Origin of the sequence: Micromonospora sp. WMMD812 (genome assembly GCF_027497215.1) — a bacterium.
In the GTDB taxonomy this organism is placed as follows: domain Bacteria; phylum Actinomycetota; class Actinomycetes; order Mycobacteriales; family Micromonosporaceae; genus Micromonospora.
The window spans coordinates 5713475-5828817 of sequence record NZ_CP114904.1 but is presented as its reverse complement, the minus strand read 5'-3'; the positions used below and the strand labels follow the sequence as shown (position 1 = coordinate 5828817).

Sequence of the window (115343 nt, the reverse complement as noted above, 5' to 3'; positions counted from 1 at the left end):
CGGCGGCGTCGGCCGGCGAGTCCGCCAGGATCTTCCGGTACGCCCGCTCGGCGACGTCGAGGTCGCCGCTCATCAGGGCGTCGTCGGCCTCGTCGAGGCGCGGGTCGGTCGATTCGGCGACGGTCACGCCGCCGGCCTTGAGGACCGCCTGGATCCACTGCCGCAGCTGCGCCTCGGGCACCATACCCGAGAAGGCGTCGACCGGCTGACCACCGATCACCGCGTAGACCATCGGGATGCCCTGCACCCGGAACATCTGGGCGATCCGCGGGTTGGCGTCCACGTCGATCTTGGCGAGCACCCACGCGCCGCCCCCCTCGACGGCCAGCCGCTCCAGCACCGGCGAGAGCTGCTTGCACGGCTCGCACCACTCGGCCCAGAAGTCGATGACGACCGGGGTCGTCAGCGACCGTTCCAGCACCTCCGACTGGAAGGTCGCCTCGGTCACGTCGATGACGGTGACGGCACCGACGGCGCCGCCGGGGGCTCCGGCTGGCGGACCGGACTGGGCCGGTGTCGGGGTCGGGGCAGGGGTGCGCAGCGCGCTGAGGTCGACCGCGCCGCGGGTGAAGATCGACGAGGTGATCCGTGGGTCGCTCATGGTTACCTAGTCTCGCACGGACCCCGCCGAACTCAGATCAACGCGACGGCGACAGTTGCAGTTCTCACCCTGCTCACCACCCCCGCCGCCACCCCGCGAACGCCCCACCCGCCCGACCCCCGCGATCTTGCACTTTCGGCCCTCGACATGCGGCATCTGCGGCATATGCCGGGGCACCAAGTGCAAGATCGCGGGGGTTCGGGCGGGGCGGGCGGGGTTAGAAGCGGGCGGGTTCGCGGTAGGTGCCCCATTCGGCGCGGAGCGCGTCGCAGATCTCGCCGAGGCTGGCCTCGGCGCGGACGGCGTCGAGCATCGACGGGATCATGTTCTCGCCGGTCCGGCTGACCTCGACCATGCGGGTCACCGCCGCCTTGACGGCGGCGTCGTCCCGGCCGGACTTCCGCTCGGCCAGCACCCGGCGCTGCTCCAGCTCCACCTCGTGCGAGATGCGCAGGATCTCCAGGTCCTTGGCGACCGTGCCGGTGTGGCAGTTGACCCCGACAATCTTCTTGTCGCCCTTCTCCAGGGCCTGCTGGTAGACGAACGCCGACTCGGCGATGTGGCCGGTGAACCAGCCGTCCTCGATGCCGCGCAGGATCCCGGAGGTCATCGGGCCGATCTGGTGCGGGCCCTCGCCGCCGAGCTGGCGGATCCGGGCGAAGATCTCCTCCGCCTCGGCCTCGATCTTGTCGGTGAGCGCCTCGACGTACCAGGAGCCGCCGAGCGGGTCGGCCACGTTCACCACGCCGGTCTCCTCCATCAGCACCTGCTGGGTACGCAGGGCGATCTCGGCGGACTCGTCGGTGGGCAGCGCGAGAGTCTCGTCCAGCGCGTTCGTGTGCAGCGAGTTGGTTCCGCCGAGCACCGCGGCGAGCGCCTCGACGGCGGTGCGGACCACGTTGTTCACCGGCTGCTGGGCGGTCAGCGACACCCCGGCGGTCTGGGTGTGGAACCGCAGCCAGAGCGCCTTCTCGCTGGTGGCGCCGTAAACGTCGCGCAGCCACCGGGCCCAGATCCGGCGGGCGGCCCGGAACTTGGCGATCTCCTCGAAGAAGTCGACGTGCGAGTCGAAGAAGAAGCTCAGACCCGGCGCGAAGACGTTCACGTCCAGCCCGCGCGAGAGGCCCAGCTCCACGTACCCGAAGCCGTCCGCCAGGGTGTACGCCAGCTCCTGCGCGGCGGTCGAACCGGCCTCGCGGATGTGGTAGCCGGAGACGGACAGCGGCTTGTAGCGCGGGATCTCCCGGGCGCAGTACTCCATGAGGTCGCCGATCAGGCGCAGGTGCGGCTCCGGGTCGAAGAGCCACTCCTTCTGCGCGATGTACTCCTTGAAGATGTCCGTCTGGAGCGTCCCGTCGAGGGTGGACAGGTCGGCGCCCTGCCGCTCGGCGGCGACCAGGTACATGCAGAAGACCGGCACGGCCGGGCCGGAGATGGTCATGGAGGTGGTGACCCCCGCCAGGTCGATGCCGCCGAAGAGCACCTCCATGTCGGCGGCGGTGTCCACCGCGACGCCGCAGTGGCCCACCTCGCCGAGCGACTGCGGGTCGTCCGAGTCCCGCCCCATCAGGGTGGGCATGTCGAAGGCCACCGAGAGGCCGCCGCCGCCGGCGCCGAGGATCATCTTGTAGCGCTCGTTGGTCTGCCGAGCGTTGCCGAAGCCGGCGAACTGCCGGATGGTCCAGGTCCGCCCGCGGTAGCCGGTCGGGTACAGCCCCCGGGTGTACGGGTACTCACCCGGCCAGCCGATCCGCTCGAAGCCCGGGTACGCCACCCCCTCGGGCGGCCCGTAGACCGGGTCCACGGGCATCCCGGAGAGCGTGGTGAAGTCCGCGTCCCGCTTGCGCGCGGCGTCGTACCGGGCCTGCCAGCGGGCCCGTCCGGCGGCGATCTCGTCGGCGTTCATGGGCGGGGCTCCTCCTCGAGCTCGACTGCACGTCGAGTGTAGAGCCCCTGCCTGAACGATCGCTAAGGATGTTCGTACCCGCGGGTAACCAGGTCAGGCCGTGGGTGCGGTCGGCTCACCGAGCGCGACGTCGTCGACCCGGATGTTGACCTGGTCCACCCGCAGCCCATACGCCTCGACCGCCTCGGTCACCTTCACCCGGACCGCCTCGGTCACCTCCGGCACCGTGCGGCCGGCCTCGATCACGATGACCAGGTTGATCACCGCGCCGCCGTTCACCACCTTCGCCGAGGCGCCCCGCGTGGCGTCGCCGACCTTGTCGAGGCCAACCCGGTCGAGCACCGAGTTGAGCATCCGCGCCGCGTCCCCACCCAGGTCGGTCACGCCGGGCACCGACCGGGCGGCGGCCACCGCGATCTTCTCCAGCACGTCGTCGTCGACGGACGTCGTCCCGCCCGTCGCCGGACCCGGTGTCACCGACTGCTCCTGCGTCGCGTCCTCAGCCATGATCTCCCCATCCGTCGTACGCCCCACGGGGGTTCCCGGGGCGGTGCGAGCGTACTAAGACGGGTGGGTCCGCAGTGGACCGGTCAGCTCCCGAGCTGGTCGAGCAGCTGGTCGGCGGCCGCGTACGGGTCGATCGCCCCCTCGGCCACCTTCGCGGCGAGCGACGGCAGCTCCGTACCGTCGCGCAGCGAGCCCATCCGGTCGCGGAGCACGCCCAGCGCGATGGCCTCGACCTCGGCGGCGGCCCGCGCCTCCTGCCGGCGCCGCAGCTCGCCGTGCTCGACCAGCCAGCCACGGTGCTTGTCGATGGCGGCGGCGATGTCGTCGATCCCCTCGCCCCGGGCGGCGACCGCGCGCACCACCTGCGGTCGCCACTCCCCCGGGCCGCGCTCGCCCAGCGCGATCATGCCCTGGATGTCGCGGTGGGTGGCGTCGGCGCCGTCCCGGTCGGCCTTGTTGACCACGAACACGTCGGCGATCTCCAGGATGCCGGCCTTGACCGCCTGGATCGCGTCGCCCATCCCGGGAGCGAGCAGCACCAGCGTGGTGTCGGCCAGCGAGGCCACCTCGACCTCGGCCTGCCCGACGCCGACGGTCTCCACCAGCACCACGTCGCAGCCGGCGCCCTCCAGCACCCGGACCGCCTGCGGGGTGGCGGCGGCCAGCCCGCCGAGGTGACCGCGGCTGGACATCGAGCGGATGTAGACGCCCGGGTCGGTGGCGTGGTCCTGCATCCGAACCCGGTCGCCGAGGATCGCGCCGCCGGTGAACGGGCTGGACGGGTCGACCGCCAGCACGCCGACCCGGTGGCCCCGCGCCCGCAGCGCCCGGACGAGCTCGTTGGTGGTGGTCGACTTGCCCACCCCGGGCGAACCGGTCAGCCCGACCACCTGGGCCTGACCGGCGTACGGCGCGAGCGCCGCGGCGACCTCCCGCAGCGCCTCGTCGCCGTTCTCCACCAGGGTGATCAGGCGGGCCACCGCGCGGGGGTCCCCCGCGCGGGCCCGCTCGACCAGCATGGGTACGTCCCGGCTGCGGCGCACCGAGACGGCGCCGGCGGCCGGGACGCTCTCCATGGTTCCGCTCACTCGCCCGCTGCCGGGACGTGGATGATCAGCGCGTCGCCCTGCCCGCCGCCGCCGCACAGCGCCGCCGCGCCGGTGCCGCCGCCCCGGCGCTTGAGTTCCAGCGCGAGGGTGAGCACCAGCCGGGCGCCGGACATGCCGATCGGGTGGCCCAGCGCGATCGCGCCGCCGTTGACGTTCACCTTCGCCGGGCTGATCCCCAGGTCCCGGATGGACTGGATGCCGACCTGGGCGAACGCCTCGTTGATCTCGACGAGGTCGAGGTCGGCCACGCTCAGCCCGCCCTTGCGCAGGGCGTGCTGGATGGCGTTCGACGGCTGCGAGTGCAGCGAGTTGTCCGGCCCGGCGACGTTGCCGTGCGCACCGACCTCGGCCAGCCAGGTCAGCCCCAGCTCCTTGGCCTTGGCCTTGCTCATCACGACCACCGCGGCGGCGCCGTCGGAGATCGGCGAGGAGCTGCCGGCGGTGATGGTGCCGTCGGCGGTGAACGCCGGGCGCAGCTTGCCCAGCGACTCGGCGGTGGTGTCCGGCCGGATGCCCTCGTCCTCGTCGACGACGAGCGGGTCACCCTTGCGCTGCGGGATGACCACCGGGGTGATCTCGTCGGCGAAGTGGCCGTTCTTCTGCGCGGCGGCGGCCCGCTGGTGGCTCGCCGCGGCGAACGCATCCTGGTCCTCGCGGGTGATGCCGTGCTTCGCGCCGAGCCGCTCGGTGGACTCGCCCATGGAGCAGCAGTCCCAGGCGTCGGTGAGCCCGTCCAGCGCCATGTGGTCCTTGACCACCACGTCGCCGTACTTGTAGCCGCCGCGCTGGCCCGTCAGCAGGTGCGGGGCGTTGGTCATCGACTCCATGCCGCCGGCGACCACCACGTCGAACTCGCCGGCGCGGATCAGCTGGTCGGCCAGGGCGATCGCGTCCAGGCCGGAGAGGCAGACCTTGTTGACGGTCAGCGCCGGCACGGACATCGGGATGCCGGCCTCGACGGCGGCCTGGCGCGCCGGGATCTGGCCGGCGCCGGCCTGGAGAACCTGCCCCATGATCACGTACTGCACCTGTTCGGGGGCGACGCCGCCCCGCTCCAGCGCCGCCTTGATGGCGATGCCGCCGAGTTTCGTGGCCGGGAGGTCCTTGAGCTTGCCCAGCAGGCGCCCCATCGGGGTCCGCGCGCCGCTGATGATCACCGAAGCCATACCTGCCTCCGAGGGGGGTGCCGACCTGTACGCCTTAACGATTGTTCGGCCAGACTAGCGCCATGGCTGAGAACTCCCCCGTCGAGCCCGCTGCGGACTACGTCACAGGCATCGGGCTGCGCCGGATCGACCACGTCGGGATCGCCGTCGCCGACCTGGACGTCGCGATCGACTTCTACCAGCGGACGTTCGGCATGCGCTGCGTGCACATCGAGACCAACACCGAGCAGGGCGTACGCGAGGCGATGCTCGCCGTCGGCCCGACCACCGAGGGAGGCTGCGTGCAGCTGCTCGCGCCGCTCACCCCGGAGAGCACGATCGCGAAATTCCTCGAGCGCAACGGACCGGGCGTGCAGCAGGTGGCGTACACGGTCACGGACATCGACGCCGCCTGCGCGGCGCTGCGCGAGCGCGGGATGCGGCTGCTCTACGACACGCCGCGGCGCGGCACGGCGGACTCCCGGATCAACTTCGTGCACCCGAAGGACGCCGGCGGCGTCCTGGTCGAGCTGGTCGAACCGGCCGCCGACCACTGACCGCGACCGGCCCGGCGGTACGGCGCGCCCGCCGGGCCGGTGCGGCGTGCGGGCCGGCCCCGCACCCACGGCGTACCACCCCTCCGGAGCACGCCGGTGCGCGGTTCGCCACCCTCCCGGACACCTTCACGCATCGGCCGATGCGATTTTTCACAGAGGACTTCCCGCCCTAGCTACCGTTCAGTAACGTCCGCCTTCAACAGGAGCGCGACCCGGTGCCGGATGTGTCGGACGACGACATGGCGGTCGGTCGCACCGGCGCCGACGATGGCAGCACCCAGGCCCGTGCGCGCGGGTGCGGACGAACCGGAGGTCACCGTGCAGGACATCCTCGAAGCGATCATGGCGGCGGAGGGCTCGAACGACCCGGACCGCGAACTCGCCGGCCTCGCCGGACTGCCGGTGCCGGAGAGCTACCGGGGGGTGGTGGTCCGCGCCGAGGAGGCCCGGATGTTCGACGGGATGGCCACCCGCGACAAGGACCCGCGCAAGGCACTGCACGTCCAGGAGGTGCCGACGCCGGAGCTCGGGCCCGGCGAGGCCCTCGTCGCGGTGATGGCCAGCGCGATCAACTACAACACCGTCTGGACCAGCATCTTCGAGCCGCTGTCCACCTTCAAGTTCCTCCAGCGCTACGGCCGGCTCTCCGACCTGACCCGCCGGCACGACCTGCCGTACCACGTGGTCGGCTCGGACGCGGCCGGCGTCGTGCTGCGTACCGGACCGGGGGTGACCCGGTGGCTGCCCGGCGACGAGGTGGTCGCGCACTGCCTCTCGGTGGAGTTGGAGGACGCGGCCGGGCACGACGACACCATGCTCGACCCGCAGCAGCGGATCTGGGGCTTCGAGACCAACTTCGGCGGCCTCGCCGAGCTGGCCGTGGTCAAGGCCAACCAGCTGATGCCGAAGCCGCGGCACCTCAGTTGGGAGGAGGCGGCCAGCCCGGGACTGGTCAACTCCACCGCCTACCGGCAGTTGGTGTCGCACCACGGGGCCAACATGAAGCAGGGCGACGTGGTGCTGATCTGGGGCGCCTCGGGCGGCCTGGGCGGCTACGCGACCCAGATGGCCCTGAACGGCGGAGCGATCCCGGTCTGCGTGGTCTCCTCGCCGGAGAAGGCCGAGCTGTGCCGGAAGATGGGCGCCGAGCTGGTCATCGACCGGGCCGCGGAGGGCTTCCGGTTCTGGAAGGACGAGGAGACCCAGGACCAGGACGAGTGGCGGCGCTTCGGCGAGCGGATCCGCGAGCTGACCGGCGGCGAGGACCCGGACATCGTCTTCGAGCACCCCGGCCGGGAGACCTTCGGCGCCAGCGTCTACGTGGCCCGACGCGGCGGCACCATCGTCACCTGCGCGTCCACGAGCGGCTTCCAGCACCAGTACGACAACCGCTACCTCTGGATGCACCTGAAGCGGATCGTCGGCAGCCACTTCGCCAACTACCACGAGGCCTGGCAGGCCAACCGGCTGGTGGCCCTCGGCCGGGTGCACCCGACGGTGTCCCGGACGTACCCGCTGGAGCAGACCGGCCAGGCCGCGTACGAGGTGCACCGCAACGCTCACCAGGGCAAGGTCGGCGTCCGCTGTCTCGCGCCGCGGGACGGCCTGGGCGTCCGCGACCCGGAGTTGCGCGCCCGGCACGAGACCGCGATCAACCGGTTCCGGGGGCACTGACCGCCGCGGTCGGCGTGGGCGCCCCGGCCGACGGACGGCGGAGCCCCGGATGACCAATGCGGTGGACGCGATTGCCTTTCGCGCAGGTTGCCGGAGCCCATTCGAGTGATCCGGAGGGCGGCCGGACAAAGGGTCGCGGGGGACCACCCCCGCGACCCTTTTCCACGTTCCGCTCCGCGCCGTCCGACCCGCCCGGGACCTGCCAAGATCGGCGTTTGGTCCGGTGACCCGACCGGCCGGAGTTGACCATGTAAAGAGGACGCGAAAGGTTCGTACCGCTCTTGCGAACCACCCTGGGGCGTCTGCCAGTATGTCCCAATGCCCCAGCAGCAGTCCTCCCCTCTCGCGTTCTTCGATAACGCGAACTCGCAGCCAGATTTCACCGTTGGCCTGCGCGGATACAACACTCACCAGGTCGATGACTTCATCGGCCGGATGACCGCCGCGCTGACCCAGTCCGAGCAGGCCCGCGCCGAGGCCGAGCAGCGGATGAACGACGCCCAGCGTCGCCTCCGCCAGGCCGAGCAGCGCATGGGTGCGCTGGAGCAGAAGCTCACGGACACCAACAAGCAGCTCGAGGAGAACAGCCGGCCGACCCTCTCCGGCCTCGGCACCCGAGTCGAGCAGATCCTCCGGCTGGCCGAGGAGCAGGCCAACGACCACCGCAACGAGGCCAAGCGCGAGTCGGAGGGCATCCTCTCCGCCGCCCGCCTTGAGGCGCGTGAGATCACCGACAAGGCCCGTGCCGAGGCGGCCGCGATGAAGGCCACCGCCGAGCGCGAGGCGGGCAACCTCCGCACCGCCGCCGAGCGGGAGGCGGCCGAGGTCCGGGTCCAGGCCCGGCGGGAGGCCGACACGCTGCGCGCCGACGCCGAGCGCGAGACCAAGCAGCTGCGCACGGTGACCGCGCACGAGGTGGCGGAGCTGAAGTCCACCGTCGAGCGGGAGGTGGCCACCCTCCGCGCCACCGCCGAGCGCGAGATCACCCAGCAGCGGGCCAAGGCCGCCCGCGAGGCCGAGGAGAAGCGCGCCGAGGCGACCAAGCTGCTCACCGACGCCCGGGACAAGCGCGACAAGGACCTCCAGGCCCTCGAGCTGCAGCTCGCCGAGCGGCGTGAGAAGGCCGAGCGCGAGGAGTCCGAGCGGCACGCCGCCCAGGTCGCGCAGACCCAGAAGCTGGTCAGCGAGGCCGAGCAGCGGGCCCGGGCAGCCCAGGAGCGCGCCAAGGAGATCGAGCAGCGCGCCGAGGCGCGCCGGGTCGAGTCCGAGCGCACCGCGAACGAGACGATCGACAAGGCCAAGGCCCTCGCGGAGAAGACGCTCAACGAGGCGAAGGCCGAGTCGCAGCGCCAGCTCAACGAGGCGCGCACCGAGGCGGAGCTGACCACGCAGGCGGCCCGTCGCGAGGTCGAGGACCTCACCCGCCAGAAGGACGCGGTCACCTCGCAGCTCGGCCAGATGCTGTCCGGCCTCGCCGGAATCGTCCCGGGCGTGCCGGCGTCCGGCGCGGCCGCCAAGCCGGAGGCCGGGAAGGCCGACGGCGGCAAGGTCGCCGCGGAGACGGCCAGCTGACGCACCGCCAGGTCGGGGCATGATGCGGCGCGGGGCGGCACCGGGTGACCGGTGCCCGCCCCGCGCCGCATGCTTTTCCCATCCTTTGATATCAACCGGTACGACCCGAGTGAAGTAGGTCCCATCAGGGGCGTCCGTATCGCCCCAGCAGGACCCAATGCGTGTGAGGATGAGGGCATGTCGCACGGCGAGGAACTGTTCGCACTCGGCGGGGACGTGGCCACGGAGCCCAGCTTCGAGTCCGCTCTGCGGGGGTACGAGAAGAGGCAGGTCGACCGGTACGTCGCGCGTGCGGAGCACGAGATCGCGACTCTCGCGGCCGAGCGGGAGCAGGCCTACACACAGATCCACAAGCTCGCCGGCCAGGTCGAGGTGCTCCAGCGGGACCTGGCCCAGGTGCGCAAGCAGGTCGGTGTGGTCGACCGGGCGTCGTTCCGGCATCTCGGCCCCCGCGTCGAGCAGATCCTTAGCCTCGCCGAGGAGCAGGCCGACGACATCGTCACCGCCGCCAACGAGGAGATCGAGTCCCGCCGCGCCGCCGCCGAGCACATCATCGAGGACGCCCGCGAGCAGGCCGCGACGGCGCTGAAGGACTTCGAGATCGCCCTGGCCGCGCGGCGCGCCGAGGAGGAGCGGCAGGCCGCCGCCCGCAAGGCCGAGTCGGAGACCGCGCTGCGGACGGCCAAGGAGGAGGCCGCGAAGCTGCGCCGCAACGCGCAGGACGAGTTGGCCAAGGCGCAGCAGGAGGCGACCCAGCTGCGGGAGACCGCCAAGGAGATCCACACCCGGGCCCAGCAGGAGTCCACCAAGCTGCGGGAGGCGGCCCGGGAGGTGCTGGCCAAGGCGCAGCAGGAGGCGACCCAGCTGCGCGACGCCGCCAAGGAGGTCCACGCCAAGGCCCAGCAGGAGTCCAAGCGGCTCATCGATCAGGCCACCGAGGCGGGCCGGGCGACCCACGCCAAGGCGCAGCGGGAGGCCAAGCAGATCATCGACGACGCCTCGATGGCCGGTCGGGCCACCCGGGCCAAGGCCCAGCAGGAGGCGGAGCGGCTGACCACGCAGGCGGCCGAGTCGGCCAAACGCAGCCGCGCCGAGACCGAGGCGTACGTGCAGCGGATGCGTGGCGAGACCGAGGCGTACGTGCAGCAGGCGCGGGCGCAGACCCAGCAGGAGCTGGGTGCCTGGCGGGCCGGCGTCGAGAAGGAGGTCAACTCTCGCCGCGAGGCCGCCGACCGCGAGCTCGCCCAGCGCCGCGCCACCGCCGACCAGGAGTTCACCAAGCGTCGCGACGAGTTGGAGAAGCAGTACAAGTCCCGCCAGCAGGAGCTGGAGACCGGCTTCACCTCCCGCAAGCAGGAGCTGGAGACCGGGTTCAGCAGCCGCAAGCAGGAACTCGAGACCAGCTTCACGTCCCGGCGCGACCGGTTGGAGTCCGAGTACACGGCCCGCAAGAACGAGATCGAGCAGGGCGCCGACCGGGTCCGGCAGGCCGCCGAGCGGGCTGCCACCACGATGCGCCGGCAGGCCGAGGAGCAGGCCACGGAGCTGCTGCGCCAGGCCGAGACCGAGTCGGTCGAGAAGCGCCGCACGGCCGACGAGCACGTCGCGGCTTCCCGGCGACAGTTCGAGGAGTACGCCGCGACGACCCAGCAGGCCCTGGCCACCACCCAGCAGCACCTCGCCGCGACCCAGCAGGAGGTCGCGGCCGGCCGGCAGCAGCTCGCCCAGGTGATGCTGGAGATCGCCCAGGCGCAGCAGCAGCTCGCCGACCTGCGCCAGGAGACCTGGAAGTCCCGGCAGGAGTCGGACGAACTCCAGCGGCAGCTGGCCGAGCTTCGGGTGCAGGCCGTCACCGGGCCGGGCGGCACCGACGGCCCCACCTCCCCGCCACCGGCGGGGGCGGTCAGCCCCGCCTCGGCCGCCGGCCCGGCCGTGGCGGCCCGGCCGGTCGGGTCCGGTAAGGCCGCGGGCGCCGACCCGACGGCGAAGCCGGCCGCGACCTCCCGCCCGGGGGACCCGAAAGCCGAGCCGGGCGCGGGCGCGCCGGTTGGCGGCACGGCGAAGCCCGTCGGTGACACGCCGCAGCCGGTCGTCACGAAGGCGCCGGGCGCCGACGGCAGGCCCGAGCCCGTCGCCGCGAAGGCGCAGGCCGTCGGCGGCGGCGCGAAGCTGGTCGGCGCGCCGGCGCAACCCGACGGCACGGCGAAGCCGGCGGGGGCGAAGCCGGAGCCGGCAGCCGCCAAGCCGGAGCCGGCGACCGAGGGCGAGTCGGCGGCGGCCGATCAGTCGAAGGCCCGGCCGGTGGCCGAACCGGTCACCACCGTGGACGACGGGGCCGCCGGCGCGGCGGTGGACGGCGAGCCGACGGTGGCCGCGGTGCCCGGCGAGGGTGGCCGGGGCGCGACCCCCACGAAGATCACCAGCACCGGTGAGAACGGCAAGCGGCCCAGCAAGCCGACCACCGACGAGCGCGCCGCGAAGCCCAACACGGTCACCGTCGAGAAGGAGTGACCCCGGGGGCCCGATCCCCCGCCGGTCCGCGCGAGGTGCGGTGCACACCACGGTGCTGTGCGGAACCGCCGGCTCAGCGGCCGGGGACCGGTCGGGGAGCGGATGGCTCGCGGCACGGGTGACCAGTAGTCTCCGGGCAGGGCGGGCGCCGGGCGCGCCGGCTCGTGGACGGGGCGGCCGAGCCGCGGACCTGACCGGAGGATCTGGTGACGCAGGACGGGCCGAAGGCCGACGGACCGGGCCCCGAGCGAGCCGACGCGCCGCCTCCACGGCCCGAGCACGCCGGCCACGCCGGCGGGCCGCGTGCGAAGCCCGAGCACGCCGACGCGCCGCCGCCCGGCGCGGATCGGGCTCGGGGGCACCGGCACACCCCGGACCCGGAAGGCGAGCAGCCGCCGCACGCCCCGTCGACCGGTGACCCGTCGGCCGACGCGCTCGACCCGCCACCCGCCGCCGGTTCGGGGCGGTTCGGGCCGCCCGGGCGGCCGCTGCGGCGCAGCAGTTTCCTGGTCGGTTTCACCGGGGCGCTCGGCGTGCTGCTGGCGTACACCCTCTATCTCGGCGTGCGCAACGCCGCCGGCATCCTGGTCCTGGTCGTGATCGCGCTCTTCCTCGCGATCGGCCTCTATCCGGCCGTTGCCCGACTGCGGTCCTGGGGGCTGCCGCACGGGCTGGCCGTCACGCTGGTCACCACCGCCGTGGTGCTGCTGCTCTGCGGCGGCGTGGTGGCGCTGGTGCCGCCGATCGTCACCCAGTCCGGGCAGTTCGTGGAGCAACTGCCGAGCTACGTCGAGGAGCTGCGCCGCAACGAGACGGTCAACGACCTGGTCGAGCGGTACGACCTGGTGCAGCGGGTGCAGGAGGCGGTGAACGCGGACACCCTGAGCCGGGCCCTCGGCGGGGTGCTCGGCGGCGCGCAGCTGATCTTCGGGACCATCTTCCGGATCCTGACCGTGCTGGTGCTGACCATCTATTTCCTGGCCTACTTCAACCGGCTCCGGTCCCTCGGCTACGCCCTGGTGCCCGGGTCCCGGCGGGAGCGGGTACAGCTCATCGGCGACGAGATCCTCGCCAAGGTCGGCGCGTACATGGTCGGGGCGCTGTGCATCGCGGTCCTGGCCGGGATCAGCACCTTCATCTTCGCGCTGATCGTCGGGCTGGCCTACCCGATCGCGCTGGCCGTGGTGGTCGCGGTGACCGACCTGATCCCGCAGATCGGTGCGACCATCGGCGCGGTGATCGTGAGCCTGGTCGGCTTCGCCACCAACCTCTCCGCCGGCATCGCCTGCGTGGTCTTCTTCCTCATCTACCAGCAGGTGGAGAACTACCTCATCTACCCGAAGGTGATGCGCCGCTCGGTCGAGGTCAACGAGGTCGCCGCCCTGCTCGCGGCGCTGCTCGGGGTCGCGCTCGTCGGCGTGGTGGGCGCGCTCGTCGCCATCCCGACGGTGGCCGCCCTCCAGCTCATCCTGCGCGAGGTGGTGCTGCCCCGGCAGCAGCGGCGCTGACGCCGGTCAGCCGGCCTGCGCCTGCGGCGGGCCCGGCACCGGGCGGTCGGCGAACGAGGCGACCGTCCGGTCGGCGTACGCGCTGACGTCGCCGGTCTCCATCGGGCCGTCCCAGGTCGTGGGCAGCGGCAGCGGCACGGCCGGGTTGACCCGACGGACCACCTCGTCGAGCACCCGCTCGGCGTCGCCGACCCAGAGGTGCTTCGCCCCCGGCACCCCGACCACCTCGGTCTGCGGCACCGCCGCGAACCGCTCCCGGGCCTCGGCCGGCCGGAGGTAGTCGTCGAACTCGGGCACAAGCGCGACCAGCGGCCGACCGGACCGCGCCCAGAGCGCCAGGTCCTCCGGGTTCGAGTAGCGCAGCGGCGGGGAGAGCAGGATCGCGCCGGCGATCGCCGGGTCGCAGCCGTGCTTCAGGATCAGGTCGGTGCCGAACGACCAGCCGAGCAGCCAGATGTTCGGCAGCTCGTGGAACTCGGCGTACTCGATCGCGGCGGCCACGTCGTAGCGCTCGCCGACGGCGTTGTCGAAGGCCCCCTCGCTGGTGCCGCGCACGCTGCTGGTGCCCCGGGTGTTGAAGCGGAGCACGGCGAGGTCGGCCAGGGCGGGCAGCCGCCAGGCCGCCTTGCGGAACACGTGGCTGTCCATCATCCCGCCGTGGGTGGGCAGCGGGTGCAGGCAGACCAGGGTGCCCACCGGCTCGCGGTCCACCGGGCGGGCCAGCTCGCCGACCAGCCGCAGCCCGTCGGCGGTGTGCAGCTCGATGTCCTCCCGACGGCCGGGGAGGATGGACGACGCGCGGATCGCTGTGCTCACCGCCCAAGTCTGGCGCGAACTCGCCGCCGCCGCCCATCCGGCCGCGAACGAGGTGATCCAGATCGCTCAGCCGTAGCGCGGGGCGCTGCGCCCGCGCTGCACCACCGGGCCGCGCCGGTCCCGCGCCCGCCAGCAGCCGCTGTGCCAGTGCCGGCGGTCGGTCAGGTCGCCCCGACCGTCCGCCGGCCAGGCCACCAGGTGCGCCACCCCGGGGCGGATCTCCTGGTCGCAACCCGGGCAGCGGTACGTCTTGACCGAGGCGCCGCCGCTGATGCCGCGTACCTGCCACTCGCCGTCGCGCCACTGCTGCACCGACTCGACGCCCTGCCGGGCCCGGTCCGCGTCCAGGTGGGCGTTCTCGTCCCGGCGGGGACGGTTGCGACGAGGGCTCACGTAGCCAAGGTTACGGTCACTCCCAGGTCGTCGGCTCGCCAAGGTCGTCGGCGCCCGGTGTTGACCCGGATCAGCGGTGGGTGTGGTCGCGGAAGCCCCGGCCGGTCTTGCGGCCCAGGTAGCCGGCGGTGACCAGGTGCTCCAGCAGCGGCGCGGGGGCGAAGCCGGGCTCGCGCAGCTCCAGGTACAGCTCCCGCTGGATGGCCAGCGAGACGTCCAGACCGACCACGTCGAGCAGTTCGAACGGGCCCATCGGGTAGCCGCAGCCGAGCTTCATGGCGTGGTCGATGTCGTCCGCGGTCGAGTAGCTCGCCTCCAGCATCTTCACCGCGTCGTTCAGGTACGGGAAGAGCAGCGCGTTGACGATGAAGCCGGAGCGGTCCCCGCACACGACCGCGGTTTTGCCGAGCGCGGCGCACACCGCGCGGGCGGTGGCGGTGGTCTCCGGCGAGGTCCGGATGGTCCGCACCACCTCGACCAGCGGCATGATCGGGGCGGGGTTGAAGAAGTGCAGCCCGACCACGTCGGCCGGCCGCTGGGTGGCCATCGCGACGTCGATCACCGGCAGCGACGAGGTGGTGGTGGCGAGCACGACGCCCGGCTTGCAGATCTCGTCCAGGCTGGCGAAGAGCGCCTTCTTCACGCTCAACTCCTCGACCACCGCCTCGACCACCAGGTCGACGTCGGCGAGGTGGTCGAGAGTGGCCGACCAGGTGATCCGGCCGAGCGCGGCATCCCGGTCGTCCTCGCTGAGCTTGCCGCGCACGACGCCCTTGGTGAGCGAGGTCTTCACGGCGTCGCAGACCGTCGCGGACTTCTCCGCGCCCCGGGTCACCGACACCACCTCGTAGCCGGCCTTCGCGAAGACCTCGATGATCCCGGTGGCCATCGTCCCGGAGCCGACGACGCCGACCTTGGTGATGGCGCGGGCGCCGTCGGCGAGCGCGGCCTCCGTGGCCACCGGCGTCGCCTCGTCCGGTACGACCACCGGCGAGCCCGGCCGCTCGTAGGTGTAGAAGCCCCGGCCGGACTTGCGGCCGAGCAGACCCGCGGTGACCATCTGCTTGATCAGCGGCACCGGGGCGTGCCGGCGGTCCCGTCCACCGCGCCGGTACATCGTGTCCAGGATTTCGTACGCGGTGTCCAGGCCGATCAGATCCATCAGCGCGAGCGGGCCCATGGGCAGGCCGCAGCCGAGCTTCATGGCGGCGTCGATGTCCTCGCGGCTGGCGTAGTGCGACTCGAACATGCCGACCGCGTGGTTGAGGTAGCCGAAGAGCAGCGCGTTGGCGATGAAGCCGGCGCGGTCGTTGATGGTGACGTCGACCTTGCCGAGCCTGGTGCAGAGCGTCTCCACGTCGGCGACCACGTCGGCCGAGGTGACCACGGTGCGGACGACCTCGACCAGCTTCATCACCGGCGCCGGGTTGAAGAAGTGGATGCCGATGACCTGGTTGGGCCGGGTGGTGGCGACCGAGATCTCGGTGACGCTCAGCGACGAGGTGTTGGTGGCCAGGATGGCCTCGGGCTTGCAGACCCGGTCCAGCTCCGCGAAGATCCGCTGCTTCAGGTCGAGGTGCTCGGGCACCGCCTCGATCACGAGGTCGACCGAGTGCAGGGCGTCGAGCCCGACGGCGAAGGTCACCCGGCTGAGCAGCGCGTCGCGGTCGGCCGGGTCGAGCTTGCCCTTGGCGACCGCCCGGTCCGTGGAGCCGGTGAGGGTGGTCCGGCCGCGCTCGAGCGCGCCCTCGGAGATCTCCACCGCGACGACCTGGATGCCGTTCCGCGCGAAGACCTCGACGATGCCGGCACCCATGGTGCCCAGCCCCACAACGCCCACGCTGGTGAACTCGCGCGCCACGACCGGCCTCCCCAAACGCTCCGACGGCCGCTTGAACGGCCGCTAAGGTTATGCGCGCGAGTCTGCCACGTGACGCTCGGTTGTCGAGAAGCCGTGGCCTATTTCACCCAGCACGCCCGCTTCCGATCGACGGGCGGAAATGCGAGCGGCCCGGGTCGGGCCGCCCGGCTTCGGGTGGCTCGGGCGGCCCGGGTTCGGGGCCGGTCAGGCGGTCGGGACGGCGGTCAGCGCCAGCAGTTCGGCCACGAACTCGGCCGGCCGCTCCAGGTGCGGGCTGTGCCCGCAGCCCGGGAGCACGATCTCCAGGTATGCGCCGCCGGCCGCGGCGTAGCGGTCCAGGACCGCCCGCGTCTGACCGATCATCGGCTGCGGCGGGCAGTCCGCCTCGCCCGGCCAGCCGGGCACCACGCCCAGGGAGCCGAGGTACGCCAGGTCGAACAGCGAGGTGTCCGACACGATCACGTCGGCGTCGCCGCGTACCCAGGTGATCGGTGGCTTCGGCGCGACCGCGACCAGCTCGTCGGCGATCCGGAAGTACGTCGGGGCGAGCGCGTTGAGCACGCCCCGGTCACCCGGCGCCATACCCGGCCAGTTCGCGGAGGTGACCGCGGTGCCGGGGTAGTTGTCGTCCCCGGTGGCGGTGGAGAGCAGGCTGTCCAGCAGCAGCTGCTCGTCCTCGCCGAGCGAGGCCGGGTCCGCCACGTACGCCGCCCGCAGCACGTTGCGCGGGCTGGTCTGGGCGTCCTCACCCCGGTCCTTGGCCGCCAGCCGGGCCACGAAGTCCGGGTTCGCGGTGCCCGCGCCGGTGCCGGCGAAGTCCGGCGTCGTGGGGGTGCCGGCCACGTCGCGGGTGCCGCCGAAGCCGTACGGCGACACCGGCGCCGAGAGCAGCAGACCGCCCACCCGCTGCGGGTGGTCGACCAGCAGTCGCATCGCCACTCCCCCGCCGAGCGAGTGCCCGACCACGACCGGACGGGCGGCCGCGGCGCCGAAGAGGGACGGCTCGTCCAGCAGGGCGGCCACGTCGTCGGCGAAGTCGCGCAGCCCCCGGGTGGCGTCCACCGGGGCGGTCGGGGTGTCGCCGTAGCCGCGCAGGTCGGGCGCGACGATCCGGAGCGTGTCCGGCAGCCGCCGGACCAGCGGCTCCCAGAAGGCGGCGGACGAGCAGTTGCCGTGCACGAGCAGCACCGGCACACCGCCGGGCGGCCCGGCCACCCGCACCGCCTGGGTGATGCCGTTCGCCGTGACGATCCGCTGCTCGGTCTCCATCCGCGGCATGCTGCCACCCCGCCCGGCCCCGGTCCATGTGGCCGGCCCCCACCCGGCGCCGCCGGACGGTGTGGTCGACGGCCGCTACGGGCTCAGCGCACCGCGGAGGGCGGCGTCTTCAGCGGCACCGGCAGTGGCAGCGTCGGCCGGTAGTCCTGCCGGGGCGGGCCGAAGCTGAGCCCGACCGGGTCGGTGCGCGCCACGCCCGGGTCGAAGAAGCGCAGCTCGGTGCGGCCGATCCGGATCACGTCGCCGTCGGCGAGCTGTTCCACCCCGGTGATCCGCCGGTCGTTGAGCCAGGTGCCGTTCGTCGAGCCGATGTCCCGCAGCGACGCTCCCTCGGGAGCCAGCCAGACCTCGGCGTGCCGCCGGCTCAGATGCGGGTCGTGGACGACCACGTCGACCGTCGGCGCCCTGCCGATGACCTGTGGCGACGCGCGAAGCCGGAAGCTTGCCCCACGCATCGGACCACCGGCGACCGACAACAACGGCAGCAGTTCGGGACGCTCCTCCATGGACCCCTCAGCCTCCACCCCAGACCGTTACCCCGCGCGTCAGCCTGCCATCAGACGGTAGTGGCTCTCCACCGCCACGCGGACACCTCGCATCCCCGGCCGGGCAGCGTCCGACCCCCGTTCGGGCGGCCCTCCTGGTCCGGTCCATCGTCCCGCCGACACCGCCCGGGGGACGCGGGGCGCGCCGCGCGGAAACGACATTCCGGCCGCTCACCGACCTACCAGCGAGTAATGTTCGGGTCTAGACTTCGGCCATGACGGCTGTGCATGTCCCGGGCGCCCCGATCGTCACCGACGGCGTGCTGGTCTCCACCAGCCCGGCCACCGGCGCCGAGGCCGGGCGGTTCCCGGTCGCCACCCCCGCCGAGGTCGCGTCGGCGGTCGAGCGCGCCCGCGCCGCCGGGGAGTGGTGGGCCGCGCTGGGCTTCGCCGGCCGTCGGGAACGCCTGCTGCGCTGGCGGGCCCTGCTCGCCCGACGCATCGAGCAGCTCGCCGAGCTGGTGCACCTCGAGGGCGGCAAGCCGGTCGGCGACGCCGTCGTCGAGATCGTCACCGCGGTCGAGCACATCGACTGGGCCGCCCGCAACGCGCGCCGGGTGCTCGGCCCCCGCCGGATGCGGTCCCGGCTGATCCTCGCGGAGTTCTCCGCCCACCTGGAATACCAGCCGTACGGCGTGGTCGGCGTCATCGGCCCGTGGAACTATCCCGTCTTCACCCCGATCGGCTCCACCGCGTACGCGCTGGCGGCCGGCAACGCGGTCGTCCTCAAGCCGAGCGAGTACACGCCGGCGGTCGGGCAATGGCTGGTGGACAGCTTCGCCGAGGTGGTGCCGGAGCACCCGGTCCTCACCGCGGTGCACGGGCTCGGCGACGTGGGCGCGGCGCTCTGCCGCTCCGGGGTGGGGAAGCTCGCCTTCACCGGTTCGACGGCGACGGCAAAGAAGGTGATGGCCGCCTGCGCCGAGTCGCTGACGCCGGTTCTCCTGGAGGCGGGTGGCAAGGACGCCATGATCGTCGACGCCGACGCCGACCTGGACGCCGCCGCCGAGGCGTGCGTCTGGGGCGCGCTCACCAACGCCGGGCAGACCTGCATCGGCATCGAGCGCGTCTACGCGGTCGAGCCGGTCTTCGACGCCTTCGTCGAGAAGGTGGTCGCCCGGGCCGGCCGGCTGACCGTCGGCCCGGAGGGCGCCGACATCGGCCCCATCACCATGCCGACCCAGGTCGACGTCATCCGCCGGCACATCGACGACGCGCTGGCCCGGGGCGGCCGGGCGGTGCTGGGCGGCGCCGACGCGGTGCAGCCGCCGTACGTGCGCCCGACGGTGCTGGTCGACGTCCCGGAGGACTCGGCCGCCGTCCGCGAGGAGACGTTCGGCCCGACCCTGACCATCAACCGGGTCCGCGACGCCGACGAGGCGGTCACCCGGGCCAACGCCCTCTCGTACGGCCTGGGAGGCGCGGTCTTCGGCCGGCGCCGAGCGGTGGCGATCGCCCGGCGACTGCGCTCCGGGATGGCCGCGGTCAACTCGACCCTGACCTTCGCCGGCATGTCCACCCTGCCGTTCGGCGGCGTGGGCGAATCCGGCTTCGGCCGGATCCACGGCGAGGACGGGCTGCGCGAGTTCGGCCGGGCCAAGGCGATCACCCGCCGGCGGGCCCGCTCGTTGCTGCCGTCGATGACCTTCGAACGCACGCCGGCCGACCTGGCCCGGCTCGTCAAGGCCATCAAGATGATGTACGGCAGGTGAGGCCCCGGCTCAGAACAGGGTCAGCTCGTCACGCTCGATGCCGCGCAGCTTGTCGTAATCGACGACCACGCAGCGGATCCCCCGGTCGGTGGCGAGCACCCGGGCCTGCGGCTTGATCTCCTGCGCGGCGAAGACCCCGGCGACCGGGGCGAGCAGCGGATCGCGGTTCATCAGTTCGAGGTAACGGGTGAGCTGCTCCACTCCGTCGATCTCGCCACGCCGCTTCACCTCCACGGCGACCGCGCGGGATTCGGCGTCCCGGCAGAGCAGGTCCACCGGGCCGATGGCGGTCATGTACTCGCGCCGGACCAGGGTGTAGCCCTCGCCGAGGGTCTCCGGGTTGGCGGCCAGCAACTCCTGGAGGTGCGCCTCCACCCCGTCCTTGCGCAGGCCCGGGTCGACACCCAGCTCGTACGACGTGTCCTGGAAGATCTCCTCCAGGGTGATCCGCAGCTCCTCGCCGGCCTTGTTGACCACCCGCCACACCCCGGGCGCCTCCTCCAGCCGGCAGGGCGGGCTCATCCAGTTCAGCGGCTTGTACGCCCGGTCGTCGGCATGGATGGAGACCGAGCCGTCCGCCTTGACCATGAGCAGCCGGGTGGCCGGCGGCAGGTGGGCCGAGAGCCGTCCGACGTAGTCCACCGAGCACTTCGCAATCACCAACCGCACCCGACGAGGGTAGCGGAGGAGCCGGCCGGCGCCACCGAGCGGCACTGGCGCGCCGGTGGGATGCTGAGATCGTGTTCGAAGTCCTCACCGGAACCGGTCTCGCCGCTTCGGCGGGTCTGAACGCCTACATCCCTCTGCTCACCATGGGTCTGCTCGCCCGCTACACCGACCTGATCGACCTGCCCAGCGGCTGGGCCTGGCTCGGCAACGGCTGGGTCATGATCATCCTGGCGGGGCTGCTCGCCGTCGAGGTGGTCGCCGACAAGGTGCCGGTGGTCGACCACGTGAACGACGTCGTGCAGACCGTGGTCCGCCCGACCGCTGGTGGCCTGGCCTTCGGCGCCGGGTCGTCCACGGAGACGGTGACGGTGAGTGACCCAGGCAGCTTCTTCTCGTCCCACCAGTGGGTGCCGGTGGCGACCGGCGTGCTCATCGCGTTCGGCGTGCACCTGCTGAAGTCCGCCGCCCGTCCGGTCATCAACGCGACCACCGCGGGCGTCGGCGCACCGGTGGCCAGCACGGCCGAGGACGCCACCAGTGTGGTGATGTCGGTGGTCGCGCTCCTGCTGCCGGTGCTGGTGCTGCTCTTCCTGGCCGGTCTGGTCGTCTTCCTCTTCTGGTTCCGGCGCCGCCGCGCCGACCGCCGCCGGGAGCGGCAGGCTGCCCGGGCGGCAGGCTTCCGGGTCTGATCCGCGAGACGCCGCTGGCCGGCACCCGGGGTGGGGTGCCGGCCAGCGGTGTTGCTCGTGTTCGGTTGGGTCAGCTGTTCCAGTACTGGGCGACGAGGTCGGCGGCCTGCTGCTCCCACTGCGCGTACGCATCCGGGTACGCCGACACCTGCACCGTCTGCGCGGCGTCGGTCAGCGGCATGTCCTGCCACCCGTCGACCTGCTTCAGACCCTTCAGGAACGCCTGGGTCGAGTACTCCGGATCAGTGATCTGCTCCGGGCTACCCCAACCCGAGCTCGGGCGCTGCTGGAACAGGCCCAGCGAGTCATGGTCGTTCATGTCACCCAGGTGACCCAGGTTCTCCAGCTTCGACTCCTGCAGGCTGGTAGCGATCGAGATCACCGCCGCCCGCTCGTCCATACCGGACTTCTTCGTCGCCGCGATGATCGCCTTCACATTCGCGACCTGCTCGTCGTCCAGATCGATGCGCGACTGCGCACCCTGCACACCGTGCGGGATCAGCTTGCCGGCATCCACCTTGTCCGACTGCACCACGGCAACCGGCGACACATCCACCGACTGCGCGTTGTGCGCCGCGATCGGACCACCGATGACACCACCGGCGAAGGCCAGACCAGCAATACCCAGCACGCTCTTCCGCATGATCGTATTCATGACGAAGCTCCTTCGGGGGTGAGTCACGCCGATGGGGGCCGGCGCGGCACGCGGAACACCAACGGCGTCCGCACAAAGGGAGGAAAGTCTGTGTCCCGGGGTCACGAACTCGGGGGTGGTCCGCACCTCGGGGTCGGCCGGGAGCAACACGCTCACCGCGACCAGGGGCTCGGCGCTCGGTTCGGCGGGGGTGCCGCACCGCGCCGGGTCCATATCCAACGACCGGCGGCCCGCCATCATTCCGGGGCCGGCCACCGCGCCGGGTCCATGCACAACGACCGGCGGCCCACCATCATTCCGGGGCTCTCACCGATCCGCGCGGCCCGGCCGGACCAACCGGCTGCGGGGCTGGTACCCCGACCGTCGCCCATGTTCAACGACCCCCGACCACCCACCATTCCGGCCCGAGGATGCCCCCGGTCACACCCCAAACCACCCAGACACCCCGGCTCGGCGGAAACCCCAGCCCCCGCGAACCGGACATCAACCCCAGATCACTCAGCCGCGCTGCGTGATCCACTCGTTGGGCCGGGCGAGAGGTCCAGCGAAACGAGGTACGTCATCTCGCGGTGCGTCACGTCGCCACGCAGCGGGGCGCGGGGCACACGCGCGACCGCGTTCGCTGAGATCATCCCCCGGTGTCCGTGAAGAACCTCCGCGTTCCCGTCGCCGCGACGCTGGTCACCCTGGCCGGCGCGGCGGCCCTGCTCAGCGGCCCGCTCCCCCGCCACGAACCGGCGAGCGCCAGCCTGGCCCGGCTGCCCGGCACGAAGGGGGCCGCGACCGGAGTCGCCGCCACGACCGGCCCGACCGGCGCAATCGGCCCGTCCGGCCCGGCCGGCACAACCGGCACAACCGGCGCCGGCCGCCCCGGCGCACCGCCCGGGCCCGGCCCTGCTCCGGCATCGGTGCCGCCGGGCGGTGACACCGGGACATCGCTGCCCGGCGGGACCCGACCCGGCACACGACCACCGGTGGTGGACCACGGGCCGCGGACGGGCAACAAGGTCGCGCTCACCTTCGACGCGGACCTGACCGACGCCATGCGGCGCCAACTGCGCAGCGGCGCGGTGCGGTCGTACGCGAACCTGGCCATCATCGAGCTGCTGGAACGGCAGCGGGTGCCGGCGACCTTCTTCCTGACCGGCAAGTGGGTCGAGCAGTATCCGCAGGTGACCCGTCGGCTCGCCGGCAACCCGCGGTTCGAGTTGGCCAACCACACCTACGGGCACCTGGCCTTCACTTCGGACTGCTACCAGCTCCCCCGGATCCGGGAACAGGAGATGAACGCCGACGTGGCCCGGACGTTCGACGTGATCGCGCCGTACGGCGGTCGGCAGACCCGCTACTTCCGCTTCCCCGGGCTCTGCCACGACGAGACGGCGCTGACCGCGCTGGCCCCGCTCGGTGTCACGGTGGTGGACGGTGACGTGGTGAGTGGCGACCCGTTCGCGACGGCGTGGCGGCCGGTGGTCCGGGCGGTCCTGTCGCAGGTGCGTCCCGGCTCGGTGATCATCCTGCACGTCACCGAGGCGAACGCGCCGATGACCGACGAGGCGCTGCCGCACATCCTGGCCGGCCTGGCCGAACGGGGCCTGCAGCCGGCCCCGCTCTCCGAGGTGCTCGCGGACCCCGCGCGGGCCCGCTGACGGCGGGGCAAAGCCCCGGCCCCGCTGGGCTGACGCGGTGGCCGATCGGGACCACCGATCTCCACCGTACGCCTAAAATCGGGGCAAAAGCCCTTTCTGGAGGTCGGCATGACCGCTGCGATGCAGATGCCCCGCGTCGAAGAGTGCGTCGTCTCGGCGTGCGCGTACAACCACACCGGCGACTGCCACGCGTTCGCCATCACCATCGGCAGCGTGGACCACGCGCACTGCCACACGTTTGTCGAGCTGCCGGTCCGCGCTGGGGTGGCCGACCTGATCGCCCAGGTCGGCGCCTGCCAACGGGGCGACTGCCGGCACAACGAGCAGTTGGAGTGCCACGCCCCGGCGATCCGGGTCGGCCCGGACAACGACATGGCCGACTGCATGACCTACGACGAGCGCTGAGCCGCCGGACCGCACCGGCGAGCCGCGGCCGCGCGTGGCCAGCCGCCCGACGAAGAGCCGCCGCTCGTGTCACGCCAGGTCGTTGGCCTCCCGGATCACCGTGACCAGTTCGTCGACGATGCCGGTGAGCGCGAAGTCCTTCGGGGTGAAGACGCGGGCCACACCGGCGGCGCGGAGCTGCGCGGCGTCGCCGGCCGGAATGATGCCGCCGACCACCACCGGCAGGTCGGCCCGGCCGGCGGCACGCAGCCCGTCGAGCACCGCCGGCACCGCCGCGAGGTGCGAGCCGGAGAGCACGGAGAGCCCGACCAGGTCGACGTCCTCCTCCACCGCTGCCGCGACGATCTGCCCGGCGGTCAGCCGGATGCCCTGGTAGACCACCTCGAAGCCGGCGTCCCGGGCGCGCACCGCGATCTGCTCGGCGCCGTTGGTGTGCCCGTCCAGGCCCGGCTTGCCGACCAGCAGCCGCAGCCGGCCGGTGCCCAGCTCACGGGCCGTGGCGGTGACCCGGTCCCGGACGCCGGCCAGCCCGGCGTCCCCGCCCGCGCCGGCGGCGCCGGACAGCCCGGTCGGCGCCCGGTACTCGCCGAAGACCTGGCGCAGCGCGCCCGCCCACTCGCCGGTGGTCACCCCGGCCCGCACGCACTCCAGCGTCGCCGGCATCAGGTTCGCCGTGGTCGCCGCGTCGGCCCGGAGCCGCGTCAGCGCCGCGTCGACCGCCGGGCCGTCCCGGCCGGCCCGCCACTCGCGTACGGCCGCCACGGCCGACGCCTCCACCGCGGGATCGACCTGCTCGACGGCCTCGGCGCCGGCCGCGGTCAGCGGCGAGGGCTCGGTCTCGGTGAACCGGTTGACGCCGACCACCACGTCGGCGCCGGCCTCCATCCGGCGGCGCCGCTCGGCGAGCGAGGCGACCAGTGCGCTCTTGAGGTAGCCGGCCTCCACGGCGCCGACCACGCCGCCCATCTCCAGCACCGTGTCCAGCTCATCCCGGGCCCCCGCGACGATCTCGTCGACCAGCGCGGTCATCACGTGCGAGCCGGCGAAGAGGTCGGGGTACTCCAGCAGGTCCGACTCGTACGCGAGCACCTGCTGCATCCGCAACGACCACTGCTGGTCCCAGGGCCGGGGCAGGCCGAGCGCCTCGTTCCAGGCGGGCAGCTGGACCGCGCGGGCCCGGGCGTCCCGGGACAGGGTCACACCCAGCATCTCCAGCACGATGCGCTGGATGTTGTTCTCCGGCTGCGCCTCGGTGAGGCCCAGCGAGTTGACCTGCACGCCGTAGCGGAACCGGCGCTGCTTCGGGTCGGTCACGCCGTACCGGTCCCGGGTGATCTCGTCCCAGAGCGCCCCGAAGGCGCGCATCTTGGCGATCTCCTCGACGAAGCGCACCCCGGCGTTGACGAAGAACGAGATCCGCTGCACCACGTCGCCCATCCGCTCGGCCGGCACCTGGCCGGAGTCGCGTACGGCGTCGAGCACGGCGACCGCGGTGGCCAGCGCGAAGCCGACCTCCTGCACCGGTGTCGCGCCCGCCTCCTGGAGGTGGTACGAGCAGATGTTGACCGGGTTCCACTTCGGCATCGCGGTCAGCGTGTGCGCGATGACGTCGGCGGTCAGCCGCAGCGACGCCGCCGGCGGGAAGATGTACGTCCCCCGGGACAGGTACTCCTTGATGATGTCGTTCTGCGTGGTGCCGGCGTACCGGGCCGGCTCGGCGCCCTGCTCCGCGCCGACGGTGGCGTAGAGGGCGAGCAGCCACATCGCCGGGGCGTTGATGGTCATGGACGTGTTCATCTCGGCGAGCGGGATGCCGTCGAAGAGCGCCCGCATGTCCCCGAGGTGCGCGACCGGCACCCCGACCCGGCCCACCTCGCCGGCGGCCAGCTCGTGGTCCGGGTCGTACCCGGTCTGGGTCGGCAGATCGAAGGCGACCGAGAGGCCGGTCTGCCCCTTCGCCAGGTTGCGACGGAAGAGGGCGTTGGTCGCGGCGGCCGAGCTGTGCCCGGCGTAGGTGCGCATCACCCAGGGGCGGTCGCGCTCCGGCAGCCGTCCCGGGAGGGCCTTCTCGTCCATGGCCGGAGTCTAAGTTACCGTTCAGTAAAACGGGCTGTGGAAAACCACACACGTCCATGGAGGGGACGCCCGGGTACGGACGGCACGACATGGCGGCGATCCCCACACCCCGCCGGACCGGCGTCCCCTGCCAGGTCGCACACTTGACGGCATGGAGAACGAGCTCGCGATCTCGGTACGGGGGATGCGCAAGGCGTACGGCGAGACGGTGGCGGTGGCCGACCTGGATCTCGACGTCCGGCGCGGCGAGGTGTTCGCTCTGCTCGGCCCGAACGGGGCGGGCAAGACCACCACCGTGGAGATCCTGGAGGGCTACCGGCGGCGCGACGCCGGAGAGGTCTCGGTGCTCGGCAGCGACCCGGCCAGCCCGGCCACGGACTGGCGGGCTCGGGTGGGCATCGTGCTCCAGGGCACCGGCGAATTCGACGAGCTGACCGTCGCCGAGGTGGTCCGGCACTTCGCGGGCTTCTACCCGGACGCCGACGACCCGGAGAAGGTAATCGAGCGGGTCGGGCTGTCCGGCAAGGCCCGGGCCCGGACGCACACCCTCTCCGGCGGGCAGAAGCGCCGCCTCGACGTCGCGCTGGGCATCATCGGCCGGCCCGAGCTGCTCTTCCTGGACGAGCCGACCACCGGCTTCGACCCGGAGGCGCGCCGGGAGTTCTGGGACCTGATCCGGGACCTGGCCGCCGCCGGCACCACCATCGTGCTCACCACCCACTACCTGGACGAGGCCGAGGCGCTGGCCGACCGTGTCGGCGTCATCGCCGGCGGGCGGCTGGTCGAGGTGGCCGCGCCGGACCAGCTCGGCAACCGGCGGGAGGCGCTGGCCACCGTCTCCTGGCGTACGCCGGAGGGCGCGGTGGAGAGCGCGCAGAGCGCGACGCCGACGGCGCTGGTGGCGGAGCTGGCCGCGCGCCACGGCGGCGAGGTGCCCGGCCTGACCGTGACCCGGCCGACCCTGGAAGACGTCTACCTCACGATGATCGGACACCGATGACCACCACCACGAAGCCGGCGGCCCCGGTCGCCGCCGCCCCGGCCCGCCGGGTGGGCCCGGTCGCGCTCGGCCTGCGACAGGGCCGGCTGGAGATCACCCAGTTCCTGCGCAGCCGGGAGTCCGTCGTCTTCACGATGGGCTTCCCGGTCATCATGATCCTGATCTTCGCGGCGATCTTCCGCGACGAGATCGCGCCCGGAGTGAGCTACACGCAGTACTTCATCACCGGGATGATCGCGACCGGCCTGATGACGGTCAGCTTCCAGAACCTCGGCATCTGGATCCCGATCGAGCGGGACCGGGGGGTGCTGAAGCGCTACCGGGGCACGCCGATGCCGAAGTGGGTGTACTTCGCGGGCAAGGTGCTCATGGTGGTGGCGATCGGGATCGCGGAGACCGCGCTGCTGCTCGCCGTCTCGGTCGCGTTCTTCGACCTCGACCTGCCGGGCCTCGTCGGATGGCTCACCTTCGGCTGGGTCGCCGCGCTCGGCGTGACCGCCTGCACGCTCTGCGGCATCGCCATCTCGTCGCTGGCCCGCACCGCGCGCAGCGGCTCGGCGGTGGTCACCCCGGTGGCGCTCGTGCTCCAGTTCATCTCCGGCGTGTTCTTCGTCTTCACCGAGCTGCCGAGCTGGATGCAGCAGGTGGCCGCGCTCTTCCCGCTCAAGTGGATGTGCCAGGGGCTGCGCTCGGTCTTCCTGCCGGAGAGCTTCGGCGGCCAGGAGCCGGGCGGTTCGTTCGAGCTGGGCCGGGTCGCCCTGGTCCTCGGCGCCTGGTGCGTGATCGGCCTGGTCCTCTGCCTCACCACGTTCCGCTGGACGACGCGCCGGGACGGCTGAGCGGCCGTCCCGTCCGCACGACGCGGACGGGCGGGCGCCGGAGCGCCCGCCCGACGCGACTCAGTACGTGTAGAAGCCCTTGCCGCTCTTGCGGCCCAGGTCACCGGCGGTGACCATGCGCTGGAGCAGCTCCGGCGGGAAGAACTTCTCGTCCGCCGTGTCGGTGTAGATGTTCTTCGCGGCGTGCAGCAGCACGTCGACCCCGGTCAGGTCGGTGGTGGCCAGCGGGCCCATGGCGTGGCCGAAGCCAAGCCGGCACGCGGTGTCCAGGTCCTCGGCCGAGACCACGCCGGACTCGACCAGCTTGACCGCCTCGACCACGAGGGCGGCGATGAGCCGGGTGGTGACGAAACCGGCGATGTCCCGGTTGACCACGACCACCGTCTTGCCGATCTCCTCGGCGAACGCCCGGACGGTGGCCAGCGTGGCGTCGCTGGTCTTGTAGCCCCGCACCAGCTCGCAGAGCTTCATCATCGGCACCGGCGAGAAGAAGTGCGTGCCGACCACCGACTCGGGGCGCTCGGTGACCGCGGCGATCTGGGTCACCGGGATGGCGGAGGTGTTGGTGGCGAGGATCGCGTCCGACTTGCAGATCTTGTCCAGCGCGCGGAACACCTCGTGCTTGATCTCCAGCCGCTCGAAGACCGCCTCGACCACGATGTCCGCGTCGGCGGCGGCCTCCAGGTCGGTGGTCGGGGTGATGCGACCCAGCGTCGCCTCGACGTCGGCCGCCGCGATCTTCCCCTTCTCGGCGAACTTCTCCAGCGACCTCCGGATGCCGTCGACGCCCCGGGTGGTGGCCGCGTCGTCCAGGTCCCGCAGCGTCACGTGCCAGCCCGCCTGCGCCGCCACCTGGGCGATCCCGGAGCCCATCAGCCCCGCCCCGACGACCGCGAGTCGACCCGCCATCTGCTTCTCCCTCGCCTGTTTGAGTGTCTGCCAGCACCCTAGTCGGCGAGCCTGAACGAATGCTAAGCCGTCTCGGCGGTCAGATGGTGAGGTCCGGCTCCTCGGGAGCGGTGCCGCGCTCGACCGCCACCCCCAGCGCCCGCAGGTCGGCCACGAAGTCCGGGTAGCCGCGGTCCACGTGGTGCACGTGGGAGACCTCGGTGACGCCGTCCGCGCAGAGCCCCGCGATGATCAGGCCGGCCCCCGCCCGGATGTCGGTGGCGCGCACCGGCGCGCCCGACAGCCGGTCATGGCCGCGTACCACCGCGTGGTGCCCGTCGGTCTTGATGTCCGCGCCGAGCCGCATCATCTCGTTGGCGAACATGAACCGGCCGTCGAAGATGTTCTCGGTGATCAGGGAGGCGCCGTCGCTGACCGCGGCCAGCCCGATCGCCATCGGCAGCAGGTCCGTGGCGAAGCCGGGAAAGGGCAGGGTCACCACGTCCACCGCGACGGGCCGCTCGTCCATCCGGATCCGAAAGGCGTCCGCCCGGGTCTCCACCAGCCCGCCGGCCGCGACCAGCTTGTCCAGCGCCACCTCCAGGAAGGCCGGATCCGCCCCGGTGACCGTCACGTCGCCCCGGGTCATCGCGGCGCCGAAGGCCCAGGTGCCGGCGACGATCCGGTCCCCCACCGTGGCGTGCCGAACGGGCCGCAGCTCGGGCACCCCCTCGATGTGCAGGGTGGAGGTGCCGGCGCCGGAGATCTGTGCGCCCATCTGCTGGAGCATCGTGCAGATGTCGACGATCTCCGGTTCCCGGGCCGCGTTGTCGATCACCGTGGCGCCGCGGGCCAGCACCGCCGCCATCACCAGGTTCTCGGTCGCACCCACACTCGGGAAGTCCAGCATGATCTCCGCGCCGTGCAGGCCCCGCGGCGCGGACGCGATGACGAACCCGTGCTCGCCGGAGATCTCCGCACCCATCCGGGTGAGGCCGGAGATGTGCATGTCCAGCCCCCGCGACCCGATGGCGTCGCCGCCCGGATGGGCCACCCGCACGTAGCCGCGGCGGGCCAGCAACGGCCCGAGGACGCAGATCGACGCGCGCAGCCGGCGGACCAGGTCGTAGTCGGCCTCGGCGCCCGGCTGGGCGGGCACGTCGATCGCCACCGACCGGGACCGCGCCACCCCGCCGCGGGCCACCATCGGGTCCACCGGGTCGTCCGGGCCGAACCGCACGTCACAGCCCAGCCGGCGCAGCACCTCGCCCATGATGGCGATGTCGGTGATCCGGGGGACGTTCGTGATGACGGTGCGCCCCGGGGCGAGCAGCGCGGCGGCCATCAGCTTCAGGGCGGAGTTCTTCGCGCCGACCACATGCACCGTGCCGGCCAGCCGCGCGCCGCCGGACACCCGGATGACGTCGACGTCGCTGACCGCCGGATCGCCCGCGTCGCCCGGGCCGACCGTGGCCGGCCGGCCGGCGGCGTCCGGCCGCGCCGGGATCGTCAGGTCCGGTATCCGTAGGCTGTGCGTCATGGCCGTCCACCTCACGCGCATCTACACCAAGGCCGGCGACGCCGGCATGACCAGGCTGAACAACAACGAGCAGGTGCCGAAGACCGATCCGCGGATCGCCGCGTACGCCGACGTGGACGAGTGCAACGCGGCGATCGGCGTCGCGCTCGCCCTCGGGCAACTCGACGACGAGCTGCGGACGGTGCTTGGGTCCATCCAGAACGACCTGTTCGACGTGGGCGCCGACCTGGCGACCCCGATCGAGCCGGAGCCGAAGTATCCGCCACTGCGCGTCACCGAGGAGTACGTCGAGCGCCTCGAAGGCTGGTGCGACGAGTTCAACGCGCGCCTGAGCAAGCTCGACTCCTTCATCCTCCCCGGCGGCACCGCGGGCGCGGCCCTGCTGCACGTGGCGCGGACCATCGCCCGGCGTGCCGAGCGTGCGGCGTGGGCGCTGGTCAGCCACGACCCGGAGCGGACCAGCACTCTCCCGGCCAAGTATCTCAACCGGCTCTCTGACCTGTTGTTCATCCTGTCAAGAACGGCCAATCCGGCCGGAGATGTGCTATGGGTCCCGGGCGGGGACCGCTGACCACCGGCGCGCTGCACCACGTCGAGATCTGGGTACCCGATCTGGCCGCCGCCAGACGTAGCTGCGGGGCGGGGCTCAACCACCTCGCCTTCCACGCCGGCCCGCCGGTCGCGGTGGACCGGCTGGTCGCGGCGGCGCCGGCGTACGGCGGGACGCTGCTCTTCCCGAACTGGCACCCGCACGCCGGCGGCCCCCAGACCCATGCCGGGTACCTCACCCGACGGGCAGGGGTACGAGGTCGAACTGGTCGCCGCCACGGAGTGAGCTGGTTCCCCGCCCGGAGCGGGGAACCGGAGGCGACTAGGCGGCCGGCCAGTCCTGGGAGGCCAGACGCGGCGAGACCGCCCCGGGTGGGGCGGCCTCGAGCCAGGAGAGGAAGCCGGTGACCGTGGACCGCGCCATGGCGATCTCCACCGGAGCGTGGTGACTGGTACAGCGGAGGATGATCCAGTCGGCGGGCATGGAGAGCCGCTCCTGCCCCTCGGGCAGCCGCCGTCGTTCGACCGCCAGCCCCTTGCGGGACAGCACCCGCTTGGGTCGGACGGCGAAGCTGAACATCCGGTACCAGCGGAGCTCGTCGCCGACGAACCGCCCGAAACCGGGCGACCAGCCCCGCCCGTCAAGCAGGGTGGAGACCCGTACGCTGAGCCGGATGATGCCACCGCTGCGGGTGACGAAGGCCCGACGGACGAAGAGGATCAGGAGCGCGCCGAGAACAACGGCGATGCCGATTCCGATCCCTTCGACGATCTCCATCGACGGGTCGGCTCAGCGACTCTGCGCGGCGTCGACCGGGGTGGCGCTCTCGGCGAGGACGGTCACACCCTCGGCGCTCACCGAGAGGAAGCCGCCGGCCACCTCGTAGGAGACCTGCTCGCCGCCGGCGAGCTTGATGCGGACCTGGCCGGGCTCGGCGAGCTGGCCGAGCAGCGGCGCGTGCCCCGGCAGCACACCGAGCTCACCCTCGGTCGTGCGAGCGACCACCATCTCGGCGTCGCCGGACCAGACCTTCTCCTCGACGGCTACCAGCTCGACGTGAAGCTGCTGTGCCACGCTGTCTCCTTGCTGCGGCGGCGGGTTGGGCAAAGTCTAGTCCCGCCGCCACAGCGTCCCCAACGCGGGTGGCGAGAGGTGCGCCACGACTACTTGGTCTTGTTCACGAACTCCGGGTGTTCCAGCAGGAACGGGTCGAGCTGCTCGTTGTGCAGGGCGGCGAAGAAGTCGCTCACCCCGGCCTGGAACTGCTCGCCCTTGTACGTCTTGCCCTCGTAGACCCCGCCGCCCGGCAGCTTGATCATCTGGATGGTGTTCGGGCGGATGTTCTTCAGCGCGAGCGCGAAGTCGACCACGCTGTTGCCCCGGCCGCTGAAGATCAACGACTGCCCGGCCGCGCGGAGCACCTTGTCCAGCTTGATGGGGTTGGTCACCACGTCGGCGCTGAACGCCTGCCCCGCCATCGCCTTGACGAACTGCTGCTGGTGGCGCTGCCGGCCGTAGTCGGAGTCCGGCACGCCGTTCTTCGGGTAGCGCTGGCGCACGTAGTCCAGCGCCTGCCAGCCGCTCAGGTGCTGGTTGCCCTTCTTGTACACCGCCTGCGGCCCGACGTAGCCCCCACCGCCCGGCTTGCCCTCCCGGTGCCGGCCGCTCGGCTCGCGGTGCTCGGAGCGCACCTCCCGCTCGATGTACATGTCGACGCCGCCCATCGCGTCGACGATCTTCTGGAAGCCGGTGAAGTTGATGATCGCGCCGGCGTCGAACCGCTTGATCCCGGTCTCCTTCTGCACGGTCTTCGAGAGCAGCTCGAAGCCGCGGGCGGCATCCGGGTTCTTGCCGGGGATCTGGCTGCCGAAGGACATCGCGGCGTTGAGCTTCGTGCGCTCGCCGCGGAAGTGCGCCGGCTCGAACGGCGGGATCTCCACGTAGAGGTCGCGCGGCATGGAGAAGAGGTAGGCCCGATCCATCGAGGCCGGCACGTGCAGCACCATGATCGAGTCGGCCAGCGGCGGCGTCTCCGGGTTCCGCGGGTCGATGCCGACCAGCAGGATGTTCAGCGGGCCCTTGATGTCGCTCTTGCGCTCCTTGGCGCCGGCGGCCTGGTCGCCGAAGAGGTCGGCCTTGCCCACCGAGCCCTCGTAGCGGGCCAACAGGACCTCGGTGCCGACCAGCATCGCGCCGCTGAGCATCATCAGCACGACCCCGAAGGCGGTGCAGACCCGGGCCCACCGTGGCACACCGCGCCAGATGGACTTCTTCCGGCCGTTCTTGCCGGCCTTACCCACGAGCATCTCCGTTCGTCACGCCTGCCTATGAAGACGGCGCACGTAGCCGAAAAAGTTGCACGGATCGGCGATCAACCCGCTGAACGCGCGATGAACGGTACACTGCGGCGTCCGTTCCCGCCGCGCACCAGGAACCGGGCAGCGGCGATGATAGAGCCTGAAGATGAACAAAAGGCCGCCCCGGCAATGCCGGGGCGGCCTTTTTACTCGGGCATGATCAGCCCTTCATCAGCTCCTGCGCCTTGCGCTCCAGGTCGTCCAGACCGCCGCACATGAAGAAGGCCTGCTCGGGGAAGTGGTCGTACTCACCCTCGCTGATCTTCCGGAAGGCCTCGATGGTCTCCTTGATCGGGACCGTCGAACCCGGCACGCCGGTGAACTGCTCCGCCGCGTAGGTGTTCTGCGACAGGAAGCGCTCGATCCGGCGGGCCCGGCCGACCGTGACCTTGTCCTCCTCGGAGAGCTCCTCGATGCCGAGGATGGCGATGATGTCCTGCAGGTCCTTGTAGCGCTGCAGGATCCGCTTCACCTCGGTGGCCACCGCGAAGTGCTCCTGGCCGACGAACTCCGGGGCGAGGATCCGGGACGAGGACGCCAGCGGGTCCACGGCCGGGTAGATGCCCTTGTCGGAGATCGACCGCTCCAGGTTGGTGGTCGCGTCGAGGTGGGCGAACGTGGTGGCCGGGGCGGGGTCGGTGTAGTCGTCCGCCGGCACGTAGATCGCCTGCATCGAGGTGATGGCCTGGCCCCGGACGGAGGTGATCCGCTCCTGGAGCTCGCCCATCTCGTCGGCCAGGGTCGGCTGGTAACCCACGGCGCTCGGCATACGGCCGAGCAGGGTGGAGACCTCGGAACCGGCCTGGGTGAAGCGGAAGATGTTGTCGATGAAGAGCAGCACCTCCTGCTTCTTCACGTCGCGGAAGTACTCCGCCATCGTCAGCGCCGAGAGGGCGACCCGGAGCCGGGTGCCCGGCGGCTCGTCCATCTGGCCGTAGACCAGCGCGGTCTTGTCGATGACGCCGGACTCGGTCATCTCGGCGATGAGGTCGTTGCCCTCACGGGTGCGCTCACCCACGCCGGCGAAGACCGACGTACCACCGAAGTTACGGGCGACGCGGGTGATCATCTCCTGGATGAGCACCGTCTTGCCCACGCCGGCACCGCCGAACAGGCCGATCTTACCGCCCTTCACGTACGGGGCGAGCAGGTCGATGACCTTGATGCCGGTCTCCAGCATCTCGGTCTTCGGCTCCAGGTCCGCGAAGGCCGGGGCCTTGCGGTGGATCTGCCAGTGGTCGTCCGGCTCGAGGGTCTCGCCCTCGGTGAGGTTGAGCACCTCGCCGATCGCGTTGAACACGTGGCCCTTGACCGCGTCGCCCACCGGCACGGTGATCGGCGAGCCGGTGTCGCGCACCACCGCGCTGCGGACCAGGCCGTCGGTCGGCTGCATCGAGATGGCGCGGACCATGTTGTCACCCAGGTGCTGGGCGACCTCGAGGGTCAGCGTCTTCTCGCCGCCGGAGAGCGTCACGTCGACGTGCAGGGCGTTGAACAGGGCCGGCATGGCGTCGCGCGGGAACTCGGCGTCGACGACCGGGCCGATGACCCGGACCACGCGACCCGTGGCCGTCTTGGTCTCTACTGGTGCAGTCATCACACTTCACTTCCCGACGCGGCCAGCGCGTTCGCGCCGCCGACGATCTCGCTGATCTCCTGGGTGATCCCGGCCTGGCGGGCCGTGTTCATCTCACGCGTGTACTTCTCGATCATCTCTTCGGCGTTGTCGGTGGCGCTCTTCATCGCCCGCCGCCGGGCCGCCGACTCGCTCGCCGCCGACTCGATCAACGCCGCGTAGATCCGCGTGTTGATGTACTTGGGCAGCAGCGCGTCGAGCAGCGCCTCCGCCTCCGGCTCGAACTCGTAGGCCGGGAGCAGGCCCTCGGACCGCGGGCGGTCCTCGACCTGCATCGGCCCGATGATCTTGGCAACCGGGGTCTGGGTCATGAGCGAGTGGAACTCGGTGTAGACGATGTGCAGCTCGTCGACGCCGCGCACCCCGTCCGCCCCGGCACCGCCGTCGACGTCGTCCGCACCGGCCGAGAACGCCTTGATCAGCGTCTCGCCCACCGTACGGGCGTCGGCGAACGACGGCTGCTCGGAGAAGCCCGTCCAGTTCGCCTCGATCGGCCGGTTACGGAACCGGTAGAACGTGACTCCCTTACGCCCAACGACGTAGAGGACCGGTTCCTTCCCGTCGGCCCGGAGCCGGGCGATCAGCGACTCGGCCGTCTTGATCGCGTTGGAGCTGTAGCCGCCGGCCAGGCCACGGTCGCTGGTGACCAGCAGGACGCCCGCCCGCCGCACCCGCTCGCGCGGGGTGAGCAGCGGGTGGTCGATCCGCGCGTTGGACGCCAGCGCCGTGAGCACGCCGGTGATGGCCTGGGCGTACGGCAGGGACGCCTCGACCCGGGCCTGGGCCTTGGCGATCCGGCTCGTCGCCACGAGCTCCATCGCCTTGGTGATCTTCTTCATCGACTTGGCGGAACGGATCCGCTGACGAAGAACGCGTACCTGGGCCGCCATGGGATCAGCTCTCGGCCGGGCGGTCGGTCGCGCCGTCGCGGAAGCGGGTCACCGTCTCGCGGTTCTCGTCACCCTCAAGCGGCGCGGCCGGCGCCTCGTTGATCGTGCGCTCGTCCTCCTTGCCGAGGAAGACCTGCTTGAACTCGGTGATCGCGGCGTCCAGGGTGGCGGTGATGTCGTCGTCCCACTTGTTGTCGGCGATCCCGGCCAGCACACCCTCGTGCTTGTGCCGCAGGTACTGGAGGAACTCCGACTCGAAGCGGCGGATCTCGCCGACCGGGACGTCGTCGAGCTTGCCCTCGGTGCCGGCCCAGACCGAGACGACCTCCTCCTGCACCGGGTACGGCGAGTAGTTCGGCTGCTTGAGCAGCTCGACCAGGCGGACGCCGCGGTCCAGCTGGGCCCGGGAGGCCTTGTCCAGGTCGGAGGCGAAGGCGGCGAACGCCTCCAGCTCCCGGTACTGGGCCAGGTTGAGCCGCAGCGAACCGGCGACCTTGCGCATCGGCTTCACCTGCGCGGCGCCACCGACCCGGGAGACCGAGGTGCCGACGTTGATCGCCGGCCGGACGCCCTGGTTGAACAGGTCGGTCTCGAGGAAGATCTGACCGTCGGTGATCGAGATGACGTTGGTCGGGATGAAGGCCGAGATGTCGTTGGCCTTCGTCTCGATGATCGGCAGACCGGTCATCGAGCCGCCACCCAGCTCGTCGGAGAGCTTCGCGCAGCGCTCCAGCAGCCGGGAGTGCAGGTAGAAGACGTCACCCGGGTAGGCCTCGCGGCCCGGCGGGCGGCGCAGCAGCAGCGACACGGCGCGGTACGCCTCGGCCTGCTTGCTCAGGTCGTCGAAGACGATCAGGACGTGCTTGCCGCCGTACATCCAGTGCTGCCCGATGGACGAGCCGGTGTAGGGGGCGATGTACTTGAAGCCGGCCGGGTCCGACGCCGGGGAGGCCACGATCGTGGTGTACTCCATCGCGCCCGCCTCTTCGAGCTGGCCCTTGATCGAGGCGATCGTGGAGGCCTTCTGGCCGATGGCGACGTAGATGCAGCGGACCTGCTTCTTCGGGTCGCCGGAGCGCCAGTTCGCCCGCTGGTTGAGGATGGCGTCCAGGGCGACCGTGGTCTTGCCGGTCTTCCGGTCACCGATGATCAGCTGCCGCTGGCCCCGGCCGATCGGCGTCATCGCGTCGATCGCCTTGATGCCGGTCTGCAGCGGCTCGAACACCGACTGCCGGGCCATCACGTTCGGGGCCTGCAGCTCCAGCTCGCGGTAGCCCTCGTCGGCGATGTCGCCGAGGCCGTCGATCGGCTGGCCGAGCGCGTTGACCACGCGGCCGAGGAAAGCGTCGCCGACCGGCACGGAGAGCACCCGGTCGGTGCGCTTGACCCGCTGACCCTCCTCCAGCTTGGCGGAGTCACCGAGAACGACGACACCGATCTCCCGGACGTCGAGGTTCAGCGCCACGCCGAGCGTGCCGTCCTCGAACTCCAGCAGCTCGTTGGTCTTGGTCGAGGGCAGCCCCTCGACGTGGGCGATGCCGTCGCCGGTGTCGGAGACGGTGCCGACCTCCTCGCGGGAGACGTCGGTCGAGTAGGACGAGACGTAGCGCTCCAGGGCGCCGCGGATCTCGTCCGTCGAGATGGTCAGCTCGGCCATCCTCTGCTTCCTTAAGTATCAGGGGCCCGGGATACCTAGTACCGACCGGTCCGAATGGCGTGTGTCATTCAGGGCGCTGCGCGGCGGAGCCGGTCAGCGCTTCGCGAGCGCGTTGCGGGTCTCGTTGAGGCGGCGCAGGACGGTGCCGTCGTACAGGTCGGAACCGACCCGCACGCTCACGCCACCCAGGACGTCGGGGTTCACCGTCTGTCGGACGGACACTTCCCGACCGTATATCGCGGAGAGGCGAGCGCCCAGGCGCTGCTCCTCCTCGTCACTCAACGGGGCCGCCACGGTCACGTACGCGACCTGCCGGTCCCGCCGGTCGGCGGCGAGTTCGACCAGCCGGGTGAGCGCCCCGACGAAGGAGCGTCCACCGAAGCCGCCCAGCGCCACCTCGACGAGGCGGACGGTCACCGGCCGGGCCTTGCCCTCGAGCAGCTCGCGGACCAGGCTGGCCCGCTGCGCCGCCGGGGCGACCGAGTCGGCCAGCACGGCGGCGAGGTCCGACTGGCCGGAGACGACCTGCCCGAAGCGGAACAGCTCGTCCTCCACCTCGCCGAGGTCACCGGCCTTGTCGGCGCTGGCCAGCAGCGCCTCCACGCCCAGCCGCTCGGCACCGTCGAGCAGTTCCGACGGCGCCGACCACCGGCCCCTGACCAGCGTGCTGAGCAGGTCGAGCGCCTCCGCGCCGATCTTGCCGCGCAGCATGTCGCCCAGCAGGCCGGCGCGGTCCGCGCCGGACCGCGCCGGCTCGGAGAGCGCGCGGCGCAGCCGCGGCTCGCGCCGCAGCAGGGCGGCGACGGAGAGGAGGTCGTCGGCGGCGGAGACCACCGCCGACGGCTCCGAGCCACGGACGTACGTCTCCAGGTGCTCCGCCGCGGCCTGGTACGACTCCCGGCTGGCGGCCTGCATCAGCGGGCCCCCGTGCTCTCGAGGCTGCTCAGGAACCGGTCGACGGTGCCCTTGCGACGCGCCTCGTCGGCGAGCGACTCACCAACGATCTTGCTGGCCAGGTCGACCGCGATCGTGCCGACCTCCGCGCGCAGCTCGCGCACGATGGTGGCCCGCTCGGCGGCGAGCTGGTCCTTGCCGGCCGCGATGATCCGGTCGGACTCCTCCCGCGCCTTGGCGAGGATGTCCTGCCGGATGCCCTCGGCATCGGCCCGGGCGTCGTCCCGGATCTTGGCGGCGTCGGTACGCGCCTCGGCGAGCTGCGCGCGGTACTGCTCGAGCAGCTGGCCCGCCTCGGCCTGGGCGGCCTCGGCACGCTTGATGCCGCCCTCGATCGCGTCGACCCGCGCCTGGAACGTCTGCTCCATGCGGGGGAAGACGAACTTCATCAGCACGAAGCAGAGCACGATGAAGGCGATGCCACCGACCACGATCTCCTGCCAGAGCGGAAGGATCGGGTTGTGGGTCGACTCACCACCCTCTGCGGCGAGGAAGTACATGGATGACCTCCCGGTCTACTGGGACGGGATCAGGCGCCGGACCAGACGAAGCCGAACGCGACGCCCAGCAGGGCCAGCGCCTCGATGACGGCGAAGCCGATCCAGACGTACGGCAGGGTCATCCGGGACGACTCCGGCTGGCGGGCGGTCGACTGGATGTAGGCGGCGAAGACCAGGCCGACGCCGATGCCCGGGCCGATGGCCGCGAGGCCGTAGCCGATGGCGGCGGTGCTGCCCTCTACCGCGGCGAGAACGCTAGCGTCCATTGGTGTGGTTCCTCCTGGTTATCACGCGTGACTCTCACGCGGGACGACAACGGTTGGTGCGAGTGGATCAGTGTTCCTCGGCGAGCGCGCCCTGCACGTAGCTGGCGGTCAGCACCGTGAAGACGTAGGCCTGCAGCACGATCACCAGGAACTCGAGGAAGGTCAGCGCGATGGTCATCAGCCAGGACACCACCGAGACCGGCGCCAGCAGGGCGTTGGCGTTGAGCATCGCGAAGCCGCCGAGCGTGAAGACCAGCAGGAGCATGTGGCCGGCGAACATGTTCGCGAACAGACGGACGGCCAGCGAGAACGGCCGGACCAGGAACGTCGAGAACGCCTCGATCGGGATCAGCAGCGGCAGGATGTACCAGGGCGCCGGCGGGATCAGGGAGTTCTTGAAGTACTTGACGAAGCCGTGCTGCTTGATGCCGACCCAGTTGAAGAGCACATAGCTGATCAGGGCGAGGAAGGCCGGGAAGGCGATGTGCGAGTTCGGCGAGATCTGGAAGAACGGGATGATCGCGAACGCGTTCGTCAGCAGCACGAAGCAGAAGAGCGTGGTGAAGTACGGCGCGAACCGCACGCCCGCGTGCCCGATCATGTCGACCGCGATGTTGTTCCGCACGAAGCCGTAGATCGACTCGGCGAACCACTGCTTCTTGGTCGGCACCAGCTTCGGGTTCCGGTAGCTCAGCAGGAAGAACAGGATCAGGATCCCGACCGCCAGCCACACCATGAGCGTGATCTTGGTGAACCAGTAGTTGTTGTGCGCGCCCCAGGGGGCGATGCTGGGCAGGTAGAAATCCTCCACGCTGGGTGGGAACTCAACCTCGCCCTGTGCCAGGACGTTCGACTGTCCGAACACCGCGTCCCTTCCTATTGAGGCGTGCCCAGCTTGCGGATGACCAGGAAGACGCCCCCGGCCATGCCGAGCACGATCCCGATCCCGGTGGCGACGCCACCGGTGTCCAGCCACCGGTCGACCAGCCAGCCGATGAAGCCCCACACGAGCATGCCCGCGATCAGGTAGCTGAGCGCGGTCCAGCCCTGACCGGCACCGGACGGAACGTCGCCCGGGCCGCCAGCGCTGGGGGGTTTCTGGTCACCGGCCATGACGGGGCGAACGATATCAGTCGAGTGGACGAGGCTGTGCCTCACCCCCCGCACAACCTGGTTGTGTGGGACACGGGCGGGCGAAGTCGTCTGGAGGCACGCTACTCCCCTTCCGGGAGAGAGAGAATGACCGATCGGGGACACATCGGCGCGCCGTCCGAGGAATGAGACGAGTCGCGTCTGTCCAGGTCGGTCAGCCGCGCGTCCGCCGCGCGTGGACGGTGGTGAGCCACCAGATATGCACGCCCGTCCACACCACCACGCCCGCGGCGATGCCCAGGCAGAGCGGGATGAGACCGGGCCAGCCGGTGGACGCCACGCCGACCATCACCGCACCCAGAAGAGTGAACTTGGCGACGTAGAGGCCCAGCCCGAACGGCAGCACCAGCTGACTGTCGCGGGAGTCGGCCCAGGCCAGCACGACGGTGGTGAGCGTGTAGCTGAACGCGGTCACGGCCACCCCGGCGGCGGCGCCGATCGCCGCGTCACCCCCGCCGGCCACGCCCCCGACCACCGCCGCGACCGCGCCCATGACCGCCGAAGCCGCCAGCAGCAGCGGCAGGTGGCGCAGCCGCCAGCCCCGGTCCTCGGCCGCCTCCGCCGTCCGGGCCCCGGGCTCAGCCACGGGGGTACGCCGGGAACGCGGCCACCAGCTCGGTCACCTCGGCGCCGACCCGGGCCAGCTCGTCGGCGCCGCCGGGCGCCGACGGATCGGCCCGGACCGCGCGGGCGATCAGGGCGGCGATCTGCCGCATCTCCCCCTCCCGCATGCCCTGGGTGGTGACGCTCGGCGTGCCCACCCGGATGCCGGACGCGACCATCGGCTTCTGCGGGTCGTACGGGATCGCGTTCTTGTTGAGGGTGATCGCGGCGGCGTCGCAGCGCGCCTCGGCGTCCGCACCGGTCACGTCGACGTCGCGCAGGTCGATCAGGGCCAGGTGGGTGTCGGTGCCGCCGGAGACCGGCCGCATCCCCTCGGCGGCCAGCCCGGCGGCGAGCGCCTGCGCGTTGGCGACCACCTGGGACGCGTACGTGCGGAACTCGGGCTGGGCGGCCTCGCGCAGCGCCACCGCCTTGGCCGCCACCGCGTGCATCAGCGGGCCGCCCTGGGTGAACGGGAAGACCGCCTTGTCGATTCGCTGGGCCAGCGGCTCGCGGCAGAGGATCATGCCGCCGCGCGGCCCGCGGAGCACCTTGTGCGTGGTGAGGCAGACGACGTCGGCGTACGGCACGGGCGACGGGATCGCCCCGCCGGCCACCAGCCCGATGAAGTGCGCCGCGTCCACCATCAGGTACGCGTCGACCTCGTCGGCGATCTCCCGGAACCGGGCGAAGTCGATCAGCCGCGGGTAGGCGGTCGCGCCACAGATGATCATCTTCGGCCGGTGCGCCAGGGCCAGGTCGCGAACCTCGTCGTAGTCGATCAGCTCGGTGTCCGGCCGGACGGTGTAGCCGACCGTGGCGAACCACTTGCCGGAGAAGTTCACCCGGCTGCCGTGGGTGAGGTGGCCGCCGTGCGGCAGGTCCATCGCCAGCACCGTGTTCCCCGGCTGCACCAGGGCCGCGTACGCGGCGAGGTTGGCGCTGGCGCCGGAGTGCGGCTGGAGGTTGGCGTGCTCGGCGCCGAACAGCTCCCGGGCCCGGGCGATGCCGATCTCCTCGGCCCGGTCCACCTCGGCGCAGCCGCCGTAGTACCGCCGACCCGGGTAGCCCTCGGCGTACTTGTTGGTGAGCGTCGAGCCGAGCGCGGCCAGCACCGCGGGCGAGGTCAGGTTCTCGCTGGCGATCAGTTGCAGCCCGCCCCGCAACCGGTCCAGCTCGCCGAGCACGACGCCGGCGATCTCCGGGTCGGTCGCCCGGAGCTGGTCGAAGTCCGGCCCCCAGAAGGTGCTCGTCACGGTGTCCACGACGAAGGAGTCTATGGGGCCGCAGACTGGGAACCATGAGATGCCTCGTCACCGGCGCCACCGGCTACATCGGCGGGCGGCTGGCGCCCCGGCTCCTGGCCGAGGGGCACCAGGTCCGCTGCCTGGCCCGGCACGCCGGGCGGCTCCGGGACGTGCCGTGGGCGGCGGCGGCGGAGATCGCCGAGGGCGACCTCCGCCGGCCGGAGACCCTGCCGGCCGTGTTCGCGGACGTGGACGTCGCGTACTACCTGGTCCACTCGCTCGGGCAGGCCGGGTTCGAGTCGGCCGACCGCGAGGCGGCGGAGGCCTTCGCCACCGCCGCCCGCGCCGCCAACGTACGCCGGATCGTCTACCTCGGCGGGCCGCGGCCGGCGGAGGACGGCGGCGGCTCCTCGGCGCACCTGCGCTCGCGGGCCGAGGTCGGCCGGATCCTGCTGGCCAGCGGCGTGCCCACCGCGGTGCTCCGGGCCGCGGTGATCATCGGCTCCGGCTCGGCCTCGTTCGAGATGCTGCGCTACCTGACCGAGCGGCTGCCGGTCATGGTGACCCCGCGCTGGGTGCGCAACCGGATCCAGCCGATCGCGGTCCGGGACGTGCTGCGCTACCTCATCGGCGCCGCGGACCTGCCGCCCGAGGTCAACCGCGCGTTCGACATCGGCGGGCCGGACGTGCTCACGTTCGGGGACATGATGCAGCGGTACGCCCGGGTGGCCGGGCTGCCCCGGCGGCTCGTCCTGCCGGTCCGCCCCCTGAGCCCGACGCTCTCGTCGTACTGGGTCGGGCTGATCACTCCGGTGCCGAACGCGATCGCCACACCGCTGGTGGAGAGCCTGATACACGAGGCGGTCGCGCACGAGCACGACATCGCCGACTTCGTCCCCGACCCGCCGGACGGGCTCACCAGCTTCGACCGGGCCGTCGAGCTGGCCCTGATGAAGGTGCGCGACGCCCAGGTGGAGACCCGCTGGTCCACCGCGAGTGGCCCGGACGCGCCCGCCGAGCCGCTGCCCAGCGACCCGGCGTGGTCGGGCGGCACCGCGTACACCGATGTGCGGGAGCGGGCGGTGGACGCGTCGCCGGAGGCCCTCTGGCGGGTGATCGAGGGGGTGGGTGGCGAGCACGGCTGGTACTCGTTCCCGCTGGCCTGGTCGGTGCGGGGCTGGCTGGACCGGCTGATCGGCGGGGTCGGGCTGCGCCGGGGCCGGCGCGATCCGCACCGGCTCCAGGTCGGCGAGGCGCTGGACTTCTGGCGGGTGGAGGAGATCGTGCCGGGCGAGCTGCTGCGGCTACGGGCGGAGATGCGGCTGCCCGGCCGGGCCTGGCTGGAGATGCGCGTGCTGCCCGCCGACGGCGGGCGCAGCCGGTACCACCAGCGGGCGGTGTTCCTGCCGCGCGGGCTGGCCGGGCACGCCTACTGGGGTTCGGTCACGCCGTTCCACGCGGCGGTCTTCGGCGGCATGGCCCGCAACATCGCCCGCGGGGCCGAGCGGGACGACCCCTCGGTCAGTTCCCGTCCCGCGCGCCGGTGACCTCGTACGCGGTCCGCTCGCTGGGTGGCACGAAGTCGCGCACCGGCTGGTCGCGCAGGGCGAACGAGAGCACCTCACCGACCGCGTCCACCAGGCGGGACTGCACCGCCTGACCGACCGCGTCCCGCGGGTCGTCCGGATTGGTGGCCTGCGAGGCCACCGCCAGCTGCGGGGTGAAGGCGACCACGGTCTCCGTCGCGTACCGCTCGGAGCTGCCCGTCTTGCCGGCCACCGGACGGCCGAGCCGGCCCCGCAGGTCCTTCGCCGTGCCGCCGTCGCACCGGTTGTACATCGACTGGTCGCCCACCGGGCACCGGGCCGCGTCGACGGCCGCCCGGGCCACGTCGGTGTCCAGCACCTGCCGGCAGTCCGGCTGGCCGGCGTCCACCGGCCGCCCCGCCGCGTCCTTGATCGACATCACCGGCAGCGGCGCGCACCAGGTGCCGTCGGCCGCCACCGTCGCGTACGCGTTGGCCAGGTCGAGCGGGGTGGTGGCGGAGACGCCGAGGGTGAACGGCCCCCAGTTCTTCGCGCCGTACCGGGCGAGCCGGGCGTCGGACTCGGACCGGAAGGTGATGCCCAGCCGTTCGGCCATCTCCACCACCCGGTCCGCGCCGACCCGCTCCGTGAGCCAGGCGAAGTACGTGTTCACCGAGCGGCCGAAGGCGCTCCACATGTCCTGCTCGCCGTCCATGAACGGGCTGGCGTTCTCCGGGCACCAGCGGCCGTCGCAGCTCGCCTCACCGCTCACCGGATAGCTGGTGACCAGTCGGCCCGGCGCGTCGTACTCGGTCCGCAGCGGCAGCCCGGACTCCAGCGCGGCCAGCATGGTGAAGAGCTTGAACGTCGACCCGCCCTGGTAGCCCGCGATCGTCCCGCCGCCGGCGACCAGCTGGTTGACCGTGTTCGGGCGGTTCGTCTGCCCACTCGGGTTGTCCGCCACGCTGTAGGTGCGGTTCACCGCCATGGCGAGAACCCGGCCGGTGCCGGGCTGGACCACCGCGGTCGGCGCGGCCCGGCGGTCGGTCACCGGGTACACCCCCAGCACCTGCTCGACGGTCGCGCGCTGCACCGCCGGGTCGAGCGAGGAGACGATGGAGAAGCCACCCCGGCGCAGCGTCAGAGCCCGGTCCTCCGGGTTGCCGCCGAAGGCCGACTGGGTGCGCCACCACCGGGTGAACCAGTCGCAGAAGTAGCCCCAGTCGTTGTGCGCCTCGGGCACCGCGGCGCAGTCGTTCGGGGTCTCGCTCGGGCGCAGGTTCAGCGGCTCGGCCTTGGCTGCGGCCGCCTGCGCGGGCGGGACCTGGCCGGACTCCACCAGCCGGTCCAGCACGTACGCGCGGCGGTTGAGCGCGGCGTCGGCGTCGCCGTTGATCGGGTCGTCGGTGTGCGGGGACCGCACCAGACCGGCCAGCAGCGCCGACTGGGCCAGCGTCAGCTCCGCCGGCGAGGTGGAGAAGTAGCGCTTGCTCGCCGCGGCGATGCCGTACGCCCCGGCGCCGAAGTAGGCGATGTTCAGGTAGCGGGCGAGGATCTCCTCCTTGTCCAGCTCCCGTTCCAGGGCGAGCGCGTAGCGCATCTCCTGGACCTTGCGGGCGGAGGTGACCTCGGTGGCCGCCTGGCGCTGCTGCTCGGTGAGTCGCGGGTCGCTGCTCAGCACGTTGCGGACGTACTGCATGGTCAGCGTGGACGCGCCCTGCCGGGTCTCGCCGTCGCGCTGGTTGACCGTGAAGGCCCGCGCCACCCCGCGCAGGTCGACGCCGCTGTGGTGGTAGAAGCGCACGTCCTCGGCGGCCACGATGGCCTGTCGCATCACCGGTGCCACCTCGCGCAGCGGCACGTCCACCCGGTCCTCCTGGTAGAAGGAGGTGATCAAGGTGGTCCCGTCGTTGGCGTAGAGGTTGGAGCGCTGGGCGGTCGGTGGCGTCCGCAGCGTGTTCGGCAGCTCCGAGTAGGGCGTGGAGAGTGCGCTGAAGCCGATCCCGAACACCAGCGCGACCGGCAGGGCGGCTACCGCCAGCACCAGTCCGGCCAGCACGCCGGCGACGAGCATGGTCAGCATCTTGTCGAGTCGGGCCCGGATCATCAGCTCTCCCCGCAGGAGCCGGTCACGCTAGGACCCGTTCAGAATGACCCGGAACGCCCCTTTTCGCCCTTGGTTTTCCGCAAACCCGGAGGAATTTCGCGAGGGCGGACAGTCAGGGCAGAATGGCGACCGCGAGCGGCTGCACGGTCTCCTCGATCTCGTCGGCGACCCGGCTGAAGCACTGGTCCCCGCGACCCCACGGGTCGTCCAGGTCGTCGGTGGCCAGCGCGACCGCGCCCCGGCGGGCCTCGTGCGCCGCCGCCACCAGCGCCACTCCCCTGGCGTACACCGCGTCCGGGGTGGCCTCGGCCGGCGGCAGGGCGGCGGCGTCCACCGTGCCCAGCAGCCGGCCGAACTCGCCGAGGACGAAGGTGCGCCCGGCCGCGTCGGGGCGCAGCGCCACGACGTACTCCTGCTGGTCGGCGGTCGCGGTGAGGACGAGGTCCGCGGCGTCGATGTGGTCGGAGCGGAGCTTGCGGGCGGCGAACACGTCGACGTCGCCGCCGCGCGTGGTCACCTGTCGGGCCGCCGGCGGGTTCATCTCCTCGCCCGCGTGCCAGCCGCCGGTGCCGGCGCTGTGGCTGTGCAGCAGCTCCTCCGCGCCGGCCGGGTCGAGGCCCCGCCGGGCCAGCCGTTCCCGCACCGCCAGCGCGAGCAGCCGCTCGGCCATCGGCGACCGGCAGATGTTCCCCATGCAGACGTGCAGGACGGTGAACGGCGGCACCTACGCCCCCTCGACGATGTCCGGCACCACGTCGCGGAGCTTCTCTAGCGGGATCGCGCCCTGACGCAGGATCTGCGGCACCTCACCGGTGAGGTCGATGATCGTGCTCGGCACCGGGTCCGGGCAGGGGCCCGCCTCCAGGTAGGCGCGGACCGAGTAGCCGAGCTGGTCGCGGGCCTCCTCGGCGGTGACCGCGGCGGGCTGGCCGGTCTTGTTGGCCGAGGAGACGGCCATCGGCCCGGTCTCCCGCAGCACCTCCAGCGCCACCGGGTGCAGCGGCATCCGCACCGCCACCGTGCCGGTCTTGTCGCCGAGGTCCCACTGCAGGCTCGGCGAGTGCTCGACGACGATGGTCAACGCACCCGGCCAGAACGCCTCGACCAGGTCGCGGGCCGCCCGGGGCAGCGAGAGGACCAGGCCGTCGAGGGTGTGCCGGGACCCGATCAGCACCGGCGGCGGCATCTGCCGGCCCCGGCCCTTCGCGTCCAGCAGGGCCTTGACGGCGTACGGGGTGAACGCGTCGGCGCCGATGCCGTAGACGGTGTCGGTCGGCAGGACGACCAGTTCGCCGTTCTTGACCGCTTCGATGGCCGCGGCGATGCCGCGGTCCCGGTCGGCGGGCGACCGGCAGTCATAGAGCATCACGAGGAGCCAGTCTGCCACGCCGGGCCGGGGCCGGGGCGGCGGCCGTCCGTCCGGCGGGACGCGGTCGCGAAGCGGGGCCGTCCGGTCAGATCCCGGTGGGCGACGACAGCGGTGAACCGGCCGTCGGCCACGAGGAGCGCGGGCACGTCCGCGCCGTGCGTGTCGTCGTGCTCGATGCCGAGCGCACCGCCCGGCCGCAGGAGCACCGCGGCGCGGGCGATCACCGGGCGGATCACCGCCAGCCCGTCCCTGCCGCCGAAGACGGCTTCCGCCGGGTCGTGCCCGGCCACCTCGGGCGGCACGACCGTGTCCGCCGGCACGTACGGCGGGTTGCAGAGCAGCACGTCCACCCGGCCCACCAGGTCGGCCAACAGGTCGGGGGCGGTGACATCCGCCTCGACCACCTCGATCGGCCGGTCCCCCGCCGTGGCCCGGTCCGCCGCGTTGCGGCGCAGCCAGCGCAGCGCCTCCGTCGAACGCTCCACCGCGACGACCCGTGCCGTCGGCAGCTCCTGGGCCACCGCGAGCGCGATCGCGCCCGAGCCGCTGCACAGGTCCACGACCAGCGGCCCCGCCGGCTCCGCGGCGGACTCCCCGCCCGGCGCCGCCGCGCTCCACCCGCCCGGTCCGGGTGCTCGCCCGCCCGGTGCGATCCGCCGGGCCTGCGCGATCCCCCAGCCGGCGAGCAACTCCGTCTCCGGCCGGGGCACGAAGACGCCCGGCCCGACCGCCAGTTCCAGGTGCCGGAAGGCGGCCGTGCCGACCAGGTGCTGCAACGGCTCCCGGTTCGCCCGCCGGGCGACCAACGCGTCGAACGTGGCGAGTTGGCCGTCGTCGAACCCCGCGGCCAGCGCCAGCCGGCCCCGCGGCACGTCCAGCACGTACCCGGCCAGCAACTCGGCCTCGGCCCGGGCCGCCTCGACGCCCGCGGCGGCCAGCGTCCGGGCTGCTCTGGCCACCGCGACCGAGGGCCGGTACCGTTTCGTCCCTTCGGAGGGGTGTTGCGGCTCGATGGTCACGACATAATCATGAAGCGTCGCGGGTCACGTCACGAGCGGGTGCGTCCAGGCGCACACCGACAGGAGGTCGCTGGTGGGTTGGCTCGACCGGGTCGATGACCAGGTTGACGCGCTGAAGCAGGCGCGGGCGTTGCAGGAGGCCAGCCGCAGCGCCGAGGCGTACACCGTGTTGGAACGTGTCCTGCGCACCACCACCGATCCGCGCAGCCGCGCCGACGCCCTCGTGCAGCGACTCTCCGCCCTGATCAATCTCGGGCGGACGGCGGCGTTCACCCGGGCCATCGAGGAGGCCTCCACGGCCGTCCGCGACCTCGCCGAGCCCTACCTGCACGGCCACCTCAACGCGCTGGCCGCGCTCGCCGCGCACCACCAGGGCGCGCTCGACCGCTGCGTCACCCACCTGGTCAAGGCCGCCCGGGCGCTGGGCGCGGTGGAGGACCCGGACCGGGACACCGCCTGGGGCTGGCACGACCTCGCGATGGCCTACTCCTACCTCAGCTTCCACGGCTACGCGCTGGGCGCGATCGAACGGGCCCGCCAGCTCGGCCTGACCGCCGGGATCCCCGAGGAGACCTTCGCCGCACCGGGCATCCGCCTGCGCAACGCCGTGGCGCTGGACCACAACGGCGACAGCGACGGCTGCCTGCGGGTGTTGCGCGACGTGGCGAGCGACCTCGGCCGGTTCCTGCGCGGCGGGCGGGCCGGCCAACTGCGGCCGAGCAGCCTGGCCGCGTACGGGTACGCCAGCGCCCGCCGCGCCGCGCTCGGCGACCGGATCGAGTCCGACCCGGACGCCGACCCGGCCCGGTTGCTCGCTCACGGCGGGGACAGCGCCCGGGCCCGGGACATGCGTGACCTCGGTCACATCTGCCTGGCCATCGCCACCGGCCGACCCATCGAGGCGGTCACCCGGCTGGACTCCGTCCAGGTCTCCAACGAGACGCTGGGCGCGGCCGAGCCCGCCCGGCTGCGCAGCATCGCCCTCTCCCGCGCCGGCGACCACGCGGCTGCCCACCGGGCCGACCGGCTGGCCTTCCGGCTGGCGGCGCAGCGCAACGACCGGCTGCGCGACGTCTACATCGACGGCATCGCGGCCCGCATCGACCACGAGGAGATGCGCCGGGAGGCCGCCCGCTACGAGGGCGAGGCGCTGACCGACCCGCTCACCGGGCTGCCCAACCGTCGCCGGCTGGAGCGCTACATCGCGGCGGTGGTGGCCCGGGGCGAGCAGGTCGTCATCGGGGTGTGCGACCTGGACGGCTTCAAGGCGGTGAACACCCGGCACGGGCACCACTCCGGCGACCTGGTGCTCCAGCGGATCGCCGGAGTGATCAACCGGGTGATGCGCCGCGGCGACTTCGTGGCCCGCTACGGCGGCGACGAGTTCGTGGTGGTGCTCCCCGGGGCCGGCATGGCCGAGGCGGCCGAGGTGGCCCGGCGGATCGGCGCGGCGGTGGCCAGCGAGGACTGGGAGTCACTGGTCCCGGGCACCCCGGTCGGGGTGAGCATCGGCTTCGCCGAGGTCTCCGGCACCGGGCCGGCCCTGCGCGACGCGTTGAGCACCGCCTTCGAGGTCGCCGACCGGGAGATGCTGCGCGCCAAGACCCGCCCGCGCGCCTCCTGACCGCTCTCCTGACCGCGGCCTCGCCACCCGCGCCGTCCCGCGACGGCGGCCCGGCGGCGGGGCGGTGGGGTCAGCGGCGGGCCAGTTCGGTGTCGCCGGCGAGACGGGCCGCCCGGTCGGCCTCGGCGAGCGCGTCCAGCACGCCGTCCAGGTCGCCGGCGAGCGACAGGTCCAGGTTGTACGCGGTGTAGCCGATCCGGTGGTCGGTGATCCGGTTCTGCGGGAAGTTGTACGTGCGGATGCGCTCCGAACGGTCCACCGTCCGCACCTGCGCCTTGCGCGCGTCCGAGGCGGCCGCGTCGGCCTGCTCCTGGGCCGCGGCGAGCAGCCGGGCGCGCAGGATCCGCATGGCCTGCTCCCGGTTCTGGAGCTGCGACTTCTCGTTCTGGCAGGAGACCACGATGCCGGTCGGCAGGTGGGTGATCCGGACCGCCGAGTCGGTGGTGTTCACCGACTGCCCGCCGGGACCGGACGACCGGAAGACGTCGATCCGCAGCTCGTTCGGGTCGATGGTGACGTCCACGTCCTCGGCCTCGGGCAGCACCAGGACGCCGGCCGCGCTGGTGTGGATCCGGCCCTGTGACTCGGTGACCGGGACGCGCTGCACCCGGTGCACGCCGCCCTCCCACTTGAGCCGGGACCAGACCCCGTTGCCGCCCTCCGGGACGCCCTTGGTCTTGATCGCCAACGAGACGTCCTTCACGCCGCCCAGGTCGGAGTCCTGCGCGTCGATCACCTCGGTGAGCCAGCCCCGGCGCTCTGCGTACCGGGTGTACATCCGCAGGAGGTCTCCGGCGAACAGCGCCGACTCCTCGCCGCCCTCGCCCGCCTTGATCTCGACGATCACGTCCTTGGCGTCGTGCGGGTCGCGCGGGATCAGCAGCTCGGCCAGGCGCTCCTCGAGCGCGGGCAGGGACGCCGCGATCGACTCGGCCTCGGCGGCGAAGGCCGTGTCCTCGGCGGCCAGTTCCCGGGCCGCGGCCAGGTCGGCCCGTGCCTGGGCCAGCTCGTCCGCGGCCTTGTGCAGCGGGACCAGCTCGGCGTACCGGCGACCGACCCGGCGCGCGGTCGCCTGGTCGGCGTGGATGGCCGGGTCGGCCAGCCTCTTCTCCAGGTCCGCGTACTCGTCGAGGAGGGCGGCCAGACGCTCGCTGCTCATGCTGCGGATGCTCCTTCGACGGCGGGGGACGGACGGGGTGACGCGCCGGAACCGGGCGGAATACGGACGACGCCCGCGCCCGGCACGAGACCGGACGCGGGCGCCGAACGAGCAGTTACTTGCCCTTCTTGGCCTGAACCTTGGCGTACTTCTGCTGGAACTTCGCGACCCGACCGGCGGTGTCGAGAACGCGCTGCTTACCGGTGTAGAACGGGTGGCAGGCGCTGCAGGTCTCGACGCTGATGGCGCCGCCCTTGGCGGTGCTGCGGGTCGTGAACGTGTTGCCGCAGGAGCAGCGGACCTCGGTGGTCACGTACTCCGGGTGGATGTTGGGCTTCATGTCGCCTCGGTCCTTTCGTCGGTGGTCGCCGGGTCGCCGTCACCGTCCGTCGCACCGCGCGACGGGCTCGGGCGTGAACCGGAACCGGTGGCCGATTGACCAGTGTGCCATGAGCTCGCGCCAAGCCCGTCGGGGGGCCGCACAGCTGGTCCGGCATCGACAACGCACGGCGTCCTCGTCGCATTCCCGCCGTCCGGCGGGGCATTCACCCGCGACGGCGGTAGCCTCGCCGTGCCCCGTGCGGGGTACGGCGGGCACACCGACCAGCGCGCGAGGCGACACGGAGGTGAGCGCGATGCCCCGCCTGATCGCGACCCGGGGACTGCCCGCCTCGGGAAAGACCAGCTTCGCCCGGACGCTCCAACCGTCCGTGGTCCGGGTCAACCGGGACGACCTGCGCCGGATGCTGCACGGCGAGCGGCTCTTCACCCAGTGGGCCGAGGCGCAGGTGACCACCGCCCAGCGGGCGCAGGTCGAGGCGCTGCTGCGGGCCCGGGCCGATGTCTGCGTCGACGACACCAACCTCCGCTCCCGGACGCTGCGGGACTGGGCCGAACTGGCCGCCCGGTACGGCGCCGAGTTCGAGGTGCACGACTTCACCGACGTGCCGCTGGCGGAGTGCCTACGCCGCGACGCCGCGCGGCCGGAGGCGGACCGGGTCGGGGAGGCGGCCATCCGCCGGCTGCACGAGCGCTACCTGGAGGGGCGCACCCTGCCGCTGCCGGTCCCGGCGGCGCGCGCCGGCCGGCCGGCGCGGGTGCACGAGCCGTCGGCAGGGGCGCCGGACATCGTCCTGGTGGACATCGACGGCACCGTCGCCCTGAACGTCTCGCGCAGCCCGTACGACATGACCCGGGTGGGCGAGGACCAGCCCAACGAGGCGGTGATCGCCGCGGTCCGGGCCATGCACGCCGCCGGGTACGGGGTGATCTTCTGCTCCGGCCGGGACGCCACGGCCCGGGCCGACACGGAGGCCTGGCTGGCGCGGCACGTCCGGGTGCCGTACCTCGCGCTGCATCTGCGCGCGGTCGGCGACGCGCGCAAGGACTCGGTCGTGAAGCGGGAGATCTACGAGCGGGAGGTGCGGGATCGCTACCGGGTGGTCGGCGTCTTCGACGACCGGATGCAGGTCGTCCGGATGTGGCGCTCCCTCGGTCTCACCGTCTTCCAGGTCGCCGAGGGCGATTTCTGAGGCACTCCCGGTGTGGAGGGGTCCCGCGCCGGGCGCGGGACCCCTCCCCGGTCTCAGGCGGCCGGGGCGGCGACCCGTCGGGTGGTGGTGACGGTGGCGTCGGCGCGGACGCCGTTCACGGTCACCGCGAGCACCACCGACGCGCCGGGCCGCAGGGCGGTCAGCCGGCCGCTGGCCGGGTCGAACCAGGCCGCGTGCCAGGGCCGCAGCCCGGTCACGGGTCCCACGTGCACGGACGGGGAGGCCGACCAGTCGGCGCTCACCGGCGCGGCCACCGGCACCGTACGCCCGCCCGGCTGGGTGAGCGTGGCGGTGACCGTCACCGGGGCGCCCACCGCCACGCTGGCCGGCGCGCTGACCACGAGCCGGTCGGTGTGCGCGTGCGTCTCGGCGTCGACCCAGCGCGGTCCCTCGGCGAGCGGATCGCGCCGGGCCCGGTCGGCCTCGGCGGGCGTCACCGGGTCGACGCCGAACTCGGTCCAGCCGGTGAAGCCGCCCCGGTCCGCCGGGGTGGACGGCGTCTTGCCGGAGTTGCCGTTGATCACGTACGGCACACCGTCCACGCGCTCGGCGTGGAAGGTGCCGACGTGCCCGCCGACGAAGAGCGCGCCCTTGCCGGTGCGGTGCTGGAAGTCGGCGAGCCACTCCTCCAGCAGTGCCGCCTCCTTGCGGTCGCCCAGTCGGCTGGCCTTGGCCGGGCTGGGGTCGCGGGGCGGGTGGTGGTGCAGCACCACGACCGAGCCGACCGCCCGGTCGGTGGCGGCCGAGTCCAGCGCCTCGCGCAGCATCCGCACCTGGTCGAAGCCGCCGCCCCGCAGGGAGCCGGTGGACGAGTCCAGCGTGACGAACCGGGTGCCCCGGTGGTCGAAGACCCGCGAGGTGTCGCCGAACGCGGCCCGGAAGTTGCTGATCGGGGCGCCCATGATCTCGTGGTTGCCCGGCACGTAGTACCAGGGCAGGGCGTCGCCCAACTCCTCGTCCAGCAGACGCCGGGCCAGCACGAAATCCGCCGGGTACGCGGTGTCCACCAGGTCGCCGTTGATCACCAGGAAGTCCGGCTTCGCCGCCTTCACCTCACGGAGCGTACGGCGGGCCTGGGCGACCAGGTCGCTGTCCGGGTCGGCCGCGACGAACTGCGCGTCGGACATCACCGCGAACCGCCACGGCGCGCCGTCCACGGTCCCGTCCCGGACCACCACCCCGTCGGTACGCGGCGCCTCGGCCGGCACGTCCACCGACGGCGGCACCTTGGCCACCAGGTCGTCGATGACGACCTCGCTGGTGTACTGCGCCGCGGCGTTGGTCTCCGCGACGTAGAAGCGCCGGACCCGCACCGGGTACTGCACCCCGGCCGGCACCGCGAACTCGACGTACCGCCAGCCGGTCCAGGTGATGTACGGCCCACGCAGCACGTGCTGGGTGTCCTGCGCGTCGTGCAGGTGCAGGCTCGGCCACTCCCCCTTGCCGTTGCCGTGGATCCACATGCCGAACGCCTGCGGCTGGCCGGGCACCTCGATCCAGGCCGGCGGGTCGGCGTACGCGGCCCGGGTCCCGGTGGACTGGCCGAAGTCGTACGACATCTTCAGGCCCGTGCCGGTGTGACCCGGCGCCGGCGCGACCGACCCGCTCGCCCTGGCCTGGCTGAACTTCCACGCCGCCGCGTCGTCGAAGGAGGCCACCGGCTGGTCGGTCAGCCCGACGGTCACCGGGACGACCGTGCTCACGCGTCCGACGTGGACGGTGATCAGACCCGCACCGGTGTCCTTCAGCGCGGTCACCGCGAGGTTGCCGTCGGCGGTCGGGGCGAGCCGCAGCAGCTCGTGGTCGTACTCCAGTCTCAGGTCGGCGGGCTCGATGGGAGCGGTGTTCCCCTCCGCGTCGTAGCCGACCACCCCGAGCAGCGCGCTGCCGTCCCGGCCGGTCAGCCCCACCCGCTCCACCGTGGAGTCGACCCGCTGGAGCGGCCCGAGGACGGTGAGGTCGAGGGCGCCGGTGGCCGCGCCGCGACCGGCGGAGACGGTCACCGCACCGGGCAGCAGGGCGCGGAACACGCCGTTGGCGTCCACCCGGCCGTGCACCATCGAGTTGGCGCGCCAGGTCGGCCTGCCGGCCGCCGGGCCGTACGTCTCGTCGTAGCCGGCGGCGGTCAGCCGCCGGGTCAGGCCGGGAAAGACCCGGTCCGGCCGGCCTCCGCGCACCGGGGACACGCCCGGTGCGCTGGTCGGGTCGCTCGCCGTCTCCACCCAGTAGCCGGTGAGCCGGCCGCTGCCCTGTGGCGCGTAGAGGGCGAGGCCGTTGGGGACGGCCCGCTCGGAGCCGTCCGAGGGGCTGTTCTCCACCTGGACGGCCGCCGCGCCCGGCTCGCGGGCGAGCAGCGTCGACGAGCCGCCGCCGTCGAGGTTGAGCGCGTGGTGAGCGCCCAACTCGGCCATCATCCGGCCCATCTCGGTCTGGGTGACGCCCCGGCTGTCGACCTGGCGGCCGTCCACGGTCAGCATGACCATCGTGTGGCCGTCGGCGGTGAAGCCGACCGCGGTACGCGGCGCCAGCGACGCGTCCGCGATGTTCTGCACCACGCCGTCGCGGACCAGCACGTTGCCGCCACCGACCGCGGCGTGCAGGCTGCTACCGTCGGAGGGCTTCGGCCGCCAGGCCACCTCCACCGGGTCGCCGGCCCGCAGGCCGGCGAGCGCGTCGGCGCCTGCGTCGCGACCGAGCAGGATGGTGGTGCCGGCGGCGATCGGCCCGCTGCCGGCCGCCGGGGCGACGCTGGCCACCCGGCCACCGACCACGGCGACCTCGGTGACCCGGGCCGCGCCCTCCACCGCACGCCCCCGGGTGTACGTCCCCCAGAGCGCGGTGAAGGCGCCGATGCCGCCCGACTGGACCATGTTGTTGAACTGGGTCAGCGCGACCGGCCCGGTGGGCAGGGTGGCCGTGCCGTCGAAGTTCACCTCGATCACCCGGCCGACGCCCTCGGTGGTCACCGCCACCGCGTTGCGGTGCCCGCTGACCGCCGACTGGACCAGTTCGCCGTCGCGGATGCCGACGCCCTGGGCAGCGCCCGAGTTGTTGATGTCGAAGAAGTCGCCGTTGACCGCGGCGACCGCGCGGGACCGGTCCACCGCGCCCCGTAGCGGCTCCGCCCGGCTCACCGCACCCGAGTTGACGTAGTCGACGGTCACCCCGCCGGTGAGGTCGGCGGTGAGCGCGTCGGCCCGCAGCCAGCCGTCGGCGCCGTACCGGTCGAACGAGGTCAGCCGCACGCCGGGGGCGACCGGCCGGGTCGTCTTCGTGGTCTCCAGGCCGCCGCCCGGCTCGACACCGGCGGCGGTCGCGGTGGTCGCGGTGGTGGTGTCGTCCGCGGCGAGGGCGCCCGGCGTGGCGGGCGCGGCGGTGGCCGGCACCGGACCGGCGAGGGTGAGCAGCGGCGTCAGCAGCAGGACGCCGGCGAGGTGGGCGGATCGTCTGCGGGTACGCATGGACGACAGTCAACCCGAAGATGAATAGAAGTTTCAATACTTGACGCTTTAACTGAAGGAAAACTGCACACGGCCCGCCGGCCGCGATTCTGGCGGGCCGGCAGCGCGGCCCGGCTCGGCGGCGCGACCCAGCGGGGTGGCTCGGCGGCGTGACCACTCAGCGTGACAGCCCACCCGGCCCGCCACCGCCCCTGTGCGCTCCCTTTGCTCTGCACCCGAATACGCACCGGGAACGGTGAGTCACTGGTGCGTATTCGGGTGCAGAGCAAAGGAGGAGAGGAGAGGAGAGGAGAGGAGAGGAGGAGCGGGTGTCACGCCGTTTTGGCAGAGGCCCTGTTCAAAGCCATGACGGCCGTACCGGCGGATCACGGCGGCGGCCCCGCCCACCGAGTCCGACTACTGAGCGTCAATATGGCCCGATGGCCGCTCGTCCTCACCGAGCGTGAGTACGACTGAGGGGCACGGCCAGACGGCCGTGCCCCTCATGCCCGGTGCTGACCGGGGAGTCACTCCCCCGGCGTGGACTTCGCGATCTGCATCAGGAACTCGATGTTGGTGCGGGACTGCTTCAACCGGTCGAGCAACAGGTCCAGCGCGGCCTGCGAGTCCAGCGAGTGCAGCACCTTGCGGAGCTTGTGGACGATCGCCAGCTCCTCGGGTGCGAGCAGGACCTCCTCCTTACGGGTGCCGGAGGCGTTGATGTCGACCGCGGGGAACGTCCGCTTGTCGGCGATCTTCCGGTCCAGCTTCAGCTCCGCATTGCCGGTGCCCTTGAACTCCTCGAAGATGACCGTGTCCGCCATGGAACCGGTCTCCACCAGCGCGGTGGCGAGGATGGTCAGCGAGCCGCCGTTCTCGATGTTGCGGGCCGCGCCGAGGAAGCGCTTCGGCGGGTAGAGCGCGGTGGAGTCGATACCACCCGACATGATCCGGCCGCTGGCCGGCGCCGCCAGGTTGTACGACCGGCCGAGCCGGGTCACCGAGTCGAGCAGCACGACCACGTCGTGCCCCAGCTCGACCAGGCGCTTCGCCCGCTCGATCGCCAGCTCCGCCACCGTCGTGTGGTCCTGCGGCGGACGGTCGAACGTGGCCGCGATGACCTCGCCCTTCACCGACCGCTGCATGTCGGTGACCTCTTCCGGCCGCTCGTCCACCAGCACCACCATCAGGTGGCACTCCGGGTTGTTGCGGGTGATGGCGTTCGCCAGCGCCTGCAGCACCATCGTCTTACCCGCCTTCGGCGGCGACACGATGAGCGCCCGCTGACCCTTGCCGATCGGCATCACCAGGTCGATCACCCGGGTGGTCAGGATGTGCGGCTCCGTCTCCAACCGCAACCGCTCCTGCGGGTACAGCGGAGTCAGCTTGTAGAACTCCGGCCGGCGACGAGCCTCCTCCGGCTCCATCCCGTTGATGGTGTCCAGCCGGACCAGCGGGTTGTACTTGTCCCGCCGCTGATCGCCCTCGCGGGCCGACCGGACCGCGCCGGTGATCGCGTCACCGCGGCGCAGGCCGTACTTCTTGATCTGGGACATCGACACGTAGACGTCGTTCGGGCCGGCCAGGTAGCCGGTGGTCCGGACGAAGGCGTAGTTGTCGAGCACGTCGATGATGCCGGCCACCGGGACGAGCACCTCGTCCTCGCCGACCTGCGGCTCGCGGCCACCGCCCTCGCCGCCCTCGGGGCGCTCGCCCCGGCCGCGGCGACGGTCCCGGAAGCGGCTGCGCCGGCCACGCCGGCCACCGCCCTCGCCGTCCTCGTCGCCGTCGTTGTCCCGCTCGGCACGCTGGCCACGGTCGTTGCGGTCGCCCCGATCGTTGCGGTCGCCCCGGTCGCCCCGGTCGCCCCGGTCGTTGCGATCGGAGCGCTCGTTACGCTCGGCCCGCTCACCGCGCTCGGCCCGCTCACCACGGTCGCCACGCTCGGCCCGCTCACCACGCTCGGCCCGCTCGTTGCGGTCACCGCGCTCACCGCGGTCGCCACGCTCGTTACGGTCACGCCCGCCGCGGCCCTCGCCCCGGTCGGCACGCTCGCCGGCCTCCGCCTCCTCGGTGGCGCGAGCCTCGCCGCTCCGGCGACGGCTCCGGCCGCGACCCTCGGTCTCGGCCGTGGCCGGCTCGGCCGTGGCCGGCTCGGTGGTGCGCCGCTCGGCCTCCGGCCGCTCGGCGGTCTCCCGGACCTCGGCGTGCACCTCGTCACGGGCGGGAGCAGCCGCGGCCGCGACCTCGGCCCGCGGTCGAGGGGTGCCGGCGGCGGCGCCGCCCTGCCGCTCGGAGATCGCGCTGATCAGCTCGCCCTTACGCATGCGAGCTGTTCCCGAGATGCCGAGCGACGCGGCCAGGCTCTGGAGCTCTGGCAGCAGCATCGCCGACAGACCGGTGCCGCTGCGCCGACGACGGGCGGGAGCGGCGGCAGTGGCATCGCCAGCGACGTTGGAAACATCCGACGTCACGTCGGTGGTGTCGCTCAATGGATTCCTTCCCTCGATAGGCCGGGACTGCCCGGAGTCGACAAGCAGGTGGCCGGGCGGCCTCGGTGCACCCGCATCGCATGAACGCGTCGCGGGAGTCTGTGACACAGCAGCCGGTGGTTTCCCGACTCACCACCATCGGTGAGCAGGTCTCGCCGTCTGCGGCGACCTGTGGAAACTGCGGTGCGGCGTGGGCCTTGGCAGGGGTGACGGGCTGACCGCCGAGAGCTTCGGGGGTGCGCCGACCCGCAGGAAGATCGCATGCTTCGCGGCTGTGCTAAGTCTAGAGCGTAATCAACTCTTCCGACCTGCGGCAACAGGGTCCCGCTCGGCGTGTCCAAGTCTACCCCGGGCGACCCGGGCACCGCTGACATCTACCGGCAACCGCCAGACCTGCCAGTCTGTTCCCGGATCCAGGCCGGCGGGCGGCTCGGTCAGCGCCAGCACCGTCGGCCCGGCCCCACTGACCACAGCCGCCACATCCGCCGCACGCAACGCGCTGACCAGGGCGGCCGTGCCGGGCATACCGGGAGCGCGGTAGTCCTGGTGCAGCCGGTCCACCGTTGCCGGCAGCAGCAGCGCCGGGTCGGCGGTCAACGCGTGCACGAGCAGGGCCGCCCGCCCCACGGTCAGCGCCGCGTCGGAGTGCGGCACCGTGGCCGGCAGGGCCGCCCGGGCCGCCGCGGTCAGCCCCCGCTCGGTGGGCACGAAGGCCGTCGGCCGCACGCCCTCGGCGACCGGGCGGGAGACCGCCCGAGCGCCCGTCGGCCCGGTCCACGCCACGGTGAAGCCACCGAGCAGGCAGGGCGCCACGTTGTCGGGGTGGCCCTCCAGCTCGGCGGCGAGCCGGAGCACGTCGGCGTCGCCCAGGCGGCGCTCGCCGTCGGTCACCAGCGCACGGGCCAGCAGCACGCCCGCCACGATCGCCGCGGACGACGAGCCCAGCCCTCGGGCCTGCGGGATGCGGTTGACGCACTCCACGACGAGCCCGGCCGGCTCCGCGCCGAGCCGGGCGAAGGCGGCCCGCATGGACCGGACCACGAGATGCTGGTCGTCGTCGGGCAGCTCGCCCGCGCCCTGCCCGCTCACCGTCACCCGGACGCCCTCCGGCGCCACCTCGGCGGCCACGTCGTCGTAGAGCCCGAGGGCGAGACCCAGCGCGTCGAAGCCCGGCCCCAGGTTGGCGCTGGTGGCGGGAACCCGGACCCGGACCGGCCCGGCGATGAAGTTCGTCGGCACGGGCTCATGCTAGGGCGCGGGACCGACGATCCCGCTCTCCGCCCGCACGGTGGGACCGCTACCGCGTCGCGCCCGCTGCCGGCTCGGGGACCGGGTCGGCCAGGGAGAGCCGGCGGGTGGCGATCCGCCAGCCGATCGCGTACACCAGGGTGACCAGGCCGCAACCGGCCAGCACCACCCGCTCGTCCACGATGTCGACCACCGCGGCCACCGCGAGCTGGCTGACCGAGATGGCCAGCGTCGCCAGCATCATGTCGGTGGCGAAGACGCGCCCGCGCAGCCGGTCCGGCACCTCGCCCTGCAGGGCGAAGTTCGACATCACCCAGTTGCTGCCGCCGGCGAAGTGCGCCACGAAGACCAGCAGCAGCACGAGCGGGAACCAGCCCACCACCGACGTGCCGAGGTAGGCCAGCCCGTACAGCGACATCGACAGCGCCAGCCCGGGCAACAGCCAGGACCGGTTGGTCAGCACCCGGCGCATCAGGATCGGCCCGACCAGCGCGCCCGCCCCGCGGACGGCGAACAGCAGCCCCGCGCCGGCCGGCCCGGCGCCGTACACGGCGGCCAGCAGCGGGAAGACCGTCAGCACGCCGTTGCCGAGGCCCACCGCCGACTTCACGGTGACCAGCGCCAACACCCGCGGCCGCTGCCCGATGTAGCGCAGCGCCTCGCCGACCGCCGTCCAGGCCCGCTGCGGCGGCCGGTCGCGGTCCCGGGGCGCCTGCAACGGCCGGCGGATGGTCGCGGCGAGGCCCGCGGCGAGCGCCAGGCCGACCGCGCCGATCCAGAAGCAGGCGTACGGCCCGACGTGCGCGGTCAGCACACCGCCCAGTGAGGCGCCGACGACGGTCATGGTGCCCCACGCCGAGCCGGCGATCGCGTTGCCCGCCGCCAACTCCTCCGGGTCGAGCACGTTGGGCAGGGCGGCCTGGGCCGCAGGCGAGTAGAACGCCTTCGCGACCGCGACCACCCCGATCGCCACCATCGCCAGCCAGGCGGTGCCCCCGCCGCGCACGCCGAGGAGCAGCAGCACCCCGACCAGGGCGGCCGCGTTCGCGACCATCATGATCTTCCGCCGGTCGAACCGGTCGGCGATCGTGCCGGTGTACGGCAGCAGCAGCGCCACGATCCCGGTGTCCACGGCCAGCACCAGAGCGCCCCACACCCCGCTGCCGGTCAGCTTCGGCAGCAGCACCAGCAGCGGCACCATGACGAACCAGTCGGCGCCGAAGACCACCAGCTCGGCGAGGAAGAGGTTGCGGAAGTTCCGGTTGCGGGTGAGGACGGACAGGGTGGACGCCACGGACGAGGACCCTATCCCGCGCCTCCCGGTCGTCACCCGCACCGCCCCCTGCCGCGCCAAGGCCCCGAGTATGGGTCCGCCGCCCGCCGCGCGCCGTCGGCGATCCGACGCGTACGCCCGGACGCGGAACGCCCCCGGCGGGTCGGAACCCGCCGGGGGCGTCTCGGAGGCAGCCCGCCTACTCGGTGGGCGGCAAGGGCGAGGTACGGCTTCGCGGCAGCCGGAGCACCTCGAACTGGTCCGTACCGTCGACCAGGGCGGCGGACGGCGCGGGCCGGGCGGCGGGCTCGGCCGACGACGGCTTCCCGGCCTCGGCGCCGCGCAAGGCGGCCCCAGCGGGGACCGGTGCCGGCTCGGCCGAGGCCGACGCGCCCGCCGGGGCGGTCGGCTCCGTCGGGGACGGCGAATCACCCCGGCGCAGCCGGCGCCGCTCCCGCAGCGACTCCTTGGTGTGCTCCACCATCGAGTAGAGCGTCGGCACCAGGATCAGCGTCAGCACCGTCGAGCTGAGCAGACCGCCGATGACGACGACGGCCAGCGGCTGCGAGATGAAGCCGCCCTCGCCGGTGAGCCCGAACGCCATCGGCAGCAACGCGAAGATCGTCGCCACCGCGGTCATCAGGATCGGCCGCAGCCGGCGCCGGCCGCCCTCGACCACCGCGTCCCGGACACCCATGCCCTGCGCCCGGTACTGGTTGATCAGGTCCAGCAGCACGATGGCGTTGGTCACCACGATGCCGACCAGCATGAGCACGCCGATCAGCGCCGGCACCCCGAGCGGGGTCCCGGTGGCCAGCAGCAGGCCGATCGCGCCGGTCGCCGCGAACGGGATGGAGATCAGCAGGATCAGCGCCTGGGTCAGGCTGCGGAACGTGGCCACCATGATCAGGAAGACGATCGCGATGGCGACCAGGACCGCGAGGCCCAGGTCGGCGAAGGCGTCCTCCTGGTCCGCGCTGACGCCACCCACGGCGAACGTCGCCCCCGGCACGTCGATCGCGTCCAGCCGCTCGCGCAGCTCCTGGCTGGTGGCGCCGAGGTTCGAGCCGGTGGCCGTACCGCTCACCGAGACACTGCGCTCGCCGTCGATCCGGGTCACCTGCTGCGGGCCCTCGGCCCGGGTCACCGTGGCGATGTCGCCCAGCTTCACCGGCCCGACCGGCAGCGCGCGCAGCGCGTCGATGCTGACCGGCGGCGTGGCGGTCAGTCGCAGGACCACGTCGTGCTGCATACCGTCGACGGTGACCTGGCCGAGCGGCGCGCCGCGGAACACCTGTGCCACCAGCTGGCCGACCGCGGCCTCGGTGAGGCCGGCCTGACCGGCCTTCACCCGGTCGACGGTGACGTCCACCCGCGGCACCCGATCGGCGAGGCTGGACGTGACGTCCGCCACGTCCGGCGTGCCGCGCAGCGCGGCCTCCGCCGCCTCCGACGCCCGCGTCAGCACCTGCGGGTCGGCGGCCTGGACCACGACCTCGAGCCGGCTGGCCGACGCGTCCTGCCCGCCGCCGAAGGTGAACTCGCCGGCCTCGCTGCCGAGGTCGGCGAACTCCTTGCGCAGCACCTCGCGCATCTGCTTGGCGTCGGTGTCACCGCCGAGCGCCAGCGACCAGCTGGCGACGTTGTTGCCGCCGCCACCCATCCACGGCGTGTCGCCGCCGCCGGCCGTCACCTGGTACGTCTCGACGCCGTCGGTGCGCTCCAGCACCGCCTCGACCTTGCGGGCCGCCGCGTCGGTGGCCGCCAGGCTGGTGCCGGCCGGCAGCTCCTGGCTGATGCTCAGGGTGTCCTGGCCGGAGTCGTCCAGGAAGTTCGTCTCCAGCTGGCGGGAGAGGCCGAACGTGCCGAACAGCAGCAGGACGCCGAGCCCCAGGGTGATCCACCGGGTCCGCCGGCTCCCGGTGGCGAACCCGATCACCGGCAGGTAGCCCCGCTGCAACGGGCTGCGCAGCTCCTTCTCCTCCGCGGCCCGGCGCACCGCCTCGTCGTCCGGCGTTCCGCCCGACGGCTTGAGGAACCAGTACGCCAGCACCGGGATGACGGTGAGCGACACCAGCAGCGAGGCGAGCAGCGCCACCGTGACGGTGATCGCGAACGGCGCGAAGAGCTGCCCGACGAAGCCGCCGACCAACGCGATCGGCGCGAACACGGCGACCGTGGTGAGGGTGGACGAGGTGACCGCGCCGGCCACCTCGCGGACGGCGGCGATGATCGCGTCGCGCTTCGGCTCGCCGTACTCCAGGTGCCGTTTGATGTTCTCCAGCACCACGATGGAGTCGTCGACCACCCGGCCCACCGCGATGGTCAGCGCGCCGAGGGTGAGCAGGTTGAGCGAGTAGTCACCGATCCACAGCGCGATCAGCGCGACCAGCACCGACAGCGGGATGGAGACCGCGGTGACCACCGTGGAGCGGACCGACAGCAGGAACACCAGGATGACGATGACCGCCATGACCAGGCCCAGCAGGCCCTCGGTGGTCAGGCTCTCAATCGACTTCTCCACGAACGGCGCCTGGTCGAAGACCACGGTCAGCTCGGCGCCGGAGGCGTCCTTCAGCGCGTCGAGGCGGTCGCGGATCTCGTGCGAGATCTCCACCGCGTTGCCGTCCGGCGAGGCGGTGATCGCGATACCGAGGCTGTCCTGCCCGTTGGTCCGGGTGACGGCGGTGGCCGGGGCGAGCGTCTGCTCGACGGTGGCCACGTCACCGAGGCGGACCGGGGACGGCCCCGGGGCGACGACGATGCCCCGCAGGTCGTCGAGGGTGGCGACCGGGGTGCCGACCTGCACGGGAAGGGCCAGCGTGCCGTCGGCCACCGCGCCGGCCGGGATCGCCACGCCGTTGCTCTTCAATGCGGCGCCGATCGCGGTCGGCTGGAGGTTCGCGGCGGCCAGCTTCGCGAGGTCCGGGGCGACCACGACGACGTCGTCCTGGGTGCCGGTGAGCTCGACGGTGCGGACACCCTCGATCCCCTCCAGCTCGGGCAGGACGCTGCCGCGCAGCTTCTCCGCCAGCGCCCGCTGGTCACCACCACCGGACGCGGCCAGCACGACCGCGGGCAGGTCGTCGGTGCTGCCGGCTATGACCTGCGGCTCCACGCTCTCCGGCAGTTGCGCGTCGATCCGGTTCAGCGCGGTCTGCATCTTGTTGACCATGTCGTCCAGGTCGGTGCCGAACTCGTACTGCACCTGGACGGTGGCCAAGCCCTCTCGGGAGGTCGAGGTGACCTTGTCCAGCCCCGGGATGCTCTGGAGGCTGTTCTCGATCGGCTCGGCGACCTGCGACTCGACGATCTCCGGCGCGGCGCCCGGGTAGGGGGCCACGATGAACGCGGCGGGGAACTCCAGCGAGGGCAGCAGTTGCTGCTTGAGCGACGGTACGGCGAACGCTCCGAACGCCGTGGTCACCACCGCGATGAGGGCGACCAGCCCTCGGTTGGCGAGGCTGAATCTGGCGAGCAGCGACATCGGCCTGGCTCACTCCTAGAAAAGTATGCGGGGGCAGGAGGTGAGTGTGCCCGACCCGATCAACCCGCCCCGCGCCGGGTGCACGCCCCAGCCGGCGCCCGCCACTGGCCGGTGCGGCGCGGTGCGGTCAGGCCAGGTCGAGGGAGCGGGCGGCGGCCAGCGGATCGTTGGCGATGGTCAGCGGGGCGGGCGCGGTGGAGATGGCCCACTCCGGGTCCTTGAGGCCGTGCCCGGTCACCGTGCAGACCACGGTGGCGCCGGCCGGGATCCGCCCCGCGGCGGCCTGCTGGAGCAGCCCGGCCACGCTGGCCGCGCTGCCCAGCTCGACGAAGACCCCGACCTCGCGGGCCAGCAGCCGATAGGCGGACAGGATCTCCCGATCGGTCACCGCCGCGATCAGGCCGCCCGAGGCGTCCCGGGCGTCGATCGCCCGGGTCCAGCTGGCCGGGTTGCCGATCCGGATCGCGGTGGCGATGGTCGACGGTTCACGAACCACCTCACCGGTCACCAGTGGCGCCGCCCCGGATGCCTGGAAGCCGTACATCTTCGGGGCGCGGGTGGTGCGGCCCTCGGCCAGCTCCTCCTCGTAGCCCATCCAGTACGCCGAGATGTTGCCGGCGTTGCCGACCGGCAGGCAGTGGATGTCCGGCGCGTCGCCGAGGGCCTCGACGATCTCGAAGGCGGCGGTCTTCTGGCCGTGCAGCCGGTCGATGTTGACCGAGTTGACCAGCGCGACCGGGTAGTCCTGGGCGAGCTTGGCGGCCAGCGAGAGGCAGTCGTCGAAGTTGCCGGTCACCTGGAGCAGTTTCGCGCCGTGCACCAGCGCCTGGGCCAGCTTGCCGAGCGCGATCTTGCCCTGCGGCACCAGGACCGCGCAGGTCAGCCCGGCCCGCGCCGCGTACGCCGCGGCGGAGGCGCTGGTGTTGCCGGTGGAGGCGCAGATGATCGCCTTGTTCCCCGCCTCGACCGCCTTCGAGACCGCGAGCGTCATGCCGCGGTCCTTGAACGAGCCGGTCGGGTTGGCGCCCTCGACCTTGAGGTGCACGTCGCAGCCGAGCCGGGCGGAGAGCACCGGCGCGGGCAGCAGCGGGGTGTTCCCCTCGTGCAGGGTGACGACGGGAGTGGCGTCGGTGACCGGCAGCCGGTCCCGGTACGCCTCGATCAGACCCCGCCACATGTCGCTCTCCTCGCCTCTACCGCCCCGCTGAGCTGGGGCCTCGTCCAGCGGGACCAGCCTGCCGGAGCCGGCCCGCCCGCGCCGGACTTAACCACCTGGCGGGACGCCGGTCGGGCCGCACCCGGCCGCGCCGCCGTTACGCCGCGGCACCGTCGCCACGGGCACCGCCGCGACCGGCCCGTGCGGGCCGCTCTCGAAGCGTCGGCCGTCACCGGTACAACGACTCAGAGCCCGCCCTCGACCCGGAGCACGCTCGTCACCGAGCGGACGATGTCCAGCCCGCGCAGCTCGCGGACGGTGGCGGCGAGCGCCGCGTCCGGCGCCACGTGCGTGACGATCACCAACTCGGCGTCCTCGCCTCGGCCGGGCGCCCCGGTCGGGCCACCGGCCGAGCCCTGGCGCACCGTCGCGATCGACACGTCGTGCCGGGCGAACACGCCGGCCACGGCGGCCAGGACGCCGGGACGGTCGGCCACGTCGAGGCTGACGTGGTAGCGGGTCAGCGCCTCCCCCATCGGCCGCACCGGCAGGTCGGCGTACGCGCTCTCGCTGGCCGCGCGCACCCCGGCGAGCCGGTTGCGGGCCACGGCCACCACGTCGCCGAGGACCGCGCTGGCGGTCGGCGCGCCACCGGCGCCCCGGCCGTAGAACATCAGCTGCCCGGCCGCCTCCGCCTCGACGAAGACCGCGTTGAAGGCGTCGCCGACGCTGGCCAGCGGGTGGGTCAGCGGGATCATCGCCGGGTGCACCCGGACGTTGACCGTCTCCCGACCCGTGGCGTCGGCCCCACGGGCGGCGATGCAGAGCAGCTTGATGGTGCACCCCATCGCCTTGGCGCTGGCCACGTCGGCGGCGGTCACCTCGGTGATGCCCTCCCGGTGCACGTCGGCCGCGCCGACCCGGGTGTGGAAGGCCAGCGAGGCGAGGATCGCCGCCTTGGCGGCCGCGTCGAAGCCCTCCACGTCCGCGGTCGGATCCGCCTCGGCGTACCCGAGCTCGGTCGCCTCCTCCAGCGCCTCGGCGAAGCCGGCGCCGGTGGCGTCCATGGCGGACAGGATGAAGTTGGTGGTGCCGTTGACGATGCCGGTGACGCGGTTGATCCGGTCGCCGTGCAGCGACTCGCGCAGGGGGCGCAGCAGCGGGATCGCACCGGCCACCGCGGCCTCGTAGTAGAGGTCGCCGCCACCCTCGGCGGACGCGTCGTGCAGGGCCCCGCCGTCCTCGGCCAGCAGCGCCTTGTTGGCGGTGACCACGCTCTTACCGGCGCGCAGCGCCTCGACGAGCCAGCCGCGGGCCGGCTCGATGCCGCCGACGACCTCGACCACCACGTCCACGTCGTCCCGCTTGATCAGGCCGAGCGCGTCGGTGGTGAGGAGCGCCGGGTCGACCGGCAGGTCACCGCGATCGCGGCCGAGCCGGCGTACCGCGATGCCGGCGATCTCCAGAGGGGCGCCGATCCGGGCGGCCAGGTCGGCCGACTGCTCCTGCAGCAGCCGCACCACCTCGCTCCCGACCGTGCCGCAGCCGAGCAGCGCGAGGCGCACAGGTGACGTCATCCAACATCCAATGCGAGCAGGTCCTCTTCGGTCTCCCGCCGGACGATCACGCGCGCCTGGCCGTCGCGCACCGCGACCACGGGCGGGCGCGGGACGTGGTTGTAGTTGCTGGCCATGCTCCGGCAGTAGGCGCCGGTGCCGGGCACCGCGACAAGATCTCCGGGCTGCACGTCGGCGGGCAGGAATTCATCCTTCACCACGATGTCCCCGGACTCACAGTGCTTTCCCACCACGCGGGCGAGCATCGGCTCGGCGACCGATGCCCGGCTCGCCACGGTCGCGGAGTACGACGCGCCGTAGAGCGCGGTGCGGATGTTGTCGCTCATCCCGCCGTCCACGCTGACGTAGGTGCGGATGCCGTCGACGTCCTTGACCGTGCCGACCTCGTAGAGGGTGAACACGGCCGGGCCGACGATCGCCCGGCCGGGCTCGATGGAGAGGTGCGGCACGGCCAGCCGCTCCGCCTCGCACTCGGCGTCGACGATCTTGCGGAGCCGCTTGGCCAGGTCGTGCGGCGCGGCCGGGTCGTCCTGTGTGGTGTACGCGATGCCGAAGCCGCCGCCGAGGTCCAGCTCGGGCAGCTCCACGCCCCGCGCGTCGCGGATCTGCGCCTGCAGGGCGAGCACCCGGCGGGCGGAGACCTCGAAGCCGCTGGCGTCGAAGATCTGCGAGCCGATGTGCGAGTGCAGGCCGCGCAGCTCCAGCACGTCCTCGTCGAGGATCTTGAAGGCTGCGGCCGCGGCCGCGCCACCGGCCAGGGAGAAGCCGAACTTCTGGTCCTCGTGCGCGGTGGCGATGAACTCGTGGGTGTGCGCCTCGACGCCCACCGTCACCCGGACCAGCACCCTCGGGCGGACGCCCCGCTCGCGGGCGAGCGCGGTGAGCCGGTCGATCTCGGTGACCGAGTCGACGATGATCCGGCCGACCCCGGCGTCCACCGCCCGGGTCAGCTCGGCGACCGACTTGTTGTTGCCGTGGAAGCCGATGCGCTCCGGCGGCATCCCGGCCGACAGGGCGGTGGCCAGCTCGCCGCCGCTGCACACGTCGAGGTGCAGGCCCTCCTCGGCGATCATGCGCACCACCGCGCGGCAGAGGAACGCCTTGCCGGCGTAGTAGACGTCGACCCCGTCGCCGAAGGCGGCCCGGAAGTCCCGGCAGCGCGAGCGCAGGTCGTCCTCGTCCAGCACGTAGACCGGGGTGCCGAACCGGTCGGCGAGGTCCCGGACACCGAGCCCGGCGACGGTCAGCGCGCCGTCCGTGCCCCGCTCGACGGTGCGCGGCCACAGCTGCGGCACCAGCGCGTTGACGTCGACCGGCGTACGCAGCCAGGCCGGACCGCGGTTGCCGATGTCGCCGTGCAGCGCACCGGCCTCATGAGCCCGCATGACCCGTTACATCCTCTCCGGGGCGGAGACCCCGAGCAGGCGCAGACCGTTGGCGATGACCACCCGGGTCGCGTCGTTGAGCCAGAGCCGGGCCCGGTGCAGGTCGGTGGTCTCCTCGTCACCCCGGGGGATGATCCGGCAGTTGTCGTAGAACCGGTGGTAGGACTGCGCGACCTGCTCCTCCAGGTAGCGCGCCACCCGGTGCGGCTCCCGCAGCTCGGCCGCCGTGGCCACCACGGCGGGGAACTCGGCGAGGGCCTTGAGCAGCTCGTTCTCCTTCTCGTGGCCGAGCAGCTCGGGCCGGAAGTCGGCGGCGTCGCCCCGGGCCAGCCCGACCTCGGCCGCGTTGCGGGCCACGCCGGCGGTCCGCGCGCCGACGTACTGGACGTAGTAGACCGGGTTGTCGTTCTTCGCCCGGGTCCACAGCTCCACGTCGATGTCGATGGGCGAGTCGCTGGAGTAGCGGGCCAGCGCGTAGCGGGCCGCGTCCACACCGATCGCGTCGACCAGGTCCTCCAGGGTGACCACCGTGCCGAACCGCTTGCTCATCCGCACCGGGGCGCCGTCGCGGACCAGGTTGACCAGCTGGCCGATCAGGATCTCCAGGTTGCGCTCCGGGTCGTCGCCGAAGCACGCGGCCATCGCCTTCATCCGGCCGATGTAGCCGTGGTGGTCGGCGCCCAGCATGATCACGACCCGCTCGAAACCGCGCTCGCGCTTGTCCAGGTAGTACGCGCAGTCCGCGGCGAAGTACGTCCACTCGCCGTTGGACTTGCGCAGCACCCGGTCCTTGTCGTCGCCGAACTCGGTGGTGCGCAGCCAGGTCGCGCCCTCGGCCTCGAAGACGTGGCCCTGCTCCCGCAGCCGGGTCAGGGCGAGGTCCAGCTCACCCCGGTCGTGCAGGTCCTTCTCGTTGAAGTAGGTGTCGAACTCGACGCCGAAGTCGCGCAGCGAGGAGCGGATCTCGTCGAACATCAGCGCGACGCCCTCGACCCGGAAGACCTCCTGGGCCGCCGCGTCGTCGAGCGACAGCACCTCCGGCCGGCGGGCCTGGACCTCGGCGGCGATCTCCGAGATGTACGCCCCGGCGTAGCCGTCCTCAGGCGCCGGGTCGCCCTTCGCGGCGGCCAGCAGCGACCGGGCGAACCGGTCGATCTGGGAGCCGGCGTCGTTGAAGTAGTACTCCGTGCCCACGTCGGCGCCGGTGGCCCGGAGCAGCCGGGACAGCGCGTCGCCGACCGCCGCCCACCGGACCCCGCCGATGTGCACCGGGCCGGTCGGGTTGGCGGAGACGAACTCCAGGTTGATCCGCAGGCCGGCGAGCCGCTCACTGCGGCCGTAGTCCGGGCCGCCCTCGACGATGGTCCGGGCGAGCTGGCCGGCGGCGGCCGCGTCCAGCCGGATGTTGAGGAAGCCGGGGCCGGCGATCTCCACCGACTTGACCCCCGGAGCCTTGCCGAGCTGCTCGGCGAGGCTGCCCGCCAGGTCCCGCGGGGGCACCCCGACCTTCTTGCTGAGCTGCAACGCCAGCGTCGAGGCGTAGTCGCCGTGCTCGGGGTTGCGGGGTCGCTCGACCGTCGTCCGTCCGGGGAGCACGGAGCTGTCCAGGCCCCGTTCGGTGAGGACGGCGTGGGCTGCGGCGAGGACGACCTCGGCGAGTTCTGCGGGAGTCACCGATCCATGTTATCGGGGGTAGACTCGGTCCCCGCGGCGGCGACCCACACTGTGCACCAGGCCCGCCGGTTCTCTGACCGACCGACCTGACGAGGGACGATGAGCATCAGCACCCCGGGCGGCGAGCAGCGCCGTCCGACCGTGGTCAGCACGGGCAAGAAGCCGGCGGCTGGCCGGCCCGCCGCCGGTGCCAAGGCCGGATCCGGCAAGCCGGCGGCCGCCCCGCGGGGCGGTGGCAAGGGTCCTCGCAAGCCGGTCGCCCCGGTCAAGGTCAGCCAGGGTCGCTCCTGGGGCCCGATCGCGCTCTTCGTCGCCGTCGGCGTGCTCGCCGTGGGGATCATCGGCTTCGGCGGCTGGGCGGCGTTCCAGGGTTCCAAGCCGTGGGAGGAGCGGGCCGACGGGATCAGCGGCATCGTGAACTACCGCGAGAAGGACAAGGAACTGGTCAAGGGCAGCAACCACCAGGCCGGCCCGATCCAGTACAGCATCCTCCCGCCGGTCGCTGGCCCGCACAACGGCGCCTGGCAGAACTGCATGGGCGACGTCTACGACGCACCCATCGCCAACGAGCACGCGGTGCACAGCCTGGAGCACGGCGCGGTGTGGATCACCTACCGCCCCGACCTGCCGGCCGACCAGGTCAGCGAGCTGGCCGGGAAGGTGCGCGGCAACGAGAAGATGTTCATGAGCCCGTTCGAGGGGCTGGACAAGCCGATCTCGCTGCAGGCCTGGGGCTTCCAGCTCAAGGTCGACAACGCCGACGACAGCCGGATCGACGACTTCATCAAGACGCTGCGGGTGAACGCCTCGATCGAGGGGCCGACGGCGCTCTGCAACCAAGGCATCACCGCCACCGGCACCACGCCGCGTGACGACATCCAGGCGCCGACCCAGTAAGGATCCCCATGACGGCTCCCGCGACGCTGGACAGCACGCCCGAGACCCTGGCCGCCGACGGCGGCCGGGGCTCCGCCCGACGCTTCGGCCTGGTGGCGGTGGCCGTCGCCGTCGTGGTCGGTCTCCTCCTCGGGTACGCGGGCGGCCTGCTGACGCCACGACTGACCCGCCCCGGCGACGCCTCGGTCGAGGCCGGCTTCGCCCGGGACATGACCGCCCACCACGCGCAGGCGGTGGAGATGGGTCTGATGGCCTTCCAGCGCGCCACCGATCCGGAGGTGCGCGGCATGGGCGGCGACATCGCCACTGGCCAGCAGGGCGAGATCGGCACGATGCAGACCTGGCTCCGGTCGTGGGGTCTCGACCCGACCGGCTCGCAGCCCCGGATGGCCTGGATGCCCGACGGCACCGCCACGGTCAAGGACGGGCTGATGCCGGGCATGGCGACGCCGGCCGAGATGGAGAAGCTGCGCGCCGCCCAGGGTCGGGAGTTCGATCTCCTCTTCCTGAACATGATGATCAAGCACCACCTCGGCGGGATCCACATGATCGACGGGGTGCTCGACGCCAGCGACGAGCCGGACGTGGTCCGGAGCGCGCAGACGATGAAGAACACCCAGCAGACCGACCTGACGAACATGCGGAACGCGCTCAAGCGCCTGGGCGGCTGAGCCACCCGGGCGGCCCTGCCCGCGATCGAGAGGCCCGCGTCACCGCCGGAACACCGGCGGGCGCGGGCCTCTCGATCATTTCCGGGTACCGTCTCGGCGGTTTGGGTGGTTTGGGCGGTGTGACCTATTGAGCTGCTTGGGGAGTTTTCTCCACACATATCGTGACCAGATGCGATTCGGGCTCGTTGCGCAGGACGTGGGGGTTGCACTCAGAGACGCACGGCGTTCGGTCACCAGTTGGTGCCGGCGCCACACCATCGGCGGTGACGGGGCGGTGGCAGCCGTCCGTCGCGGACAGCGGCAGGGCGAGTCGGGATTGCTCAGCCGCGAACAGGAACTCGAACTGATCGACGCCCTGCGGGGCGTCCACCCCGACGAGTTCGACCTGGACGAGGAGCTGTGGACGCGGCAGAGCCTCACCGCGCTCATCCAGCGCCGCTTCGACCTGCCGATGGACGCCGGCGCGGTCGGGGCCTACCTGCGGGCCTGGGGGTTGGGTCCGCGGGAGCCCCGCGAACGTGCATGCGGGCTCTGCGTCGGCGCGGTCGAACGCTGGGTGCGCAGCGAGTATCCGGCCATCACCCGCGCGGCAGAGGAGCACCTCGCCGAGGTCTACTGGATCGGCCGGGTACGGCTGCGCGGCACCATGCCGGCGGCCGACGTGATCTCCGCCGTGTCGTCCCGTGGCCGGGTGCGCTTCATGATCACCACGCCGAACGTCGACCCGCCGCTCCCGCGCGACTTCGTGCTCCGACTCAGCGGCGAGGAGCAGCGCACGGTGCACCTGATCGTGGACGGCTCGTGGGCCCGCAACGAGTGGCCGCGCCGGCTGCCCCGCCGCATCGTGCTCCACCCGCTGCCCAGCTGCGGCCGCGCCGTCGCCGCCTGACTGCCCGCCACCGAGGCGTCGACCGGGCCCCACCCGACGCGCCGGGGTGCCCGGCACCCCGGCGCGCCAAGCAGGTTGGTGGTCGAGCGGCGGCTGGAACGGCGTCGCGAGTCCCTGGACCGTCACGATCAGGCCGAACGGCGACGCGCGATACCGATTCGGCGTTCCCGGAGGACGTTTGCTAGTCTTCTCCAGTCGCTGAGCCCCCGTAGCTCAGGGGATAGAGCACCGCCCTCCGGAGGCGGGAGCGCAGGTTCGAATCCTGCCGGGGGCACCACTCACGACCAGCGCGAAAGGCCCCTGACCAGGCAGAACCCGGTCAGGGGCCTTAGTCATGTCTCCGGCCGTCGCCGGCTCGTGGCGGCGGGCCGTGCCACATGCGTGTCGAAGGTTCGGCACCGATCGGTCGTGGCCGCACGCTCGCTCGACGCGCCGCCTGCGGGCCGCGCCGCCGCCCAGCTGATCGAGCATCCTCGAAACCGGGTCCCCCACGTGCACTACACGGTAATTTCCCGATATGGGCATCACCGGGGGGATAGCGTGCGTCTTTCTGATCATCGTCATCGTGGCGCTCGTCCTGTTCTGGATGGCGCGGAACGCGCAGCGCTGAACCGTTTTCGGGCCCAGAAGGACACCGAAGCCCAGGCCTGCGGCCTGGGCTTCGCCGCGTGTCGGCCGTCGGCAGTCCCGCTCAGCCGGCCTGGCGGCGGGCGCGGGCCCGGCGCTTGCCCTCGTGCATCGCCTGCACCCGAGCCACCGGGATGGTCCGCCCCTCTTCGACCAGGTCGGCCGGGAGCCGCTGCGGCGCGGGCATCAGCCCGAGCCAGGGATCGTGCGCGGCGACCAGGTCGGGGACACTGTGCACGGTGAAGTCGGCGGGGCGCACGTCGGTCAGGTCGGCCCAGTCGACGGGGAAGGAGACCGGCAGCCCGGGCCGCAGTCGCGGGCTGTACGCGGCCACCACGGTCGCCCCACCCGCCCGGGTGGAGTCGACGAAGACCCGGCCGCCCCGGTCCTCGCGGATGAAGGCGGTGGTGGCGAGCGCCGGGTCCAGCCGCTCGGCGCGGGCCGCGACAGCCCGGGTGGCGGCGGCCATCTCCTCCGCGTCGGCGCCCTCGGCGACCGGCACGAACACGTGCACGCCCTTGGCGCCGCTGGTCTTCACCGCGCCGGCCAGGCCGGAGTCGGCCAGCGCCTGCCGCACCAGCAGCGCGGCGGCCACCGCCGCGGGGAACGAGTCCCCCTCCGGCGGGTCGAGGTCGAGCACCAGGTGGGTGGGTCGGCCCAGGTCGTCGGCGCGGGCGAGGGTCGGGTGGTACTCGATGGCCCGCTGGTTGGCGAACCAGAGCAGCGTGCGGCGGTCGTCGCAGAGCGCGTACGACACCTCCCGGTGCGACGCCTCGGCCCAGACCGGCACCCGGCGCACCCACTCCGGGGTGTACTTCGGCAGGTTCTTCTGCATGAACGGCGGCTGCCCGCGCAGCGCCCGGATCACCGACAGCGGTCGGTCCCGCAGCGGCGGGAGGATCCGGTCCCGAACGGCGTCGAGGTAGTCCACCAGGTCACGCTTGGTGGCCCCGGCGCCCTCGAAGAGCACCTGGTCGAGATTGGTCAGTGACACGCCGTCCCGGGTTTCCTCCGCCCCGCCCATCCGCCCACCTTCCCGGCCCGACGGCCGATGGTCAACCGGACGCGGCGGAGCACGGCACGCGAAGACGGCGGGCAGGCCGTACGGACGGGCACGCCGGCCCGGCGAACGCGGCCGGGGTCACGCGAACGCGTCGGCGCCGGCCCGGATCGCGGCCACCTGCTCGGCGGTCCGCGCACGGGCGGCCGCGTACAGATGGTGGCCGTAGCTGACCCGGGCCACCCCCAGGGCGGCCCACTCGGCCGGGCCGGGCCCGCCGGGCCGGGCCAGCAGGTTCACCCGGCCGTCCGTCGCCTCGACCAGCGCGCGTACGGAGGCCGGCTCGGTGAGCCCGATCGGGTACACGCAGTCGGCGCCGGCCGCCCGGTAGCGCCGGGCCCGACGGACCGCCTCCGCCAGCCGGGCCGCCGGCTCGCCGACCGGGCCCAGGAAGACGTCCAGCCGGGCGTTGAGCACCACCTCCACCCCCGCGGCCCGGCCCGCCGAGTGGACCGCCGCGAGGAGATCGGCCTGCTCCTCGACGTCGACCAGCCGGCCGGTCGCCGGGTCGGAGTCCTCCAGGTTGAGCCCCACCGCGCCGGCGGCGAGCAGCCGCTCGACCAGGTCACCCGGGCGCAGCCCGTACCCCCGCTCGAGGTCGGCGGTGACCGGGACGGCGACCGCGCGGGCGACGCGGGTCACCGCCGCGAACATCTCCTCCGGCGGGGTGGCCTCGCCGTCACGGTGGCCGAGCGTCTCCGCGACGGCGGCGCTGCTGGTCGCGACGGCCGGGAAGCCGGCCTCGGCGACCGCCCGCGCGGAGCCGGCGTCCCAGACGTTCGGCAGGACCAGCGGGTCACCCGGCCGGTGCAGCGCGCGCAGCGCGGCCGCCCGGTCGGCGAGGGTGGCGATCATGCGCCGATTCTCCGGGCGTCGGCGGCCCACTCTAAGCTCCAATTCCGTGCCGATGGACTGGGCCGCTTTCGGGGTTGACCTGCACCTCGATCTGGACACGACGGGTGGCCGGCGGGTGGCGCTGGAGCGGTCGCTGCGCGACGCGATCCGGGACGGCCGGCTGGCGCCCGGCGCCCGGCTGCCCGCCACCCGGGCCCTCGCCGCCGAGCTCGGGCTCTCCCGGGGCACGGTGAGCGCCGCGTACGACCAGCTGGTCGCCGAGGGCTGGCTGACCGCGCGCGTCGGCTCCGGCACCGCGGTGAGCGCGCTGCCCGTCGCCGCCGCGCCACCGGCCGCCCCCGCGCCCGGCCCGGCCACGCCCCGGTACGACCTGCGCCCGGGCAGCCCCGACCTGGGCGCCTTCCCGGTCGCCGCCTGGCTGCGGGCCACCCGGCGGGCGCTGGCCGCCGCGCCGGCCTCGGTGTACGGCTACGGCGATCCGCGCGGCCGGATCGAGCTGCGGAGCGCGCTCGCCGGTTACCTGGGCCGGGCCCGCGGCGTGCTCGCCGACCCCGACCGGATCGTGCTCACCACCGGATACGTGCAGGCGCTCGGCCTGTTGGCCGGGGTGCTGCGCGACGCCGGCCGGCCGGTGTTCGCGATGGAGGACCCAGGGCTGGCGTTCCACCGCGACGTGGTCCACCGTCACGGCGGCGCGGTGGTCCCCCTGCCGGTGGACGACCGCGGCGCCCGTACCGACCTGCTCGGGGCCGGCGCGCTCGCCGGGGTCGCCGCGGCGGTGGTCACCCCGGCGCACCAGTACCCGACCGGGGTGACCCTGCACCCGCGGCGCCGGCACGCGTTGACCACGTGGGCCCGGGCCCGGGACGCCCTCGTGATCGAGGACGACTACGACGGCGAGTTCCGCTACGACCGGCAGCCGGTCGGCGCGGTCCAGGGCACCGCACCGGACCAGGTGGCGTACGTCGGTACCGCGGCCAAGACGCTCGGCCCGGCGCTGCGGTTGGCCTGGCTGGTGCTCCCCGCCCGGCTGGTGGAGCCGGTGATCGAGGCGAAGCGGCACCTCGACGTGCACTCGGAGACCATCGGGCAGCTCGCCCTCGCCGACCTGATCACCAGCCACGGCTACGACCGGCAGGTACGCGCGGTCCGCCGCCGCTACCGGCAGCGGCGGGACCTGCTGCTGGACCGCCTGGTCGCCGGGACCGGCGACCGGTATCCGGTGGGCGGCGTGGCGGCCGGCCTGCACGCCCTGCTGCACCTGCCCGCCGACGGTCCGGCGGAGGCGGCGGTCCTGGCCGCCGCCGGCCGGTACGGGGTGGCCCTGACCGGGCTCGCCCCGCACTGGCACCGGCCGGCCGGGCGGCCCGCCGGCCTCGTCGTCGGCTACGCCACCCCGCCCGCGCACGCCTACCCCGCGGCGCTCGACGCCCTCGCCCGGGCTCTCCGCCGCGCCCGTGGCCCGTCCTGAGCGGCAGGCCGGCGCAGGGTCACCGCGGCGACCAGCAGCGCGACGGTCACCAGGCCGGCGGCCACGGCGAACGCGGTCCGGTAGCCGGCGGCGAGCGCCGCCACCTCGTCCCACCCCTGGCCGCGCAGGTTCGCGGCACGGCCGGCGGCCAGCGTGGCGAGAGCCGCGAGCCCGAACGCCCCGCCGATCTGCTGGGTGGTGTTGGCCAGCCCCGAGGCGAGACCGGCGTCGGCCTCCCCGGCGCCGGCCATCGCCAGCGTGGTCACCGCCGTCAGGATCAGGCCGCCGGCCACCCCGAACACCAGCATCGCGGGGAACACGTCGGCCAGGTACCCGCCGTCGGCCGGCAGCCGGGCGAGCAGCAGGAAGCCGACCACCGCGAGGGCGAGGCCGGCCAGCAGCACGCCGCGAGCTCCGTACCGGGCGATGAGCCGGCCGGCGAGGCCGAGCGAGACGACCGCGATCACCACCGGGGTGGGCAGGAACGCCCAACCGGTCGCCGCCGCGTCGAGCCCGAGCACCAGCTGAAGCTCCAGCGCGAGCAGGAACTGGAAGCCGAAGAAGGCGGCGACCGCGAGGAACTGGACGGCGTTGGCGGCGACCAGGTCGGGTGTACGCAGCACCCGGGGCGGGAGCAGCGGGACGGCCGCGGCCCGCTGGCGCAGCGCGAACGCGCCGAGCAGGACGGCCGCGACGGCGGCCGCGCCGACCGTGCGGGCCGAGGTCCACCCGTGCTCCCCGGTCCCGACGATCGCCAGCACCGCCGCCATCAGGCCGGCCGTGGCGAGCACCGCGCCGAGCAGGTCCAGGCCGGCCCGCAGGCCGACGCCCCGGTCGGCGGCGAGTTGGCGTACGGCGGCGAGCACGATCACCAACCCGATCGGCAGGTTGATCAGGAAGATCGACCGCCACCCGGCGAGGTCGGTGAGGACGCCCCCGGCGAGGGTGCCGATCGACGCGCCGGCGGCGCCGGTGAAGCTGAAGATCGCGATGGCCCGCGCCCGTTCGGCCGGCTCCGGGTGGAGCCGGACGATCATGCCGAGGCTGACCGCCATGGTCAGCGCACCGCCGACGCCCTGGAGGAACCGGGCGCCGACCAGCACCGCCGGGCCGGTGGCGACGGCGCAAAGCAGCGACGCGAGCGTGAACAGCGCGACCCCGGCGAGGAAGACCTGCCGCCGGCCGAGCAGGTCGCCCAGGCGGCCGGCGAGCAGCAGCAGCCCGCCGAAGGCCACCAGGTACGCGTTGACCACCCAGGCCAGCCCGGTGGCCGTGAAGCCCAGGTCGCGTTGGATCGCGGGCAGCGCGACCGCCACGATGTTCCCGTCCAGGATGATCATCAGACTGCCGGCGCAGAGCACCAGCAGGGCCGGCCAGCGCGCGTGGTCGGTACGGGCCGTCATGGGTACGCCTCCTTGGTGCACGGTTTGTTACCGACGCCATCGTCTGTGACCATGAGGCGGAGCGGAAGGAGGCACTTTGATGTCCCAGGGGAACAGCGATGTGACCGCGGGTCTCGACGCGCTGACGGACTGCGCCGCCGCGAACGACCTGCCCTTCACCCCCGGGCAGGCCAAGGCCTGCACGGTCCGCGAGGTGCTCGACCGGGTGGGCGGGAAATGGAGCATCGGCATCCTGGTGGCCGCCTCCCAGGGCCCGGTGCGCTTCACCGAGCTGGAGCGGCACATCGAGGGGATCAGCCGCCGCATGCTCACCCTGACCCTGCGCAACCTGGAACGCGACGGCCTGCTGGACCGAACGGTGTACCCGACCGTGCCGCCGAAGGTCGAGTACACCGCCACGCCGATCGCCCTGGAGCTCTACGAGTCGCTCGTCGCCCTCACCAGTTGGGCGGAGCGGCACCGCAACACCATCGCCGCCGCCCGGGCCGCGTACGACCAGGCCCACGGCACGTCCTGACCCGCGCTCCCGGACGCGAACCCGCGGCCCGGCCCACGGTCCGCGACGTAAACCCCGATCGGCTGTGGGGAACCCCACGAATTTCGTCTGACCGATCGGTCAGGCTCTGACCGATCGGTCAGGCATGCTGGTCAGCGGGAGGTGACCGGCACATGCGACGGGCGGAACCGGAGACACGCGGGGAGATCCTGGCGGCGGCGGCACGACTGTTCGGGGCCACCGGCTACCGGGGCACGTCGCTGCAGGACATCGCCACCGAGGTCGGCTGCTCGAAGGCCACCGTGCTGTACCACTTCGCCAACAAGGAGGCGCTGCTCACCGAGCTGATGGCCCCGGCGATCACGGTGCTCCAGGCGCTCGACGACCGGCTCGCCCAGCTGACCGGCGCCGAGGCGCAGCGGGTCGCGGCCGAGGGGTTCGTCGACCTCGCGGTGCGCTTCCGGCGCGAGATCGCACTGCTCCGCGGCGAGTTCCCCGAACTGCTGCAACAGCCCGCCTTCGCACACATCCAGCGGATCTCGGAACGGCTGCTGGACGCCCTCGCCGGGCACACCGACTGGACCGCCGCCCGGATCGCGGCACTGGTCGTGCTCGCCGGCATCTCCGAGGGCTGCGCCGAGTTCGTCGACGTGCCCGACGAAGAGTTGCGACCGGCCCTGCTCGCCCTCGTCCGGCGGGCTCTCGAACCCGTCCCTGACCCATCCCCGACCCAGGACAAGGAAACCTGATGGCGACCCTGCTCTACCGGCTCGGCCGGGGCGCGTTGCGCCGGCGTCGACTCGTCGTCGCGATCTGGCTCGTCGTACTCGTCGGTCTCGGACTGGCCGCGGCGACCCTGCGCGGCCCGACGGCGAGCAACTTCACCATGCCCGGCACGGAGTCCCAGCGCGCGCTCGACCTGCTCGCCGAGCAGTTCCCGGCGGCCAGCGGCGCCACCGGCACCATCGCGGTGAAGGCCCCCGCGGACGGCCAACTGGCCACCCCGCAGGGCCAGGCCGTGGTCAAGGAAATCGTCCAGGAGGCCGGGACGCTGCCCGGCGTGGTCGGCGCGGTCGACCCGTTCACCGTGGGCGCGGTCTCCCCCGACGGCCGGTACGCCCTGGTGCAGGTCCAGTTCGCCACCGGCTCGGACGAGGTGGACGACACCCAGCGGGCCGCGTACGAACGGGTCGGCGCGGCGGCCGAGGCGCAGGGTTGGCAGGTGGCCTCCGGTGGCGAGGTGCTCAACGCGGAGCCCGAGGTCGGCTCGACCGAGGCGATCGGCGTACTCGTGGCGGCGGTCGTCCTGGTCATCACGTTCGGCTCGCTGGTGGCCGCCGGCATGACCATGCTCAACGCGCTGATCGGCGTCGGCGTCGGCATGGCCGGCCTCTTCGCGCTCAGCAGCGTCGTCGAGCTGACCAGCACCGCGCCGATCCTCGCGCTGATGCTGGGTCTGGCGGTCGGCATCGACTACTCGCTCTTCATCACCTCGCGGCACCGGCAGAACCTGCTGGAGGGGCTGCCGCCGGACGAGGCGGTCGGCCGGGCCGTGGGCACGGCCGGCTCCGCCGTCCTCTTCGCCGGGGCCACGGTGGTCATCGCCCTGGCCGGGCTCGCCGTGGTGGACATCCCGTTCCTGACCGTGATGGGTCTGGCCGCGGCGGGCACGGTCACCGTGGCGGTGCTCGTGGCGCTCACGCTCCAGCCGGCGCTGCTCGGCTTCGCCGGCCGGAAGGTGCTGCCCCGCCGGCTGCGCTCGGCCGTTGCGGACGCGCCGGACGCGGACGGGCCGGCCGGCGACACCGCCGGGGAGGCCGCTCCCGCCGAGGACCGCTCCGGCTTCGGCTTCCGCTGGGCCCGGCTGATCACGCGGTTCCGCGTACCGGTGATCCTGGTCGGTCTGCTCGGCCTGGGGCTGCTCGCGGTGCCCGCGCCGGACATGCGGCTGGCCCTGCCGGACGCCGGCACCGCGCCGGCCGGCTCCGCGGCCCGCATGTCGAACGACCTGATCACCGAGGGCTTCGGGCCGGGCTTCACCGGGCGGCTCGCCGTCGTCGTGGCCGGCGACAGCCCGCAGGCCACCGCGGCCGCCGTGCCGCAGGTGACCGCGCTGGTCCAGCGCACCGACAACGTGCTCGCTGTGTCGCCGCCGCAGCTCAGCCCGGACGGCCGGACCGCCCTGCTCGACGTCATCTCGAAGACCGGACCCACCGACGCCGACACCGAGACGCTGGTGCACGACATCCGGGACTCGGTGGGTGGCATCCGGGACGCCGACGTCCTGCTGACCGGCGTGACCGCCGTCGGCATCGACGTCTCGGAGAAGCTCGCCGACGCGCTGCCGGTCTACCTGCTGCTGGTGGTCGGGCTCTCGGTGCTGCTGCTGATGCTGGTGTTCCGCTCGCTGCTGGTGCCGGTCAAGGCGGCGTTGGGCTTCCTGCTCACCGTCGCGGCGACCTTCGGCATCACGGTGGCCGTGTTCCAGCAGGGTCACCTGGCCGACCTGGTCGGCCTGGACACGCCGGGTCCGCTGATCAGCTTCCTGCCGATCCTGCTGATCGGCATCCTGTTCGGCCTGGCCATGGACTACGAGGTCTTCCTGGTCTCCCGGATGCGGGAGGACTTCGTGCACGGCGACACGGCCCGGCAGGCGACCATCAACGGCATGGGTCACGGGGCACGGGTGGTGACGGCGGCCGCGCTGATCATGATCTCGGTCTTCGGCGGCTTCGTCTTCTTCCTGCACGACCCGGTGATCAAGTCGATCGGCTTCGCGCTCGCCATCGGTGTGGCGATCGACGCCTTCGTGGTCCGGATGACCATCGTGCCGGCGGTGATGTCCCTGCTCGGCTCCCGCGCCTGGTGGCTCCCGCGCTGGCTCGACCGGGCCCTGCCCAACGTCGACATCGAGGGCGAGGGCCTGCGGGCCCACCTGGCCGACCGCACCCCGACGCCGGTCTAGCCCTCTCCCGCGTCGATCATGCAGTTGTGGTGCCTCACGAATCCGGCACAGCCGGACAAGCCTGGCACCACAACTGCATGATCGCGGGCGACGGTCGCGGGCTCACACGCCCGCCGGGTAGGTCTCCATCTCGCCGGTGGTCGAGTAGGCCGGCAGGGGGTGCAGGGCGGTGGTCTCGTCACACCAGATGAACGCGTCGTACCGCTCCCCCAGGCGAGTCGGCACGTAGTTGCCCCAGGACTCGAACGTCGGGTCGTAGACCACCCCGATCGCCCGGTGGTCGATGGTGTCGCTGACCCACCCCGGCTGGTCGTCGCCGCCGAAGACCAGCACCGCCCGCTCCGGCATCAACTCGTGCAGCCGCCGCTCGATGGATCCCGGCCGGGCGGGAGGAATCACCATCGCCTCGGCCGGCGATCCCCAACGCGGCGCGGCGACCGCGGTCCCGCGGTAGCAGCCGAAGCCCACCAGGGCCACCGCGTCCGCCCCGTGCCGTTCCCGGGTCAGCTGACCAATGTTGATCATCCCGTCGGCGGCCATGTCGGTGGCCCGCGCGTCGCCCACGTGGGTGTTGTGCGCCCACACCACACCCCGCGCGTCCGGGCCGTACCGGTCGAGCAGCCGGTCCAGCGTGTCCTGCATGTGGGTGTCCCGGATGTTCCAGGAGTCCGGGCCGCCGGCCACCATCGCCCGGTAGTACCGCTCCGCGCCGGCCACCACCTCCGCGTTCTGCCAGGCCGAGAAGCGGTCCGGGCCGTCGGAGAGGGCCTGTTCCCGGGTCCGGGCCAGCAGCCGGACCACCTCCTCCTCACACCGGGCGGAGACGAAGCGGCTCGCCGCGCCGTACTCCTCGACCCGCTTGCCGTACGGCTCGAAGCAGCAGTACGCGTCCTGGGCGACCTCCAGCGACGCCGGGTCCTCCTCGCCCAGGTAGTCGAAGATCGCCTGCATCGACTCCCAGAGGCTGTAGACGTCCAGCCCGTGGAAGCCGGCCCGCTCCCCCGCCGGACGCTCCAGGTTCCAGGCCCGCAGCCAACGGCAGAACCGGGACACCTCCGCGTTCGCCCACATCCAGGTCGGCCAGCGCTCGAAGCGCTCCAGCGCGACCTGGGGATCCGCGATGCCGTCCGGCGCGCCGGTCACCGACCGGTGCACCCGGTCGCAGTCCGGCCAGTCGCCCTCGACCGCCACGAACGAGAACCCGCACTCCGAGATCAACCGCCGGGTGAGCTGCTCCCGCAGCCGGTAGTAGTCGTAGCTGCCGTGGGTGGACTCACCGATCATCACCACCCGGGCGTCCCGGACGCGCTCCAGCAGGGGGTCGAAGTCGCTCGGCGCGCCGAGCCGCTGAACCAGCATGCCAGCGGCTACCCGGCGGGTCGGCGGGCAAACCGTCGGCGTGCCGGCCGCGACACGCCGGGTGTGCCGGCGGGTGGAACGGGTAGCCGCCGGACATGACCGTCACCGGGGTGCAGTGGCAGGAGTACCTGGCCGGGCTCGACTACCCGGTCTCCCGTGAGGACCTGGTCCGCTGGGGGCAGGAGAACGGGGCGAGCACGGAGATGTTGCAGCTGTTGCGGTCGCTGCCCGCGGAGCAGTTCGACAACCCCGCCGAACTGCACGAGGCGCTCGGCACACTCGCCTGACCCGGCGCGGGCGGGACGTGCCCGCCCGCGCCGGTGCCCGACGGACCGGACGCCCGCCGGCGCCCGACGTGACGGGATGCGCGCCTGGATGATCAGCGGGCGTGCAGGAGCCGGAACAGCACCAGCCACTGCTCCGGCCAGACGTACCCGACCGGAGTCTCCGAAGCCAGTCGCGTCGCGCGCAGCGCCGCCGACAGCCGGGCCGACGGATACCGCCGCCGCAGCGAGGCCGCGAGCGACCCGCCTGCGCCGCCGAAGCCCAGCTCCACCATCTCCCGGTACGCGGGCAGCGCGGCCCGGGACAGCAGCGGCTCCGGCCGCCGGTCGATCCGCAGGATGCCCGCGTCCACCCGGGGCACCGGGCGGAAGGCCGTACGGGGCACCCGCCCGGCGAGCCGCCAGGAGAACTCGGGCCAGGTCAGCACGGTGAGCCGGGTCCACCGTCCGTAGTCGCCGCTGCGCCGGCGGGCGTACTCCAGTTGGGTGAGCAGGGTCGCCGCCCGCAACCCCGGGGCGGCCAGGCACCAGCGGACCACCGCCGAGGTCAACGACCAGGGGATGTTGCCGGCGACCGCGAACGGCTCGCCGGGCGGCTCGGCGGTGAGGAAGTCGGCCTGCCGGTGCCGGACGTGGGGCAGCGCGGCACAGACCGCGGCCAGTTCGGCGGCGGCCGCCGGGTCGACCTCGTACGCGACCAGCCGACCGCTCGCGGCGGCGAGCGGGCGGGTCAGTTGGCCACGGCCGGCGCCGACCTCCAGGACGAGGCCGTCCGGATCCGGTCGGGCCGACCGGACGACCCGGGCGATGGCGGCCGGGTCGGCGAGGAAGTTCTGGGAGAGTACGCGACGGGACCGGTCGCGTTCGGTTGCTCGGGTACGGCGGGGCGCCACGTGTCGTCGTCCTGTCTGTCGCCGCTCGGCGACGGGGCGGACAGGCAGCCCGAAGCGGGGCCTGTCCGAGTGGATCGGGACTCGGACGGCCCTGGAGATGGCGCGGGTGTGCGCCTGCGGTCAGTCGCGGGTCGCGTCCCGGCCGGCCAGGGCCGGACGCCGGACTCGCGGACGGGACGCCAGCAGGGGGCCCCGGGCGGCCGGCGTGCCGACCACCTGGATCAGGGCGTGCGTGAACATGTCCGCCAGGCTAGCCGCGCCCGCCGAACACGCCCAACCCATTTCCACCCAGCCAACCCCCGCCACCCCGCGTTCCACGGCCCCGAACCGCGGCACCGAACCGCGTTGATCATGAAGTTGTTGCCGCGACACGCCGTCGCTACCGGCAATAACTTCATGATCAACGCAGAGGCGCGGGCGCGGGGGCGCGGGGGGGGGGGGTGGGTCAGGCGGGGACGGTGAGGGTGCGGGACTCGGTGCGGGCCGTCTCGGCGGCGGCCAGGATGGCGACCACCTCGCGGCCGAAGCGCACGTCGCAGCGGTGGTCCCGGGTGCCCGCCTCGATCTCCTCCAGCAACTGGTCGATCGCCACACTGAAGGCGGTCGCCGGGCCGGTCTGCGGGGCCGGCGCGTTCTCGATGCCGTTCTCGCCGTAGAACACGATCTCGCGGGCCACCGCCTCGGCCGGCGCGTTCAGCGTCAGCGAGATGCCGCTGGTGACGCCGCCGTCGTGGGTGAGCAGCAGGTGCACGATCCCGCTCGGGCCGTTCATGGCGGCCACCTGGGTGACCCGGCCCATCACCGGCAGGATGATCGAGAGCGCGTGCGGGCCGATGTCCCAGAGCGCGCCGTGCTGGATGCGCCACTGCGAGTCGGCGTACGGGCTGCCCGGCTGGTAGATCGACGCGAACATGGTCGCCCGGGCGTGCTGCCACCCGCCGGCCGCGGCGGTGGCGGCGAGGAACGCGGTCACGTTCGGCTGGTAGCGCTGGGTGAAGAAGACCACCGAGGCGACGCCGGAGCCCTGCGCGGCGTCGACGACCCGGTCGGCGTCGGCGAGGGTCAGCGCCAGCGGCTTGTCCAGCAGCAGGTGCCGGCCGGCGGTGGCGGCCCGGACGGCGATGTCGGCCTGGATGTCCGGCGGCAGGGCGACGGCGACCGCGTCACACGCGTCGATGAGCGCGTCGGCGTCGTCGAAGGCCGGTACGCCGTACCGCTCGGCCAGCGCGGCGGCCCGCTCCGGGTTACGCCCCCACACCCCGGCCAACTCGGCACGCGGGTGCGTGTCGAGCGCCGCCGCGTGCGTCTCCGTCGCCCAGTGACCGGTGCCGAACAAGCCGAACCGCAGCACGAGAACTCCCACCGTCGTCGTCCGTCGCGGCGGCGCCGCGATCCCGTGATCCACGCTAGTACCCCAGCCCAGGCGGTGTGGGCGGCGGGGCCGCACGTCACATCGGGCGGGCAGGGCTCGGCCCGGGCGGGCGGGGCGGAGCGGCGGTTACTACGACGGTTAGTAGGCTGTGCCGGTGACCGAGCCAAGGACCGGGTGGCCCCGATGACCGGCGCCGCCGCGGCGGGATCGCCGGTGGACGGCGTCCTCGCCACCGCGTCGATCGTGCTGTCGCTCGTACTCGCGCTGTGGGCCCTGGTGTTCGCGGTGCGCAACCGACCGCCGGACCGCGGACAGTTCATCGGCCTGGCCGTGTTGGAGCTGGCGCTGCTCGCGCTCGCCGTGGCGGCGCTGGTCGCCCTCTCCGGTGGCGAGCGGCCGGGCGAGCCCGGCGCCTTCTTCGGCTACCTGGTGACCCTGGTCTGCCTGCCGCCCCTGGCGGCCGTGCTGGCCCGGATGGAGCCGACCCGCTGGGGCTCGGGGATCGTCTGCGCGGTCTGCCTGGTCACCCCGGTGGTGGTCGTGCGGCTCCAGCAGACCTGGGAGGTGCTCGGTGGTTGAGGCGGCACCGACGCGACGGGCCACCAACGCCGGACCCGGTCGGCTGCTGATCGCCGTCTACATCCTCTTCGCGATCGCGGCGAGCTCCCGGGCCGGGCTGCAGATCGCCACGAAGTTCGACGAGGCGCCGGTGGCCTACCTGCTCTCGGCGGCCGCCGCACTGATCTACATCGTGGCCGCGGTCGGGCTGGCCCGGGCCGGTCACGCCGGGCGGCGGCTCGCCCTGGCGTGCTGCTCGGCGGAGCTGGTGGGGGTGGTCGCGGTGGGCGTCCTCAGCGTGGTCGACCGGGAACTCTTTCCCGACGAGACGGTCTGGTCGCAGTTCGGCAGCGGCTACGGCTACATCCCGCTGGTCCTCCCGCTGCTGGGCCTCTACTGGCTCTGGCGCACCCGCACCGGCCCCCGCTGACCCCGCCCAGCGTCGGCGGCACCGGAACACCCCACGCCGGCGGCGCCGGAACCACGGGCATGGCGCGCGGAACGGCCACTCCTTCCGGAAAGGAGTGGCCGTTCTCCGACCGGCGGAACGTCCCGGGTTCAGTCCTTCGGGCCGCCGGCGACGTAGATGACCTGGCCGGAGACGAAGGACGCCCCCTCGCTGGTCAGGAACGAGATGGTGTGCGCGACGTCCTCGGGCCGCCCGGTGCGGCGGACCGGGATCTCGGCGGCGGCGTGCTGCTGCAGCGCCTCGAAGTCGACCTTCATCCGGGCGGCGGTGGCCGCCGTCATGTCGGTGACGATGAACCCGGGCGCGACCGCGTTCACGGTCACCCCGAAGGGGCCCAGCTCGACGGCGAGGGTCTTGGTGAAGCCCTGGAGGCCGGCCTTGGCCGCCGAGTAGTTGGCCTGGCCACGGTTGCCGAGCGCCGACGTGCTGGAGAGGTTGACGATCCGGCCCCACTTCCGCTCGACCATGTGCTTCTGGGTGGCCTGGCTGAACAGGAACGCGCCGCGCAGGTGCACGCCCAGCACCAGGTCCCAGTCGGCGTCGCTCATCTTGAACAGCAGGTTGTCCCGGAGCACGCCGGCGTTGTTGACCAGCACGGTCGGTGCGCCCAACTCGGCGGCGACCCGCTCCACGGCGGCCTCCACCTGGGCCCGGTCGGCGACGTCGGCGGTCACGCCGAGCGCGCGGCCACCGGCGGCGGCGATCGCGTCGACGGTCTCCTTCGTCGCCGACTCCTCGATGTCGACCACGGCGACCGCCATGCCGTCGGCGGCGAGCCGGCGAGCGGTGGCCGCGCCGATGCCGCGTGCGGCTCCGGTGACGATGGCGACGCGGGGCTCCTCCGACATGATTACCTCCCGGTAACTTGGGCTCGATCGGTGGAGCTTAACCCCGCCCGCCGTCGGGCGGCAGACCCGCCGCCCGTGGCCGGCGGAGCGGTCCCGTCGGGCCCGGTCCGCCGGCGCCGTGAACGTCCACACCGGACGCCCGCCGCCGGGCGCTCCGATCAGCGGGCCCGGCCGCGGCGGAGCCGGATCCAGCGGTAGCCGTACCCGCCGAGCTTCAGTGCGTTGAGCTTGCCGACGTCGCCGTAGCCCCGGTCGGTCAGTACGTCGATCGGCAGCTCCGCCTCCGGCTCCAGCGTGCTGAGATCGACCTCCACGTCCTCGGTGCCGAGGTTGTGCAGGAAGACCATGGTCCCGGTCGGCCCGTCGGCACGGTGGGCGAGCACCCCGGGCGGCATCGGCAGGTCGATGTGGCTGGTCGAGCCGGAGCCGATCTCCGGGGCCTCGCGCAGCGTACGGATCATCCGCTCGAACCACCCGAGCAGCGACTTCGGGTCGCTGCGCTGGGCGGTCACGTTGACCTTCTGGTAGCCGAACTCGCCCTTGTCGAGCACCGGCCGGACCAGCTTCTCCGGCTCCGCCGTGGAGAAGCCGGCATTCTCCTGGTACGACCACTGCATCGGGGTACGGATCGCCTGCCGGCCGGGCAGCGACAGGTCCTCCCCCATGCCGATCTCCTCGCCGTAGCGCAACACCGGCGTGCCGCGCAGCGAGAACTGCAACGAGTACGCCAGCTCGACGCGCCGCCGGTCGTTGCCGAGCATCGGGGCCAGCCGTCGCCGGATGCCCCGGTCGTAGATACGCATGTCCTCGTCCGGGCCGAACTGCGCGTACACCTGGTTGCGCTGCTCTGCGGTGAGCCGCGACAGGTCGATCTCGTCGTGGTTGCGCAGGAAGGTCGCCCACTGGCCGCCCACGGGCAGCGCCGGCGTGTCCCGCAGTGCCTCGATCACGGGCTCCGGGTCCTGCCGCGCCAGCGCGAGCATGAGCCGGCCGTTGAGCATGAAGTCGAAGAGCATGTGCAGGCGGTTCCCCGACCCGCCGCTGTCGCCGAAGAAGGTCGGCAGCTGGTCGGGCTCCACGTTCGCCTCCGCCAGCAGGACGGCGTCGCCGCTGCGCCACTGCACGTGCTGGCGCAGCTCGGTGAGGAACTCGAAGTCCTTCGGCGAGTTCGGGTTGCCCGGCTCGGTCAGCTCGATGATGAACGGCACCGCGTCCATCCGGAACCCGGAGACCCCGAGCTGGAGCCAGAACGACATGACCTTCTTGACCTCTTCGCGGACCCTCGGATTGGCCATGTTGAGGTCCGGCTGGAACCGGTAGAAGCGGTGGTAGAACCAGGCCTTCGCGGTGCGGTCGTAGCTCCACGTCTCGTGCTGCTCGCCGGGGAAGACCATGCCCTGCCGACGGTCCTCGGGCTCCTGCTCCGACCAGACGTACCAGTCCCGGTACGGCGAGTCGGGCGACGAGCGGGCCGACTGGAACCACGGGTGCTCGTCGGAGGTGTGGTTCACCACCAGGTCGATGATCACCCGGATTCCCCGGTTGCGGGCCTGGTGCAGCAGCTCGGCGAAGTCGCCGAGGGTGCCGAAGCGCGGGTCCACGTTGTAGAAGTCGGTGGCGTCGTAGCCGTCGTCGCGGTTCGGCGACGGGTGGACGGGGTGCAGCCACAGGCAGGTCACCCCGAGCCGGGCCAGATAGTCGAGTCGGCCGATCAGCCCTCGAATGTCGCCGACCCCGTCGCCGTCGGAGTCCGCGAACGTGTCGATGTCGAGGCAGTAGACGACGGCCTCGGAGTACCACCTGTCACCCATGCCCGTTCATCTTCACCAGTCCGCCGCCCGGGCAAACGCGTCCGCCGCCATCGGCGTACGGTGCCGGTCATGCGCGACGTGTCCGAGACCGAGCCGGTCGACTGGTCCGCCGGGAGCTGGCTGCACCGGCCGGTGCGGGCGGACCGTACGCCGGACGGGGATCTGCTGGTCGAGCCCGCCGCCGGCAGCGACTTCTGGCGGCACACGAGCTACGGCTTCGTGCACGACGACGGGTCGGCGCTGCTCGCGCCGTTCCCCACCGGCACGGCGGTGGAGGTGAGCTTCCGGCTGGCGTGGACCGAGCAGTTCGACCAGGCCGGGGTGCTGGTCCGGGTGGACGAGCGGACCTGGGTCAAGGCCGGCGTGGAGATCAGCGACGGCCAGCCGCAGCTCGGCGCCGTGGTGACCCGAGAGGTCTCGGACTGGTCGGTCGGCCCGGTGCCGGAGTGGGCCGGCCGGGAGGTGACCGTGCGGGCCAGCCGTTCGGGAGATGCGCTCACCGTCCGGGCCCGGGTGGCCGGGGAGCCCTGGCGGCTGGTCCGCCTCGCCCCGCTCGCACCGGACGCCGAGGCGGCGGCGGGTCCGTTCTGCTGCTCCCCCACCCGGGGCGGGCTGGAGGTCCGGTTCACCGGCTGGCGGCGCGGTCCCGCCGACGCCGCCCTGCATCCGGAGGAGTGACGCTGGCGCCCGGGTGGGCTGGACCACCGGCAGGTGTGGGCGCCGGGCCGAGGGGTACAGGTATGCGATCCCCTCCGCCGCGGAAAGGATCGCCATGCCGTTCGCCCAGGACGTCGACCCGACCCGGCTCGGCGGGCTGACCGGTTGGGTGGCCGGGGTGATCGACGCGACCGGGGCGCTGGGCGTCGCGATGCTGGTCGCGCTGGAGAGCGTCATCCCGCCGATCCCGAGCGAGATCGTGCTGGCGATGGCCGGCTACCTGGCCGGCGAGGGACGGTTCAACGTGGTCGTGGTGGCGCTCGCCGCCACCGCCGGCTCCCTCCTGGGCGCGCTGATCCTCTACTGGCTGGGCGCGGCGGTCGGCGAGGAGCGGCTCAAGCGGTGGCTCGACCGGCTGCCCCTGGTCGACCTCGACGACCTGGAACGCGCCGACCGCTGGTTCGAGCGGTACGGCCGGTGGGCCGTGTTCTTCGGCCGGATGATGCCCGTGGTGCGCAGCCTGGTGTCCATTCCGGCCGGGGCGAACCGGATGCCGCTGCCCGAGTTCGTGGTGCTGACCACGGTGGGCAGCGGGATCTGGAACGCGCTCTTCGTCGGCGGCGGGTACGCGCTCGGCTCACGGTGGCAGCAGGTCGAGCGGTACAGCACCTGGTTCGACTACGGGATCATCGCGATCTTCGTCGGCATGATCGCGCTCTGGGCGGTGAAGAAGGTCCGCCGCCGGGCGGCGCGGCGCGACCGGCGGTCGGTGACCGCCGGTCGCTGAGCCACTCCGCCCGCCGTGATCGACGTGTCGCGGGCGAGCCGCGGTCAGGGCAGTGTGTCGAGGTGCGGCGCCACGGTGCGGGCGAAGCCGTTGCCGTTGGTGACGTCCCAGTTGACCGACCAGGTCATCGCGCCACGGATGCCCGGGTAGGTGCGCGGTGGGCGGAAGCTGCCGCAGTTGGTGCCCCGGGCCAGGCAGTCCAGCGCCGCGTTAACCACGCTCGGCGCGACGATGCCGCCGCCGGCCGCGCCCGGCCCGGCGGGCAGGCCGAGCCCGACCTGGTCGGGGCGCAGCCCGGCCTCCAACTGGATGCAGGCCAGCGCCACGATGAAGTTCACCGTGCCCTGGGCGTACGCGGCGTTGTTGTCACAGCCGAGCATCGCCCCGGAGTTGTAGAACTGCGTGTTGACCACGGTGAGGATGTCCTTGATGTCGAGGGCCAGCTTGAAGTAGCTGCCGGCCGGCGACTGCATGTCGATGGTCTGCGGCGCCATCGCGATGATCAGGCCGCCGCCGGCCTTGGTTCGCAACGCGCGCAGGGCCTGCGCCATGTACGTCGGGTTGAGCCCGTTCTCCAGGTCGATGTCGACGCCGTCGAATCCGTAGCGCTGGATCAGCGCGTACACCGTGTCGCTGAACCGGGCGGCGGAGGCGGAGTCGTTGACCGACACCCGGCCGGCCTCGCCGCCGACCGAGATGATCACCTTCTTGCCCCGACTCTGCAGGGTCCGGACGTCCGCGGTGAAGTCGGCGTCGGTGTAGCCGCCGAGCGCGGCGGCAAGCCCGGGGTCGACGCCGAAGGTGACCGCTCCCGGAGTGGTGGTGGCCTCGGCGAAGGCGACCGCGACCAGGTCGTACTCGGCGGGCACGTCGCGCAGCCGCAGCTCCACGGCCGGGTTGTCGAAGTTGTGCCAGTACCCGGTGAGCAGGTGCTTCGGCAGCCCGCCGGTGGGCGGCGGGTTGGTCGGAGGCGGCGTGGTCGGGGGCGGCGTGGTGGGCGGTGGGGTGGTGGGCGGGGCGCCGCCGCCGCACGCGGCGCCGTTGAGCTGGCAGTTGGTCGGCGCGCCGGTGCCGCTGCCCAGGAAGCCGAAGGAGACCGAGGCGCCCGGGGCGATGGTGCCGTTCCAGGACCGGTTGGTGAACGTGTACCGCTGCCCGGCGGTGGTGAGCAGCGCGTCCCAGTAGCTGCCGACGGTGGTGCCGGCCGGAAGGTCGAAGCTGACCGTCCAGCCGTTGATGGTGGATCCACCGCCGTTGGTGATCGTGTACTTCCCCTCCCAGCCGGTGCCCCAGTCGGAGGTCTTCACGAAAGTCGCGGTCGCTCCGGCCGCGAACGCGGGCAGCGCCACCCAGGCCGCGCCGAGCGTCGCGGCCAGCAGGGTGACCAGGGACAGGACAAGGGATCTGGACCGCTTCATGCGAACCTCCACACCGGGACAGGCATCCACGGACGTCAACGTTGGCGTTTATTATTAAGACTGTTAACTGTTCCTGTCCAGGGGTGGCGTGGCACCGCGCGGGCGGGGCCCGGCGCCAGCGCGCCGGGCCCCGCGAGGCTCAGCGGCGGAAGGTGAACCAGTTGACGTTGACGAAGTCGTTCGGCTGACCGCTCGTGAAGGTCAGGTAGACGGTGTGCCGGCCGGTGGTCGCGGCGACGTTGCCGGGCACCGAGCGCCAGCTCTGCCAGCCGCCGGTGTTGGCGAGGGCGAAGCTGCCGATCGGGGCGCTGGTCGGGCTGCCCAGCCGCACCTCGACCAGTCCGCTCACACCCCCCGCCGCCCCGGACGCGACCCGGGCCACGAAGTCCCGGGCCGGGGTGGATCCGAACTCGACGTTGTCGAAGCGGACCCAGTCACCGTTGCGCAGCGCGCCGATGTTCTGCCCACCCTCGCTGCACGTCTCGACGATCACCCCGTTCTGCGCGTTGAACGACTCGGCCTGGATCGTCGCGTACGCGTCCCGCACGCCGGACGGCGGCGGCGTGGTGGTCGGCGGCGGGGTACCGCCGCCGCCCCGGCTGTAGACCGCCACGTAGTCGACCAGCATCGGCCGGCCCGGGACGGTCGAGGCGGTCGGCGTGGTGAAGCCGGCCACGCCGTTCGGGAAGCCCCCGCCCATCGCCACGTTCAGCAGCAGGAAGTAGCCGGCGTGCGAGGTCATCTGGGTCCAGTACGGCTCACCGACCTGCCCCTGGGTGACGGTGTGGTACTGCTGCCCGTCGACGTACCAGCGCAGTTGCTGGGGGCTGCTCGACGTGTCCCACTCGAACCGGTAGGTGTGGAACGCCGACTGGCAGGTGCTGCCCGGGCAGGCCCGGGAGGCGCCGAGCCCGTTGAACTCGTTGCAGGGTCCACCGGGGGCGACGCCGCAGTGCAGCACCCCCCAGACCGAGTTGATCCCGTTGACGTTCTCCATGACGTCGAACTCGCCGATGCCCGGCCAGTTCTGGTAGTTGCCGCGGTACGGGGCGCCCAGCGCCCAGAACGCCGGCCAGTAGCCGAGCGCGGCATCGCCGGTCACGTTCGGCATCTGGATCCGGCCCTCGATGGCCAGCACTCCCCCGGACGGCGGCTTGAAGTTGCTCCGGACCGTCTCGATCCGGGCCGAGGTCCATCCGCCGGAGCCGTTGCGCAGCGGCGTGATGCGCAGGTTGCCGCCGCCGTCGTGGCTGACGTTGGCGGTACTGTTGGTGTACGTCTGGATCTCGCCCGTGCCCCAGTTCGGCGGGCCACCGGGGTAGCTGGTGCCGGTGTCGATGATCCAGTTGGCCGAGGACGGCAGCGTGCCGGCCGCGCCGGTGAAGTCGTCGCTCCACACCAGGCTCCAGCCGGACGGGGGCGGGGGCACCGCGGCGTGCGCGTTGATGGTGACGCCGGCCAGGGCGGTGGTGGCGACGGCGAGCAGGGCGAACGCCAGACGTAGCCGGCGCCGGACGGGCGGGGCGGCGGGTGCCGCCGGGTCAGCATTCATGGACGTGCCTCTCTGCGGGACGGGCGAGAGAGCGCTCTCCCGACCGTTGTACGTGGCCCTCGGACAGTTGTCAACGTCGATTGATTTCGGCGTCGCGCGGCACCCCCTGCGGCCGGCGCAGCACCGCCTGTTCCAGCGCCGACCAGGCCGTGGTGGTCACCAGGTAGAGCACCGCGGCCAACGGCAGCACCAGGGCGAACAGCACCGTCGTGTACGGCAGCAGCGGCAGCACCCGGCCGAGCGCCGCGACGCCGGGCCCCTCGGTCGGCGTACCGGCCACCGCGCCGGTCACGGCCGCCGCGCGCCGCGTCCGCCGCGACGACCACCAGGCGAGCGCCACCAACGCGGCCAGCAGGACGGCGAAGAGCGGCAACGCCGCCCCGGTCAGCCCGTCGCCCAGGTGGTGACCCAGCGGCACCCCGGCCAGCCGCTCGTCGAGCAGCCCGGTGCCGCCCTCGGTGGTCGCGAACAGCCGGTACAGCACCAGCAGGAACGGCGCCTGGAGGAGCAGCGGCAGGCAGCCGGCGAGCGGGTTGGCGCCGGCCGTCCGGTAGAGCGCGAAGAGTTCGCTCTGCATCCGGGCCGGGTCGTCCGCGTACCGCCGCTGGAGGTCGCGGACCCGCGGGGCGAGCGCCGCCCGGCGGCGCTCACCTCGCACCTGCGCGACGGTGAGCGGCGAGATCAGCAGCCGGACGGCGACGGTGAGCACCACGATCGCGGCGGCCGTGGCCGCGCCGCCGGCGATCGGTTCGAGCAGGGTGGTGAGAGCGGTGAGCGCGGTGCCGGCGGCCCCGACCGCGGCGTGCAGTGGTGCGAAGGCGAGCATGTGATGTCCCTCGGTCCGATTCCGGTGGTCCCGGCCGGGCGCCTGGGCCCGGCGGGACGGATGACGGCGGAATCGGCCGCGCGGCGCGCCGCCCGGGCCGGAGTGGCCCGGCCGTCGCCGACCTGGTCGGTGCTACGCGGCCGAGAGACGGACGCCCGGTGCGCGGGGGCGCGGTCGCCCGGGCGCGTCCGGGTCGACCTGGCGGGGCACCCGGCGGTGGCGGGCACGGGCCCGCAGGCCGGCGGCTCGCCGGGCGGCGCCGGGTGCGGCGCCGAGGACGAGGGCCCGTGCCGCGAGCAGGGCCGCGAGCAGCACGGCCGCGCCGAGCGCGGCGCCGGCGAGCAGCACGGCCGGCTGGTCCGCGAACAGGGTCAGCCGGGTGAGGGCGTACGCCCACAGCCCCAGCGCGATCCCCCACGGTCCCGGCACGGGTCCAGCCTAGGGCCCGGTGTCACGCCGGCGCGGCTGCCGCGACACGCCGCCGACGCGCCGCACCGCGTTTCCGGTCATCGCCACGGTGGGTAACCACCGGACAGACCGGGATGCGGACGGACCGCGACCCGCAGGAACGGACGGTGATGGCGATGACCGGCCAGCTGGCGGAGGCGCCGAGCGGGACGGCCGACAGGGCCCATCTGCTCACCGTGGGGGTCGAGGAGGAGTTCCTGCTCGTCGACCCGCACACCGGCGCCGCGGTGCCCGCCGTCGACCTGGTGATGGAGCAGGTGCCGGCGGAGCTGCGCGGGCAGGTGGAGCGTGAGTTCCAGACCAGCCAGATCGAGATCGGCACCCCGCCCGGCCTGGAGCTGTCCTCGATCCGGCACTCACTCGGGGTGCTGCGCCGCGCGCTCGCCGACGCGGCCGAGCGGGCCGGCGTACGGCTGCTCGCCATCGGCACCGGACCGGTGGACGGCCCGGTGCCGCCGGTGGTCGACAAGCCCCGCTTCGACCAGATGATCGAGCGGTTCCGGCTGCTGGTGCCCGGCCCCGGCAACAACGGCATGCACGTGCACGTCGGCATTCCCGACCCGGAGACCGGCGTCCACGTGCTCAACCACGTCCGGCCGTGGCTGCCCACGCTGCACGCGGTCACGGCGAACTCCCCGTTCGCCAAGGGCGAGGACACCGGTTACGCGAGCTGGCGGTCGATCGAGTGGGAGCGCTGGCCGTCGGTCGCGCCGACGCCGTACCTGGAGTCGCACGAGCACTACGAGCGGCTGATCCGCCAGCTGATCGCCAGCGGCGTGATGCTGGACGAGGGGATGCTCTACTGGTACGCCCGGCTCTCCGCGAAGTACCCGACCGTGGAGCTGCGCATCGGCGACGTCTGTCCGTCCGTCGACGACGCGGTGCTGGTCGCGGCGCTGGTCCGCGCCCTGGTGGCGACCGCGATCGACGACATCGCCGCCGGACGCCCGGCGATCCGCACCGACCACCACCTGCTGGTCGCCGCGCACTGGCGGGCGGCCCACGACGGGCTGGAGGGCGACGGGGTCGACCTGACCACCGGCGAGGTCCGGCCGGCCTGGGAGCTGCTGGACCGGTTCGTCGAGCGGGTCCGCCCGGCGATCGAGCAGCACGGCGACTGGGCCGAGGTGAGCGACCTGCTGGGCGGGCTCCGCCGGCACGGCAGCGGCGCGGCGCGGCAGCGCGCGGTGTTCGCCCGTAGTGGCCGCCTCTCCGACGTGGTGCAGGACGTCGCGCGCCAGACCCACGGGTGACCGCAGCGTGACAGGATGATCCCGTGGCGCAACGTCTGATCGTCATCGGCGGCGACGCCGCCGGCATGGCGGCGGCGTCCCAGGCACGCCGCCGCCGCGACCTCGCCGATCTGGAGATCGTCGCGTTCGAGCGGGGGCACTTCACCTCCTACTCCGCCTGCGGCATCCCGTACTGGATCAGTGGGCTGGTGCCGGAGCCGGAGGCGCTGATCGCTCGCGACCCCGAGACCTTCCGCACCTCGTTCGACATCGACGTGCGGATTCGGCACGAGGTGACCGCGATCGACCTGGAGCGCCGCGAGGTGGTGGCCCGGGACCTGGCCGGCGGCGGCGAGGTCCGGGAGCACTTCGACGACCTGGTCTACGCCACCGGCGCGGTGCCGATCAAGCCGCCGTGGGCGAAGGGCGGCATCGGGGGCGTGTTCGGCATGCAGACCCTGGACGACGGCTCGGCGCTGCGCGACTGGCTGGAGAACGATCCGAAGCCGCGCCACGCGGTGGTGGTCGGCGCCGGCTACATCGGGGTGGAGATGGCCGAGGCGATGATCGTGCGCGGCCTCTCGGTGACCCTGGTCGAGCAGGCCGACCAGGCGATGTCCACGGTGGACGGTGACATGGCCGAGCTGGTGGCGGACGCGATGACCGGCATCGGCATCCACGTCCGCACCGGGCTGCGGGTCACCGGGCTCGAGGAGCGGGACGGCCGGGTCACCGCGGTGGTCACCGCCGAGGGGCCGATCCCGGCCGACGTCGTGGTGCTCGGCCTGGGCGTACGCCCGAACACCGCGCTCGCCGAGGCGGCGGGTGTGCCGCTCGGGCCGACCGGCGCGATCCGGGTGGACCGGCGGATGCGCGTCCCCGGGTTGCCCGGCGTCTGGGCGGCCGGCGACTGCGTGGAGACCCTGCACCGGGTCAGCGGGATGCCGGTGCACATCCCGCTGGGCACGCACGCCAACAAGCAGGGCCGGATCGCCGGGATCAACATCGGCGGCGGCTACGCCACCTTCGCCGGCGTGATCGGCACCGCCGTGACGAAGGTCTGCGACCTGGAGGTGGGGCGCACCGGCCTGCGCGAGAGGGACGCCACCGCCGCCGGCTTCGAGTTCGTGTCGGTGGTCGCCGAGTCCACCAGCCGGGCCGGCTACTACCCCGGCGCCCGGCCGATGACGGTCAAGCTGATCGCCGAGCGGCCGGGCGGTCGGCTGCTCGGAGCGCAGATCGTCGGCTGGTCCGAGGCGGCCAAGCGGATCGACACGCTCGCGGTGGCGCTGTGGAACGGCATGACGGTGGACGAGATGACCGCGCTCGACCTCGGCTACGCCCCGCCGTACGCGCCGGTCTGGGACCCGGTGCTGATCGCCGCCCGCAAGGCGGTCGACGCCCTGCACAACATCGACCGCTGAGCCGGCCGTCGCCTTCGGGTTTTGTCGGGGGCCGTGGTTAGCGTGCTGGCGTTGTCGCGCCGGTGTTCGGCCGGTCGCCCACCCCACCCGGAGGCACCCCCATGTCCCAGGAGACGACCTACCTCGAACTGTCCGAAGTGGACGGTGGTGCGCACAAGTTCTACGAGGTGGTGGTCGAGGACACGGCCATGACCGTCCGCTACGGCCGGATCGGCGACCAGGGGCAGGTCAAGACCAGCAGCTACCCGGACAACGCGCGGGCCCGGGCCGCCGCGGCGAGAAAGATCGGCGAGAAGATCCGCAAGGGGTACGCCCCGGCGGTGCGCGGCGTCCGGCAGAAGCGGTCGGTCTCCCGTCGGCAGATCGTCAGCACCCGCTCCACCGCGCGGACCGCGCCGGTGCTCTGGCGCTACGACTCGGGCGCGCCGGCGTTCGGCATCTTCGTCGACGGCCAGAGCTGCATGGTCGGCAACGAACACGGCGTGATCACCACCCTCGGCCACGACGCCCGGGTGCTCGGGCAGGTCCGGCTCCCCGACGGGGTGAAGTGCATCGTCGCCGACGACGCCTGGATCTACGCCGGCTGCGACGACGGCAACGTCTACGACCTGTCCGGCAAGGTGCCCCGGGTGGCGTACGCGATCGCCCCGGAGATCGACATCTACTGGCTCGACATCCACGACGGCGTGCTCGGCGTGTCCGACGCCGACGGCGGGATCGCCGCGATCGACCACGAGGACGAGTTCCTCTGGCGGCGGGCGGGCCGCGGCCGGGCCGCCTGGATGGTGCGCTGCGACGCGTCCGCGCTGTACCACGGCCACTCGCAGGGCGTCACCGGCTACGACTGGCGCACCGGCCGAGAGCTCTGGCACACCCCCACCGGGTCCGTGCTATTCGGCTGGCAGGAGCGGGGCACGGTGTTCGCCGGCACCGGCACCCGCGAGGTGGTGCGGTTGGCGAAGAACGGCCGCGCCGAGCGCAGCTACCGGTGCGACGCCCCGGTCTTCTCCTGCGCCACCGCCGAGGGCGGCCGGTACGTCTTCGCCGGCGACAGCCAGTCCTCGATCTACTGCTTCGACGCGGCCGGCAACCGGCTGTGGAAGCTCGGCACCGGCTGCGGCTCGGCCTACTCCATGCAGTACCACGAGGAGCGGCTCTACGTGGTCACCACCGGCGGCTACCTCGCGTGCATCGACGCGAGCGAGCCGGCGATCCGGGCCGCCGAGTCCGGCAGCGTGCCGGACGTCGTCGACGTCAAGGCCCCGCCCCGGCCGCCCGAGCCGGCGGCCTGGTCCACCGTCGAGGTGACCAGCGACGTCGACGGCGGCGTGGTGGTGCAGTGCCTGGAGGATCGGGGCCGGCTCCGCGTCCACGTGCTCTCCGGCGGCTATCGGCGGGACTGGTCGGTGCAGTTCCCCAAGGGCATCCGCGAGCCCGGGGCCCGTTACCTGGTCACCGAGGTCCGCGAGTCCGGCCGGGGAGGCTTCTACCGGGCGTACGGCGACATCCGCCGCCTGCGCTGAGCCCGAGGCCACCCCGCCGCGCCGCGCCGCGCCGGCCCGTGTCCTCCGTCAACGGAGCGACCGGACCGGCGCGGCGGGAGCGACGGGATCAGTGGCAGCGCCAGCGGACCGCCTTCATCACCACGCCGTTGCCACCCGGCGCGACGTCGAGTTGACCGCCGACCACCCGCCCGTCGTCGCTGACGCTCACGGCGAGGGCCGCGTACCGGCCGGTGCGCCCGTCGAAGTCCGGCAGTCTCACGGTTCCCGCGTCGGTGAGCAGGCCCGCGTCCATGCGGCTGACCGAGCCGACCACCCAGCCCCGGCCGTTGCCCGCGTCGGGGACGACGCCCCGGGGCAGCGGCTCGTACCGACCGGTCGGCAGGTGGTAGCGGGCCGCGTAGAGGCGCCGGACACCGCTCTCGTCCAGGAACGCGGTCCCGGTGATCCAACCGCCCTCGAAGCTGTCCGGAACGAACTCGCTCGCCACGCCGCCGTCCAGCCGCGGCATCGGCAGCAACTCGGGCTTCGCGCCCAGCCGCCAGACGACGGCCCGGGTCACCCCGGTCGGGCCGTCGTGGAGCTTCCCGACCGCGGTGCCCGCGGAGTCGACGCCGACGGCGGTCCCCTCCCAACGCGAGCCCGGCAGCGGGAGGTCCCTGGCCGAGGCGTCCGGCGCGGACCAGAGCACCGGGCGTTGCCGGTCACCGACCTGCCGGGCCCCCACGATCCACCCGTCGGTGATCGCGGTCGCCTCGCCGGCCGGCACACCGCGGAGCCGTTCGGGCCGGCCGTTCCGGATGACGTACGGCTGCGGCTCGTCGCCGACGTAGACCGACCCCACGGCGACTCCGGCGCTGTTCACGTCCGCCATCTGCTGGTCCGCGCCGGGGATCCGGTACTCCCGCGCCCGGTCGCCGTCCCAAATGATCACCGGGTTGCCCGTGCCGTCGCCGGGGTACGACCGACCGGCCAGGAATCGGCCGGTCGGGTCGCCGCCGGTGACCAGGCTCTTGGCGTGCCCGCCGGGGATCGGCAACGCCTCGGCCGTGCAGGCGGTCGGACCGCCCGGCGGGCGCGTCGTGGCGGGCGGACCGGCGGGTGTCGACGGTGCGGCGGGCGGGATCGTGGGCGCCGGTCCGCCCGACCGCTCACCGCCGAACGCCAACGGCACGGTGACCGCCGCCAGCACGGCCACCCCCGCGGCCGAGACACTCATCGCCCGACGGCTGCGCCGCCGGCGGCGCCCCTCGTGCATCGCGGCGGCCAGGTCGACCCGGGCCGGGCGCACCGGCTCGGCGTCGAGCCGGCGCAGCAGGCCGACGATGCGCTCCTCGTCCCCCGTCATCGCGCTACCCCCTTGGTCGTCTCCATCAACTCCGCGCCGTCGAGCAGGCGGCGCATCGCGGCCAGCCCGTGGGCGGTCTGGCTCTTCACCGTTCCGGCGGAGCAGCCCATGGCGCGGGCCACCTCGTCCACCGGCAGGTCGTGCAGGAACCGCAGCACCAGCACGGCCCGCTGCCGGGGCGGCACCTGCGCCAGCGCCTGCCACAGCACTGTGCGGTCCTCGACGCCCCGGTCCTCGGTCTGGCGTATGTCGGGCGGGGCGGCGAAGAGCCGGATGCGCCACCAGCCCTTGCGCCGGCCGTCGAGGAACAGCCGCACCACGACCGACCGGACGTACGCGTCGATCTGGTCGGCCCCAGCAACACGGGACCAGCGCTGGAAGATCCTGGTGGCCGCCTCCTGCACGAGGTCGTCGGCCTCGTCGCCGTCCCCGCAGAGCGAGTACGCCAGCCGGTGCAGCATGGGCAGCCGCGCGCTGAGGTACTCGACGAATTCCTGTTCCGATGCGTCCGGCATCCGGTTACCTCCGTCGGTCCCCCCTACAGACGAGCACCGGCCGGAATCGGTTGTACGGGTCGCCCCGACCGGTCGCAGGGTTCTGCTCCCCGGTCGCGGCGGGCGATCAGCCGGGCTGGCAGGTGGCACACCAGTAGAGGTTGCGCCCGGCCAGCTCACCCCGCCGCACCTGGGTGCCGCAGACGTGGCAGGGCGCGCCGGGGCGACGGTAGACGTACACCTCGCCGCCGTGCCGGTCGACGCGCGGCGCGCGGCCCATCGCCTCCGGCAGGTGCTCGTCCCGGACGGTGTCGATCCGGCCGAGCCGGACCGCCTGGGTCATCAGCGTCATCAGGTCGAGCCAGAGCCGGTCCCAGCCGGCCCGGTCGAGCCGCCGACCGGGCAGCGTCGGCGGCAGGCCGGCCCGGAACAGCGCCTCGGTCACGAAGATCAGGCCGGTGCCGGCCACCACCGACTGGTCCAGCAGCAGCGCGGCCAGCGGCGTCGAGCTACGCGAGATCCGGGCGTACGCCCGCTCGGGGTCGGCGTCGGCGCGCAGCGGGTCGGGGCCCAACCGGGCCCGCAACGCCGCCACCTCGGGTGGGGTGAGCAGCTCGCAGGCGGAGGGGCCGCGCAGGTCGAGCCAGTGGAGGTCGGTGGTCAGCCGCAGCCGCACCTGGCCGACCGGCTCGGGCGGCTCGCCGGCGCCGTCGGTGACCTTCCCGTAGAGCCCGAGGTGGACGTGCAGGGTCAACTCGCCCGCATGGTGGTGCAGCAGGTGCTTGCCGTACGCCTCGGTTGCCTCGAGCACGGTGCCGGTGAGCCGGGCGGCGCCCTCGGCGAACCGGCCCTGCGGGCTGCTGGCCTGCACCTTGTCGCCGGCGAACAGCTCGGCGTGCCGGGCGGCGAGGCGGTGGATGGTGTGTCCCTCTGGCACGGGCGTCAAGGGTAGTCAGCCGTTCCCACGTCTGCCATCTGAGGCGATGACCTGCTCGAACGCCATCGTTGACCACCCCTGACGCCCACCCGCGCCCGACCGGCGGCATCTCGAACGGCCGCCGTTCCAACTACTCGCGAACAGCTCCGCATGACGCCGTCGGTCAGCAGGACAACTCCTCACCGAGGGGCCGAGGTCAGGCTCGCGAACGCCACGATGTTGTCCTTGTACGATTTCGCCGCCTTGTCGTAGCCGCCACCACAGGTGATCAACCGGAGCTGCGCCTTGCCGGTGTGACCGTAGACCAGCTTGGAAGGGAAATTCTTCTTCGGGTAGCGGGCCACCCCATCGACGACGAAACGGGCCGTCTTGCCGTCCTTGCGGAGCACCTCGATGGTGTCTCCTGGCTTGAGCGCGCCCAGGCGGAAGAAGACCGCCGGCCCGGTGCCGCGGGCATCGACGTGGCCCACCACCACCGCGGTACCCGCCTCGCCCGGGCTTGGTCCCAACTTGTACCACCCGGTCAGCTTGGCCGGCGGGACCGCGATCTGTTGGTTCTTGTCCAGCCCGAGCGCGGTCGTCGACGCGTCGACGCCGATCCGCGGGATCCTGATGCGGGTGGGTTCCGACCGCGGCATCCCGTGCACCTGCGGTGACGGAGACGGGCTTGTCGCGGCCGGCGCGCGTTTGTCGGCGGGGCGGTCGCGCGCACCGCGCGCCTGGGCGGCGATCCCACCGACGGACGGTGACGCGCCGGCTTTGCTCCGCGTCGGCTCCGGCGCCGTGGCCTCATCTGGCGACGGTGGCAGCTGAAACGGCGGCGCGGCGGCGAGGTCGGGCTGTGGCGGCCGGACCGGATCGGGGGCCTTGGCGGCGAGCCCGATCAATCCCGCCCCGGTAAGGATGACGAGGACGACCAGGAGGAGGCCAGCGGCACGCCACGGGAAACCGTGGCGGCCGCTGGCGCTCCTGGCCGCCACCTCAGGCGACGGTGCCACCGGCGGACCGCCGACGCAGCAGACCGAGCCCACCGAGCACGCCCATCCCCATCATGCTGGCACCGATCGTCGTCAGCGAACCGGTGTCGGCGTCGGCGAGCGCACCGTCACCGGCCGCGACGGCCCCGTTCGCCGGAGCAACCCAGGCTCCGGCCGGACCCGCGGTCGCACCGCCGACCGCCGGGGCGGCGTCGGTCGCACCGCCGACCGCCGGGGCGTCGGTCGCGCCGCCGACCGCCGGGGCGTCGCCCGCGGGCTGGGTCACCGGGGTACCAGCCCCCTCGACCAGCGCGAGGAGGTCGTAGAGCAGCCTGGTCTCCACGTCCACCTCCACGTCGAGGTCACGGATGCAGACGACGATGGAGTTGTTCTCGATCTGGTTCGTCGCCTGCTGAGACACGTCCACCTGCAGGTTGAAGGTGACGACGCTGTTCTTGATGGTGTTGTCCTTGAGAATGTCTCCGACCTTCTGCTCGTTGCTCTGCTTGTTGGTCGCGCAGATGATCCCGTTGCCCTCCTTGTCACGCGCACTGAACGTCTTCTGCTCGTGGTTCGAATCGCTCTTTCCCGCCTGCTCCTGGTTCGAGTTCACGGGCTCCTTCGTCGGTTCCTCGCTCCCGGCGAACGCGGTAGCGGGCGCACCGAGCAGCAGGGCGGCGCTACCCAGCACCACCCCGCCGGCGAGCTTGGTCATAAATCTCATCGACATGTTCCTCACTCCTTCTCTCGTCGGCTCAGGAGAACGAGCCAGGACGAACGTTAGGACTTTTCATGTCGGATCAGGCCGGTTTCGAGCTATCTGAGGTGATGAGGTTTCTACATGTTATAAGTGGTATTTCATGCCAGCCACGGAGGAAGGCCTGGTTCAGGGTGTTTGGGCAGCCCCATCCTGCCTGCCCCCGAAGGAGCAACTAAACGGGTGAACGGGGGGCCACCCACACGGCGGGACCGGCTCTGGCGCCACCGGACGGTCTCCTCCGCCTGGACGCACATCGCGTTGAGGGTTTCGCCTCGACTGACCGGACCGCATCGCGGACAAGTCTCAACCGAGGGTTCAGCGATACGGTTTAAGGGCATGACTACCCGTATCGAAGACGCCGCCCACGCCGTCGACGCTGCCGCCGTCATGGGGTTGCTCCCGGCCCGGCCACGGCTGCTCGCCCTGGGCGAGCCCACCCACGGCGAGGACGTCCTGCTCGACGTGCGAAACGACCTCTTCCGGCAGCTCGTCGAGCAGGAGGGCTACCGGACGATCGCGATCGAGAGCGACTGCCTGATGGGCCTGGTCGTCGACGACCACGTCACGTCGGGCACGGGCACCCTGGACGAGGTCATGGAACGTGGCTTCAGCCACGGGTTCGGCGCGTCCGCGGCCAACCGGGAGTTGGTGCGCTGGATGCGCGCGTACAACGACGGCCGGCCCATGTCCGAGCGGGTGCGCTTCGCCGGCTTCGACGGCCCGCTGGAGATCACCGGCGCCGCGAGCCCCCGGCCGGCCCTCACCGCACTTCACGCCTACCTCGCCGCCCGGGTCGACCCCGATCTTCTTCCCTGCACCGTGGACACGCTCGACCGCCTGCTCGGTGGCGACGACCGGTGGCCCAATCCCGCCGCGATGATGGACCCGTCCCAGTCAGTGGGGCGGACGTCCGAGGCCAACCAGCTGCGGCTGCTCGCCGACGACCTGGTGGCCCTGCTGGACGCGCAGACACCACACCTGATCGCGGCCTCCGCACAGGACGACTGGGACCGGGCGCGCCTGTACGGTCGCACCGCCACCGGGCTGCTGCGGTACCACTCCTGGATGGCCGACACGACATCCGGCCGCCTGTCGCGCCTGCTGGGCCAGCGGGCGACGATGATGGCCGGCAACCTGCTCGCCCTCGCCGAGCGGGGCCCGACGCTGGTGTTCGCCCACAACGGGCATCTCCAGCGGGACAGGAGCACCATGCGGATGGGCGACCTGCCGCTGGAATGGTGGAGCGCCGGGGCGATCGTCGAGGCCCGACTGGGCGGGGCGTACGCCTTCCTGGCCACGGCCCTCGGCACGATCCGCCACCACGGTGTGCAGACCCCGTCCCCGGACACCGTCGAAGGGCTCCTGCACGCGCTCCCGGAGGACCGGTACGTCGTCGACGCCCGCCGACTGGCCGCCGTCCTCGGCGACGCGACGCCCGCTCCCCGCGTATCCCCCTGGTTCGGCTACTCCCCGTTGGACCCGGCACACCTGGCGAGCTACGACGCGATCGTGATCGTCAAGGACGCCCCCGAGGGGCAGACATGGTGGCCGGTCGCGTGATGCCCGACAGCCGGGCCGTCAACGATCACGACGTAATCATTGACTTCTATTACTAAGGAATATTAACTGTATCCACGGATGCCGCAGGTCGGGGCAATCCGTGACATCAGCGCGCGCTTCGCTCGGGCCTCGGCACCGCCACCCCACCGCCTCCTGGGAGAGGAAGACGCATGCCCACCTCCGCCGTACCACCGCCACCCCGCCGTCGGTCGATCGGTGCCGGCCTGCTCGCGCTCGGCACCGCCGCGGCCGCCGCCGCGTTCGCCCTGCCGGCTCCGGCCGCCGCCTCGAACGAACCGGTGAACGTCTGGCTGACCACCACCTCGGACAGCGGTGGCCGGCAGGTCACCCGGGGACTCCAGCAGCAGGCGCCCACCGCCTTCGCCGCCACCAGCGGCGGCGCGACGCACACCATCACGGTCAACGAGAACACGCGCTACCAGCAGTTCGAGGGCGGCGGCGCGTCGATCACCGACACCACGGCGTACCTGTTCCGGGGCGGCCCGATCAGCGCGGCCACCCGCGACGAGGTGATGCGCAAGCTGTTCTCCCCCACCGACGGCATCGGGCTCTCCTTCGTCCGCAACCCGATCGGCGCCTCGGACCTCTCCCGGCCGGGCAATGTCTCCCTCGACGACACCTGCTGCGACCTCAACGACTTCTACGCCAACGGCTACGACACCAACGTCCGGCTGCTCACCGCGCAGGCTCGGTCGCTCAACCCGGCGCTGCGGGTGATGGGCGTGCCGTGGAGCGCGCCCGGCTGGATGAAGGACAACGGCCGGATGGACCAGATGGGCTGGCTCAAGTGGGAGTACTACCCGATGTACGCCCAGTACCTGGTGCGGTACGTGCAGACGTACCAGGCCGCCGGCATACCGGTGAACTACCTGTCGGTGCAGAACGAGCCGAACTGCTGCCAGGCTGGCAACCCGACAGCGATGAACTACCCGGGCATGAGCTGGAACGGCTCCGGCCTGGTCGAGTTCACCAAGAACCACCTCTACCCCGCCCTGCGGGCGGCCGGCCTCAGCACGAAGGTGCTGGTGCACGACTGGAACTACGGCGACTACCCCAACTTCGGCGCGGTGCTGCTGGCCGACGCCGGCATCCGTAACGACCCGCTCTTCGGCGGCATCGCCTGGCACGGCTACTTCGGCGACCCGGCGGTGGGCACCCAGGTGCGCAACCAGTACCCGGCGGTGCGCCAGTTCAGCACCGAGCACTCCGGCGGGACGTGGATCGGCAATCAGCACAACGAGGATTTGGCCGACATCGTCAACTACGCCCGGAACTACTCCGGCAGCCTGGTCAAGTGGAGCCTCGCGCTCAACCAGAACATGGGGCCGCACAACGGTGGCTGCGACGTGTGCACCGGGCTGGTCACGGTGCAGGAGGGCGGCCCGCGTGCCGGCCAGGTCGACTACACGATCGAGTACTACACCACCGGGCACCTGACCAAGTTCGTCCGGCCCGGGGCGTACCGGATCGACTCGACCGCGAACGGCACGGTGCCGAACGTGGCGTACGTGAACCCGGACGGGTCCAAGGCGCTGATCGCGCACAATGGAGGAACCGGCGCCCAGTCGATCAAGGTGATGTGGGGCGGCCAGTCCTTCACCTACTCGCTGCCGGCCCGGACCACCGCCACCTTCACCTGGTCCGGCAACCAGTCGGGCGGCGGCCGGACCGGCCCGATCGTGGGGCTCGCCGGCAAGTGCCTCGACGTCGCCGCCGCGAACAGCGCCGACGGCACCCCGGTCCAGCTGTACGACTGCAACGGCACCGCCGCGCAGCAGTGGACGCTCGGCACCGACGGCACCGTCCGGGCCCTGGGCAAGTGCCTGGACGTACGGGACAACGCCACGGCCAACGGCACCCCGGTGCAGATCTGGAGCTGCACCGGCGCGGCGAACCAACGCTGGACCGCGACCGCGGCCCGCGACCTCGTCAGCGCCAGCGCCGGCAGTTGCCTGGACGTGGTCGGCAACACCTCCGCCAACGGCACGCCGACCCAGATCTGGGCCTGCACCGGGGGCGCCAACCAGAAGTGGACCGTGCCCGCCTGACGGTCCCGGACCAGCCACGACGGGCCGCCGGCGCGGGCACGTGCGCCGGCGGTCCATCGTCGACCAGCACACCGGGTGTCGGCAAACGGTCAGTTGGGTATTCCGGGTACGCATCGCGTGGGTGCCACCCGTTCCACGGCCACCCCGCATTCCTCAGGAGGTGTGTTGTGGTCAAGATTCCTTCGCTGTCGCGCCGGTCGGAACCGGCGCCGACGCGGGACGAGAACCTCGACGGCCGCATCGACGGCCGCGACGCCCCGGCCACCAGCGGCCGGGACGGATCCACGCCGGTCGCCACCGGCCCGGACGGATCGACGCCGGCCGGCGCGGACCGGACGGCGCCGACCAGCCCCGCCCCGGCGCGGACGGACCGGGACGCCGACCGGTCGACGCACCGCGGCAATGCCGCGCCCGGCGGCGAGGCGGTCACCGACACCGAGCGGCGGGCCGCGGAGCGGGGCGCCGTGGCGCGTGCGGCCACCGCCCGCCCGGCCGACGCTGGAGCGCGACGCGACCCGGAAACCACCCCGGAGCGCACCGTCGACCGCGGCTCCGACGTCGACCGCGACCGGACGGCGCGCCCGGACGGCACCGAGCAGGTCGCCACGGACGCCGACCGGGTCGAGCCGGCGCGACCCGTGGTGCGCGGCCCCCGGCCGCGGGCCAGCCTGCTCGCCACCCTCGGCCTGGTGATCGGCGTCGCCGGCGCGCTGTTCGTGCTCACCGGCACCCTCGCCGGGTACGGCATCGGGCTCGGCGCGGTCGGCGCGGTGCTCTCCGTGCTCGGGCTCGTCGCCACCCGTCGGCGGCACGTCGCCGGCAAGACGGACGCGCTGTTCGGCATCGTCTTCGGGCTCGGCGCCGTGGTCCTCGGCGTGCTCGCGATGACCGGCCAGTTCGACTGGCCGACCACCGACGGCGACTGGGTCCCGCGGTTCCGGGAGTGGCTTGACTCACAGTTTGTCGACCGGTTCTAGCGGGCACTGTCCGGCTCGCCGGCGATGCGCCGGCGACCAGCGCCGGTGGTGCACCGGCCACAGCCCGACCAGCCTGGTGGTTCACCAGCCGGGCAGACACCCATTCAGGGGCGGCGGTTCGCCGCCCCTGAAGTCTGTCCGGGGTCGGCCCCCACGCGCGTGGCCCCCGCGCTGGCGCAACGATCCGATGCTGATCGTCACTCAGACGCAACGAACAGCCGCCTCGTGCAAGTGTCAGCGGTGGATCCTGCCGACGACGCCGCATAACGTTGAACAACGGCGCCAGCCCGTGGGCCGACGGTGGCCGGGCGCGCCCGACCCTGGGAGCACGACAATGACGATGGACGCCACCCGCCAGCGCTTTCTGATGTGCCGGCCGACGTACTTCGCCGTGGACTACGCGATCAACCCGTGGATGGACCCGACCGCGCCCGTCGACGCCGGCCTGGCGATCCGCCAGTGGGAGCAGCTGCGGCAGGTCTACCGCGACCTGGGCCACACCGTCGACGAGATCACCCCGGTGCCCGGCCTTCCCGACATGGTCTTCGCCGCGAACGGCGGCACGGTGATCGACGGTCGGGCGATGGCGGTGCAGTTCCGAGACCCGCAGCGCGCCGACGAGGCCCCCGCCTACCGGGCCTGGTTCGAGTCCGCCGGCTTCGAACTGTCCGACCCGAAGCACGTCAACGAGGGCGAGGGCGACGTCCTGCTGGCCGGTGACCTGCTGCTCGCCGGCACCGGCTTCCGGACCGCGCACGCCTCGCACGCCCAGCTGCAGGAGGTCTTCGGCTACCCGGTGATCACCATGCAGCTCGTCGACCCGCGCTTCTACCACCTGGACACCGCGCTGACCGTGCTCGACGAGCGCACGGTGGCGTACCTGCCGGAGGCCTTCTCGCCCGGCAGCCAGGCCGTGCTGCGCCGGCTCTTCCCGGACGCGGTGCACGCCACGATGGCCGACGCGGAGGTGCTCGGCCTGAACGCGGTCAGCGACGGTCGGCACGTGGTGCTGCCCGCGCAGGCCACCGACCTGGCCGCCAAGCTGCGCGACCGGGGCTACGAGACCATCGGTGTCGACCTGTCGGAGCTGCGTAAGGCCGGCGGCGGACCGAAGTGCTGCACGTTGCGACTCCGACAGGGAAAGGCAGGCAAGTGATCGACGACATGCTGCGTACGCCGGGCGCGGTGCGGGACGCCGAGCGTTGGACCGCGCACAACTACCACCCGCTGCCGGTGGTGATCTCCTCGGCCGAGGGCGCCTGGCTGACCGATGTCGACGGTCGGCGCTACCTCGACTTCCTGGCCGGTTACTCGGCCCTGAACTTCGGCCACCGGCATCCGCAGCTGATCGCCGCCGCGCACGCCCAGCTCAACCGGCTGACCCTCACCAGCCGGGCGTTCGTCCACGACCAGTTCGCCGACTTCTGCCGCGAGCTGGCCGAGTTGTGCGGCAAGGACCTGGTGCTGCCGATGAACACCGGCGCCGAGGCGGTGGAGACCGGGATCAAGGTGGCTCGCAAGTGGGGCTACCAGGTCAAGGGCGTGCCGGCCGGCCAGGCCAACATCGTGGTGGCCGAGGGCAACTTCCACGGCCGCACGACCACCATCGTGAGCTTCTCGACGGACGAGGACGCCCGCGCGGACTTCGGGCCGTACACGCCCGGGTTCACCGTCGTCCCCTACGGCGACCTGGACGCGCTCACCGCCGCGATCGACGAGAACACCGTCGCGGTGCTGCTCGAGCCGATCCAGGGTGAGCAGGGCGTCGTCGTGCCGCCGGCGGGTTACCTGCCCGGCGTACGCCGGGTCTGCACCGAGCGCAACGTGCTCTTCATCGCCGACGAGATCCAGTCCGGCCTGGGCCGGACCGGCGCGACCTTCGCCTGCGACGACGAGGGCGTCACCCCGGACATGTACCTGCTGGGCAAGGCGCTCGGCGGCGGCATCGTGCCGGTGTCCGCGGTGGCCGCCGACGCCGACGTGCTCGGCGTGCTCAAGCCCGGTCAGCACGGTTCGACCTTCGGCGGCAACCCGCTGGCCTGCGCGGTCGCGGTCGAGGTGGTCCGGCTGCTCGCCACCGGAGAGTTCCAGCGCCGCTCGGCCGAGCTGGGCGCCCGGCTGCACGCCGGCCTGACCGCTCTGATCGGCAAGGGTCTCGTCGCGGTCCGCGGGCGTGGGCTCTGGGCGGGCCTGGACATCGACCCGGCCCTGATGACCGGCCGTGAGGCGTGCGAGCGGCTCGCCGAGCGCGGCGTGCTCGCCAAGGACACCCACGGCTCGACCATCCGACTCGCTCCGCCGCTGGTGGTCACCGAGGAGGAGATCGACCACGCGGTCGCCCAGCTCGCCGCCGTCCTGGCCGGCTGAACGTCGTACTACGACGGCGGGCGTCCGGGATCTGGTCCCGGACGCCCGCCGTCGTTATGCCTGTCGTAGGAGAGGCCGGCCCCGAGCGCCCTCCCCCGGCCCCCGTTGCCCGCCGGGCACCGGACGCCGGGCTTCGGACGCCGGGCTTCGGACGCCGGGCTTCGGACGCGAGGGACCAACTCCGCGAGCGTTATGACTCAGAGGCATATTAATGGCTCTTGTGACGTGTTTGTGGGTGGTTGGGCGCGTCCTTGATGGCGCACGCCGTTGTCCTGCCTAGGTTCTGGCTTGTCGAGGTCAGAACTGGATGGGCGGGAGAACGGCGTGCGTTCTGCCAGGGTATGGGCTGGGCTGCTCGGGGTCGAGCAGGCGGTGGTGGAGGGTGTGGAGTTCGATCCGGACGAGTCGGTGGTGGTGGCTCGGGTGCGGGTGCGTAAGGGCGCGTCGCGGCGGTGTCCGTATTGCCGGCGGCGGTGTGCCCGTTATGACGCTGGGGTGCGTCGTCGGTGGCGGGCGTTGGATCTCGGGACGGTGCGGGCGGTGATCGAGGCGGACGCGCCTCGGGTGTCCTGTCGGGTGCATGGGGTGGTCGTGGCGGCGGTGCCGTGGGCGCGTCACGGGGCGGGGCACACACGGGCGTTCGACGCGACGGTGGCGTGGTTGGCGGTGCACACGGCGAAGTCGGCGGTGTCGCAGCTGATGCGGGTCGGTTGGCGCACGGTGGGGTCGATCGTGGCCCGGGTATGGGCCGATACCGGTGGCCTTGAGGACCGGTATGACGGGTTGCGTCGTATCGGGATCGACGAGGTCAGCTACAAGAAGGGGCACCGGTATCTGACCGTGGTCGTGGACCATGACAGCGGCCGGTTGGTGTGGGCGGCGCCGGGTAGAAGCGCCACCACGTTACAGGCGTTCTTCGACCTGCTCGGTCCCGAGCGGGCCGCGAAGATCACGCACGTGTCGGCCGACGGCGCGGACTGGATCACGACGGTCGTGCGGCGCAGGTGCCCGAACGCGGTCCGCTGCGCCGACCCGTTCCACGTGGTGGCCTGGGCCACCGACGCCGTTGACCGGGTTCGCCGTCAGGCATGGAACGAGACCACCGGGCGAGGAGCCGGCCGCCGCGGTGTCGCCACCGGCGAGGCCCGAGAGCTGAAGAACACCCGCTGGGCGTTGTGGAAGAACCCCGACAACCTCACCGACGCCCAGCAGGCCAAACTCGCCTGGATCGCCAAGACCCATCCCCGCCTGCACCGGGCCTGGGCGTTGAAAGAGGGCCTACGGCTGGTGTTCACCCTGGCCAGGACCAGCCCGACCACGGCGGTCGAAGCCCTCGACCGGTGGATCGGATGGGCCCGACGCAGCCGCATCGACGTCTTCGTCGACCTGCAACGACGCGTCACGCGACACCGCGACCAGATCATCGCCGCCATCGAACACGGCCTGTCCAACGGCCGGATCGAGTCGGTCAACACCAAGATCCGCCTGATCACCCGGATGGCCTTCGGCTTCCACTCAGCCGAAGCCCTCATCGCCCTGGCCATGCTCAGCCTCGGCGGCCACCGACCCGAACTACCCCGACCATGACCCCGACCCACACATCAATCACAAGAGCCATATTTATGCCTCTGAGTCATAACGCTCGCGAGCTGGTTGGCCGCCCGGGGGCGCGTCCGGGCCGGGCCGGCGACGCCGGACCCGGACGGAGCGGGACGCCGGACCCGGACGGACCGGGACGTCTGACCCGGGCGGAGCGGGACGTCGGACCGGCACGGAGCGGGACGTCGGACCGGGGCGGAGCGGAGCCTCGGACCCGGGCAGGGCGGTCAGGGACGGGGTAGGCGCATCGCCATCGTCGGTGCCTCGGCCATCACAGAGGCGGGGGTGAAGGGCGCACCGGTGGGCAGCTCCTCGGCCCGGCCGACCTGCACGCCAGGGTAGAGCTCCACCATGTCGTTCTCGGCCAGCACCCGGGACTGCTGTGGGGCGAGCGGAACGCGTTCCGACTCGGTCATCGAGCCGCCCGGCCGGATGCCCGAGCCGTTCGTGCTGACGTCGGTCACGATCACCTCGCCGACCCGCAGCTCGAGCTGGACGTGGCTGCGGCTGATCCAGCGCCGGGCCTCGTCGTTGAGCCACTGCCCGAGCGTGATCCCACCGTCTCGCTCGGGCGCCCGGCCGACCAGCACCGGCTGCTCCTCGGTGAGCACGAACCGCCGTCGGACCAGTCCGCCGATCCGCACCGCGAGCACCTCGGACCGCGGGCGCGGGCCGGCGTCGCTGAGCCGGGCGCCGTGCCGGGGACAGGTCGGCACGCCACCGCGCAGCGTGGGCGGCGCCTGCCCCACGGGGCTGCTCTGCACCCGGGCCAGGTCGGCGAAGGCGCCGCCGCCACCGCCCCCGCCGAAGAGCGCACAGCCCGGCTCCGGGCACCGCCACCGGCGGGCCAGGAGCTTGACCCCGGCCGGCGACCGGCTGCCCGACACCGGCTTGTCACCGCCGCCGACGTGGGCGATGAAGGCCGGTCCGCCGGCGCCGGGCACCGGGGCGAGAACCCGGCCGGCCTGCTCGACCAGCCAGGGAAACCGGCCCCGCAGGCCGTCGAATCGGACCCGGCTGAGCACCGGCAGCCCGAGCAGGTCGGCGACCTCCAGCATCCGGTCACCCGGGTTGTCGAGCACCTCGACCAACCCGTCGTCGGCCCACCGGCGGACCACCATCCGCTCGTTCGAGGTCAGGTCGGCGTCGGAGAGGAGGGCGCGGTGCACCACGGCGTAGACCTGGACGCTGTCCTCTTCGAGCTGCCGGGAGAGCGCGTCGATCACCATGCCGAGCCGGAGCAGGCTGGCCGGGCGGCCGCCGTCGAGGTCCTGGAAGCGGATCACCTCCGCGAGGTCGACGACGGCCCGGGCCAGGGACGGGTCGATGCAGACGCGGCCCTCGATGGCGTCCAGCACCTTGCTGATCTCGAATCTCATCGGGCACTCCGGATGATCTCGTCGATCCGACGGGCCAACGCGACGTCACGGTCGGTGACCCCGCCGGCCGAATGGGTGACGCAACGGAAGGTCAGGGTCCGCCACCGGATGTCGATGTCGGGGTGATGGTCGAGCTCCTCGGCCGTCGCCGCGACCCGGTCCACCACCGTGATGGCGTCCGGGAAACTGGCCAACTCCACCGTGCGGCTGATGCCGGTGGGGTCTCCCGACCAGCTCGTCAGCCCGCCCAGCTCGTCTTCCACCGCCTCCGCGGTGAGCACGTCTGCCATGCCCAGACCCTACCGGTGCGAGGCGGCGGGGCATCGACAGGCGGTCTCCGGCCGGCGGGGCACGAGGTCGGTCACCCGCCGAATCGGCCCCCACCCGAGCCGGCCGGTGGGCGGCCGCGAGCGGCGGGCGCCACGCCCAGGTATCGACGCGCCCTGTTGGAACAGTTTGGCTAGGCTGGCCAGCGGCCCGGTCGGGATCGACTGACGTCGTCGCCCGGCCCAACCTTCACGAGGAGTAATCCATCATGAGAAGTCGACGGCTGGCGACCGCGGGGGTCGCGCTCGTCGCAGCACTCGGACTCGGTCTGACCGGTTGCGGTAACCAGTCGGGAGCGGACGATCCAGCCGCCAACGGCAACGCGGCACCCGCCACGAGCGCCCCGGCGGACCCGCGTGCCGCGCTGAACGCCGCCGCGCTGAAGCTCAACGAGCAGAGCGTTCGGATGAAGATCGAATCCAGCGTGCTCAAGGGCGACGGGGTGCTGGACCCGAAGACCATGACCGCGGAGATGACGATGACCGCGGGCGGTGGCACGTTCGGCGTCCGGACGGTCGGCGACGACTCCTACCTGAAGATCAGCGGAGTTCCCGGCGCGTCGAAGAACTGGCTGCACGTGAACACCGCCGCGCTCAGTGAGAACAGCCAGTTGAGCGTCATCACCAAGGACGACCCGGTCGGCGCCAACAAGCTCGTCAAGAGCGTGGTGGACGTGCAGAAGACCGGCGAGGGCACGTACGCGGGCACCATGGACTACACCCGCACCGTGCCGAACGACAAGGACATCCAGGCGCTCGGCGACAAGGCCAAGGCCGTCCCGTTCACCGCGAAGGTGGACGCCGAGGGTCGCCTCACCGAGATGACCGTGGACACCAGCGTGCTGCACGAGTCGCTCGGCAAGATGGTGACCACCTACTCCGACTTCGGCACGGCGGTCAAGGTGGCGAAGCCGGCCGCGGGTGAGACCGAGGAGGCTCCGGAGGAGCTGATCAAGGCCCTGAACGGGTAGTTCCGGCCCGGACGGGTGGGGGCGGCGCCGACCGGCACCGCCCCCACCGTCGTTCACCCGCCGGGCTCACCCGCGCAGCGGTCGGCCCACCTCGTGCAGGTGGCCCAGCGCCTGCCGGTACGAGTCGACCAGCCCGGTCTCCTCGTACGGGATGCCTCGCTCGGCGCAGTAGTCCCGCACGATCGGCTGGGCCCGGCGCAGGTTCGCCCGCGGCATGTTCGGGAAGAGGTGGTGCTCGATCTGGTAGTTGAGCCCGCCCAACGCCGTGTCGACGAACCGGCCGCCCCGCACGTTGCGCGACGTGAGCACCTGCTTGCGCAGGAAGTCGAGGTCGTCCTCCGCCGTCGGCATCGGCATGCCCTTGTGGTTCGGGGCGAACGCGCAGCCCATGTAGAGGCCCCACAGTCCCTGGTGGACGGCGGCGAAGACCAGCGCCTTCCCGGGTGACATGACCAGCAGCAGGACGGCCAGGTAGCCGAGGGTGTGCGCGCCGAGAAGCAGCGCCTCGACGACCCGGTGCCGCATCGGGGTGCTGAACCCGCCGGCGGGTTCCCGCCCGACGACCGCCCGGACGCTGGCGACGTGCAGGTTCAGACCCTCCAGCAGCAGCATCGGGAAGAACAGGAACGCCTGCTGGCGGGCCAGCCAGCGGCCGAAGCCCCGGGTGTCGCGCGCCTGCTCGTACGTCCAGACCAGCGCGCCGGCCCCGACGTCCGGGTCCTCGTCCTCGTGGTTCGGGTTGGCGTGGTGCCGGTTGTGCTTGTCGACCCACCAGCCGT

The 115343-nt window shown here is 72.7% G+C and carries 100 protein-coding genes and 1 tRNA gene (2 of these 101 running past the window's edge); 38 read left to right on the top strand and 63 right to left on the bottom strand.

Translation table 11 applies throughout. The features are described from left to right. The 5 genes from O7603_RS26985 to O7603_RS26965 all read right to left on the bottom strand — a co-directional run. Positions 1–601 carry the 5' portion of a tetratricopeptide repeat protein gene (locus O7603_RS26985; RefSeq protein WP_281572546.1) on the bottom strand. The gene continues 305 nt to the left of window position 1, outside the view, so only the first 601 of its 906 coding nucleotides appear in the window; the start codon lies at positions 599–601; the stop codon falls past the left edge of the window. A gap of 217 nt (positions 602–818) precedes the next feature. After that, complete coding sequence (locus O7603_RS26980; RefSeq protein ID WP_281572545.1) at positions 819–2507, bottom strand: methylmalonyl-CoA mutase family protein; 1689 nt, start codon at positions 2505–2507, stop codon at positions 819–821. A 93-nt stretch (positions 2508–2600) separates the two neighbouring features. Then, entirely contained in the window at positions 2601–3014 is a 414-nt protein-coding gene (locus O7603_RS26975; protein WP_281572544.1) for an Asp23/Gls24 family envelope stress response protein, read from the bottom strand. An 83-nt stretch (positions 3015–3097) separates the two neighbouring features. Then, positions 3098–4090 (bottom strand): methylmalonyl Co-A mutase-associated GTPase MeaB, encoded by a 993-nt coding sequence (meaB, locus tag O7603_RS26970; RefSeq protein WP_281572543.1) that lies wholly within the window; start codon positions 4088–4090, stop codon positions 3098–3100. An 8-nt stretch (positions 4091–4098) separates the two neighbouring features. Continuing rightward, positions 4099–5289, bottom strand: a complete 1191-nt coding sequence (locus O7603_RS26965; RefSeq protein ID WP_281572542.1) for an acetyl-CoA C-acetyltransferase — start codon at positions 5287–5289, stop codon at positions 4099–4101. A 62-nt stretch (positions 5290–5351) separates the two neighbouring features. On the opposite strand from O7603_RS26965, the gene mce reads away from it, so the two are divergent. The 5 genes from mce (at position 5352) to O7603_RS26940 (ending at position 13090) form a co-directional block, all read left to right on the top strand. Beyond that, entirely contained in the window at positions 5352–5825 is a 474-nt protein-coding gene (mce, locus tag O7603_RS26960; protein WP_281572541.1) for a methylmalonyl-CoA epimerase, read from the top strand. Between the two features lie 318 nt (positions 5826–6143). After that, a complete protein-coding gene (gene ccrA / locus O7603_RS26955) occupies positions 6144–7499 on the top strand; it encodes a crotonyl-CoA carboxylase/reductase (RefSeq protein WP_281576824.1) in 1356 nt (451 codons plus the stop codon). A 318-nt stretch (positions 7500–7817) separates the two neighbouring features. Continuing rightward, the gene (locus O7603_RS26950; protein WP_281572540.1) at positions 7818–9071 is read left to right on the top strand and encodes a cell division protein DivIVA; all 1254 of its coding nucleotides are present in this window, start codon (positions 7818–7820) and stop codon (positions 9069–9071) included. A 177-nt stretch (positions 9072–9248) separates the two neighbouring features. Beyond that, a complete protein-coding gene (locus O7603_RS26945) occupies positions 9249–11582 on the top strand; it encodes a hypothetical protein (RefSeq protein WP_281572539.1) in 2334 nt (777 codons plus the stop codon). A 206-nt stretch (positions 11583–11788) separates the two neighbouring features. Further along, the gene (locus tag O7603_RS26940) at positions 11789–13090 is read left to right on the top strand and encodes an AI-2E family transporter (protein WP_281572538.1); all 1302 of its coding nucleotides are present in this window, start codon (positions 11789–11791) and stop codon (positions 13088–13090) included. Positions 13091–13096: 6 nt separating this feature from the next. Here O7603_RS26940 and O7603_RS26935 read toward each other — a convergent pair whose 3' ends face one another. From O7603_RS26935 to O7603_RS26915, 5 genes are all read right to left on the bottom strand, one after another. Further along, on the bottom strand, positions 13097–13906 hold the full coding sequence (locus O7603_RS26935; RefSeq protein ID WP_281572537.1) for an alpha/beta hydrolase: 810 nt from the start codon (positions 13904–13906) through the stop codon (positions 13097–13099). Between the two features lie 66 nt (positions 13907–13972). Continuing rightward, positions 13973–14299 (bottom strand): hypothetical protein, encoded by a 327-nt coding sequence (locus O7603_RS26930; protein WP_281572536.1) that lies wholly within the window; start codon positions 14297–14299, stop codon positions 13973–13975. Positions 14300–14369: 70 nt separating this feature from the next. Continuing rightward, the gene (locus O7603_RS26925; RefSeq protein ID WP_281572535.1) at positions 14370–16160 is read right to left on the bottom strand and encodes a 3-hydroxyacyl-CoA dehydrogenase; all 1791 of its coding nucleotides are present in this window, start codon (positions 16158–16160) and stop codon (positions 14370–14372) included. A 204-nt stretch (positions 16161–16364) separates the two neighbouring features. Continuing rightward, on the bottom strand, positions 16365–17429 hold the full coding sequence (locus tag O7603_RS26920) for an alpha/beta hydrolase (RefSeq protein WP_281572534.1): 1065 nt from the start codon (positions 17427–17429) through the stop codon (positions 16365–16367). A 92-nt stretch (positions 17430–17521) separates the two neighbouring features. Beyond that, positions 17522–17944, bottom strand: a complete 423-nt coding sequence (locus O7603_RS26915) for an FHA domain-containing protein (protein ID WP_281572533.1) — start codon at positions 17942–17944, stop codon at positions 17522–17524. A gap of 254 nt (positions 17945–18198) precedes the next feature. Between O7603_RS26915 and O7603_RS26910 the strand changes: the two genes are divergently transcribed. Beyond that, complete coding sequence (locus tag O7603_RS26910) at positions 18199–19695, top strand: aldehyde dehydrogenase family protein (protein WP_281572532.1); 1497 nt, start codon at positions 18199–18201, stop codon at positions 19693–19695. Between the two features lie 9 nt (positions 19696–19704). On the opposite strand, the gene nucS is transcribed toward O7603_RS26910, so the two are convergent. Continuing rightward, the gene (gene nucS, locus O7603_RS26905) at positions 19705–20364 is read right to left on the bottom strand and encodes an endonuclease NucS (RefSeq protein ID WP_281572531.1); all 660 of its coding nucleotides are present in this window, start codon (positions 20362–20364) and stop codon (positions 19705–19707) included. Between the two features lie 71 nt (positions 20365–20435). Between nucS and O7603_RS26900 the strand changes: the two genes are divergently transcribed. Next, a complete protein-coding gene (locus O7603_RS26900) occupies positions 20436–21053 on the top strand; it encodes a DUF4126 domain-containing protein (RefSeq protein WP_281572530.1) in 618 nt (205 codons plus the stop codon). Between the two features lie 70 nt (positions 21054–21123). On the opposite strand, the gene O7603_RS26895 is transcribed toward O7603_RS26900, so the two are convergent. Continuing rightward, positions 21124–21708 carry a hypothetical protein gene (locus tag O7603_RS26895; RefSeq protein WP_281572529.1) on the bottom strand — a complete coding sequence of 195 codons (585 nt, stop codon included), beginning with the start codon at positions 21706–21708 and terminating at the stop codon, positions 21124–21126. Positions 21709–22346: 638 nt separating this feature from the next. Here O7603_RS26895 and O7603_RS26890 point away from each other — a divergent pair. Both O7603_RS26890 and O7603_RS26885 read left to right on the top strand, forming a co-directional pair. Then, positions 22347–23357 carry a polysaccharide deacetylase family protein gene (locus tag O7603_RS26890; RefSeq protein WP_281572528.1) on the top strand — a complete coding sequence of 337 codons (1011 nt, stop codon included), beginning with the start codon at positions 22347–22349 and terminating at the stop codon, positions 23355–23357. Positions 23358–23465: 108 nt separating this feature from the next. Continuing rightward, positions 23466–23762, top strand: coding sequence for a DUF1540 domain-containing protein (locus tag O7603_RS26885; RefSeq protein ID WP_281572527.1), 297 nt, complete (start codon positions 23466–23468; stop codon positions 23760–23762). Between the two features lie 69 nt (positions 23763–23831). On the opposite strand, the gene O7603_RS26880 is transcribed toward O7603_RS26885, so the two are convergent. After that, positions 23832–25838 (bottom strand): protein meaA, encoded by a 2007-nt coding sequence (locus O7603_RS26880; RefSeq protein WP_281572526.1) that lies wholly within the window; start codon positions 25836–25838, stop codon positions 23832–23834. Between the two features lie 151 nt (positions 25839–25989). Between O7603_RS26880 and O7603_RS26875 the strand changes: the two genes are divergently transcribed. Both O7603_RS26875 and O7603_RS26870 read left to right on the top strand, forming a co-directional pair. Beyond that, positions 25990–26838 (top strand): ABC transporter ATP-binding protein, encoded by an 849-nt coding sequence (locus O7603_RS26875; protein ID WP_281572525.1) that lies wholly within the window; start codon positions 25990–25992, stop codon positions 26836–26838. After that, positions 26835–27677, top strand: a complete 843-nt coding sequence (locus O7603_RS26870) for an ABC transporter permease (protein WP_281572524.1) — start codon at positions 26835–26837, stop codon at positions 27675–27677. Before O7603_RS26875 ends, O7603_RS26870 begins: the two co-directional genes overlap by 4 nt. A 60-nt stretch (positions 27678–27737) precedes the next feature. Here the strand turns inward: O7603_RS26870 and O7603_RS26865 are convergent, their stop codons facing one another. Then, on the bottom strand, positions 27738–28586 hold the full coding sequence (locus O7603_RS26865) for a 3-hydroxyacyl-CoA dehydrogenase family protein (protein ID WP_281572523.1): 849 nt from the start codon (positions 28584–28586) through the stop codon (positions 27738–27740). Positions 28587–28665: 79 nt separating this feature from the next. After that, positions 28666–30105, bottom strand: a complete 1440-nt coding sequence (gene murA / locus O7603_RS26860) for a UDP-N-acetylglucosamine 1-carboxyvinyltransferase (protein WP_281572522.1) — start codon at positions 30103–30105, stop codon at positions 28666–28668. Here murA and O7603_RS26855 point away from each other — a divergent pair. Continuing rightward, complete coding sequence (locus tag O7603_RS26855; protein ID WP_281572521.1) at positions 30104–30676, top strand: cob(I)yrinic acid a,c-diamide adenosyltransferase; 573 nt, start codon at positions 30104–30106, stop codon at positions 30674–30676. The genes murA and O7603_RS26855 overlap by 2 nt on opposite strands. Before the next feature lie 300 nt (positions 30677–30976). On the opposite strand, the gene O7603_RS26845 is transcribed toward O7603_RS26855, so the two are convergent. From O7603_RS26845 to glyA, 13 genes are all read right to left on the bottom strand, one after another. Further along, a complete protein-coding gene (locus tag O7603_RS26845) occupies positions 30977–31432 on the bottom strand; it encodes a DUF2550 domain-containing protein (RefSeq protein ID WP_281572520.1) in 456 nt (151 codons plus the stop codon). Positions 31433–31444: 12 nt separating this feature from the next. Continuing rightward, on the bottom strand, positions 31445–31729 hold the full coding sequence (locus tag O7603_RS26840; RefSeq protein ID WP_281572519.1) for a F0F1 ATP synthase subunit epsilon: 285 nt from the start codon (positions 31727–31729) through the stop codon (positions 31445–31447). Between the two features lie 89 nt (positions 31730–31818). Beyond that, positions 31819–32961 carry an LCP family protein gene (locus O7603_RS26835; protein WP_281572518.1) on the bottom strand — a complete coding sequence of 381 codons (1143 nt, stop codon included), beginning with the start codon at positions 32959–32961 and terminating at the stop codon, positions 31819–31821. 211 nt (positions 32962–33172) lie between these two features. After that, positions 33173–34609 (bottom strand): F0F1 ATP synthase subunit beta, encoded by a 1437-nt coding sequence (gene atpD / locus O7603_RS26830; RefSeq protein WP_281572517.1) that lies wholly within the window; start codon positions 34607–34609, stop codon positions 33173–33175. Beyond that, a complete protein-coding gene (locus O7603_RS26825; protein ID WP_281572516.1) occupies positions 34609–35538 on the bottom strand; it encodes a F0F1 ATP synthase subunit gamma in 930 nt (309 codons plus the stop codon). Before O7603_RS26825 ends, atpD begins: the two co-directional genes overlap by 1 nt. Positions 35539–35542: 4 nt before the next feature. Continuing rightward, a complete protein-coding gene (gene atpA, locus O7603_RS26820; protein ID WP_281572515.1) occupies positions 35543–37195 on the bottom strand; it encodes a F0F1 ATP synthase subunit alpha in 1653 nt (550 codons plus the stop codon). Positions 37196–37288: 93 nt separating this feature from the next. Then, entirely contained in the window at positions 37289–38110 is an 822-nt protein-coding gene (locus tag O7603_RS26815; RefSeq protein ID WP_281572514.1) for a F0F1 ATP synthase subunit delta, read from the bottom strand. Then, entirely contained in the window at positions 38110–38649 is a 540-nt protein-coding gene (locus O7603_RS26810; protein WP_281572513.1) for a F0F1 ATP synthase subunit B, read from the bottom strand. Before O7603_RS26810 ends, O7603_RS26815 begins: the two co-directional genes overlap by 1 nt. A 29-nt stretch (positions 38650–38678) precedes the next feature. Next, positions 38679–38915 (bottom strand): ATP synthase F0 subunit C, encoded by a 237-nt coding sequence (locus tag O7603_RS26805; RefSeq protein ID WP_091595532.1) that lies wholly within the window; start codon positions 38913–38915, stop codon positions 38679–38681. Between the two features lie 67 nt (positions 38916–38982). After that, positions 38983–39780 (bottom strand): F0F1 ATP synthase subunit A, encoded by a 798-nt coding sequence (gene atpB / locus O7603_RS26800; RefSeq protein WP_281572512.1) that lies wholly within the window; start codon positions 39778–39780, stop codon positions 38983–38985. Positions 39781–39791: 11 nt separating this feature from the next. Then, complete coding sequence (locus O7603_RS26795) at positions 39792–40028, bottom strand: AtpZ/AtpI family protein (RefSeq protein ID WP_281572511.1); 237 nt, start codon at positions 40026–40028, stop codon at positions 39792–39794. Between the two features lie 193 nt (positions 40029–40221). Continuing rightward, a complete protein-coding gene (locus O7603_RS26790) occupies positions 40222–40653 on the bottom strand; it encodes a hypothetical protein (protein ID WP_281572510.1) in 432 nt (143 codons plus the stop codon). Then, positions 40646–41935, bottom strand: a complete 1290-nt coding sequence (gene glyA / locus O7603_RS26785) for a serine hydroxymethyltransferase (RefSeq protein ID WP_281572509.1) — start codon at positions 41933–41935, stop codon at positions 40646–40648. Before glyA ends, O7603_RS26790 begins: the two co-directional genes overlap by 8 nt. 35 nt (positions 41936–41970) lie before the next feature. Between glyA and O7603_RS26780 the strand changes: the two genes are divergently transcribed. Further along, on the top strand, positions 41971–43464 hold the full coding sequence (locus tag O7603_RS26780) for an SDR family oxidoreductase (RefSeq protein ID WP_281572508.1): 1494 nt from the start codon (positions 41971–41973) through the stop codon (positions 43462–43464). Here O7603_RS26780 and O7603_RS26775 read toward each other — a convergent pair. The 4 genes from O7603_RS26775 to prmC all read right to left on the bottom strand — a co-directional run bounded on the left by O7603_RS26775 (position 43439) and on the right by prmC (position 47938). After that, positions 43439–45550, bottom strand: coding sequence for a transglycosylase domain-containing protein (locus O7603_RS26775; RefSeq protein WP_281572507.1), 2112 nt, complete (start codon positions 45548–45550; stop codon positions 43439–43441). The genes O7603_RS26780 and O7603_RS26775 overlap by 26 nt on opposite strands. Positions 45551–45662: 112 nt before the next feature. Then, positions 45663–46274 (bottom strand): phosphotyrosine protein phosphatase, encoded by a 612-nt coding sequence (locus tag O7603_RS26770; RefSeq protein ID WP_281572506.1) that lies wholly within the window; start codon positions 46272–46274, stop codon positions 45663–45665. Further along, positions 46275–46916 carry an L-threonylcarbamoyladenylate synthase gene (locus tag O7603_RS26765; RefSeq protein WP_281576823.1) on the bottom strand — a complete coding sequence of 214 codons (642 nt, stop codon included), beginning with the start codon at positions 46914–46916 and terminating at the stop codon, positions 46275–46277. Further along, a complete protein-coding gene (gene prmC / locus O7603_RS26760) occupies positions 46916–47938 on the bottom strand; it encodes a peptide chain release factor N(5)-glutamine methyltransferase (RefSeq protein ID WP_281572505.1) in 1023 nt (340 codons plus the stop codon). The genes O7603_RS26765 and prmC overlap by 1 nt, the downstream gene beginning before the upstream one ends. Before the next feature lie 73 nt (positions 47939–48011). On the opposite strand from prmC, the gene O7603_RS26755 reads away from it, so the two are divergent. Beyond that, a complete protein-coding gene (locus O7603_RS26755) occupies positions 48012–49562 on the top strand; it encodes a GGDEF domain-containing protein (RefSeq protein WP_281572504.1) in 1551 nt (516 codons plus the stop codon). A gap of 70 nt (positions 49563–49632) precedes the next feature. Here the strand turns inward: O7603_RS26755 and prfA are convergent, their stop codons facing one another. Both prfA and rpmE read right to left on the bottom strand, forming a co-directional pair. Continuing rightward, the gene (gene prfA, locus O7603_RS26750; RefSeq protein ID WP_281572503.1) at positions 49633–50721 is read right to left on the bottom strand and encodes a peptide chain release factor 1; all 1089 of its coding nucleotides are present in this window, start codon (positions 50719–50721) and stop codon (positions 49633–49635) included. Between the two features lie 115 nt (positions 50722–50836). Further along, on the bottom strand, positions 50837–51061 hold the full coding sequence (gene rpmE, locus O7603_RS26745) for a 50S ribosomal protein L31 (protein ID WP_281572502.1): 225 nt from the start codon (positions 51059–51061) through the stop codon (positions 50837–50839). A 295-nt stretch (positions 51062–51356) separates the two neighbouring features. Between rpmE and O7603_RS26740 the strand changes: the two genes are divergently transcribed. Continuing rightward, positions 51357–52253, top strand: a complete 897-nt coding sequence (locus O7603_RS26740) for an AAA family ATPase (protein WP_281572501.1) — start codon at positions 51357–51359, stop codon at positions 52251–52253. A gap of 53 nt (positions 52254–52306) precedes the next feature. Here O7603_RS26740 and O7603_RS26735 read toward each other — a convergent pair whose 3' ends face one another. From O7603_RS26735 to argS, 9 genes are all read right to left on the bottom strand, one after another. Next, complete coding sequence (locus O7603_RS26735; protein WP_281572500.1) at positions 52307–55735, bottom strand: phosphodiester glycosidase family protein; 3429 nt, start codon at positions 55733–55735, stop codon at positions 52307–52309. A gap of 506 nt (positions 55736–56241) precedes the next feature. Continuing rightward, positions 56242–58206, bottom strand: a complete 1965-nt coding sequence (rho, locus tag O7603_RS26730) for a transcription termination factor Rho (protein ID WP_281572499.1) — start codon at positions 58204–58206, stop codon at positions 56242–56244. Between the two features lie 294 nt (positions 58207–58500). After that, positions 58501–59445: a homoserine kinase gene (gene thrB, locus O7603_RS26725; protein ID WP_281572498.1), complete on the bottom strand. Its 945-nt coding sequence runs from the start codon at positions 59443–59445 to the stop codon at positions 58501–58503. A gap of 58 nt (positions 59446–59503) precedes the next feature. Further along, positions 59504–60748 (bottom strand): MFS transporter, encoded by a 1245-nt coding sequence (locus tag O7603_RS26720; RefSeq protein ID WP_281572497.1) that lies wholly within the window; start codon positions 60746–60748, stop codon positions 59504–59506. Positions 60749–60926: 178 nt separating this feature from the next. Continuing rightward, entirely contained in the window at positions 60927–64214 is a 3288-nt protein-coding gene (locus tag O7603_RS26715) for an efflux RND transporter permease subunit (RefSeq protein WP_281572496.1), read from the bottom strand. Between the two features lie 127 nt (positions 64215–64341). Continuing rightward, entirely contained in the window at positions 64342–65391 is a 1050-nt protein-coding gene (gene thrC, locus O7603_RS26710) for a threonine synthase (protein WP_281572495.1), read from the bottom strand. A gap of 224 nt (positions 65392–65615) precedes the next feature. After that, the gene (locus O7603_RS26705) at positions 65616–66935 is read right to left on the bottom strand and encodes a homoserine dehydrogenase (protein WP_281576822.1); all 1320 of its coding nucleotides are present in this window, start codon (positions 66933–66935) and stop codon (positions 65616–65618) included. 8 nt (positions 66936–66943) lie between these two features. Beyond that, on the bottom strand, positions 66944–68332 hold the full coding sequence (gene lysA / locus O7603_RS26700) for a diaminopimelate decarboxylase (protein ID WP_281572494.1): 1389 nt from the start codon (positions 68330–68332) through the stop codon (positions 66944–66946). 6 nt (positions 68333–68338) lie between these two features. Then, a complete protein-coding gene (gene argS / locus O7603_RS26695) occupies positions 68339–70006 on the bottom strand; it encodes an arginine--tRNA ligase (protein ID WP_281572493.1) in 1668 nt (555 codons plus the stop codon). Positions 70007–70105: 99 nt separating this feature from the next. Between argS and O7603_RS26690 the strand changes: the two genes are divergently transcribed. The 4 genes from O7603_RS26690 to O7603_RS26675 all read left to right on the top strand — a co-directional run bounded on the left by O7603_RS26690 (position 70106) and on the right by O7603_RS26675 (position 72740). Beyond that, positions 70106–70903 (top strand): DUF3105 domain-containing protein, encoded by a 798-nt coding sequence (locus tag O7603_RS26690; RefSeq protein WP_281572492.1) that lies wholly within the window; start codon positions 70106–70108, stop codon positions 70901–70903. A gap of 8 nt (positions 70904–70911) precedes the next feature. Further along, a complete protein-coding gene (locus O7603_RS26685; protein ID WP_281572491.1) occupies positions 70912–71574 on the top strand; it encodes a DUF305 domain-containing protein in 663 nt (220 codons plus the stop codon). A gap of 196 nt (positions 71575–71770) precedes the next feature. Then, complete coding sequence (locus O7603_RS26680; RefSeq protein WP_281576821.1) at positions 71771–72463, top strand: winged helix-turn-helix domain-containing protein; 693 nt, start codon at positions 71771–71773, stop codon at positions 72461–72463. A 202-nt stretch (positions 72464–72665) separates the two neighbouring features. Further along, positions 72666–72740, top strand: a tRNA-Arg gene (locus tag O7603_RS26675). A 414-nt stretch (positions 72741–73154) separates the two neighbouring features. Here the strand turns inward: O7603_RS26675 and ligD are convergent. Together ligD and O7603_RS26665 are read right to left on the bottom strand one after the other, a co-directional pair. Then, positions 73155–74114 (bottom strand): non-homologous end-joining DNA ligase, encoded by a 960-nt coding sequence (ligD, locus tag O7603_RS26670; RefSeq protein WP_281572490.1) that lies wholly within the window; start codon positions 74112–74114, stop codon positions 73155–73157. Between the two features lie 117 nt (positions 74115–74231). Continuing rightward, on the bottom strand, positions 74232–75005 hold the full coding sequence (locus tag O7603_RS26665; protein WP_281572489.1) for an isocitrate lyase/phosphoenolpyruvate mutase family protein: 774 nt from the start codon (positions 75003–75005) through the stop codon (positions 74232–74234). A gap of 52 nt (positions 75006–75057) precedes the next feature. Here O7603_RS26665 and O7603_RS26660 point away from each other — a divergent pair, with 52 nt between their 5' ends. Further along, positions 75058–76476 (top strand): PLP-dependent aminotransferase family protein, encoded by a 1419-nt coding sequence (locus O7603_RS26660; protein WP_281576820.1) that lies wholly within the window; start codon positions 75058–75060, stop codon positions 76474–76476. Here the strand turns inward: O7603_RS26660 and O7603_RS26655 are convergent. After that, positions 76416–77879: an MFS transporter gene (locus O7603_RS26655; protein ID WP_281572488.1), complete on the bottom strand. Its 1464-nt coding sequence runs from the start codon at positions 77877–77879 to the stop codon at positions 76416–76418. The genes O7603_RS26660 and O7603_RS26655 overlap by 61 nt on opposite strands. Positions 77880–77955: 76 nt before the next feature. Here O7603_RS26655 and O7603_RS26650 point away from each other — a divergent pair, with 76 nt between their 5' ends. The 3 genes from O7603_RS26650 to O7603_RS26640 all read left to right on the top strand — a co-directional run bounded on the left by O7603_RS26650 (position 77956) and on the right by O7603_RS26640 (position 81340). Beyond that, entirely contained in the window at positions 77956–78396 is a 441-nt protein-coding gene (locus tag O7603_RS26650; protein WP_281572487.1) for a helix-turn-helix domain-containing protein, read from the top strand. A gap of 152 nt (positions 78397–78548) precedes the next feature. Continuing rightward, positions 78549–79124, top strand: a complete 576-nt coding sequence (locus tag O7603_RS26645; RefSeq protein WP_281572486.1) for a TetR/AcrR family transcriptional regulator — start codon at positions 78549–78551, stop codon at positions 79122–79124. After that, positions 79124–81340 (top strand): MMPL family transporter, encoded by a 2217-nt coding sequence (locus O7603_RS26640; RefSeq protein ID WP_281572485.1) that lies wholly within the window; start codon positions 79124–79126, stop codon positions 81338–81340. Before O7603_RS26645 ends, O7603_RS26640 begins: the two co-directional genes overlap by 1 nt. Positions 81341–81442: 102 nt before the next feature. Here the strand turns inward: O7603_RS26640 and O7603_RS26635 are convergent, their stop codons facing one another. Continuing rightward, positions 81443–82699, bottom strand: a complete 1257-nt coding sequence (locus O7603_RS26635; RefSeq protein WP_281572484.1) for an erythromycin esterase family protein — start codon at positions 82697–82699, stop codon at positions 81443–81445. A 95-nt stretch (positions 82700–82794) separates the two neighbouring features. Between O7603_RS26635 and O7603_RS26630 the strand changes: the two genes are divergently transcribed. Beyond that, positions 82795–82986 (top strand): DUF2795 domain-containing protein, encoded by a 192-nt coding sequence (locus tag O7603_RS26630; protein WP_281572483.1) that lies wholly within the window; start codon positions 82795–82797, stop codon positions 82984–82986. A gap of 92 nt (positions 82987–83078) precedes the next feature. On the opposite strand, the gene erm is transcribed toward O7603_RS26630, so the two are convergent. Together erm and O7603_RS26620 are read right to left on the bottom strand one after the other, a co-directional pair. Continuing rightward, positions 83079–83876: an ErmE/ErmH/ErmO/ErmR family 23S rRNA (adenine(2058)-N(6))-methyltransferase gene (gene erm / locus O7603_RS26625; protein WP_281572482.1), complete on the bottom strand. Its 798-nt coding sequence runs from the start codon at positions 83874–83876 to the stop codon at positions 83079–83081. Between the two features lie 445 nt (positions 83877–84321). Continuing rightward, positions 84322–85227 carry a Gfo/Idh/MocA family oxidoreductase gene (locus O7603_RS26620; protein WP_281576819.1) on the bottom strand — a complete coding sequence of 302 codons (906 nt, stop codon included), beginning with the start codon at positions 85225–85227 and terminating at the stop codon, positions 84322–84324. 204 nt (positions 85228–85431) lie between these two features. Between O7603_RS26620 and O7603_RS26615 the strand changes: the two genes are divergently transcribed. Further along, the gene (locus tag O7603_RS26615) at positions 85432–85827 is read left to right on the top strand and encodes a hypothetical protein (RefSeq protein WP_281572481.1); all 396 of its coding nucleotides are present in this window, start codon (positions 85432–85434) and stop codon (positions 85825–85827) included. Next, positions 85820–86236 (top strand): hypothetical protein, encoded by a 417-nt coding sequence (locus O7603_RS26610; RefSeq protein WP_281572480.1) that lies wholly within the window; start codon positions 85820–85822, stop codon positions 86234–86236. Before O7603_RS26615 ends, O7603_RS26610 begins: the two co-directional genes overlap by 8 nt. A 128-nt stretch (positions 86237–86364) precedes the next feature. Here the strand turns inward: O7603_RS26610 and fabG are convergent, their stop codons facing one another. Next, the gene (gene fabG / locus O7603_RS26605; RefSeq protein WP_281572479.1) at positions 86365–87123 is read right to left on the bottom strand and encodes a 3-oxoacyl-ACP reductase FabG; all 759 of its coding nucleotides are present in this window, start codon (positions 87121–87123) and stop codon (positions 86365–86367) included. 158 nt (positions 87124–87281) lie between these two features. Next, positions 87282–88934 (bottom strand): alpha-amylase family protein, encoded by a 1653-nt coding sequence (locus O7603_RS26600; RefSeq protein ID WP_281572478.1) that lies wholly within the window; start codon positions 88932–88934, stop codon positions 87282–87284. 69 nt (positions 88935–89003) lie between these two features. On the opposite strand from O7603_RS26600, the gene O7603_RS26595 reads away from it, so the two are divergent. Continuing rightward, positions 89004–89612, top strand: coding sequence for a DUF1349 domain-containing protein (locus O7603_RS26595; protein ID WP_281572477.1), 609 nt, complete (start codon positions 89004–89006; stop codon positions 89610–89612). Positions 89613–89706: 94 nt separating this feature from the next. Beyond that, positions 89707–90378, top strand: coding sequence for a DedA family protein (locus tag O7603_RS26590; RefSeq protein ID WP_281572476.1), 672 nt, complete (start codon positions 89707–89709; stop codon positions 90376–90378). A gap of 44 nt (positions 90379–90422) precedes the next feature. On the opposite strand, the gene O7603_RS26585 is transcribed toward O7603_RS26590, so the two are convergent. The 4 genes from O7603_RS26585 to O7603_RS26570 form a co-directional block, all read right to left on the bottom strand. Next, positions 90423–91796, bottom strand: coding sequence for a cellulose binding domain-containing protein (locus O7603_RS26585; RefSeq protein ID WP_281572475.1), 1374 nt, complete (start codon positions 91794–91796; stop codon positions 90423–90425). 139 nt (positions 91797–91935) lie between these two features. Further along, on the bottom strand, positions 91936–93348 hold the full coding sequence (locus tag O7603_RS26580) for a carbohydrate-binding protein (RefSeq protein ID WP_281572474.1): 1413 nt from the start codon (positions 93346–93348) through the stop codon (positions 91936–91938). A 70-nt stretch (positions 93349–93418) separates the two neighbouring features. Continuing rightward, positions 93419–94174: a membrane protein insertase YidC gene (yidC, locus tag O7603_RS26575; protein ID WP_281572473.1), complete on the bottom strand. Its 756-nt coding sequence runs from the start codon at positions 94172–94174 to the stop codon at positions 93419–93421. Between the two features lie 132 nt (positions 94175–94306). Next, positions 94307–94603 (bottom strand): DUF6412 domain-containing protein, encoded by a 297-nt coding sequence (locus tag O7603_RS26570; protein WP_281572472.1) that lies wholly within the window; start codon positions 94601–94603, stop codon positions 94307–94309. 155 nt (positions 94604–94758) lie between these two features. Between O7603_RS26570 and O7603_RS26565 the strand changes: the two genes are divergently transcribed. From O7603_RS26565 to O7603_RS26555, 3 genes are all read left to right on the top strand, one after another. Beyond that, a complete protein-coding gene (locus O7603_RS26565; RefSeq protein ID WP_281576818.1) occupies positions 94759–95895 on the top strand; it encodes a glutamate--cysteine ligase in 1137 nt (378 codons plus the stop codon). A gap of 23 nt (positions 95896–95918) precedes the next feature. Further along, positions 95919–97298 (top strand): FAD-dependent oxidoreductase, encoded by a 1380-nt coding sequence (locus tag O7603_RS26560; protein WP_281572471.1) that lies wholly within the window; start codon positions 95919–95921, stop codon positions 97296–97298. A gap of 101 nt (positions 97299–97399) precedes the next feature. Beyond that, complete coding sequence (locus tag O7603_RS26555; RefSeq protein WP_281572470.1) at positions 97400–98821, top strand: WGR domain-containing protein; 1422 nt, start codon at positions 97400–97402, stop codon at positions 98819–98821. Between the two features lie 88 nt (positions 98822–98909). On the opposite strand, the gene O7603_RS26550 is transcribed toward O7603_RS26555, so the two are convergent. The 5 genes from O7603_RS26550 to O7603_RS26530 all read right to left on the bottom strand — a co-directional run bounded on the left by O7603_RS26550 (position 98910) and on the right by O7603_RS26530 (position 103286). Beyond that, a complete protein-coding gene (locus O7603_RS26550) occupies positions 98910–100148 on the bottom strand; it encodes a hypothetical protein (protein WP_281572469.1) in 1239 nt (412 codons plus the stop codon). Next, positions 100145–100663 (bottom strand): SigE family RNA polymerase sigma factor, encoded by a 519-nt coding sequence (locus tag O7603_RS26545; protein WP_281572468.1) that lies wholly within the window; start codon positions 100661–100663, stop codon positions 100145–100147. The genes O7603_RS26550 and O7603_RS26545 overlap by 4 nt, the downstream gene beginning before the upstream one ends. A 106-nt stretch (positions 100664–100769) precedes the next feature. Next, on the bottom strand, positions 100770–101579 hold the full coding sequence (locus O7603_RS26540; RefSeq protein ID WP_281572467.1) for a DNA-formamidopyrimidine glycosylase family protein: 810 nt from the start codon (positions 101577–101579) through the stop codon (positions 100770–100772). A gap of 179 nt (positions 101580–101758) precedes the next feature. Continuing rightward, positions 101759–102559 (bottom strand): class F sortase, encoded by an 801-nt coding sequence (locus O7603_RS26535; protein ID WP_281572466.1) that lies wholly within the window; start codon positions 102557–102559, stop codon positions 101759–101761. A 1-nt stretch (position 102560) separates the two neighbouring features. Continuing rightward, positions 102561–103286, bottom strand: coding sequence for a hypothetical protein (locus tag O7603_RS26530; RefSeq protein ID WP_281572465.1), 726 nt, complete (start codon positions 103284–103286; stop codon positions 102561–102563). A gap of 366 nt (positions 103287–103652) precedes the next feature. On the opposite strand from O7603_RS26530, the gene O7603_RS26525 reads away from it, so the two are divergent. The 6 genes from O7603_RS26525 (at position 103653) to O7603_RS26500 (ending at position 111876) form a co-directional block, all read left to right on the top strand. Beyond that, positions 103653–104876, top strand: coding sequence for an erythromycin esterase family protein (locus O7603_RS26525; RefSeq protein ID WP_281572464.1), 1224 nt, complete (start codon positions 103653–103655; stop codon positions 104874–104876). A gap of 170 nt (positions 104877–105046) precedes the next feature. After that, a complete protein-coding gene (locus tag O7603_RS26520) occupies positions 105047–106945 on the top strand; it encodes a ricin-type beta-trefoil lectin domain protein (protein WP_281572463.1) in 1899 nt (632 codons plus the stop codon). Between the two features lie 167 nt (positions 106946–107112). Continuing rightward, positions 107113–107922, top strand: coding sequence for a thrombospondin (locus tag O7603_RS26515; RefSeq protein ID WP_281572462.1), 810 nt, complete (start codon positions 107113–107115; stop codon positions 107920–107922). Positions 107923–108262: 340 nt separating this feature from the next. Further along, positions 108263–109078, top strand: coding sequence for a dimethylargininase (gene ddaH, locus O7603_RS26510; protein WP_281576817.1), 816 nt, complete (start codon positions 108263–108265; stop codon positions 109076–109078). Further along, entirely contained in the window at positions 109075–110289 is a 1215-nt protein-coding gene (rocD, locus tag O7603_RS26505) for an ornithine--oxo-acid transaminase (protein WP_281572461.1), read from the top strand. The genes ddaH and rocD overlap by 4 nt, the downstream gene beginning before the upstream one ends. A 324-nt stretch (positions 110290–110613) precedes the next feature. Further along, complete coding sequence (locus tag O7603_RS26500; RefSeq protein ID WP_281572460.1) at positions 110614–111876, top strand: ISL3 family transposase; 1263 nt, start codon at positions 110614–110616, stop codon at positions 111874–111876. Between the two features lie 239 nt (positions 111877–112115). On the opposite strand, the gene O7603_RS26495 is transcribed toward O7603_RS26500, so the two are convergent. Both O7603_RS26495 and O7603_RS26490 read right to left on the bottom strand, forming a co-directional pair. Continuing rightward, positions 112116–113267 (bottom strand): FHA domain-containing protein, encoded by a 1152-nt coding sequence (locus O7603_RS26495; protein ID WP_281572459.1) that lies wholly within the window; start codon positions 113265–113267, stop codon positions 112116–112118. Beyond that, positions 113264–113557: a 4a-hydroxytetrahydrobiopterin dehydratase gene (locus O7603_RS26490; RefSeq protein WP_281572458.1), complete on the bottom strand. Its 294-nt coding sequence runs from the start codon at positions 113555–113557 to the stop codon at positions 113264–113266. Before O7603_RS26490 ends, O7603_RS26495 begins: the two co-directional genes overlap by 4 nt. A 245-nt stretch (positions 113558–113802) precedes the next feature. Here O7603_RS26490 and O7603_RS26485 point away from each other — a divergent pair, with 245 nt between their 5' ends. Continuing rightward, positions 113803–114564: a hypothetical protein gene (locus O7603_RS26485; RefSeq protein WP_281572457.1), complete on the top strand. Its 762-nt coding sequence runs from the start codon at positions 113803–113805 to the stop codon at positions 114562–114564. Between the two features lie 66 nt (positions 114565–114630). Here O7603_RS26485 and O7603_RS26480 read toward each other — a convergent pair whose 3' ends face one another. Further along, positions 114631–115343, bottom strand: partial view of an acyl-CoA desaturase gene (locus tag O7603_RS26480; protein ID WP_281572456.1) — the 3' portion only. Its footprint extends 337 nt past the window's final position; 713 of the gene's 1050 nt are visible here — the last part of the coding sequence; the start codon falls outside the window, past its right edge — the gene reads right to left on this strand; its stop codon occupies positions 114631–114633.

Excerpts from the sequence above, each read along its gene's own strand:
- O7603_RS26980 (WP_281572545.1), bottom strand. The coding sequence starts at position 2,507 with ATGAACGCCGACGAGATCGCCGCCGGACGGGCCCGCTGGCAGGCCCGG.
- O7603_RS26975 (WP_281572544.1), bottom strand. The coding sequence starts at position 3,014 with ATGGCTGAGGACGCGACGCAGGAGCAGTCGGTGACACCGGGTCCGGCG.
- meaB (WP_281572543.1), bottom strand. The coding sequence starts at position 4,090 with ATGGAGAGCGTCCCGGCCGCCGGCGCCGTCTCGGTGCGCCGCAGCCGG.
- O7603_RS26965 (WP_281572542.1), bottom strand. The coding sequence starts at position 5,289 with ATGGCTTCGGTGATCATCAGCGGCGCGCGGACCCCGATGGGGCGCCTG.
- mce (WP_281572541.1), top strand. The coding sequence starts at position 5,352 with ATGGCTGAGAACTCCCCCGTCGAGCCCGCTGCGGACTACGTCACAGGC.
- O7603_RS26950 (WP_281572540.1), top strand. The coding sequence starts at position 7,818 with ATGCCCCAGCAGCAGTCCTCCCCTCTCGCGTTCTTCGATAACGCGAAC.
- O7603_RS26945 (WP_281572539.1), top strand. The coding sequence starts at position 9,249 with ATGTCGCACGGCGAGGAACTGTTCGCACTCGGCGGGGACGTGGCCACG.
- O7603_RS26920 (WP_281572534.1), bottom strand. The coding sequence starts at position 17,429 with ATGGAGACCGAGCAGCGGATCGTCACGGCGAACGGCATCACCCAGGCG.
- O7603_RS26915 (WP_281572533.1), bottom strand. The coding sequence starts at position 17,944 with ATGGAGGAGCGTCCCGAACTGCTGCCGTTGTTGTCGGTCGCCGGTGGT.
- O7603_RS26910 (WP_281572532.1), top strand. The coding sequence starts at position 18,199 with ATGACGGCTGTGCATGTCCCGGGCGCCCCGATCGTCACCGACGGCGTG.
- O7603_RS26895 (WP_281572529.1), bottom strand. The coding sequence starts at position 21,708 with ATGAATACGATCATGCGGAAGAGCGTGCTGGGTATTGCTGGTCTGGCC.
- O7603_RS26885 (WP_281572527.1), top strand. The coding sequence starts at position 23,466 with ATGACCGCTGCGATGCAGATGCCCCGCGTCGAAGAGTGCGTCGTCTCG.
- O7603_RS26880 (WP_281572526.1), bottom strand. The coding sequence starts at position 25,838 with ATGGACGAGAAGGCCCTCCCGGGACGGCTGCCGGAGCGCGACCGCCCC.
- O7603_RS26875 (WP_281572525.1), top strand. The coding sequence starts at position 25,990 with ATGGAGAACGAGCTCGCGATCTCGGTACGGGGGATGCGCAAGGCGTAC.
- O7603_RS26870 (WP_281572524.1), top strand. The coding sequence starts at position 26,835 with ATGACCACCACCACGAAGCCGGCGGCCCCGGTCGCCGCCGCCCCGGCC.
- O7603_RS26865 (WP_281572523.1), bottom strand. The coding sequence starts at position 28,586 with ATGGCGGGTCGACTCGCGGTCGTCGGGGCGGGGCTGATGGGCTCCGGG.
- O7603_RS26855 (WP_281572521.1), top strand. The coding sequence starts at position 30,104 with ATGGCCGTCCACCTCACGCGCATCTACACCAAGGCCGGCGACGCCGGC.
- murA (WP_281572522.1), bottom strand. The coding sequence starts at position 30,105 with ATGACGCACAGCCTACGGATACCGGACCTGACGATCCCGGCGCGGCCG.
- O7603_RS26845 (WP_281572520.1), bottom strand. The coding sequence starts at position 31,432 with ATGGAGATCGTCGAAGGGATCGGAATCGGCATCGCCGTTGTTCTCGGC.
- O7603_RS26835 (WP_281572518.1), bottom strand. The coding sequence starts at position 32,961 with ATGCTCGTGGGTAAGGCCGGCAAGAACGGCCGGAAGAAGTCCATCTGG.
- atpD (WP_281572517.1), bottom strand. The coding sequence starts at position 34,609 with ATGACTGCACCAGTAGAGACCAAGACGGCCACGGGTCGCGTGGTCCGG.
- O7603_RS26825 (WP_281572516.1), bottom strand. The coding sequence starts at position 35,538 with ATGGCGGCCCAGGTACGCGTTCTTCGTCAGCGGATCCGTTCCGCCAAG.
- atpA (WP_281572515.1), bottom strand. The coding sequence starts at position 37,195 with ATGGCCGAGCTGACCATCTCGACGGACGAGATCCGCGGCGCCCTGGAG.
- O7603_RS26815 (WP_281572514.1), bottom strand. The coding sequence starts at position 38,110 with ATGCAGGCCGCCAGCCGGGAGTCGTACCAGGCCGCGGCGGAGCACCTG.
- O7603_RS26810 (WP_281572513.1), bottom strand. The coding sequence starts at position 38,649 with ATGTACTTCCTCGCCGCAGAGGGTGGTGAGTCGACCCACAACCCGATC.
- O7603_RS26805 (WP_091595532.1), bottom strand. The coding sequence starts at position 38,915 with ATGGACGCTAGCGTTCTCGCCGCGGTAGAGGGCAGCACCGCCGCCATC.
- O7603_RS26795 (WP_281572511.1), bottom strand. The coding sequence starts at position 40,028 with ATGGCCGGTGACCAGAAACCCCCCAGCGCTGGCGGCCCGGGCGACGTT.
- O7603_RS26780 (WP_281572508.1), top strand. The coding sequence starts at position 41,971 with ATGAGATGCCTCGTCACCGGCGCCACCGGCTACATCGGCGGGCGGCTG.
- O7603_RS26775 (WP_281572507.1), bottom strand. The coding sequence starts at position 45,550 with ATGATCCGGGCCCGACTCGACAAGATGCTGACCATGCTCGTCGCCGGC.
- O7603_RS26765 (WP_281576823.1), bottom strand. The coding sequence starts at position 46,916 with ATGCTCTATGACTGCCGGTCGCCCGCCGACCGGGACCGCGGCATCGCC.
- prfA (WP_281572503.1), bottom strand. The coding sequence starts at position 50,721 with ATGAGCAGCGAGCGTCTGGCCGCCCTCCTCGACGAGTACGCGGACCTG.
- rpmE (WP_281572502.1), bottom strand. The coding sequence starts at position 51,061 with ATGAAGCCCAACATCCACCCGGAGTACGTGACCACCGAGGTCCGCTGC.
- O7603_RS26740 (WP_281572501.1), top strand. The coding sequence starts at position 51,357 with ATGCCCCGCCTGATCGCGACCCGGGGACTGCCCGCCTCGGGAAAGACC.
- O7603_RS26735 (WP_281572500.1), bottom strand. The coding sequence starts at position 55,735 with ATGCGTACCCGCAGACGATCCGCCCACCTCGCCGGCGTCCTGCTGCTG.
- O7603_RS26715 (WP_281572496.1), bottom strand. The coding sequence starts at position 64,214 with ATGTCGCTGCTCGCCAGATTCAGCCTCGCCAACCGAGGGCTGGTCGCC.
- thrC (WP_281572495.1), bottom strand. The coding sequence starts at position 65,391 with ATGTGGCGGGGTCTGATCGAGGCGTACCGGGACCGGCTGCCGGTCACC.
- lysA (WP_281572494.1), bottom strand. The coding sequence starts at position 68,332 with ATGCGGGCTCATGAGGCCGGTGCGCTGCACGGCGACATCGGCAACCGC.
- O7603_RS26690 (WP_281572492.1), top strand. The coding sequence starts at position 70,106 with ATGAGCATCAGCACCCCGGGCGGCGAGCAGCGCCGTCCGACCGTGGTC.
- O7603_RS26685 (WP_281572491.1), top strand. The coding sequence starts at position 70,912 with ATGACGGCTCCCGCGACGCTGGACAGCACGCCCGAGACCCTGGCCGCC.
- ligD (WP_281572490.1), bottom strand. The coding sequence starts at position 74,114 with ATGGGCGGGGCGGAGGAAACCCGGGACGGCGTGTCACTGACCAATCTC.
- O7603_RS26665 (WP_281572489.1), bottom strand. The coding sequence starts at position 75,005 with ATGATCGCCACCCTCGCCGACCGGGCGGCCGCGCTGCGCGCGCTGCAC.
- O7603_RS26660 (WP_281576820.1), top strand. The coding sequence starts at position 75,058 with ATGGACTGGGCCGCTTTCGGGGTTGACCTGCACCTCGATCTGGACACG.
- O7603_RS26655 (WP_281572488.1), bottom strand. The coding sequence starts at position 77,879 with ATGACGGCCCGTACCGACCACGCGCGCTGGCCGGCCCTGCTGGTGCTC.
- O7603_RS26645 (WP_281572486.1), top strand. The coding sequence starts at position 78,549 with ATGCGACGGGCGGAACCGGAGACACGCGGGGAGATCCTGGCGGCGGCG.
- O7603_RS26640 (WP_281572485.1), top strand. The coding sequence starts at position 79,124 with ATGGCGACCCTGCTCTACCGGCTCGGCCGGGGCGCGTTGCGCCGGCGT.
- O7603_RS26635 (WP_281572484.1), bottom strand. The coding sequence starts at position 82,699 with ATGCTGGTTCAGCGGCTCGGCGCGCCGAGCGACTTCGACCCCCTGCTG.
- O7603_RS26630 (WP_281572483.1), top strand. The coding sequence starts at position 82,795 with ATGACCGTCACCGGGGTGCAGTGGCAGGAGTACCTGGCCGGGCTCGAC.
- O7603_RS26615 (WP_281572481.1), top strand. The coding sequence starts at position 85,432 with ATGACCGGCGCCGCCGCGGCGGGATCGCCGGTGGACGGCGTCCTCGCC.
- fabG (WP_281572479.1), bottom strand. The coding sequence starts at position 87,123 with ATGTCGGAGGAGCCCCGCGTCGCCATCGTCACCGGAGCCGCACGCGGC.
- O7603_RS26600 (WP_281572478.1), bottom strand. The coding sequence starts at position 88,934 with ATGGGTGACAGGTGGTACTCCGAGGCCGTCGTCTACTGCCTCGACATC.
- O7603_RS26595 (WP_281572477.1), top strand. The coding sequence starts at position 89,004 with ATGCGCGACGTGTCCGAGACCGAGCCGGTCGACTGGTCCGCCGGGAGC.
- O7603_RS26590 (WP_281572476.1), top strand. The coding sequence starts at position 89,707 with ATGCCGTTCGCCCAGGACGTCGACCCGACCCGGCTCGGCGGGCTGACC.
- O7603_RS26585 (WP_281572475.1), bottom strand. The coding sequence starts at position 91,796 with ATGAAGCGGTCCAGATCCCTTGTCCTGTCCCTGGTCACCCTGCTGGCC.
- O7603_RS26580 (WP_281572474.1), bottom strand. The coding sequence starts at position 93,348 with ATGAATGCTGACCCGGCGGCACCCGCCGCCCCGCCCGTCCGGCGCCGG.
- yidC (WP_281572473.1), bottom strand. The coding sequence starts at position 94,174 with ATGCTCGCCTTCGCACCACTGCACGCCGCGGTCGGGGCCGCCGGCACC.
- O7603_RS26565 (WP_281576818.1), top strand. The coding sequence starts at position 94,759 with ATGACCGGCCAGCTGGCGGAGGCGCCGAGCGGGACGGCCGACAGGGCC.
- O7603_RS26555 (WP_281572470.1), top strand. The coding sequence starts at position 97,400 with ATGTCCCAGGAGACGACCTACCTCGAACTGTCCGAAGTGGACGGTGGT.
- O7603_RS26550 (WP_281572469.1), bottom strand. The coding sequence starts at position 100,148 with ATGACGGGGGACGAGGAGCGCATCGTCGGCCTGCTGCGCCGGCTCGAC.
- O7603_RS26545 (WP_281572468.1), bottom strand. The coding sequence starts at position 100,663 with ATGCCGGACGCATCGGAACAGGAATTCGTCGAGTACCTCAGCGCGCGG.
- O7603_RS26530 (WP_281572465.1), bottom strand. The coding sequence starts at position 103,286 with ATGTCGATGAGATTTATGACCAAGCTCGCCGGCGGGGTGGTGCTGGGT.
- O7603_RS26525 (WP_281572464.1), top strand. The coding sequence starts at position 103,653 with ATGACTACCCGTATCGAAGACGCCGCCCACGCCGTCGACGCTGCCGCC.
- O7603_RS26520 (WP_281572463.1), top strand. The coding sequence starts at position 105,047 with ATGCCCACCTCCGCCGTACCACCGCCACCCCGCCGTCGGTCGATCGGT.
- ddaH (WP_281576817.1), top strand. The coding sequence starts at position 108,263 with ATGGACGCCACCCGCCAGCGCTTTCTGATGTGCCGGCCGACGTACTTC.
- O7603_RS26495 (WP_281572459.1), bottom strand. The coding sequence starts at position 113,267 with ATGAGATTCGAGATCAGCAAGGTGCTGGACGCCATCGAGGGCCGCGTC.
- O7603_RS26490 (WP_281572458.1), bottom strand. The coding sequence starts at position 113,557 with ATGGCAGACGTGCTCACCGCGGAGGCGGTGGAAGACGAGCTGGGCGGG.
- O7603_RS26485 (WP_281572457.1), top strand. The coding sequence starts at position 113,803 with ATGAGAAGTCGACGGCTGGCGACCGCGGGGGTCGCGCTCGTCGCAGCA.